Genomic DNA, 110,817 nt, shown 5'->3' with positions numbered 1-110,817 from the left:
CTCGATCTCCTCACCCTGGCGCAGGGCCGACAGGCGGATGGTGCCCCCCGGCGGAGAAAAGGTGATGGCATTGGTGATCAGGTTGCGGAAGACCTGGCCAAGCCGCGCCTCCATACCCAGAACGCGCAGGTTCTGATGGTCGACCATGTCGAGGACGAAGCGCGGACCGTCATCGGCGTCGACCGTTTCGTGCAGCGAGGCCAGGGCGCGCAGCAGCTCGCCGACGTCCACGGACTCGCTCTCCGCCCGCGAGAGTTCAGCGTCCAGCCGCGAAGCATCCGAGATGTCGCTGATCAGCCGGTCGAGGCGATGCACGTCGTCGAGGATGATCGACATCAGGCGCCGCTGCTGTTCCGGGTCTTCCACGCGGGCCACCGTCTCGACAGCGCTGCGCAGCGAGGTCAGGGGATTCTTGATCTCGTGGGAAACGTCGGCCGCGAAGGCTTCGATGGCGTCCATCCGGTTCCACAGCGCCTCGGTCATTGAACGCAGGGCATCGGAAAGATCGCCGATCTCGTCGCCGCGGCGGCGGAAGTCGGGAATCTCGAACTGCCTGCCCTTGCCGTAGCGGACCCGGTCGGCGGCCTGGGCCAGGCGGCGGATCGGCCGCGCGATGGTGCCGGCGAGATAGAGCGACAGCAGGACGGTCACCCCCAGGGCAAGGCCGAAGACGATGAGAATGTCCCGGCGCCGGTCGTCAACCGCCGCATCGATGTCCGCGCCGTCCTTGGACAGCATCAGCGCGCCCAGAATCTGCCGGTAGCGCTGCACCGGTACGGCGATGGAGAGCACGAGGCGCCCCTGGCGGTCGACGCGCACCATGCCGGGGCTGTCGCCCGCAAGGGCGCCGCCGACCTCGCCGTAATGCAGGGCCTGCTGCACCGGCTCTTCGCGGTAGAGCGGAAAGTCGTCCTTGCCCGGAACCCACTTCAGCACCGCCTCGTAGAGCCGGCCGAGGAAGCTGAGACCGCTCTTGTCGTCGGGCGGCAGGGCAACGACCTGCACCTTGCCGCCGGGTCCGCCGAGCACGAAGCTGTCCGCCAGCAGATCGCCCGAGCGCGCGAAGATCCGGGCGCGCACGCCGGTGTCCACCAGCAGCACCCGCATCAGGTTGCGCGTGACTTCCGGCAACAGCTGCTCGTCGCCGACCTGGGTGGCGACCACAGCGGTGCTGCCCAGGGACAGTGAAAAAGCGCGTCCCTGGATGCGCAGGGAATCCAGTTCCGCGGCGATCAGGCTCTCGCGGTACTGGTCAAGATGCAGCAGGCCCAGCACCGGGATCAGGAGGACCAGCACGTTGATGGTGAGAATGCGGCGGGTCAGCGGCGAGCGCAGGCGCCGGCGGCGGCGCGGCGGGCTGCGGGTGCCTGCCGCCTCCTCGTCGACCTGTTCGGCGCGCCGGCGCGCCGGCGCTTCCCCGCCCGGCACCAAGCCGCCGACCGGCGCGTCGGGCGGGCCGCCGGTCCTGTTTTCCGTGGTCACCATGGCGAAAGGCGCCTGAGCAGCAGGCACCTGAACGGCAGGCACCTGAACGGGGCGACTTTCACGCGCGCTCCCGGCCGGTAATGCCGCCGCACCGCAGGGATGCGGGGCCGGTCACGGTTCGCGATAACGATAGCCGACGCCATAGAGCGTCTCGATCTGCTGGAAGGAGTCGTCGGCATCCCGGAACTTCTTGCGCAGGCGCTTGATGTGGCTGTCGATGGTGCGGTCGTCAACGTAGATGGACTCGCCATAAGCAGCGTCCATCAGCTGGTCGCGGTTCTTCACGTGGCCCGGACGCAGCGCCAGCGCCTTCAGAATCAGAAACTCGGTCACCGTCAGATTGATGCGTTCGTCCTTCCAGGTGCAGAGATGGCGCGCCGGGTCCAGCGTCAGCTCGCCGCGCACGATGGGCGCCTCGCCGCCGGACGCCCCGGGCATGCCGTCTTCGCCGCCTTTCTCACGGCGCAGCAGGGCGCGGATCCGCTCGATCAACAGGCGTTGGGAGAACGGCTTGGTGATGTAGTCGTCGGCCCCCATGCGCAGACCCAGCACCTCGTCGATCTCGTCGTCCTTGGAGGTCAGGAAGATAATCGGCAGGTTCGAGGTCTTGCGCAGGTGGCCCAGCAGTTCCATGCCATCCATCCGCGGCATCTTGATGTCGAGCACCGCCAGATCCACCGGGCTGGCGGTGAGGCCGCGCAGAGCCTCCGCGCCATCATTGTAGGTGCGCACCTTGAAGCCCTCGGCCTCCAGCGCGATGGACACCGACGTCAGAATGTTGCGGTCGTCGTCGACCAGCGCGATGGTGTCTTGCATATCTTCCTACCTGTACCTCAAACCTTTGCCCATCCCACCGACTTCTGCCCCAACGTTTTCTGCCCCACCGTTTTCTGCCCCCGGCGCCCCACACCGGACGCCCCAAACCCGGCGCCCCACACCCTTCGTCGCAGCCTGCAGTCGCCGTCGTTCACGCAAGGAGGAAACTTAAGCAGATCCAGGGGTCCGGGTCCTGCGGTTCCCCAGCCTGCCGCGCCCAATCCGCGCGCGCCAGCCTGCATCACATCCTTTTCTAAGCCGCCTGAACGCTGCGGCCAAGCACGCGTGCGCTCCCCTGGTGCACAGAGCCCCATCCAGGGTCCAACAAGGGCCCGGGCTCCCTGACGCCGGCGGCGGTTTTCTGCGAAAGCGATGAATCCCTCCCTCAGCGGTCCCCAACGCCGGAAGTGCCCCGACACCACCCCGGACACCCGGAGGCCGCGCGGAGCCAAGCTGAACAGCGGTCACGCTGAACAGAGACTGTGGCGGATTTGCGGCAGTTTCAGGAATCCTGCGGACCGCTTTCCTAGTCCAGACCGTAAAGCTCAGTTCCGTTTTGAAATACGCGCAAAAATAGGTCACAAATAGTCCCGCATGGGCAAAGTCGTGCTTAGCATCTGGTGAAGCATTGTTCCCGAGACTAAACGTTGAAGTCCCGAACTCACGGAAGCAAGTCTGAATTTCTATTCATGGTAGTATTTCTTTTGTTGTCTAAGACCTTGAATGGAGTGACGCCTGTGCTTCCGGCGTCAGCGCCGCTGATTGGCCGGGGCGAAGCGGGCCGGATTGCTTTGCCCAGGGCGCCTCTGGATGGGGCGTTTGGATGGGGCGCCTTTCAGCAGCGCGGCTCTCAGCAGGAGCCCGGGCGGCGGCCAAGAGAGGATCACTTGGGGCATGAGAAGCGGGGAGCGGCATGGCGCTGAGTGAAGACTTCGGCAAGCCGGCCCGCAGCCGACCTCGGCGCTGCACCAACCGGGCGTTCCTGGAGGACTGCCCGGACAGGATTGCCGAGATCTTCCATTACTGGGACCGCATCCGCGGCGACCGCCGCATGCCCTGCCGGCGGGATTTCGATCCGGCACAGGTGGTGCGCCACCTGCCCAGCGTCCTCCTGATCGATGTGGAAGGGGTGGACGACCGCGGCGGCGCCATTCTGCGCTACCGGGTGGTGGGAACCGAGGAGGTCCGCCTGCGCGATCACGATCCCACCGGCAAACTGGTGAGCGAGGGCTTTCTGGGCCCCAGCCTGGAAGCCGTGATGGAGGCCTACGAACTGGTCCGGAGCGAGCGCTGCTTCCTCTACGAGGAGATCGAGTTCGCGACCTCCACCGGTATCTGGCGCCGGGAGTACGGCATCCTGATGCCTTTGTCGGAGGACGGCCAGAACGTCAGCCAGATCCTCGTCTACTCGCTGCCGCGCGACGCCCTGGACGAGGACTGAGACCCCAGCGGAAGAAGCCCGGTCGAACCTGCCAGGCCGAGCCGATCAAACGCTCAGCGCCGCGCCGCCGCGATCAGGCTTACAAGCTGCGCGAATTCGTGACGGAGGATCAGACGATCGTCGCGGCAGAAAGCGGTTTGACGGTCCCGCGGGCCGAGACAAAACAGTGCGAGCATTTCAAGCGCCGCCTCCGGCGCCTGTCCGTCCTCCTCGACGGCTTGGAAGAATCGCGTGAGGAAGGCCTGCATGTCGGCCTGATGGACAATGACGCTGCGCCAGGCAGGAACGACGAGGAGTGCCTGCTGGCCCAGGCCCCAGGCCCAAAAGGTGCCGGGCGGCAGACCGCTGTCCGGCGCCGGAACCCACCAGAGATAGCCGTGGCCATGGCGCAGCCCTGACATTCCGGTCCGCGAATAGTCCGCGGTAATGCGGTCGACCCAGCCGGCGGGCAGGATCCGCCGGCCATCGAGTTCGCCCCTTTGCAGATAGAGCATCCCGAAGCGGGCCAGATCGCGGGCGGACATCCGGAACATGGCCGCCCGGTGCCGGGACAGATCGGGCGCGGCGACATAGGAAACCGCCCCGGCGGCGTGGTCGCGCAGGCCGAGCGGCGCTGCAAGCCCGGCTTCGAAGGCCTCGGCGACCGGCAGGCCGGTGCGCATCTCGAAGACGGTCGTGAGGGCGTTGGTGTCCCAATTGTTGTAGGCCCAGATGGTCCCCGGCAGGTTCTCGCCCTCTCCCAGGCGCCGTTTCTTCTCGGCTACCAGGCCTTCCTCGGCGGCGGCGGCATGATTGATCCCGGAGGTGCTCTGCAGCAGATGCAGGACCGTTGCCTGCCGCTGGAGGGGAGTCAGCGGAGCCGGCGCATCGTCGATGCCGAGGTCCGCCAGGTTCGCCGCCAGATCGATTGACCGCTCTCCCGCACCGAGGTGCCGGCCGACCAGCGCCGAAAGCAGGGCCTTGCGGATGGAGTGGAGCGGGCGCGGCGTCTCAAGGTCACCCAAGGCCGCAACCGCCGTCCCATCCGTGACAATCAGCAGCACATCGCTGCCCAGCCCGTCGGCGTAACCGAAGACCCTGTCGAGATCGAACGGGTCCCAGCCCAGGCGCCGCGTCTCGGCGTCATCGAGGCGAAAGACCTGGCCGTGTCCAGGATTGGGCCCGGGGTTGGGACCGAGACCGGAACCGCGATCGGGCGGCGGCGCGGCCGCGGTGAAGGGGTCCCCTTCCCAGGTGCTGACGGCATGGACCATCACAACGATCAGGGTGAGGGGGATCACCGCGAGGGCGGCGATCCACCCGCGTCTGGGACGTCTCATGGCTGTTGTTTCCTGTAGCCGGTGCTACCGGTTGTGGGCTGCGCCCCGGCAGGTCCGCGCCTTAGAGGTCGCGGAACTCCCGGTGCAGACGCGCCTCGGAGGAGGTGACGAAGGCCTCCATCGCCCGCACCCGGTGTTCCTGGTCGCGGAACTTGTGGCGCAGGCGGGAGAGCGACTCGCTGGGCTTCAGCCGCACCTGGCGCCAGAACTCCTTCTCCTCCTCCGAGCGGTAGGTGAACTCCGGCGCCGGATCGATGAGGATGGTGGCGAGGATGTAGCAGACCAGAGTCGGGAAGGTGAACATGAAGAGCGAGATCACCGCCACCAGTCGCACGATGAAAGTGCTGATGCCGAAATAGTCGGCAAGGCCCGCGCAGACGCCGGCGATGCGGCCCTTTTCCCGGTTGCGATAGAGGCGGCTGGGCCGGGCCGGGCCTTTAGGCGCCTGCCCAGGGCCATGACGGTGCGGTCCGGCTGTCACAGCTTCTTCCTCCAGTCCGTCACCTCGGTATCGAGGATGCGTTCCAGCGCGTTGATGCGCTGCTCCATGCGCTCGGCGCTCTGCCAAAGCTCTTCCAGCAACTGCTCTTCATCGGTGGACAGCGATTTGGTGGCCCGCCAGCGCGTCGCGTAGTGGGCGATGATCCAGATCGGCGCGACCACCGCGAGGAAGAGGATGACCGGTACTTCGAAATCCATGGTCTTCTAGCCTCTCGCGCCCGTAGCCTAGCCCTTGTCCGCCGCGCCGGTCTCCTTGGACTTCTTCACCTTGGCCTTCAGGGCCGCCAGCTCGTCCTCGATCGCCGACTCCGCGGCCAGTTCGGAAATCTCCTCGGCCAGGGTCTTGCCGCCGCCGCTGAGGTCGTAGGCCTCCACCGCGCCCTCGGCCTCGTCGAGTTTCTTTTCCACCTGCTCGAAGCGCTGGAAGGCATCCTCGACGCGGCCGTCGTAAAGGGTGCGGCGGACCTTGAGGCGCGACCCCGCCGTTTCGTGGCGCGCCGTCAGCGCCTGCTGCTTGGCCTTGGCCTCGCGCAGCTTGCCTTCCAGCTTGGCGATGTCGGTCTCGCCCTGGCGCAGCAGGGCGTCCAACTCCTCCAGTTCGGCCTGCAGCGCAGCCGCGGCCTCGGCCAGTTTGGCCTTCTCCACCAGAGCGCCCTTGGCGAGATCCTCGCGGCCCTTGGTCAGCGCCAGTTCCGCCTTTTCCTCCCAGCTCTGCTGGGCCTCATCCAGACGCGCCAGGCGGCGGCCGATCTCTTTTTTCTCGGCAATGGTCTTGGCGGCGGTGCTGCGCACCTCGACCAGCGTGTCTTCCATCTCCTGGATCACCAGGCGGATGATCTTTTCCGGCTCTTCGGCGCGGTCGAGAATGGCGTTCAGGTTCGAATTGATGATGTCGGCGAGGCGGGAGAAAATACCCATCGTTCCAGTTCCTTTGTTGTCGGCTTCTGTCTTAGGGGCCTGTGCTTAGGGACCTGTGTCTTCGGCCCGTGATTCTCGTCTTGAGCGGTATTCCTTCGGCCGCCGGCGTGGACGCCGGCGCCTTTGGGGTCAGGTCTTTCTTACTAGCTCACGATCGCGCCGATGATCAGGCCAACCGCAAACATCAGCCAGTGGTCGGCGGTGCGGCTGCGTAGGTACGCAAAGGCACGGTCCAGCCAGTTGGCGCCTTCGTTTCGGGGTTCATCGTTCCAACGGTTCATCGTTTTCAACCTCATGCCCTCTCTGGTGTCAGTCCGGGCTCTGCCCGGCGGGTTCAGGGAAACGCCCTGATGGCGCATCTTAACCATCGATTAGCAGAGATCGTGCCAAGTCCGAGAAATCCATTTAACCTATTGATTTAAAATAGAAACTTTTCAGAAGCACGGCTTCCGGGCAGAGACTGCGCCATAGAGAAAATCCTAATCATTGGTGTTTTCTGCGAATCATTGACTATATTTGCTTTATGCAGACTCCCGAGCTTCCGCCGCTGTTGGGTGAATCGCCCGCGTTCCTCGGGCTGGCCGAACAGATTTCCCGGATCGCCCCCCTGGACCGCCCGGTTCTGGTGATCGGCGAGCGCGGCACCGGCAAGGAGCTGGTGGCGGCCCGCCTGCACTTCCTGTCGCGCGCCTGGGACGGCCCCTTCGTCAAGCTGAACTGCGCCGCGCTGGCGGAGAGCCTTTTGGAATCGGAGCTCTTCGGCCACGAGGCCGGCGCCTTCACCGGGGCGGCCCGCCGCCGTGCGGGGCGCTTCGAACTGGCCGACGGCGGCAGCCTGTTCCTCGACGAGATCGCCTCGGCCACCGCCGCCGTGCAGGAAAAGCTGCTGCGCGCGGTCGAGTACGGCGCCTTCGAGCGCCTGGGCGGCAACGCCACCCTGAAGGTGGAGGTGCGGGTGATCGGCGCCACCAACGTGGACCTGCCCTCGGCCGCCGCGGCCGGACGCTTCCGCGCCGACCTGCTGGACCGCCTGGCCTTTGAGGTGATCACCCTGCCGCCGCTGCGCGCCCGGCAGGAGGACATCCCCCTGCTGGCCGGTCACTTCGGCCGCGAGATGGCCGCGGAACTGGGCTGGCCGCAGTTCCCCGGTTTCAGCGAGGACGCGCTGGAGGTGCTGCTGGGCTACGCCTGGCCCGGAAACGTGCGCGAACTGCGCAATGTCGTTGAGCGCTCGGTGGCGCGGGGCACGGCGGACGACCTGATCGACGGCATCGTGCTCGATCCCTTCGCCAGCCCCTATCCGCTGGCCGACGCGCCCCAGGCCGACTCACACCGGGCCGCCAAGGTCAGTAAGACCGCGGATTCCCCAGCCGAAGGCGCAGCGAAAGCGCCGGCGCCGGTGCCCGGCGGCGGGGTGTTGTCGGACCCCTTGCGCGCCTTCGATCTGCGCGAAGCGCTGAAGCGGGTCGAGCACGACCTGCTGCAACAGGCGCTGGCCGCCCAGCGCTTCAACCAGCGGGCCACCGCCAGGCAGCTCGGCCTGACCTACGACCAGCTGCGCAACCGGCTGCGCAAGCACGGCCTGCTGGAGCGGCCGGCCTGAACCGGCCCGGTGGGAAGAGAAGAGGGCTGGTGCCGCAAATCCGGGAAAACGTCTAGGCCCCGGGCAGATCCAGGGAGGAGCGCACCCCCAGGGCATCGCGGTGACGGTCGAGCCAGGCCGTCGCAGCCTCCCGGCCGATCGCCTTCAGCTCCTGGAAGAACCCCCAGTCGGCGCGCTGCTTGCTGGTGACGTCGAAGGCACGCATGGCGGCACCGCCTTCCAGCAGGTGCAGGTTCAGCCCACGCACCTTGGCCGCCATGCCGCCGCCGCGCAGCCGCCCCGGCCCGGCGATGTGGCCCATGTAGGTCAGTGCCTCCAGCTCGCGCATCAGCGGCGCGTTGAACATGATCTGGCTGCGCCGGTTGTTGATCTGGCGCACGCTGCGCGGCACCTCGTCGGTGGTCAGCGAATCGATCTGGATGATCATGACGTCCCGGCTGTCGCAGTGGAACACCAGGGGAAAGATGGTCGGATTAGCCATGAAGCCGCCATCCCAGTAGTGCCCGTCGTCGATGGCGACAGCGCGGTAAAGATGGGGCAGGCAGGCCGAGGCGAGCAGCACCTCCACCGTCATCTCCGGATTTTCGAAGAGCGCGGCCCGGCCCTGTTTCAGCTCGGTGGCGGAAACGAAGAGGCGCGGCGCCGTGGCCGTCTGCAGCGCCTCGAAGTCGATGACCTCTTCCAGGATGCGGCGCAGCGGGTTCACATCCAGCGGATTCAGCTGATAGGGCGAAAACAGGCGCGTCATCATGTCCAGCGCCGGGCTCGCCGCCGGGCTGGGGCTGAACTCGCCAAGACCGCTGACGCGGCGCCACAGCCGTTCCAGGTTGTCCCGCGCGCCTTCGGCGCCGCCCTCCAGCCAGCCGGCCGCCAGAGCCGCGGCATTGAGGGCTCCGGCGCTGGCGCCGCTCAGGCCGTCGAGTTCGACGCCGCGCTCTTCCAGAATCCGGTCCAGCACGCCCCAGGTGAAGGCGCCATGGGCACCGCCGCCCTGCAGCGCCAGCGACAGCCTGCGCCGCCGCGGTTCGGCCCGACGCCGCGTGCGCCTGCCGAGGGGTCCGGGAATCTTCGAATCAAGGCGCGAAACGCCGCTTCTGAGAGCCATGATGCCTCCAGACAAAGTCCGGAGCATTTCCCACCGTTTGCGGTTTCTTGCCGACCCTTCTGCGCTCATGGCCCTAACAAGGGACCCGCGCAGAATTTGTGCCAGTGTTCTAAATGTGATTTGTGAACAATAACTTAAGGCGATTCTGTGGCGCTTCCCGCCACATTTCCCCACGGCACCCCCGTCGCGGCCCGAGAGGCGCGGGCCCGTCGCCGGCAGGGATCGGCCTCAGAAGTGGTCCGCGCGGATGACCTCGACGTCGGAGAGCGTGATGATGGCGCTGTAGTCGCTGAGCAGGCTGTGGGCCGCGGCCATCACCTGGCGGGCCTGCTCCTCCTGCGCGATCACGATGATGAGGCGCTTGGCAAAGGCGTCGCTGATCTCCCCCTCGTGCCAGCTGCTCTCCGGCCCCTTGCCGGAGAGGCAGGGCATCACCGTATAGCCGCGCACCGCCTCCGCCTCCAGCAGCGCCACCACATGGCGCAGCAGGGGCGCCTCGACGATGATATCCAGCCTCTTGCGGTTATAGGTTTCCATGGATCGCGTTCCTCCGCGGTGGGCCTTGGGTCAGAAACCGGGTGTCGGGAGCCGGGCCGTCAGGGAGACGATAGCGCCGCGGCCACGGAAAAGTAGAGCGGAATCCCCAGGGTGAGGTTGAAGGGGAAGGTGATCGCCAGCGACAGCGTGAGGTAGATCCCGGGGCTCGCCTCCGGCACCGCAAGGCGCATGGAGGCGGGCACGGCGATGTAGGAGGCACTGCCGCAGAGCAGGCCGAGCAGGGCCATCTCCCCCGTTCCGAGCCCCAGCGCCCAGCCTACCGTGAGGCCGAAGGAGGCGCCGATCACCGGCATCGCGAGGCCGAAGAGCACGAGGTTCACGGTCAGTTCGGTGGCCCCGCGCAGCCGCGTCGCCGCCACCAGTCCCATGTCCAGCAGGAAGAGGCAGAGCACGCCCTTGAAGGGCGCATCGATGAAGGGGGCGATGGCATCGAACCCCCGCGGCCCGGTGATCCAGCCGATGACGAAGGCGCCGATCAGCACCACCACGCTGCCGTTCAGGAAGATCTCCCGCATCAGGTCGCGGTCGACCAGGGAGCGGCGGCGGGCGCGGGCCGCGCGGTCGCCGCCGCCGTTCAGTTCGCGGCGCGCGAGCCAGATGCCGGAGACGATGGCCGGAGTCTCCATGATCGCCATGACCGCGACCATGTAGCCCTCGAAACCGATGCCCAAGAGGGTGAGGAATTCGGTGCCGGCGACGAAGGTGACCACGGAGATGGAGCCGTAGTGGGCCGAGACCGCAGCCGCGTCGGCCTGACCGAGGCGGCTGAAAGTCCGCAGCAGCGTGTAGGCGACCAGAGGGATGACGAAAGACAGCCCCGCCCCGGCGACAAGGATGACCGCAATGGACCAGTCGAGACCCTGCTTGCTGAGTTCCACGCCGCCCTTGAAGCCGATGGCGAGCATGAGATAGAGGGCCATGGCCTTGGCAAAAGCCTCCGGCACCGAGAGGTCGGAGCGCAGAAGCGCCGCGCCGAAGCCAAGCACGAAGAACAGGATGATGGGCGACAGCAGGTTGTCGATGGCCAGAGGCAGAAGTTCGGACAAGGACTTTTCCCGGAGGGCGGGTTGAAGGGCGAGAAACGCTGGCGGGAACGAAGCAGCCTTCGGTTTTAGCGCAACACCTCCCCATTACCAAGGCCGCCGCACAGTCCACCGGGCCGCGAGCGGCGGGCGACTGACCGCCGCAGCGATGCGTCAGGACCGTCACCCCGGAGGGGCGCTGAGAAGATCGGCGAAAAGATCAGAAAAGACACATATTCGCCATTTCAAAGCCTCCGCCGATCCATTATCTGTCAGAGGCATCAGAACCCTGGGAACTGGGCGCAAAAACAGAGTTCCGCTGCGCGAAGGGCCGGCCACAAGGCCCGCGGCAAAGGAACCGACAGCACACGAACCGTGAGCACACTGCAGCAGTGGGAGACAGTTACGGTGGAAACCATCGGCGCGGCGGTCAGCCGCCACGGCTTGGCCCTGCACGGCCTCAACGATCTTCGCAGGGCCTATTGGAACCTCAGCGTTCCGGCACTCTACCAGGAAAGCATCACCCGCAACGAAGGCCGGCTCGCCGAAGGCGGCGCCCTGGTCGTCCTGACCGGCAAGCACACCGGCCGCTCGCCCAAGGACAAGTTCATCGTCCGCGAGCCCGCCACCGAGAAGGACATATGGTGGGGCGACGTCAACGCGGCGATGGAGGAAGACGTCTTCGAGCGGCTCTACGCCAAGGTCGTCGATCACCTGCGGGGCCGCGACGTCTTTGTGCAGGACGTCTTTGCCGGCGCCGACGCCAGCTATCGCCTGCCGGTTCGGGTGGTCAGCGAGTCGGCCTGGCATTCGCTCTTCACCCGCAACATGTTCATCCGGCCCGCGGCCGAGGAACTGGCCGACTTCGAGCCCGGCTTTACCGTGCTCCATGCGCCCTTCTGCGAGGCCGAGCCGGAGCGGGACGGCACCAACAGCGAGTCCTTCATTATTGTCCACTTCGCCCGGCGCCTGGTCCTCATCGGCGGCACCATCTACGCCGGTGAGATCAAGAAATCGATCTTCTCGGTGCTCAACTACCTGCTGCCGGAGCGCGGCGTGCTGCCGATGCACTGCTCGGCCAACATCGGCGCCGACGGCGACACCGCGATCTTCTTCGGCCTTTCCGGGACCGGAAAGACCACCCTCTCCGCCGACGCCAGCCGCAGCCTGATCGGCGACGACGAACACGGCTGGTCGCCCGACGGCGTCTTCAATTTCGAGGGCGGCTGCTATGCCAAGGTGATCCGCCTGGACCCCGCCTCCGAGCCGGAGATCTACGCCACCACCCGCCGTTTCGGCACGGTGCTGGAGAACGTGGTGATGGACCCGCTGACGGGGCGCCTGGACCTGGACGACCCCCGCCATACGGAGAACACGCGGGCCAGCTATCCGCTGGACTTCATCCCCAACGTCAGCGCCGGCGGCCGGGGCGGACAGCCGAAGAACATCGTCATGCTGACCGCCGATGCCTTCGGCGTGCTGCCGCCGATCTCCAGCCTGACCCCGGAACAGGCGATGTATCACTTCCTCTCCGGCTATACCGCGCGGGTGGCCGGCACGGAGAAGGGCATGGGCTCAGAGCCTTCGGCCACCTTCTCCACCTGCTTCGGCGCACCCTTCATGCCCCGGCACCCTTCGGTCTACGCGAAGATGCTGGGCGAGAAGATGGCGGCCACGGGCGCACGCTGCTGGCTGGTAAACACCGGCTGGACCGGCGGCGCCTACGGTGTCGGCTCCCGCATGAAGATCGCCTACACCCGGGCCATGCTGCGGGCGGCGCTGTCCGGCTGTCTCGACGGAATCGCCGCGGCCAAGCATCCGCTGTTCGGCCTGAAGATGCCGGAAAGCTGCCCCGACGTGCCGGCAGAGGTGCTCAACCCGCGCAATACCTGGCACGACAAGGGCGCCTATGACGTCGCCGCGCACGATCTGACGCGGCGGTTCGCGGCCAACTTCAAGCAGTTCGAGACCTACGTCGACGACGGTGTGGTGGCCGCCGGCATCCGCCCGGCAGCCTGAAGCAACCGCCTGAAGGGGCCGCTTCTTCAGCCCGCCATCTCACCTCTGCCCAAAGCCGGGCGGGGACGCTATGATGCGGCTCGAAGAGGAGGGAAGGCGGCTCATGACGGCCTCGACCACCGCCGAGCGGGTGCTCGACATCGCGCAGGACATGGTCCAGTCGCGCGGCTACAACGGCTTCAGTTTCCGTGACATCGCCACGGCGCTGGGCATCAAGTCGGCCTCGATCCACTACCACTTCCCCAGCAAGACCGACCTGGGCGCGGCGCTTGTCATCCGCTACAGCGAGGGCTTCGCCGATGAGCTGCGGCGCATCAAGGCCCGCGAGACAGGCGCCGTCAAACGCCTGCGCGCCTTCATCGAGCTGTTCCGCGGCACCCTCAAGAAAGACCGGCATTGCCTCTGCGGCATGCTCGGCGCCGAGAAAGACAGCCTGCCTCCGCCGGTCAGCAAACGGGTGCGCGACTTCTTCGCGCTCTGCGAGGACTGGTTGGTCACGGTCCTGAGAGACGGCCGCAAGGCGGGCGAGATCGAGTTCCGCGGCACGCCGCAGGCCATGGCCGACCACCTGCTGGCTCTGCTGGAGGGCGCCATGGTCATGGCCCGCAGCCTGGAAGACCTCGGCCGCTTCGACAAGGCCACCGCCGCCTTTCTGCGCATCCTGCAGCCGGCCAGAAACGCCTGAGGCCAAGAGACGGCTCAGGCCAAGAAACGCCTGAGGCCCGGGCACGCGTAAGCCCCCGAGGCGCCTGAAAGTCCCAGACGCGTGGGGGTCCCTGCGCCCAGGCTCTTCGCCCCCCGAAAACTCCTGATACGGCACCCTCCCTGCCATGGCTTCTGCGCGCGCGAGAAACGGCTTGAACCTCCTGATCCGTTATCTACCTATCGATAGGTAGATAACCTGCGAGAGATCATGACGAGGGAGATGGATCATGAGATTTCAGGACAAGGTCGCCGCGATCACCGGCGGCGCATCGGGTATCGGGCTGGCCGCCGCGGAACGGCTGGTGGCCGAAGGCGCCAAGGTGGTGCTCAACGGCCGCGACGAGGCCAAGCTGCAGCGCGCGGTGGAAAGCCTGGGCCATGAACGGGCGGACCATCTGGCCGGCGACATCGGCGATCCCGCGGTCGGCCAGGCGCTGGTGGAAAAGGCGGAGGCGCGCTTCGGCGGGCTCGACATCCTGCTGAACAACGCCGGCATCTTCGCCCCCAAGCCCTTTCTGGAGCTGAACGAGGCAGACTACGACGGCTTCCTGACCACCATCCTGAAGGGCAAGTTCTTCGCCGCCCAGGCAGCGGCCAAGGCCATGCAGAAGCGCGGCGGCGGGGCCATCGTCCACACCGGGTCGATGTGGGCGGAGGCCGCGGTGGCGGCCACACCGTCCAGCGCCTACTCGGCCGCCAATGCCGGCGTGCACGCGCTGGTGCGCAACCTCGCGATCGAACTGGCCGGCGACAACATCCGCGTCAACGGTGTCGCCCCCGCGGTGGTGGAAACGCCGGTCTACGGCACCTTCATGAGCGAGGAGGAAGTCGCCAAGACCCTGCCCACTTTCAACGCCTTTCATCCGCTGGGCCGCAACGGCCAGCCGGCAGACGTGGCGGCCGCGCTCCTGTTCCTGGCCTCCGACGACGCCGCCTGGATCACCGGCACGGTGATGGCCGTCGACGGCGGCGTCACGGCCGGACGCTAAACCGGCGTCAGCAGGGCGGGCAGGCGGTCCAGGACGGTCTCGACATCCTCATCCGTGGTGAAGAGGTGGGCGGAGGCGCGGATACGGCCGTTGTCGCCCCAGACCAGGATGTTCTCCGCCGACGCCCGCCGGGTCAGGCCTTCCGGATCGGCATGGAGGAAGGCCGCGTTGGCCGCGTGCTGCGCCGGGTCGGACGGAGTCATGACGTCCAGGCCAAGGGCGGTCATGCCGGCCACCAGCCGCGCCGCCTGCGCCCTGGCGTGGGCGGCGATGGCGTCGATGCCGAAGCTTTCCAGATAGGCCAGGGAGTCGCCCAGCAGGTAGGCGCCCAGGTGGCCGGCGTTGCCGAGTTCGACCCGCCGGGCATCCGGCTTCAGGCGGTAGTCGGCGGGGGTCGCCCCCGGCGTGGCGGAGGCCCAGCCGGCGCCGAAGGGCGTGAAGTCGGGCCGGCGCCGCCGGTTCCAGATCAGGATGCCGTCGTGGATGCCGAGCACGAACTTGTAGCAGCAGGACACCACGAAATCACTGGCCCGCGCGTCCACCGGCACCACGCCCAGCGCGTGGCTGGCGTCCACCAGCAGCACGGCGTCCGACCCCTCCAGACCCCGCGCGAGCGCCGCAATGTCGTGGTGCTGGCCGGTGAGCGCGTTCACCTGGCTCAGGTAGATCAGCCGCGTGCGGCCGTCGCAGGCGGCCAGGATGTCGTCCCGCTCAATCCACCAGCCGCGGCCGGGCACCAGCCGCACGTCGACGCCGCGCGATTTGAGCCCCGCCAGCGCGTAACGTCCGCTGGTATAATCCAGCGCGGCCACGACGACATTATCACCGGGCTGCCAGTCGAGGCTGCCAACGACACGCATGATGGCCTCGGACGCGTTGCCGACGAGGCCGATGTCGCCAGGCTCTGCCTGGGTCATTCGGGCCAGGGCCGCGCGCACCCGCTCGGCTTCGTCCCAGTGTCGCCAGTAGCCGTCGAAGCCGCCTGCTTTGTCGGCGGCAAAGCGCTCGAAGGATTGGTGATGCACCTTCAGCAGTGGCGGCTCGCCGCCGGTGGCGAAATGCGCCTTGCCCTCCAGGCCGACGAAGTCGCTCTTCGGGGCGGGCAGGGTCCGGCTTGCGTCTTTCGGGCTCATGGCTCCCCGGCAAAGTGGATTGCGGCGCGCAGCCTATCACGCCCGCCCCCTCAGGAGCAGCAGTCGTCGCCCTGTTGAATCGGCGGACAGGGCACCGTCCCGTAGGAGCAGAAGACGCAACAGTCGCCCGGCTTGGGTCTCAGCACGGTGCCGCAGCCCTTGCAGTCGTAGAACCACTGGCAGGCGTCGGTGGGCATGGTCTCGCTCTCGACGTGGCCGCAGAGCGGACAGGTGAGGGTCGAGGTCAGTTCGAGGGCACGCGCTTGCGTTTCCATAAGGCGTAGACCGTGAGAGCGATGAACAAAGCCAGCACCGGCAGCAGGACATAGTCAAGGACGCCGACCAACGCCGACAGCCCCAGTGCGCCCAGGACGACGACCAGCAACGGTGTAAAGCAGCAGACCGCGGCAATGACGGTGCCGACGACCCCGACCTTCAGGAGCCTGTTGTCCGACATGCCGTCAGCATAGCACAGCACACGACCGGGAACGGAGACGCCCTAATGCGCCTCGGCCCAGTTGGCGCCGGTGCCGGCGTCGGCGACCAGGGGCACGGAAAGCTCGACGGCGGGGGCGCAGGCGTTTTCCATGACCTCGCGCACCAGGGCGGAGGTTTCCTCGACCTCTTTGTCAGGCACCTCGAACAGCAGTTCGTCGTGCACCTGCAAGAGCATCTTCGCGCCGAGCCCGGCCCCTTCGAGGGCCGGCGGCACGCGGATCATCGCCCGCTTGATGATGTCGGCCGCCGTGCCCTGAATCGGCGCGTTGATGGCCGCGCGTTCGGAGAAGCTGCGCCGCGCCGGGTTCTTGTCCTTGATGCCGGGGATGTGGATCTTGCGCCCGAAGAGGGTGGTGACGACGCCCTGCTCGCGGGCCAGCGTCTTGGTGCGGTCCATGTAGCCGCGGATGCCGGGATAGCGTTCGAAATAGGCGTCGATGTAGGCCTTCGCCTCGCCCTGGGGGATGCCCAGGTTCTGCGCCAGCCCGAAAGCCGAGATGCCGTAGATGATGCCGAAGTTGATGGCCTTGGCCTTGCGCCGGGTCATGGGGTCCATGCCCTCGACCGGAATGTCGAAGACCTGCGATGCGGTAATGGCATGAATGTCCTGGCCTTCATGGAAGGCCTCTTTCAGCGCGTCGACCTCGGCGATGTGGGCGGTGAGGCGCAGTTCGATCTGGCTGTAGTCCACCGAGAGCAGCACATGCCCTTTCTCGGCAACGAAAGCGGTGCGGATCTTGCGCCCCTCTTCGGTGCGGATCGGGATGTTCTGCAGGTTGGGGTCGTTGGACGACAGCCGCCCGGTGGAGGCCACGGCCTGGGAGTACGACGTATGGACGCGCCCGGTCTCTTCGTTGATCTGGTTCTGCAGGGCGTCGGTGTAGGTGCTCTTCAGCTTGGCGAGTTGGCGCCAGTCCAGCACCCGGGCCGGCAGGTCGTGGCCCTGGGCCGCCAGCCCCTCCAGGATGTCGGCGCCGGTGGCATAGGAACCGGACTTGCCCTTCTTGCCGCCGGGCAGGCTCATCTCGTCGAAGAGGATCTCGCCGAGCTGCTTGGGCGAGCCGATGGTGAAAGACCGTCCGGCCAGCTTGTGGATCTCCTCCTCCAGCTCGCCGATGCGCGTGGCGAAGTCGTTGGACATGCGCCGGAGGGTGTCGCGGTCGGCCTTGATGCCGGTCAGTTCCATCTGCGCCAGCACTGGCACCAGGGGCCGTTCGATGGTCTCGTAGACCGTGGTCATGCACTCGGCCACCAGGCGCGGCTTCAGCGCCTCCTGCAGGCGCAGGGTAATGTCGGCGTCCTCGGCGGCGTAGTCCAGGGCCTTGTCCAGCGGCACGTAGTCGAAGGTCACCTGGTTCTTGCCGCTGCCGGCCACGTCCTTGAACTTGATGGTCTGGTGGTCCAGGTGGATCTGCGCGAGGTCGTCCATGCCGTGGCCGTGCAGCCCGCCGTCCAGCACGTAGGACAGCAGCATGGTGTCGTCGATGGGCGTCACGTCGATGCCCTGGCGGGCGAAGACCAGAAGGTCGTACTTGATGTTCTGGCCGATCTTGAGGACCCCGGGGTCCTCCAGCAGCGGTTTCAGGCAGGCAATGGCATCCTTCAGCGGGATCTGCTTGGGCGCCTCTGCACCGCCGCCTTCCAGATCCAGGCCACCGTCCGCCGGGGCGCCGCCCTTGTGGCCGAGCGGCACATAGCAGGCCCGGCCCGCCTCCGTCGCCAGGGAGATGCCGACCAGCTCGGCGGCCACAGCGTCCAGCGAGGTGGTTTCCGTATCCACCGCCAGGACGCCGCGCTTGCGCGCCGCCGTCACCCAGCGCTCCAGCGCCTTCAGATCCTGCACCAGCTCGTATTTGGCCTCACCGGGCGCGGCAGGCGCCGGCGCCGCCTCGGCGGCCTCGTCGCCGCCCAGTTGATCGGACAGCCGCCGCAGGACGGAGCGGAACTCGTAGCGCTCCAGGAAGGCGCGCAGGGCTTCCGGCTCCGGCTGGCGCAGGGCGAAGCCGTCGATGCCCTCTTCCACCGGGGCATAGCGCTCCAGGGTCACCAGCTGCTTGGAGATGCGCGCCATCTCGGCGTTCTCGATCAGCTTCTCGCGGCGCTTGGTCTGCTTGATCTCCTCGGCGCGCTCCAGCAGCGTTTCCAGGTCGCCGTACTCGGTGATGAGCTGGGCGGCGGTCTTGATGCCGATGCCCGGCACGCCGGGCACGTTGTCCACCGAGTCGCCGGCCAGCGCCTGAACGTCCACCACCTTCTCCGGCGGCACGCCGAACTTCTCCACCACCTCGTCCGGGCCGATGGCCTTGTCCTTCATCGGGTCCAGCATGGCGATGCCACCGTCGACGAGCTGCATCAGGTCCTTGTCGGAAGAGACGATGGTGACCTCGGCGCCGGCGTCCTTGGCCTGGCGGGCATAGGTGGCGATCAGGTCGTCGGCCTCGTAGCCCTCCATCTCGATGCAGGGCAGGTTGAAGGCCTTGGTTGCCTCGCGGATCGCCGCGAACTGCGGCACCAGGTCCTCCGGCGGCTCCGGGCGGTGCGCCTTGTACTCGCCGTAGATCTCGTTGCGGAACGACTTGGAGGACTTGTCGAAGATGACGGCGATGGCATCGGCGTCGCTGTCGCGCAGCAGCTTGATCAGCATGTTGGTGAAGCCGAAGGTCGCGTTGGTGGGCGTCCCGTCGGAGGTGCTGCGCGGCGGAATGGCGAAATAGGCCCGGAAGATATAGCCGGAACCGTCAACCAGATAGAGGTGTTTGTAGGGGGCTGAGCTCATGCCCCGGAGAATGCCGGAGGCCCGCTGTGAAGTCGAGCGCCCAACCGCAGGGCGACCGTCACCCCCTGACAGCCCCTGACGCGGAACCGCGCTTTACAGGACCCAGGCTCGAGGGCCGGGCTCGAGAATCCAGGCTACTGGGCGGCGGCGTCCTGCTTCAGGACGAAGCGGCGGCCGCAATAGGGGCAGTCAACCTGCCCCTTTCCCTCCATATTGAGGAAAATCCGCGGGTGGCCCAGCGCGCCCTTGCCGCCGTCGCAGGCCACCTGTTCGCGGTCTACAGTGATGATTTCCGGCGGCTCCATGGGTCTTCTCCAGTATGGCGGAACTGGCGCGATGATACCGCCCCGCAGCCGCTAATCAATCCTTTCAAGTCCCCCCAACGGGCGGCGCGTCCCCGGCCTGTTCAGGCAGTCACCTCGGATCGGAAGTCCTCGAACTTTCCGCTCGGCCCGCGCAGGATTTCGTCGTGGTAGGTGATCGTGACGTTGAAGGGGTGTCCGCAGCGCTCGTGCAGCCAAGTACGAACTCTGGTTCCCTCCTCTTCGGTCAGCGGCCGCTCGGTCACCATGCGGATCTCAAAGTCCGTCACCGTTTTCTGGACCACCTGATATTGGCGGATTGCCGGGATTTCCGTGTAGTTGAAATCGCCCAGCAGCGGCCAGGCCCGGCGTCCGTCCGGATAGACGATCATGTTGCGCGCCCGCCCGAGGATGCGTTGCAGGACCGGCAGGCCACGCCCACAGGGACAGTCCGTCCCAACCTCGGCCAGGTCGCCAACGGCATAGCGGATCATCGGCATCGCAAAGTTGTGCAAGGGCGTGACCACCACCCTGCCCACCGCACCCGCCGCACAGTCGTTGCCGGCGTCGTCCAACACCTCCAGCAGCGCCACTTCGGACTGAACGTGATAAGCACCGTGTTCCGCGCACTGAAAGGCCAGATAGCCGGCCTCCTGGGTGCTGTAGAGATCGGCGATTTCCAGGCCCCAGACCTCCTGACAGAGATCTCTGACCGCAGGGCTCAGGACCTCGGAGAGCGTGCGCACCTGACGCAGGGTGGGATAGCGCTGGCCCGTGCGCCGGGAGTGCCGCAACAGCTCCCTGAGATTGGAAGGATAGGTCAGCAGGTAATCCGCGTCCTGCCGAGCGAGCCAGTCTGCTTGATCTTCGACCGCACTTCCGATTGACAGCATCGTGCTGGGACCGGTGGCGCAGAAGTCCTTGGTGGAACGGCCCCAGTCACCCGCTACGGAGCCCTGCGGATACTGCGCGACCCCAGTCGGAAAGGACCGGATCGCGGCCAGCTTCCCGGCGAAGTCGCGGCCCTGCCAGAGATGCTCGCGCAGGGTCATCGCGTCCCAGAACAGCTGCACGAGGCGCGTGCCTCTGGCCCTGATCGGCCGGCCCGTTGAACCGCTGGTGGAGAGCTCGTAGATCTCGCCGTGCGCCTCTGGAATCTGGGCGCTGTGCAGCCCTGCACCGGCCTCCTGTACCTCCGCGCGGGTCAGGACCGGGATGCGAGCCCAGATCTCTTCCGTCAGCGGCTGGCCGGGAACAAAGCCCGCCTGGGCCAGGCGGTCGCGGTAGAAGGGGACTTGACGGTAGGCATGATCCAGAAGCGCGCCGGCCTGGCGGAACTGCTCGCCGCGCAGCCGTGCGGCGCTCCACCACTGGCTCTGCTCCAGCTGCTGCAGCAACGCCGCCTTCAGCGCGGCCTGGGGTCCGGGCAGGGCCGGCCAGGCGATGGTTCTGTGCGCCGAAGGCAGGGGCCGATAGGGCGGCGGCGGCCTGGTCGGGGAGTCCATGCTTTCGCATAACAAAGCTTCGCGGATCAGGCAAACCGCCGGGAACGGCAGCGGGATTCCGGTTCGCGGTACCTGCCCCGCCACGGCGGCCCTTTGTTGACGCTTTCGGGGGCCGGTGCTACCCATGGCCGCCGCCGTGCGCGCCCCGGAACCGGCAGCGCCCGGGGCCGGCACCCGCGCTTCTTGCAGAAAGGCAGGCATGAACAGCGAAACCCCGCATACAGCCGCCCGGGCGCGCGCGCCGATGGGGTCCGGAGCCAAAGGCAGCCCCGGGAACGGCGCCGCGAGCGGGCCCGGGGCCAGCCCCGGAAACACCCCCGAGAGCGATGAACACCCGGTGGCGGCGGCCGGCGCCCTGCCGGCCCAGGCGGTTTCGGTGAAAGGCCTGACCAAGACCTACAAGGCCGCCGGCAAGGCGCCGGCGAAGAAAGCGCTGATCGACGTCGATCTGGATATTCCCCGTGGCTCCCTCTTCGGGCTCCTGGGGCCGAACGGGGCCGGCAAGTCGACCCTGATCAACATCCTGGCCGGGCTGGTGAACAAGACATCCGGCAGCGCCGAGATCTGGGGCTTCGATATCGACAGTTCCATGCGCCAGGCGCGCGCGGCCATCGGCGTGGTGCCGCAGGAATTGAACATCGACCCCTTCTTCACCCCCTATGAACTGCTCGAGCTGCAGGCCGGGCTCTACGGGGTGCCGCCGGCCGAGCGCCGCAGCGACGAGATTCTGGCGGCCATGGGTCTGGCGGACAAGGCCACGGCCTACGCCCGCACCCTCTCCGGCGGCATGCGCCGGCGCCTGATGGTCGCCAAGGCCATGGTCCACCAGCCGCCGGTGCTGGTGCTCGACGAACCGACCGCCGGCGTCGACATCGAACTGCGCCAGCAGCTCTGGGCCAACGTGCGCGAACTGAACCGGGCCGGCACGACGGTGCTGCTGACCACGCACTATCTGGAAGAAGCCGAGGAGCTCTGCGACCGCATCGCCATCATCAACCACGGCAAGGTGATCGCCTGCGACCGGACCGAGCGGCTGCTGGCGCGCCTCGACAGCAAGGCCCTGACCCTGATCTTCGACCGCGACCTGAGCGGCATCCCCGAAGCCCTGGCCCCCTTCAACCCGGAGCAGACCGCCGCGCGCCGCCTGCTGTTCCACTATCACGCCAGCGACAGCCCGGTGCCGCAGATCCTGGATGCGGTCTGCGGCGCGGGGCTTTCGGTCATCGACATGTCGACCGAGGAAGCCGATCTGGAAGACATCTTCCTGCAGCTGACCCGCGGCGCCCACGACGAAACACCCGAAGGCGGCGGCGATGGGGCGACAGGCTAGGGCGGACCGGGCCCAGCACGCCCTTCGGGCCCGGCAATCGCCGGGCGCCACGCGGCTTCTTGCCCTCTGCCTTATGCTGGCGCTCGCCGCCTGCGCGCCGCGCCTGGGGCCGCCGGGGCCCGGGCTGGCAACGATTCAGGTGGACGGCCGGACCCCGGACGGTCCGGTTTTGACGGAACGACACTTCATCACCGCCGACGGCTCCGAACTGCCGCTGCGCGCCTGGGCGCCGCCCGAGGGAACCGCGCCCCATGGAGTCCTTCTGGCGTTGCACGGCTTCAACGACTACGCCAACGCCTTCGCCGGCGCCGGCCCGGCCCTGGCCGAAGCGGGGCTGCAGGTCTACGCCTACGACCAGCGCGGCTTCGGCGCGGGCCCGCATCCGGGGCTCTGGGCCGGGGTCGAGCGCCTGACCGGCGACCTGAGCGATGCCGCCGCCCTGCTGCGTGTGCGCCATTCGGGGCTGCCGCTCTACCTGCTGGGGGAATCCATGGGCGGCGCCGTGGTGCTGGCGGCCCTCGACGGGCCACGGTCGCCGCAGGCGGAGGGCGTGATCCTGGTGGCGCCGGCGGTCTGGGCCCGCGACACCATGCCGCTCGGCCAGCGTGTCGCGCTCTGGCTCAGCGCGCGGCTCATTCCCTGGGCGCGCTTCAGCGGCCGCGGCCTGGGCCTTCAGGCCTCGGACAACATCGAGATGCTGCGCGGCCTCGGCCGCGACCCGCTGTTCATCAAGGAAACCCGGGTGGACGCGGTCTTCGGCCTCGTCAACCTGATGGACGCCGCCTATCAGGCCGCGCCGCGCCTGCGGACAGATGCGTTGCTGCTCTATGGCGAGAAGGACGAAATCGTGCCGGCGGAGCCGACCTTTGCCTTCTGGCGCCGCCTGCCGGCGGAGGCCGCCGCCCGCCAGCGCCGCGCCCTCTATGCCGAGGGCTGGCACATGCTGCTGCGCGATCTCCAGGCGCAGGTGGTGATCGACGACATCGCCGCCTGGACCCGCGACCGCCAGGCGCCCCTGCCCTCCGCCGCCGAGACCTATGCCGCGGCAGCCCTGGCCGGCGAGGCTCTGACCGAAGGGGGACAGGAGGCGGAAAAGACGGACGACACCGGAGACTGCGCGGCGGCGGCCTGCTGAGGCGTGCGCCTGCAAAGCGCTTTGCGCCGCCCAGACGAATGCAGTATGGTCGCCGCGTCCTGGAAGGGACCCTTTCCCATTGAGGACCCGTAGCTCAGCTGGATAGAGCGCTGCCCTCCGAAGGCAGAGGTCACAGGTTCGAATCCTGTCGGGTCCGCCAATTTCGTATTCATCCTCGATCCATTTGACGGCCCGCTGCGCTCTCCGCTTGTCGCACTCTCGCCGCTGACGGTCAGCGCAACAACGGCGCGACACCCGCAGCCAGCGCCGAGACCAGCGCGGCTGCCAGGAAAACCGCGCCAAGACGGCCGCCTACCGCCGCCGCCTCTCCGCGATCCGATAACAGCTTCGGGCGATTGACCCCTGTTCTTATCCGGCCCTGCCTTTAGCCAGCCCCGTCTTCACCGGAGCTGTCTTCATCGGAGCCGTCGGGAGACGAGTCCGCCCCCCGCGATCTCGGCGCGACGAGCAGGAGAGCGAGCAGAACGAGGGCCATGCTCGCGGCAATCCATGCCGTAACGCGCTCGTCGAAGAACAGGGCGCCCCAGACGACACCGGCGATGACCGCGACATATCCGGACTGCGATACGTAGACCGGTCCTCCCAGACGCATGATCCGAAAGTAAAGCCACACCTCAAGGGCCGAAAAGACCAGCAGTGCGCCGACGATCCAGTAGAGCGAGATCGAGAACGATGGCGGCGGCCCGGGCTCGGCCCACAGCAGATAGACCGGTACCATCAGGACAACGGCGGCGAAGGTCTCGCCGAAGGCGACTTCGAACGACTCAAGCCCAGGCGGCCAGAAGCGTGCGATCAGGGTATGGTAAAGCGCATAAACCAGCGGGACGGCCAACCCGACGGCAAGCCCAATACCGAAGACGTCCTCAAGCGCAGAGACGTCCTGTAACATCAGCGGCACGACCGACAGGAATCCCGCGCCGATCCCCAGCGCTTTTGTCCAGGTTATCTGCTCGATGCGCGTTGCCCCTGCGGCGAGCAGCGTCATGATCGGCGCAAGCGCGACGACCAGAGCCAGAGTGCCGGCACCGATGCGCGGGGCGGCGAAGAGTTCCATGAAAAACGGCAGCAGGTAGCCAAGCAGACCGCATCCGGCGAAGAACCACCAGGACGTGGCAGCGACACGGATGCGGCCGACGACAAGCAGGCAGCAGGCCGCAAAGATCAGCAGGTTGCCGAGGATGACCAGAGCGGCGAGCAGTGCGAACGGCAGGCCCGACTGCGCGGCGAACTTCATCAGCGAGAAGTTCAGGCCCCAGACGAGGCCGAGCAAGATGACCATCAAAGCGAGCCGCACCCGTTTCAAAGTCTCGGCCTCAGCGCTTGCCCGGCGCCGGCGAAGAGGGCGGCGTTGTCGTGGATGAGGGCGACCACACGGTCGGCGATGGTGCGGATGCGCGGGACGTCGCGCAGGTCCTGGTGCACCACCATCCAGGTCTCGCCACGCAGTTCGTCGATGGGTTCGGTCAGGCGCTGGAGGTCTGCTTCGGTGTCGGCGGAGTAGCAGGACAGCAGGCCGAGGCCGCCGCCGCCGCGGATGGCGTCCAGCTTCTCCGCCGGCGTGCTGCAGGCGACCCGCGCCTTGGCGGCGCCAAGCCGCGGCGCCAGCCAGCGCGCCGTCGAGAGATGCTGGCGCGCCTCGTCGTAGTCCACCCAGTCCCAGCGTGACCAGGCCGTCCCCGGCGGATCGTCGAGACTGAGCGTCACCTTGTTGCGGGCGACGTAGTCGCGGCTGGCGTAGACCGCAACCGCCGGCTCGGTCACCTTGCGCGCCATCAGATCGCCGCGCTCCGGCATGCGGTTGCGGATCGCGATGTCGGACTCCCGCCGCGACAGATTGGAGAACTGGGAGGAGGCGGCGATCTCCAGGTCCAGTCCGGGCAGGCCGTCCAGCAGCCGGGCGACCCGGTTGCAGAGGAAGCGGCACATGGCAGCCCCCGCGCTGATGCGCACGGAGCCCTCCAGCCTGTCGGAGACGGCCCGCCGGCGGTCCACCGCCTCGGCGGCGTCCGCCATCGCCCGAGCCATGGGCAGCAGCGTCCGGGCGGCCGCCGTCGGCACGTAGCCCCGGGGCAGGCGGTCGAACAGGCGCTCGTCCAGCGCATGCTCCAGGGCCTGGATGCGGCGGCCCACCGTCGGCTGGCTAAGACCCAGGCGTCGGGCCGCGGCCGAGAGGCTGCCGCTCTCCACCAGCGCCAGGAAGACCCGCAGATCGTCCCAGTTCATCGGAAATCCATTCATTTTTGAATGATACACTACGAAATTCGTCGATTTCCATTTGAAAGTGAATAGGAGACTGTGACGCTCCCTCGTCGCCGCACTGAACCGGGGCGGAACCGCGCGCGACCGCCTGAGGATCAGACAGCGCAAAGGAAAACGAGATGATGAGATCCCTTGAAGACCGGCTTCGCTGGATGCCGCCGTTCTGGGCCCGGCTGCGCGGTCTGGGCGCGCGCAGCGGCCCCTGCCGCAAGCCCAAGGTCCACGTGAAGGATCTGAGCGACCACATGCTGCGCGATCTGGGGCTGGGTGACAGAGCACAGGACAGTCAGCACCGTGACTCCTGGCGCTAGAACGGGCCTGGATTGGCGGGCCCGGATCTGGCGGGACTGGATCTGGCAGGCCTGGATCTGGCAGGTCGGGGTCGACGGCGACCGCGCGGGCCGGCCGTCAGCCCGCCGGCGCCCGCCTAGGCCTTGTCGTGATACTGGATGGCCTTCAGCCGTTCGAGGCCGGGGCGCATGGTGCTCATCAGAAAGTCGGCGCGGCGCAGCGGGCCGCCGCTGTCCGGGCGGGGAAACTCGTCCGTCCAGGCGCCCAGCTTGACCGTCGTGACGCAGAGCGCCCCGCCGATCTTGTTCTGATAGTCGACGATCAGCCGTTCCATACGCTGAAAGGACTCCTGGGACATGTCCTCCCACATATCGGCGGTGCGGTCGCGGAACATGGTCAGGATGTCGCCGACCTCCGCGACCGTCGTCGTGATCTTCGTCTCCACCTGCGAACAGGCCGCCATCAGCCCGCGCTCCTTGGACAGGTTGCGGTCCGCCTTGAGCGCCGCCAGGGCCTTCAGGAAGCGCTCCAGCTTCGGCCGCGAGGCGTCGAGGCAGGCCTGGTAGTAGGCGAGCGAGAGATAGACATCGCCGTAGTCCTGGAGAAACTTGGGAATGGCGGTGATGTCCAGGCGCAGCTGCCCGGCCAGCTTTGCGAGGTTCTTGCGCGCTTCCCCGGCATCGGGCGCGGCGAACAGGCCGACGAGGTCCTTCACGGACCGCTGCTCGTCGTCCTCACGCCCGAAGACCGCCCGAACCAGGGGGCGCGTGAAGGCGGCCATGTGCGGATCGAGGGCGCGCACCTTCTCTTCGGAGAGGCGCAGATCCTCCACGTTCTCCACATCGATTCCAAGCCGCCGGAGTTCCACCCGCATGCTGTAGACATCGTAGCTGGGCAGGCTGGCCAGGTTCTTGATCAGCGGCAGGTCGCCGCGGTTTCCATCGTCGAATTGAAAGACACGCGGCAGATCGGCCGGAGCGACCTGGCCGCTGCCGGCCTGCGCGTCGGTGAACAGTTCGACGACCCCCTCGAACTGGGCGTTCTTGATCAGCCGCGCTTCCCGCAGGCCGCCGGTCACGAGCGGCACGGTCGAAAGCGGCAGAATATGCAGCGAGTCCTTCGCTGAATCCTCGTTCAGATCCAGGAGCAAGGGAATCTCGTCGTGCGCGGCCTTTGCGGCGTCCTCACCAGTGGGCACGGAACGGCGTCCTCACTGCGGATCTTCGTAGCTGATGTCCTGCACCAGTTCCAGGCCGGGACGCATGTTGGTCATGAGGAAGTCCGCCCGGCTCCAGGGGCCGCCGCTTTCCTTCTGCGGGAACTGCTGGTTCCAGGCGTTCATCTTCACGGTGATGATGCAGAGCGCGGCGCCGATGCTGGTCTGATAGCCGATGATCATCGCCTCCATGCGGCGGAAGGTCTCCTCCGACATCTTCTCCCACATGTCGATGGTGCGGATGCGGAACATCTCCAGCACGTTGGCGATGTCGTGCACGACGCCGGTGATCTTGGTCTCCAGCATCTTGCAGGTGGCCATCAGGTTGGCGGCCTGCTTCAGGCTGGCGGTGTGCTGCATCTCCTCCATCGCGGCGAGGAAGCTGTGGATCTGCGGCTTGTTCTGATCGAGGCAGTACTGGTAGTAGGCGAGGGAGAGGTAGACGTCGCCGTAGTCCTCGATGAACTTGGGGATCGCAGTGACGTCGATGCGCATGCGGTGCGACAGGCGCGCCAGGTTTTCCCGCGCGACATCCATGTCCGGGGCGATGAAGAGCCCGATCAGATCCTTCAGGTCCTCCGGCTCCTTCTGCTCTGCACCATAGACGGCGTGCAGCAGCGGCCGGGTGAAACTGCGCATATGCGGGACAAGCCGGTTGCGCAGTTCCGGCGAGAGTTGCAGCGTGTCGACATCCTCCACCTCGATGCCCAGGCGCCGCATGGCGACCCGGACGGTGTAGACGTCGTAGCTGTTGAGCTGACTCAGGTGCTTGATGAGATCGAGGTCGGTCTTGTTGCGCCCGTCGAACTGGAAGACCTCGTTCAGGCGGTCCGGCGAGATCTGTCCGCTGCCCGACTTCTCGTCGGAAAACAGCTCGATCACACCCTCAAAACGGGAATTCTTGATCAGACGCGCCTTGCGGAGACCCGATGTGACGAGCGGCATTCCGGTCAGGGGCAGCTTGTGCAGCGTGTCCTTGTCCGGCGGTTCGGCGTCCAACGGAATATCGGATCGGACCGGCGGCCGCGAGTAGGACCGCAGGTGCGACTGCGCGACGGTGCTGTTACGTCCCTGCATGCAACCAGTACCCTTCTGTTCGACCCCGCAATGCAAGCACCCAGTCAGTGTTCAACGTCGTCAAAAGCAACCCAGACCATCCGGAATTCTTGTTTCTGCCGAACCCTCTGAATCATCTTCTATTATTCCGGGCAAAAGATAATAAACGATAAATCATGTTTCTATGAGATAATGATTAGTCCAATTTATCTAGGAACACCTTCAACTGAGGCGCAAGAGTCGGACTGCGCGAAGGAACAGCGGTTCTTCCACCCTCGCGCCGAAGGCGCGTCCTGGACAACGGTGGGCGCACCGCTCCGCCGCCCAGAACCCGGGGCGCAAGCAACGCCAAGCAGCGCAGGCGCACAACCGGACCGAGCCTTCGGGGCGTCCCCTATTGACCACTGGTCAACGCCGAAACAACGGCCTAGGGTTGTTTCGGTCGTTTTTTCGTATCAATTACGCGCGGGAGGTGTATAACCCGCGGCCATCGGGCGCGAGAGCGCCGATGAGCATCGAAGCGACAGAGATCGCGATGCGAAAGGCGGAGGCCGCACACGTCGGGCGGTGCCTTTCGATGGTGCGGCGCCCGGCACGAAGACCGGGAGCAAGGCCGACCGGTACCAAGACGAGACCGGTACGAAGACGAGACCGGCACCAAGACGAGACCGGCATCAAGAACGTCGGCAGCAATCCAGGCAGGGAGGACAAAATGAAAAAGGATCACAGGCGTATTGCGTTCCGCACGACCGTTGCGGCGGGAACCCTTCTGGCTGCGACCGCGTTCTCCGGCCCGGCTGCGCAGGCGGCCGAGGTTTCCATTGCCTGCGGCGCGCTGGGCGTCGAGTTCGAACTCTGCAAGCAGGGCGCCGAAGCCTGGGCGGCGGAGACCGGAAACACCGTGCGGCTGGTCAATACGCCGAACTCCACCACCGAGCGCCTGGCCCTCTATCAGCAGCTGCTGGCCGCCGGCGCCGAGGACATCGACGTCTTCCAGATCGACGTCATCTGGCCGGGCATGCTGGCCAACCACTTCATCGACCTGAAGCCCCACAGCAACGGCGCCGAGGCCGAGCACTTCCAGGCCATCGTCGAGAACAACACCGTCGACGACCGGCTCGTGGCCATGCCCTGGTTCACCGATGCCGGCATTCTTTATTACCGCAAGGACCTGCTGGAGAAGCACGGCAAGGCGGTGCCGGAGACCTGGCAGGACCTGACCGAGACCGCGGCGGCGGTCCAGGAGGCCGAGCGCTCCGACGGCAACGACAAGCTCTGGGGCTTCGTCTGGCAGGGCAGGGCCTATGAGGGCTTGACCTGCGACGCGCTGGAGTGGATCGACTCCTTCGGCGGCGGCGCCATCGTCGACGAGAACGGCAAGATCACCATCAACAACCCCCAGGCCGCGAAGGCCCTGGACATGGCCGCCTCCTGGATCGGCACCATCTCGCCGCCGGGCGTGCTGAACTATGCCGAGGAAGAAGCACGCGGCGTGTTCCAGTCGGGCAACGCCGTCTTCATGCGCAACTGGCCCTACGCCTGGGGGCTGGCCAACAGCGAAGACAGCCCGGTGCGCGACAAGGTCGGCGTCACGGCCCTGCCCAAGGGCGGGCCCGACGGCAAGAACAGCGGCACGCTGGGCGGCTGGCAACTTGCCGTTTCCAAGTACTCGGCCAACCCGGAGGCCGCGGTGAGCCTGGTGCTGTATCTCACCAGCGCCGAGGAACAGAAGCGCCGTGCCATCACCGGCGCCTACAACCCGACCATCGCCAGCCTCTACCAGGACGACGAGGTGCTGCTGGCCAATCCCTTCTTCGGCAATCTCTACGACACCTTCACCAACGCCGTGGCCCGGCCCTCCAAGGTCGCAGGGGCGAAGTACAACCGCGTCTCCAACGAGTTCTGGAATGCGACCCATGCCGTGCTTTCCGGCAAGACCGACGGCGCCACCAGCCTCGCCCAGCTGGAGAGGAAGCTGAAACGGATCAGCCGCAACGGACGCTGGTAGGACGGCACGGCTGAGGGGGGAGCCGGTGTCATGACCCAACAGACCCTCGATCACGCGGCAGCGGCCCCTGTGGCGGCGCCCGGGAAGCTGTCGCTCGGGCGCAGCCGCGTGCGGGCGGCCTGGATCTTCCTGGCGCCGATGCTCCTGGTGCTGCTGCTCGTGGCCGGCTGGCCCCTGGCCCGCACCATCTACTTCGGATTCACCGATGCCGACCTGTCGGACATCGCCAACTACGAATTCATCGGCTTCGCCAACTATCTGGAGTACGACGACGGAGAGTGGTACGGCCTGCTGGTCGATCCCGACTGGTGGAACGCAGTCCGCAACACCCTGGTCTTCGCCTTCATCTCGGTCAGCCTGGAAACGGCCCTCGGCCTCATCATCGCCCTGGCCCTCAACGCCAGCTTTCCCGGCCGCAGCCTCCTGCGCGCGGCGGTGCTGATCCCCTGGGCCATCCCCACGGTGGTCTCCGCCAAGATGTGGGGCTGGATGCTGCATGACCAGTTCGGCGTACTGAACGACATGCTGATGGGCCTCGGCATTCTCTCCCAGCCGGTCGCCTGGACCGCGGACCCCGAACTGGCGATGGCCGCCGTCATCATGGTGGACGTCTGGAAGACCACGCCCTTCATGGCGCTCCTGATCCTGGCCGGTCTGCAGATGCTGCCGTCGGACTGCTACGAGGCGGCGCGGGTGGACGGGGTGCATCCGGTGAAGGTCTTCTTTCGCATCACCCTGCCGCTGATCCGCCCGGCGATCATGGTGGCCGTGATCTTCCGCCTGCTCGATGCGCTGAGGATCTTCGACCTGATCTACGTCCTGACCTCCAACAGCACCGACACCATGTCGATGTCGGTCTACGCGCGCCAGCAGCTCGTCGACTTCCAGGCGGTCGGCTATGGCTCGGCTGCCTCGACGCTGCTGTTCATGGTGATCGCCGTGCTGACGGTGATCTACATCGTCGGCGGCAAGGTGAACCTGGGCGAGGGGAACCGCTGATGCGCGCGCTGGCTCTCAAAGGCGCCTTCGCGCTGCTGCTGGTGGCGATCGTCCTCTTCGCCGTCTTCCCCTTCTATTACGCCATCGTCTCGTCCTTCAAAACCGGCTCGGAGCTGTTCCGCGTCGATTACTTCCCCTTCTCCTGGAACTGGAGCAACTACGCCGCGGTTTTCGACCAGCAGCCCTTCGCCCGCAACATCGCGAACTCGGTGGCCGTGGCCGCCGCCGTGGTGGCGCTGTCGCTGTTCCTCGGAGTTACCGGTGCCTACGCCCTGGGGCGGGTGAAGTTCCGCGGCCGCGGCATGCTGCTGCTGACGATTCTGGGGGTTTCCATGTTTCCCCAGGTCGCCGTGCTGTCGGGCATGTTCGAGATGATCCGCTTCTTCGGACTCTACAACAACCTGCTGGGGCTGATCCTCGCCAACATGATTCTCACCCTGCCCTTCACGGTCTGGGTGCTGACCACCTTCATGCGCGAACTGCCGGTGGAACTGGAGGAGGCGGCGCTGGTGGACGGGGCCAGCCCCTGGGTGATCGTCACTCAGGTCTTCATGCCGCTGATGTGGCCGGCCATGGTGACCACCGGGTTGCTGGCCTTCATCGCCGCCTGGAACGAGTTCCTCTTCGCACTCACCTTTACCCTCACCAACGACCAGCGCACGGTGCCGGTGGCCATCGCGCTGATCACCGGCGCCAGCGAGAAAGAGCTGCCCTGGGGCAACATCATGGCCGCCTCGATCATCGTCACCGTGCCGATCATCGTTCTGGTGCTGATCTTCCAGCGCAAGATCGTCTCGGGCCTCACCGCCGGAGCGGTGAAGGGATGACGGCCGCGGGTGCCGGCCCGAACGGCGCTCCGCGCGGCGATGCCGAATGGTGGCGCGGCGCGGTGATCTATCAGATCTATCCGCGCAGCTTCCACGACGCCAGCGGCGACGGCCTTGGCGACCTGGCGGGCATCACCGAAAAGCTCGATCACGTCGCCAGCCTGGGCGTCGATGCGGTCTGGGTCTCGCCGTTCTTCAAGTCGCCGATGCGCGACTTCGGCTACGACGTCGCCGACTACCGCGCCGTCGACCCGCTCTTCGGAACCCTGGACGACTTCCGCAAGCTTCTGGAGAAAGCCCACGGCCTCGGCCTGAAGGTGCTCATCGACCTCGTGCTCAGCCACACCTCCGACGAGCACCCCTGGTTCCTGGAGAGCCGGCAGAGCCGCGACAACCCGAGGGCCGAGTGGTACGTCTGGGCCGACCCGAAGCCCGACGGCACGCCGCCCAACAACTGGCTGTCGATCTTCGGCGGCAGCGCCTGGGCCTGGGAACCGCGGCGGCGCCAGTATTATCTGCACAACTTCCTGACCTGCCAGCCCGACCTCAATCTGCACTGCCCGGCGGTGCAGGATCAGCTGCTGTCGGAGGCGGCCTTCTGGCTCGACCTGGGCGTGGACGGTTTCCGGCTCGACGCCGTCAACTTCTGCAGCCACGACCAGCAGCTGCGCGACAACCCGCCGCTGAAACCGGGCGAGCGGCCCACCGACGGGGTGCAGCTCGACAATCCCTATGCCTACCAGCGCCACCTCTACGACAAGACGCAGCCGGAGACCATCGACTTCCTGAAGCGTCTGCGCGTGCTGACCGACCGCTACGAGGGCCGTACGACCATGGGCGAAGTCAGCGGCGACGACTCGCTGCGCATCGCCGCCGACTACACCAGCGGCGGCGACCGCCTGAACATGGCCTACACCTTCAACCTGCTGACCTCCGACTTCTCGGCTGCGCATCTGCGCGGCGTCGTGGCGGAGATGGAGTCGGTGGCCGGCGACGGCTGGCCCTGCTGGGCCTTCAGCAATCACGATGTCATCCGCGCACCCTCGCGCTGGGCCGCAAGCGCGGAACAGGCCGAGGACGATGACTTCGCACGCCTGCTCATGGCGCTGTTGCTCAGCCTGCGCGGCTCGGTCTGCCTCTATCAGGGCGAAGAGCTGGGCCTCGTCGAGGCCGAGGTGCCCTTCGAGCGGCTTCAGGACCCCTACGGCAAGGCCTTCTGGCCCGAGTTCAAGGGCCGCGACGGCTGCCGGACGCCCATGCCCTGGAACGGCGGCGCCGACCACGCGGGCTTCTCGGCCGCCGAACCCTGGCTGCCGGTGGACCCGCGCCATCTGGAGCGCGCCGTCGACCGCCAGGACCACGTTCCCGGATCCCTGCTGAACGCCTACCGGGCGTTTCTGCGCTGGCGCCATCACCAACCGGCGCTGAGATGGGGAACGCTGCGCTTTCTGGAGAGCGAGGAACCGCTGCTGGCCTTCTACCGCCGCTGCCCCGAGCAACAGGTTATTGCCGCCTTCAATCTCGGCGCGGAGCCAAAAAGCCTGGCGCTTGCCGAGCCCGGCGGCATCGCACCGCTCGACGGCCACGGCTTTACGGCATCCTGGGAAAACGGCAGACTGACGTTGCCGCGCTACGGCGCGTTCTTTGCCTGCGCTGAGTTCGGAAAGCAGGCCCAGAACGCAAAACAAGAAGAAACCGGCAAGGGTATCGAGGGAGGATGAACCCATGGCAGAGGTGGTGCTCAAAGGCATCCGCAAGTCGTTCGGCGACATCGAGACCATTCATGGCGTCGACCTGACGATCGCCGACCGGGAGTTCGTCGTCTTTGTCGGCCCTTCGGGCTGCGGCAAGTCGACCCTGCTGCGGCTGATCGCGGGCCTGGAGGAAATCACCGCCGGCGAGATGACCATCGACGGGCAGATGGTCAACGAGCTGCCGCCGGCCCAGCGCGGCATCGCCATGGTGTTCCAGTCCTATGCGCTCTATCCGCATATGACGGTCTACGACAACATGGCCTTCGGCCTGAAGCTGGCCAAGGCCAGCAAGGAAACCATCGAGGAGCGGGTGCGCCGTGCCGCCGGCATCCTGCAGATCGACCATCTTCTGGAACGCAAGCCCAAGGAGATGTCGGGTGGCCAGCGCCAGCGCGTCGCCATCGGCCGGGCGATCGTACGCGAGCCCAAGGTCTTTCTCTTCGACGAACCACTGTCCAACCTGGACGCCGCTTTGCGGGTGCAGACCCGCATCGAGCTGGCGAAGCTGCACGAAGACATGGCGGCGACCATGGTCTATGTCACCCACGACCAGGTCGAAGCGATGACCCTGGCGGACAAGATCGTGGTGCTGAACGCCGGCAACGTTGAGCAGATCGGCTCCCCCCTGGAGCTTTACCATCACCCGGAGAACCTCTTCGTCGCCGGCTTTATCGGCTCGCCCAAGATGAACTTCGTCAAGGGCTCCATAGCCGCAGTGGATCAGAACGCCATCGAGGTGGCGCTGCCGGGCGAGGTACGCACCCGCATCGCCGTGCGCCCCGACGGCGCGCGCAACGGCGACGAGGTGACACTGGGCGTGCGGCCCGAGCACCTGATCGCCGGCGGCGCGGACTCCCAGCTGGTCGGACGGGTCGACGTCGTCGAGCAGCTCGGCGATTCCAACCTCGCCTATGTGAGCCTGCCCAACGGCGCGACGGTGGTGGTCCGCAGCGAGGGCGATGCCAGAGTACGCGAGGGCGATCAGATGCCCGCCGGTCTCGACCCCAGCCAGTGCCATCTCTTCAACGCCGACGGCGCCGCCTTCCCGCGGGTCACGCAGTAGGTTTCGGCCTCCGTTCGTTCAATGGCACTCAATCGCGCCCGGCGGCGCCTTCAAGGCGGCGGCGCAGGGAGGCAAAGCGGACGTCCTGGCTGCGCAGTTCCTCGGGAACGGCGGAGAGGTGTTCCAGCGCCTGTGACGTCTGGCCCAGTTGCAGATGCGCCTCGATCCGGGCGATCAGCAGGTCGGTGAGATGGCTGCGGTGGCCGACCGATTCCAGCCAGGGCAACGCCGCATCCAGGAAGCCGAGAATGTCTTCGTAGCGCGGCACACTGCGCAGGGCGGTTACCACGAAGTGGGCGCTGCGCCCTGCGGTGTTGACATAGACCTGGGCCGGGCCGGCGCCGTGCGAGTCGTAGAGGCGGCGGCAGACCTGAAAGCAGGCCGTCGCCAGACAGAGGCAGAGATCGGGATCACGGTCGCCGACGTGATCGGCGGTGATCTGATCCAGGCCGACGATGGCGATGCTGGGCTCGTCGGAGGCGGCGAGCTGAATGGCCACATCCCGCGTCATCGTCGGCGGCATGGCCGAGAGGATGGCCTGCCGCTGTCCCGGCGGCCCCTCGGTGAAGGCGTGCACAATCTCTTCGGTTCTTGACCCCATGCCCAGCACCCCTGCTGTACAACCAGCCGGTTCGGCAACACCGCGGGAAGCGGCACCCCGGTTGCGCAAACCGCGAAGGATCTTCGCGCAAGAGTATGAGAAGGGGCCGCTTCGGTAGCAATCGCGCCGTGGGGGTAGCCCCTTGGTGGTGATGCGCAGCGGCCTGAACGGATTGCCGGGGCAATCCTAATCGGGCGGGTTAGTTTCGGGCGGGTTGGTTCCGGGCGGGCTAATTCCGGGAGGGCTGGTTCGGAAAGGCCCCGACATGGCCCGGCCGGTGGTCGATGCCGAAATGCTCGCTGAGGTAGGAGAGGATGAGTTCGCGCTCTTCCGGCTCGGGCTCATCCATCTCCTGTTCCTCGACCATCCAGTCCAGCGTCTCGTCCCAGGCGCTGCGGGAAAGCCCCTGCTGGGTCACCAAGCGCAGCGAATGGCAGGCCCCGCAGAGATAGCCGGCTTCTTCGCGGCCCGGCCCTTCCGGCCAGTCGGGCCCGAAAGGATCGTCCTCCGCTGCCGCACCCAGGGCCGGCAGGGCGAGGGCGCCGGCCAACAGGGCACCAAGGCGCAGGCGGCGGTACGACCCCCAGAAGGCCCACTGGACAGGCGGGCCGCCGCCTTGCAAAACACGGGTCCTCATGCGGCCACGGTCACCGCGATCCGGTGCATGGCGTTGTTGAGATAACCCTTGGGGTTCCAGTTGATCGCAAAGGGCTGCATCACACCCTGGTCGTCGGTCGCCCTCGCCCAGACCTCGTAGTAGCCCTTCTCGGGGAAGCTGACCTCGGCCCGCCAGTCCTGCCAGGAGTAGGGATTGGGCGGCGCGTCAAGATCCGCCTCGATCCAGCTGGCGCCGAAATCGATGGAGAGGTGCAGCTTTGACACACTGCGGTCGCCGGCCCAGGCATGGCCGCGCAGCGCCAGGCTGCGGCCGGAGATGCTGGTGTTGGTCTGCGGCGTGGTGATCAGGGACTTCACCGGCATCGACTCGATGATCCTGAAGTCCTCTTTGTCGACCTTGGCGCCCGGCGCGACGTTGTAATAGGGCACGCGGTAGGAGGTGCCGGTCATCTTCGGCCCGTCGTGCACAACATCGCGCAGCTGGATGCGCCGCAGCCATTTCTGCGAGGTGGAACCGGGCCAGCCCGGGCAGAGGGTGCGCACGGGAAAGCCGTTCAGCGCCGGAATCGGCTCGCCGTTCATCTCGAAGGCGATCAGCGAGTGCGGGTCCATCGCCTTTGCCAGCGGAACGCCGCGCGAGATCGGCAGCTTGTCGGGATTGCCTGAGAGGTGCCCGTCCATACCGTAGTGCGCGGTGTAGATCGCCTCGCTCTTCACGCCGGCGGCCTTGAGCACATCGGCATAGCGCACGCCGGTCCACTCCGCATTGCCGATGGCGCCGAGGGTCCACTGGTTGCCCTTGGCCGGCGGGTTGAAGGCAGCGCGCCCGTTGCCGCCGCATTCGAGCTGCAGCTTCAGCGTGACGACTTCGAAGCGGCTGCGCAGATCGTCCAGCGTCAGCTCCAGCGGCGTGTTCACCGCCCCGTCCACCGTAAGCCGCCAGCCTTCCGCATTCATGGCCAGGGCCATGTCGGGCACGGTGCCGTTGTTGCGCACGAAGTGCCGCGCGTTGGGCGTGACCGAGTCATCCAGCAGGTGCGGCGGCGTTTCGGCATTGACAGGCCGGTCGTTCAACAGGGTCAGGCCGTCCTTGGCTTCGAAGAGCGAGAGCTCCGTCTCCTCGGCCAGCGCCGCAGGGATGAGGCCGGAAGGCATGCTGCGGTGAAAGGGAATGGCGGCGCCCAGCATGGCGCCCATGGTCGCCAGGCCGGCACCGCGCAGGAAGCCGCGCCGGTCGGCATGGGCACGGCGGCCAAACACGGTGAAATCGGCGCGCTCGGGATCGTCCTGATAAAGCTCGAAGAGACCACGCTCTCGCATACGAAGGGGCATCGATTTCCTCCTCATGATCTGCGCGGGACTTTTTTTGTGGAACAGCGGCGCTCAGCGATTGCGGCGCGGAATGAAGCTGTTCCTCCGCGTCATAACAGAGGAAACGAAACGGTACAGCGAACTATTCCATGAATTCGCCTACTCTATAAAGTCACCGGGAAAACCACGGGGCGCGAAGAGTTGCCCATGGGCGTGTCGGCGGTTCGACCGTGGGGGCAGCCAATCACACCAGACAGCGGGCACTGTCCCGGTGGCTGTTGCGCAACGCCTGGCGCACCTCGGAATCGAAGGCCTTGCGCTGAAAGCTGGCCTCGAAGATGCGCTGCGAGACTTCGGCGAAGCGCGCAGGGTCCATGCCTTCTGCCAGCAGAAGGATGCTGAACCCGTTTGCCTGCCAGGCCGTCGCCTGGCGATCTGTGCCACTGTCCAGGGGGCCACTGTCCAGGGGGCCGCCGTCCAGGACGCCGGGATCCTGGAGCGTCGCCCCCAGGCCCAGACCGCCGGGCAGCAGAAACAGGCTGAGACGGCAGCCGCGGGCGCCGCTGTAGCCGAGATGCAGGGAGTCACGGCTGTCGGCCCGGGGCCCGACGCCCAGATGGCTGAGAACAAGGCCGGCAGCCCGCAGGTCCGGAACGAAAGCCGCCGGACCGAGCCGCTGCTGGGCCGCGCGCTGCAGGCTGGCGGCAGTGCCGTCCGACGCCTGCGGGCCCGCGGGCCAGGCCTGATGGCTGTTCCAGGCGCGATCGGCCCAGACCGTGTAGGCGGGCGGCGGCGCCGCCAGAAACAACCACAAGGATCCGATGAGCGTGACCAGCGCCAGCGAGGCCGCCAGGGCAAGACCCCCGCGCAGCCAGGCTGGCCGATGCGCCTCGATCCGCGGCAGGTCGACCGGCGCCTCGGAAACAAGCTTGCCGACCGAGCCCTTCATGCGATGCAGGGCCGCCACCTGTTCGGCCAGTTGCGGGTCCCGGCCCAGAGCCGCGGCAACCTCCGCCGCACGCTCCTCGGGCAGTTCGCCGTCGACGTAGGCGTTCAGGTCCTCCCAGGTCGGCTGTATCGTCTTCACAAAGCAGATTCCTTGCGCGCAGGTCTTGGACCGGCGGATTTCGGCAGGGCGCGCAGGTTGCTCTCGTTGAGCGCCATGAACAACGCCTTGCGGGCGCGGCTGATCCGGCTCATGACGGTGCCCGGCGGAACGCCGAGAACCTGGGCGGCCTCACCGTAGGTCAAGCCGGCCACGTCGATCAGTGCGACGATTTCGCGGTGCCTGGCCGGCAGGGTTTCCAGCGCCAGTTTGACCATCAATACATTATCAATCTGATGATCCCCGCGCAGGTCTGCAAGCTGCCGCATGTCCTGCGCCTCGACATTCTCCGCCGACTGGCTGTCGATCACGCCGGAGCGCGACCTGTCGCGCCGCAGGCGGTCGATGAAGCCGTTTCGCAGAATGCGAAAGAGCCACGCCCGGTAGGCCGGCTCGTCGACGGGAACCCGACGCGCCGAAAGCGCCTTGACCACACTGTCATGCAGCAACTCGCTGGCGGCCTCGCGATCACCGGCAAGGCTGAGGGCATATCCGAAAAGGCGGTCCAGGTAGTGTTCCAAACGATGGCGGGCCAGGCAGTGGCCGGCAGCCTTCCTCATGCCTGCTTCTCCCCCGGCGGCTGAGCCATCCTGACCGAGGCGATCCCGTCATGGCAAGGGGAGTCTTGCAGCTATGCAACCTATGCGGGCCGTTCGGTCTCGCATGGCACCGCCGAGACGGCTCCGGCAAGGACCCCGGCGGCCGTCGCCGGCGGCGGCTGCACGGCCGTTTAGCGTCTCCTTTACGAAAGAGGCCCAATAATCCGGCATCGCGTCGCGGTTGGCTGCAGGCCTGCCGCGGCCGCCCGCGCAATCAAAGGGAGCCCGCCTGCGGCATGCCGCCTTTCGCCCGAGACCAATCCTCCCCTTTTCCATCCAAGCTCGCAGACGATCCCGGCGATGGCCTGGCCGACGCCCTGCGTTCCGCCGTGCGGCTTGGCGGCGACAGTCTGGCCGACGACGTCCGGGCGCATGCCCTGGACGCCGCCCGCACCGTGCTGCGCGAAGGCGACGAGTCCGGCCGGCGCAGGCTCTGCGACGCCGTGAGAACCGCCACGGACCTGCCGCAGGATATCGTTCTGGCGCTGGCCAACGACCAGCCGTCGGTCGCCCTGCCGTTCATTGCTCATTCGCCGCTGCTTGGGGAGGCGGATCTCGTCAAAATCGTCTGGAGCGGCGACCCTGCGCGACAGGTCACTCTTGCCGCCCGCCCGGGCCTGACCGCAGCGGTCACCAGCGCCCTGGTGGAACTGGCGCCGCAGCGGGTTCTGCTCTCCCTGCTCGCCAACGACAGCGCCGCGATTTCAGAGGAGTCGCTGCACAGCTGCCTGGCGCGCTTTCCCGAGGACAACGGGATTCAACAGGGGATGATCGACCGCAGCCATCTGCCGCCTTCGGTGGCCGAGGCCCTTTTGCTGCACTGCATGCAGCCCCTGCAGGAGGCGCTGCTCGCCCGTCACCGGGTCTCGCCCGCAAGTGCTCAGGAGGCGCGGCGCCGGCAGGGCAGCGGCGCGTCCTGGTGGCGCCGGCAGCTGTTTTCCCGGTAAGCCGCTTTTCAAATCGGCCACTGCGCCGGGCAAGGGCGTTTCAGCCGCGTCCGGAGGGGCCTGCTGTAGTAGTAATTGGAAGGGGCACAGCGTTCTTCAGTGAAAATCCCGGGCCGCTCTCCGGGAAACTTCTAAACATACATATGAAAGTTCTAATCATCACCACTGGGAATAAGGTTAATTAGGCAATATTTCCTTTCTACTACACGCTATGAAAGAAGAAGCAAAGCTAATATCATCCAATGCAACAATTCTGTCACAATTAATCTTGGTTTTTGAGGTCATGACGGTAGTTTAAGCCGAAGGTTGAGTCGGAAGTCCTTTGACAACGGGGCGGGCATGACCGGAGATAGAAACAGGACGGGGGGCAATTCGAGCGGCGATCCGCGATTCGAGGGCGTCCCTTTGGAGACCACCCTTTTCGAGCGCGTGGAGAGAGCCGCTTTATATGGAAGAACTGCCTCAGGATTTGCTGACGACCTTGGAGATCACTTCAAGCGTCACCCTCATGGACTTGGTGCTGGCGCTGGTGACCAGCGCCGTCCTGAACTTTGCCCTGGCATGGGTCTACATCCGTACCCACGGCGGCTACTCTTACTCTAAGTCCTACGTTCAATCGATCGTCCTGGTCGGGCTGATCGTCTCTCTGATCATGATCGTCATCGGGTCGGAGATTGCGCGCGCCTTCGCGCTGGTGGGCGCCATGTCCATCGTGCGGTTCCGTACGCCGGTCAAGGACAGCCGCGACCTGATCTTCATCTTTGCCGCCATCGCCATCGGCATGGCAGCCGGAACCGGGTTCCATCTCTACGCCGCCGTCTTTACCGTCTTCCTCGGCGCGCTGATGCTGGCTTTCCATGCCTTGAAGTTCGGCGATCTCGACCACCGCTCCTACGTGTTGAAACTGCGCATTGCCCCACCGGACAAGGACGCTGTCGCCGCGCTCTGCCGGGAACTCTGCCGGCACTATGCGGTGGTGTCGATCAGCCGCGTCAGCGACGATGCGGGGTTGGAGGAAGTGGTCTACGAAGTCGAGCTGAAACCGCGTGTTGAGTACGGCGACTTCATCGAGCGCCTCCGCGAGAAGGTCAACCCGCAGGCCATCAATCTGCTCGTCGGAGAAGGCTCGGTGAATGTCTGAGCGCAGCCGCGAGCGGCGCGACACGGAACTCGATCCGCTGACGCTCGGCGGGCCCGGGCGCGCCGCGGACCCGGCCGGCGACGAGACGCAGCCCGGGCCGCTGTGGCCGCAGGCCTACACCAATCGCTACGAGATCAAGTATCTGGTTCCCGCCCGCGACCTGCGGCAGGTGCGCGCCGTGCTCTCGGGACTGCTGGCCCCCGATGCCAACAACGGGCAGCGGGGCGGCTATGTCAATCAGTCGATCTACTTCGATTCTCCGCACTACCGCTACTACACCGAAAAGCACGAAGGCGAGCTGGCGCGCATCAAACCCCGCATCCGCTTCTATCGCTCGGCCCTGGGCGCCGAGGCCTCCTCCGTCTTTCTGGAGTTCAAGGGCCGCTACGACCGGATCGTCGCCAAGCGCCGCCTGCAGCTGACGAAAGCCGAGGCCGACGACCTGCTGAACGGGGGCGCGGCCGCGCGCGTGATGCAGGGACACAACGACGCCGTCGCCCGCGAGTTCATCTACCTCTGCGACCGCTATAACCTGCAGCCCTGTGTGATGACCGTGTACAACCGGGAAGCCTTTCACAGCGACTTTTACGGCAGCCTCAGGGTCACCTTCGACACGCGCTTTCAGTGCAGCCTTGCGACCCGCGCCGACAGCGCGCCGGCAGGCTACATCGAGGCTCTACCCGGCGGCGAGACCGTGCTGGAGGTGAAGTACAACGAGCAGGTGCCGAAGATCCTGATCTCGCGGCTCAACAGCCTCGGCCTGCAGCAGCGCACCTTTTCCAAGTTCGCCGTTGCCCTGGAGCGCTGCTTCGATCAGTTCCGCAGCCGGCGTTTCCGCGCCAGCCGTTTCCAGTGAGCGCCGGGATAAGACGAGAAAAAACGGAAAGAAACAAACAGACGGCTTTCGGATTGGACGCCGAAAGGCCATTGACCAGGAAGGAAAGGATCACAGCGATGACCGTTCGGAAGTGTTCGCTTCGCACTACAAGAAGGACCCTGCTCTGCGCTGCCGCCGCTGCGGCGTTCCTGTTTTCGGCAACGCCTTTCGCGCCTTCGGCGGCCCAGGACGCGACATCGCTGGAAAGCGATCGGGAAACGCTGCGCGCCGTCTCACTGCTGTATCGTCACGGCGTCATCTCGCCGAAGTATTCGCCGCCTAAAAACGCGACCGAATGGCCGATGGGTTTCAGCCAGCTCACCGCCGTCGGCATGCGCGGCATGTACGAGCAGGGCCAACGTCTGAGGAAGCGCTATGTCGAGGATCTGGGTCTCATCAGCGAGCGCTATCACACCGATGAGGTCCATGTCCGCGCCAGCAACACCGACCGCGCGCTGCAGTCCGCCCAGATGATGATCCTCGGACTCTATCCCCTTGGCATGGGCCCGGACCCCTCCGTCTATCTGTCCGACATGGAGGCCGCGCCCGGCCCGGAACTCGCCTTCACGCCTGTGCCGATCCACGCCGTGGCGCTGGAGAACGACGCGGTCATGCGCCCCTGGACCGGCCGTGCCGACTGCACCCGCTACCGCAACTTCGTGAAGCGTCTCGGAAACACCGAACTCTACGAAACCCAGGGCCGCAAGTACGAAGACTTTCTACGCCGCGTCTCTGCCGTCATGGGCGTGAACGAAGGCGAGCGGATCGGCAGAATGCTCTACCTCGTCAACGAGGTCTACGAGCCGCTGTCGGCCAACCTTCAACACAACCTGCCCCTGCCCGAAGGCATCTCGGTCGCGGACATGGAGCAGATGAGCGCGCTGGCCGACTGGAACTACCATCATCAGTTTCTGGGCCGCAGCGTCGGGCGCCTCACCGGCGGCTCCTTCGTCGGCGAAGTGCTGAAGAACTTCGCCAAGGTGGCCGAGAACAAGCCGGACGCCAAGCGCCTCTACCTCTATTCCGGCCACCAGCGCACCATGCTGGGCGTCGACGCGGCCTTGAGCATCGAAACGGCGCGGACCGAAGGCCCGCTGTTCACGGGCCGCGTGCCGCCTCTGGGCTCCCACTACGCCTTCGAACTGCACGAGACCGCGCCGGGCGATTTCGCCGTGCGCATGAAGTTCGTCACTGACGAGAGCGAGCAGGTGATTCCCATCCCCGGGTGCGACTCGCCGATGTGCCAGCTCAAGACCTTTGCCTCGGCGGTGGCCGACGTGATTCCGCGAAACTGGCGGCAGGAGTGCAACGGTTAGAGCGGGTCCGGCTTGGATGGGATCGCCTTCGGCGATTCCATCTATCCGGTGAACACAGTCTCGCGTTCCATCTGGGCGGCGGCGAAGGCGAGACCATCGACGACGGCGGTAAAGGCACCCGCGCGGCGCATCTCGGCCGACGGGCATACAGCGAGCACGGCGCGTGAGACAAGTGCCATAAGGCTGGAGCCGCCAACCAGAACGACGCGCCTTACGGCGCGGCGGTCGACGCCGGCCAGCACAAGGGTTTCAGAGACGGCCTCGGCGATCTCGGCCTCCCGGTCCGCAAGGGCCGCAACCAGCGCATTGCGCGCAAGGGGGGCTGTGAGGCCGGCTTCGACAAAGCCCATTTCGATGACGGCGGAATCCTGGCCCTCGTTTGCTGCGATCTTGCCGCGCTCGACGGCGAAGCCGAGTTCATGGCCGAGTTCCAACTCCAGAACGCTTGCAAGACGGGCGATCCCTGTCGGGTCGACGGCAAGCCGGCGCATCTGCGCCACCCTGCGCCGGGTTTCGGCGTTGTAGAGAAACGGGATCTTGGCCCAAGTCGCGAGGTCGACATAGGGCGCGCTGGGCACGGGCAGGAGCCCCGGGCCCGTCTCAGAACGGAGCTCCCCGCCCAGACCGAGCAAAGGCATGCAGTGGGACAGGGCGATGGCCTGGTCGAAATCGGTCCCGCCAAGGCGAATGCCATGGCTGGCCAGGATGACCGGCCCGCTTTGCGTGGTCCGAAAAACCGAGAAATCCGATGTGCCGCCGCCGATATCCACGACCACCCCGATGTCGCCGGTTCGGCGCAGCGTCCGGCTTGCCAGCGCCGCCGCCTCCGGTTCGGCAAGGAAGGTGACGGCGTCGAACCCGGCGGCAAGATAACAGGCGTGCAGATCCTGTTCCGCTTGCCGGTCCTTTCGCGGATCGGAGGAATGGAAGTGTACCGGCCGCCCGGAGAGCGCATACCGGAACCGCTGCCCCGTCGCGGTCTCGGCGCGCTGCCGCAGCTCCCGAAGAAAGGCCGCGATGATCTCTACAACGCTGCGCCGGCGCCCGCCGATCAATCGCTCTTCATGGGCAAGGGGCAGCCCCAGCACGCTCTTCAACGCACGCAGGTAGCGCCCCTCTTCCCCTGAGGTCAGGGCTTCGGTCGCGGCCATGCCGATCCGCATCGGCGCCTGACCGGCGGGGAAGAACACGGCCGTCGGAAGCGTCTCGTCCCTCCCTTCGATCGGAATGCGGTGGACAGCGCCTTCGCGCATCACCGCAGCCGCAGAGTTGGATGTTCCAAAGTCGATTGCCAGAGTGTTTGCCTGCATGACATGCCCGCCAGGATCTAGGAGAACACCAGTTCGACACTCGAAAGCGGCCAAAAGCCGCGATTGAACTCAATCGGCCGGTTTTGCGCGTCGCCGTTCACCGAGACCATGGCAATGAGCGGCGTGCGCAAGGTGAGTTCGAGCGCCTCGGCAACGTCGCGCTCCGCGAACTCGCCGTAAACCCGTGTCTGCGCGCGGCGCCACTGCGCAACGCCATGGGCTTCGTAGACGTCCTGCACGGATTGGCGCGCTGCATAGGCGCTGGCGAATTCCGGAAAGCGGCTGGCCGGGAAGCACTTGGTGCTCAGATAGACCGGCGTGCCGCCGGCCAGCCGAATCCGGGTGAGGCGGACGACCTTGGAGCCCTTCGGCAAGCTGAGTTCCCGTGTCGCTTCAGGCTCGGCGCGGACAGTCTCCAGCAGGAGCGTTCGGGTCTCCAGAAGGCGCTCGTCCGGTGTCCGCCGCCCCGCCGCATCGGAATCGCTTTCGACCCGCCAGCGTGTCGGGCGCTGCCGCACATAGACACCTGCACCCTTGCGAGACCGCAGTTGCCCTTCCTGCTGCAGCTTGCGCAGTGCGCGCCTCATCGTGACCCGGCTGACCTGAAACACCTCCGCCAGTCTGGTCTCGCTGGGTAGGCGGACTCCGGGCGGCAGGATATCTGTCTCGCAAGCCCGGAGAATCCGATCATGGATCTGCAGCCAGATTGCGCGGTCACCGCGTGGTCCGTAGGAGGACCGGGCAAGCCCGTGCAGGGCGTCCAGATCAGCGGTCGGCTCACTTTCGCGCACGTTCGGACACTCTTTCTTCTGAAACGAAACCGCCGCGCAAACGACGGGGTGGCGCACCCGCAATCAGAGATTTCCGCAGGGCGCTGCGGCGCAGGCCCATACCATCCGCGGCGCTGCGTTGCGGATGCATCTCCTTCGCCCATCGGCCGTCGGCTGGCCGGCGACTCCGAAACGGCGGCAAGGCGGCCGGTGCCTAGGAGGATGGTGCGCCGGAAAATCTGTGTATACAGATTTTTGATGAAGGGTGCAAGCGCGCCGGACATCGCAGCGCGCTCTGCTTTAGCGCCTGCGTAAACCGGCGACAGCGGCGAGAGGCAAGGAGGGGCCCGGCTGCGCGGCAGGGGCCTCGTCGGTCTTGGCGATGCGCGCCGGCAGGACGAAGGCTACGGTCGTCCCGACCCGATACTCACTTTCGATCGAAAACTCGCCGCCGTGGAGCTTCACCAGCGCCGCCGCCATCGGCAGGCCGAGGCCGGTGCCCTCATGTTCGCGCGTGTAGGCGTTTTCGACCTGGCCGAAGGGTTGCATGACGGTCTCGAGCTTGTCGGGCGGAATGCCGATCCCGCTGTCCCGTACCATGACCCTCAGGCCCGTTGCCGGAATCCATTGCGCCGCGATCACCACCTCACCTTCGGGCTCGGTGAATTTGATCGCGTTGCTCAGGAGGTTGAGCAGCACCTGGCGCAGGCGGCGACCGTCGGCGCGCAGCACCGGCATCTCGGTGGCAAGATCGACGACCAGCCGCAGCCGGCCCTGGCTCGCCTTCTCCTGGACCAGTTCCACACAAGCCTCGACCTCGGCGCGGAAGTCGACATCGTCGATGCTGAGATCGACGCGGCCCGCCTCGATCTTGGAGATGTCGAGAATGTCGTTGATCAGGGCCAGCAGGTGCAGACCGGAACTGCGCACCTGTTTCACGTAGTCCGCGTAGCGCGGATCGCCGACCGGACCGTAGAGCTCCATTTCCATCATCTCGGAAAAGCCGTTGATCGCGTTCAGCGGGGTGCGCAGTTCGTGGCTCATGTTGGCGAGGAACGATGTCATGGCGCGGTTGGCGGACTCGGCCTCGTCCCGCGCTTCTTCCAGCTCCGCCTCGCGCTGCGCTTTCTGGGTCAGCAGAACGCCGACGGCGTTCACCGCCTCGTCCAGCTGCTGCAGTTCCATCGATGTGAACGACGCCAGCTCTTCCTGGGACCGGAAGACGCCGCGGCTGAAGCTGCGCAGCCGGGCCGAGAGCATGTTGACCGGGCGGATCGCGAAAGCATTGACGAGAAGGAAGATCAGCAGCGAGAGAATGAAGCAGACGAAGCCCAGCGACATGGCGATCGACCAGGCATGCTTGGCGGTCTCCTCTTCGATGCGGGAGTTGTCCCAGGTGAACGTCATGCGGCCGAAGTTTTCACCCGCGAAGGTGACCGACTTGGTGATCTCGACAACCGATTTCGACGTCTTGAGCTGGCGCTGCCAGGCATAGAGCACGGCGCCGTCCTCGTTGACGATCTTGGCCGAGGCAAGGTCGGGGTCGCGGACGACCATCTGGCTCATGGTCGTCTCGAGGCGCGGCAGATCCTCGCTGATGATGTCTTCCAGGGAGGACAGGCGGATCAGGTCGAACTTACGCTCCGCCTCTTCGGCGGAGCGTTCCAGGAGATAGGCTTCTTCGGCGTGACGGATCTGGTAGCCGGCCAGGGTGGCGAGCAGCAAGGCCAACGCCACCAGGCCGAGCAGCAGCTGCGTCCCTAGCCGCAGCCTGCCCCGGCGCTCCGGGCCGACTTCGGGCCCAATGATCCGGGGCATGGAGTCATGCTGATCCATCTACTGCCTATGGGCGTCATCGACGCCTGCGTTCACTGAAGCTGGGCGAAAAACTGCGGGTTCTGACGAATCGCCTCGCGGGTCGGCTCGTAGTCGCTGTCGTCGCCTTCGAAGAAGCCGTCAAAGCGCAAAGCCCTCAGTGCGGCACGATCCGTCACGTTCAAGAGCGCCTTGCGAAGGGCCCCTTCGATCCGCGGATCCAGCCCGGCGCGGGCGACCCAGGGCCGGGTCGAGTTCCGGAACTTGTAGAGGGCGCGGATCGGCACGCCCTTGTCGACGAGTTTCTTGAAGGTCGTCTCCTCCAGCGCACCCGCGTCGAAAAGGCCCGAGCCGACCGCGCGGCCGACCTTGTCGTGGCGGCCGAGATAGTCGTAGCGGGCGAGGTCGCGCGCATAGAGGCCGGCGCGCATGAGGGTGAGCTGGGAGAAGTAGCGCCCCAGGGTCGAACGCTTCGAACCGAAGGCGAAGCTGTGGCCGCGCAGTTCCGAAACATCGCCCAGCGCGCTGTCGCGATGCACGGCGATGATCCCGTTGAACGACTTGGCCCCGTTCTTGTTCTCCATGGCCAGAACCGAAAGGCCGGGTTGCGACTCCTTGGCAAAGACATAGGAGGCCGGGCCCAACCGGGTGAAGTCGACATCGCCATTGACGATCAGGTCGACACCGGCCTCGTAGCCCTTCACCAGCTGCAGCTTGATCTCGACCTCCTCGCCGAGAACCTTGGAGGTTTCCTCGGCGATGACGTCAAGGGTCGGCCGCAACTGGGCGACCATCGCCGAAGGCTTGTCCGGCGCGTAGGTTCCGAACGTCAAAACGACCTTGGCCTCGGCAGGCGCGGTATTGAACCCGGCCGCCACAGCGATACCCAAGGCCGCCGCAAGCGAGCACAGCGTGTGTCTGCGCGTGAACAGAATGCTCATCTTGGTTACCCCGCAAAGGCATTTGGTTTCATGCATTTGCGGGTCAGTAAAGGAGAGTGAAGTTAATAAAGATTGAAAACTCTAACGATAAAGATATCGCCTAGAATATTACAAATTGAGAACAACTGTTAATTGTCCCCGCAAGCCCGGGCCGGGCTGACGGGCGGATGTCGGCAAACCGCCGGGAAGCCTGAAAAACGCCGGCCCGAAGCCGGGCTGACGGGGCGGCAGCCGCCGCGAGAACTGGATTTGATCCCTAGACCTTAACAGTCGGCAGGTCCTAGGACTTCAGCCCTCCTGACCGTTCGTCGCCGGTCTCGTCTTCGTCGATCGACAGCATGTGGCTGCGCATGAAGTAAATCTGCGATGCCACGAAGACAAAAGTCAGGGCAAGGATGCCGAAGACCTTGAAGGTGACCCAGAAGTCCGTCGACTGCGTCCGCCAGATCGCCTCGTTGAGGGCCGCCATCGCAACGAAGAACCAGGCAAAGCGGCTGGACAGCTTGACCCAGCCCGCCTCGTCCAAAGGCCAGGCCGACCCCAGAAGCGGCTTCAGGAGGGGCCGCTTGAACGCCAGACCGGCAAAGAGGGCGGCGGCGAACAGCAGTTGCACGATGGTCGGCTTCATCTTGAAGAAGGTCTCATCCTCCAGCCAGAGGGTGAGCCCGCCGAAAACGACGACCACCACGGCCGTGACCAGGGGCATGGGTGGCACGCGCCGCTCGATCATGAACGACAAGAGAAGAGCCACCGCGGTGGCGATCATGATGGCCAGCGTCGCCATCATCAGGTCGCTCAACCAGTAGGTCGCAAAGAAAATCGCCAGGGGGCCGTAGTCGACCGCCGGTCTGAGCCATGCCGGCGCCTTGGTCTCTGTTGCTTCGCTCACGCGGATCCTCTTCTCGTCCCAGCCGGCGGCAAGGGCGCGCCGCCTGCATTCTGCATTGTCTCCTGCCCAGCGGTCTGCCGGGCCCCGGGTCTTGGTTCCAGGGACAGGCTATCCCGGAACCACGATGTTCCCAGACCACAATATAGGCGAGGGCGGGTCTCAGTTCACCTCTTGAGCAGACGGGGAGCGCGCAAACGAAGATCGCGCGAACGAGAGGGCCGTGAAGGCGCGGAGGACGGAGGCGCCGCCGGGATTTGCCGGCTTTGGCTCGAATTCAAGCCAAAGCCGTTCAGTCCTTAACAGCTTCTTAAAGCTGCTGTGACATTTTCGAAGGTACGAAGGTCCGTTGCCAATCAGGAGCTTTTGAGCGTGTTTGAACAATCCGCTTCATCACAGGCATTTGAACCTGCCGCAGCCGAGGCAAGCAACTTGCCGCGCAACCAGCCGACTGCCCAACGCGACCCCTTCATCGAACACTACTTCAAGCGCATCGACCCGAAGCTGGCGGCAAGCTTCACGCCGGAGCAATGCGCTGCAATCAAGAACATGTTCGGTGCCCGAGGCGTTGCCAAGCATGCGGTGGAACTGCGCCGCTCCCTGCCGATCGGGCGGCGCCGGTACTATCTGGTGCTGCTGCTGGGCCGCGAGCGGCGCGGCTTCGACAGGCTGTTCAGCGAAGGCGCGGTCTCCGGGCCTTTCACTTTCGTCGGCTATGCCATCACCGCTGCTCTCTGGCTGATCCCCGCAGGCATTCTGGCCGTCATCCTGCAGGCTCTGCTCTAGGCCCAGCGGGAATACGGCGGGAGCACGGCGGGAGGACGACAGGAGACCCCCGGCAGCCCCCCCGGCAGCCATGGAACCGGCCTGCGCGGCGCGCTAGTCTGGGGTCATGGCAACGGCCCCGCCCTTCGAGCCCCAGATGCTTGCGGAGACCGCCCGCCGCGACACCGCATCCCTGCTGTCGCGCGGCCTTGTGCGGTATCACGCGGAGCTGGGCCTCGTCTGCCTCTCGGAATTCACCCTGCGCAGCGGCCGCCGCGCCGACCTGATGTGCCTGGACCCCAAGGGCGGGCTGACCATCATCGAAATCAAGTCGAGCGTCGAAGACTTCCGCAACGACCGCAAGTGGCCGGACTACCTGGACTACTGCGACCGCTTCTACTTCGCGGTCCCGGAGGACTTCCCCCAGGATCTGATTCCGGCCGATCAGGGGCTGATGGTAGCAGACGCCTACGGCGCGACCGTTCTGCGGGCGGCCTCCGCCACACCGCTGAACGCGGCGCGGCGGCGCGCCATCACCCTGCGTTTCGCCCAACTCGCCGCGCGGCGCCTGACCCTCGCAATCGATCCTGAAGCCTTCGCCGCCGGCGGCTAACGCTGTTCGCGCACTGCGGTTCCGCCGCTCTGGCCGTCGGACAGCCGCTTTATGGTGGCCGTGGTCGACTGGCCGGGCGTCAGATCCGCCAGCATCACGCGCCCGCCGTAGCTTTGGACGATGTCGGCGCCGACCACTTGGTCGAGACGATAGTCGGCGCCTTTGACCAGCACCTCCGGCTTCAGCGCTTCGATCAGCGAAAGCGGCGTGTCTTCGGAGAACACCACGACACGGCTGACACTGGCCAGAGAGGCGAGCACTGCCCCTCTTGCCGCCTCGCTTTGCACGGGCCGGCCATCGCCTTTCAACCGCCGCACCGAGGCATCGCTGTTGAGACCGACGACGAGGCGGTCGCAGGCCGCCTCGGCCTGCTGCAGCAGGGAGACATGGCCAGGATGCAGCAGGTCGAAGCAGCCGTTTGTGAAGCCGATCCTGAGGCCGCGCCGGCGCCACCGGCCGACCTGCTCCAGCAGGCTGTCCAGATCGACCACCTTGGTTTCCGCCTCCAGCAGCTCGCTGGCATGCAAGGCCTGCGCGATCTCGCCGGGCTGCGCGACCGCGGTGCCGAGCTTGCCGACGACGATCGCCGCGGCCGCATTGGCCAGGCTCGCCGCCTCGGCCGGCGCAAGCCCGGCCCCCAGGGCCAGAGCGAAGGCTGCGACCACGGTATCGCCGGCGCCGGAAACGTCGTAGACCTCCCGGGCCTGGGCCTTCAGGTGATGAACCTCGCCTCCCTCCGCAGCCTGCACCAGGGTCATCCCCTGTTCGCTGCGGGTGGCCAGGACGGCGGCGATGCCGGTCTCGTCGATCACCCTGCGGCAGGCCGCCACGACGGCCCCGTTGTCGCCGACCGGCAGGCCGGAGGCCTCCTGCAGTTCGCGCCGGTTCGGCGTCACCCAGTCGGCGCCGCGGTAGCGGCTGAAGTCGCGGCCCTTGGGGTCGACGACCACGGGGCAGCCCCGTTTCGCCGCCGCCGCCAACACCGCCTCGACGACAGGAGGGCTGAGCACCCCTTTCCCGTAATCAGAGAGGATCACCACCGCCGCGTCTTTGACCGCCGCGACGGCGGCCTCGGCAACCGCGGCCGTCACCTCGTTCCCGAGGGTGCCCGCATCCTCGCGGTCGGCGCGCAGCAGCTGCTGGCCGCCGGCGATGAAGCGCTCCTTGATGGTCGTCGGACGCCCGGCGTCGGTCACAAGCTGCGCCCTGCCGCCGACCGGTTCCAGGCAGGTCGCCGCCAGGTCGCGCACCTGCCAGCCGGCGGCATCCTCCCCGACCACGGCAACGCCCAGCGGGCAGGCGCCGAGCGCCGCCAGATTGCGCAGAACGTTGCCGGCGCCCCCCAACATCGCGGTTTCCCGCTCGATCCGCATGATCGGAATGGGCGCCTCAGGCGAAATGCGATCGACACTGCCGTAGACGAAGCGGTCGAGCATGACGTCGCCAAGCACCAGAACAGGGACGGATTTCAGGCGCCCCAAGCGGGCTGTCAAATCGGAGTCTTCAGACATCGAAACAGTCTACGGGAACACTGAAACCGGAAAAGGTCCACTCGCGGCCCTCGCGCGTCGCGCTAGTCGGCTGATTCTGCACGAAAGACGGCGCGTTCGCCAGATCCCCGGGAAGCCCTGAGAATCCAGTCCCAGGGGCCATGGGCGGGTTAAACCAGGACGCGATGCGTCCCGGACTGTCTGTTCAATCATTAACCAAAACTCAAGATGAAAGCGATAAACAAGGCTGTCCGCATAGTTCAGTGTGAGCACAGATGGAGCCGCCGACCACCATGTCTCAACAGCCTACCATGCAGGAACAGGCCCTGTTGAACCACATCAAAAGGCTGGAACGCAGCGGCGATGAACACCTGGCTGTTCAGGTGCACCTCTCAAAGCTGATTGCATTCAAGACCCTGCCGGAATGCGTGAACGTCGCGATCACGATGATGAAGCGCGTCGCCAAGGTCCACGACGCCAGCCTTTTCCAGCTCGCCAACGAAGACATCTTTCTGGTCTATCACCGCGGCTGCGTCGCCCAGATCGACGAGACGCTGGGCAGGCTCAGCCGCGTCCTGAAGGAAGACCCCTTCTTCAGCGACGGTCCGGCAGCCGAACAGGAATTCTGCAGCCACTTCGATTTTGCAGGGGGTTACGAGGATCTGGTCGGGCGCGCCGAGGCCCTGTTGGAGGAAAAGGTCAAGGCGGATTCGGCGCTGCGGCACAACGGCGGCCGGCGCGCCGAAAAGCGGCCCCTCAGCCTCGCCGGGCTGGCGGCCGTCGAAAAGGCCATCACCCAGGCCGATCTCTCCACCATGACCAGCCGCCAGCCGGTCTGCGAAGTGGATGAAGACGGGCGCCCGCTCGTGCTGTTCCACGAGCTCTTCACCTCGATCTCCGCGCTTACCGACACCCTGCTGCCGGACGAAAACGTCTTTGCCGACCGCTGGCTGTTTCAATACCTCACCGCACAGCTCGACCAGCGCATGCTGGCCTGGCTCGGCAAGAATGACGATGCCACCCTCAGGCACACCTTCAGCCTCAACATCAACATCGCTTCGCTGCTGTCGCCGCGGTTCCTCGAGTTCGACGGTCAGCTCGACCAGAAGCGGCGCAACACGATCATTCTCGAATTGCAGATCCACGACGTCTTTGCCGACGTGACGCGCTATCTCTTCGCCCGCGAGTTCCTGCTCGACCGCGGCTACCGCATCTGCCTGGACGGGGTGAACGAGCTCTCCCTGCCCTTCGTGCACCGCAGCGACCTGGGGGCGGAGCTCGTCAAGCTGCAATGGTCCCCCAATCTGCGCCGTCAGATCGAGGGCAAGCAGGGCGCCCCGATCCGGGCCGCGATCGAGCGGATCACCGCGCCGCGCATCATCTTCACGCGCTGCGAAAGCGACGATGCCATAGAGCTCGGCCACGAACTGGGCGTCTGCCTGTTCCAGGGCTTCTTCCTGGATCACCTGCTCAAGGAAAAGATCACCCGCGAGGAAGCGGCGGAGCGCCTGGGCGCCGCCCTTTCCCGCCACCGCCAGATGACGGCGCCGGCCGCGGCGGCAGCCAGCTCCTAGCGCGGACCCGGGTTGGATGGCATCGCCAGAGGCGATCCATCAACCCGGAGGGTCTGCCACAGGTACTGCGTAGAGAGCGGGTCCCGGAGGCCCGGCCCGACCAGAAAACCCGCTTGACCGGAACGGTCAGTTGCGCGGCGCGTACTTCGCCAGGATGCGCTGCAGGGTGCGGCGGTGCATGCGCAGACGCCGGGCCGTCTCCGACACATTGCGGTCGCATTGCTCGTAGACGCGCTGGATATGCTCCCAGCGCACGCGGTCCGCGCTCATGGGATGACAGGGCGGCGGCGGCAGCACTTCTTCCTGCTCCAGCAGCGCTGCTTCGACCTGGTCCGCGTCGGCCGGCTTGGGCAGATAGTCGGTGGCGCCGACTTTCACCGCCGCAACCGCCGTTGCGATGTTGCCATAGCCGGTCAGCACGATAATGCGGGCATCTTCGCGCGCCTCGCGCAGGGCCTGCACGACCTCCAGACCGGAGCCGTCTTCCAGGCGCAGGTCGACCACGGCATAGCCCGGTGCGGCGCGCTGCGCCAAGGCCAGCCCGTCAGCGACCGAATAGGCGGTCTGAACGGCAAAGTCCCGACGCTCCATGGCCCGCGCCAGTCGGTCGCAGAAGCGCTGATCGTCGTCGACGATCAACAGGTCGCGCTGCTCTGGGCGCGCTTCGGCTTCGTTGAGCATGGTTAACTCCTAGCTTGCACGGCGGCGACGTTCCGGCCCCAGAACGGCCTCTTCCTTTACTTCTAATTTATGACGCGGCCAGCGAATCTCCACCACCGCCCCACCCGAAATCTCGTTGGAGAACTCGATATTGGCGCCGAGATGCGCCAGAAGCGTGCGGGCAATGAAGATGCCGAGACCCATGTGCTGGCTCTCGCCGCGGCGACGGTCCCGCGGACCGGTGGAATAGTACGGTTCACCGAGGCGGCTCAGGACGGTCATGTCAAAGCCCGGGCCGTCGTCGGCAATCCGCAGCATGACCGACTCCTCGTCCCAGGTCACGTCGACGTCGACCTGGTGCCTTGCGAACTGGACCGCGTTCTGGATCAACGTGCCGAGGCCATGCAGAATCTCCGCATTGCGGGTGACGGTCGGCTGGGCGGCATCGCTGTCGATCGCCGGGCCGGCATGGATCTCCAGGGCCACGCCCTCGCGCCGGTGGACCGCCGCCGCAGCCTCCACCAGGGCCGTCACCGGAAGCCTGTGATAGGGCGAGCCGTCGTCCCAGGCGGGCCGTTCGGCGAGGCCGGCCAGGATCGAGCGGCAGCGCAGCGATTCGGCGTGGAGCAGTTCGACATCCTCGCGCAGCGGCGAGTCCGCCGAGAGTTCGCGCTGCAGCTCGCGCGCCACCACCGCGATCGTCGCCAGCGGCGTGCCCAGTTCATGGGCGGTCGCCGCCGCCAGGCCGCCCAGGGCGGAAAGCTGCTGCTCGCGCGCCAGCGCCAGACGGGTCGCCTCCAGGGCCTGCGACATGCGCCGGCTTTCCTCGGCGACCGAGGAAACGTAAGCGGCGATGAAGACCACCGCGATCACCAGCGCCGCCCAGACGCCGGCGATGTAGACCGGCGAGAGCTGGACGCCGCTCTCCGGCCAGGGCAGCGGCAGGTGCCAGATCGCCAGCACCGAAACCAGAACGAGGGCGAAAGCCGAAATCGTGAAAGTGCTGCGCCGCGACAGCGTCCATCCGGAAATCACCACCGGCGCGAGGATCAGCATGGCAAAGGGGTTCTGCAGGCCGCCGGTCATCCCCAGCAGGATGGCAAGCTGGGCCACGTCGAAACAGAGATTGAGCACGGCTTCGCGGTCGCTGAGCCAGGTGGCGCTGCTGGGCCGTGCGACGGAAAGCACCACGTTGACGACGCCGGAGACCGCGATCACCGCCATGGCCGGGATGAAGACAATCGGATAGCCGAGGCCGAAATAGACCACGGAGAGGGTCGTTGCCTGACCGAAGAGGGCGACCCAGCGGATCACCACCAGCGTCCGCAGACGCAAGCGCCCGCCGGAGGCCGGGGCGGCGTCCGGGGTCAGGGGCGTGGTCGTCGCCATGGCCGTGCCTTTTGCATGGAGTCCAGTCTGGACCCCAATTCCGGAAAGGCAAGCCCCCGCCGGCTGCGGCTTCAGGCGCCCCCGTCCGGCCCCGAAACCCCGTCCGGACCCGAAACTCCCGCCGGCCCCGAAACCCCCGCCTCGTCGAAGGTCGCCATGCCGTTGTGGCAGGCCACGGCCGCTTTCAGCAGCAATACCGCCACCATCGCGCCGGAGGCCTCGCCCAGGCGCATGCCAAGGTCGACCAGAGCCTCCTTGCCGATGCGTTGCAGCAGGTGCTTGTGCCCCGGCTCGGCGGAGACGTGGGAAACCATGCAGTGATCGATCGCTGCCGGGTCCAGGGCATGGATAACCGCCGCCGCGGCAGTGCAGGCATAGCCATCCAGCAGCACCGGGGTGCGCGCCATCCGCGCCGCCAGAACGGCCCCGGCGATGGCCGCCAGTTCGCGCCCGCCCAGCCGGCGCAGAACCTCCAGCGGGTCGCCCAGGGCATCGCCGTGGAGGGCAACGGCCTGATCGACCAGCCGCGCCTTTTCCGCCATGCGCACCGCATCGATCCCGGTGCCCGGTCCGACCCAGTCGGCGCCCTTGCCGCCGTAGAGGCCGCAGCAGAGCGCCGCCGCGGCGGTCGTGTTGGCAATGCCCATCTCCCCCAGGGCCAGGACGTCGATGCCGCTTTCGACCGCCATCATGCCGTAGGCCATGGCCTTGGCGCAGTCTTCCTCGTCCATCGCCGCGGTCTCGGAGAAATCCCCGGTGGGCTCTTCCAGCGCCATCTCGTAGACGCGCAGGTCCGCATTGGCGAGGCTGCAGAGCTGATTGACCGCCGCACCGCCGTCGATGAAGTTGCTCACCATCTGGGTGGTGACCGCCGCCGGATAGGCGGAAACGCCCTTCTCCGCAATTCCATGGTTGCCGGCAAAGACCGCCGCGTAAGGCCGCTCCACCGAGGGCGGATTGCGCCCCTGCCAGCCCGCCAGCCAGACGGCGACCTCTTCCAGACGGCCGAGCGCGCCGGCCGGCTTGGTCAGCTTGGACTGGCGCTCCCGCGCAATCTCGACAGCCAGGTCGTCGACCGCCGGCAGCGCTGGCAGAAGCGCGCGGATCTCGGCGAAGCTGGCAATGGTCTTCGCAGCCTTCATGGCAAATTCTCCTAACCGCCGGGTCGCAGCGGGCGGGCGCGGGCCTCCGATCCGAAAGGTCCGGCCCGCATGTTCGTGACCCGGTACCTGGAACTGTCATATAAACGGCCAAACCGAGCCGACCAAACCGAAAAGCATCAGCCGAGCCCAAAGCCCGCCATGTCTCCTCCGCCACCGCCGGATCTTCACTCGCCGGGCCCGCGTCGGTCCCCGGCCGCGCCCGCGGCCTGGTGGCATGATCTGAAGGTCGCCATGACCCTGCTGACCCGGCTGCCGATGACAGCGCGGCCGGCGCCACCGCTGCCGGTGGCCGAGAGCCCGGCGGAGCAGGCCCCCTTGGCCCGGGCGAGCCGCTGCTATCCCGCCGTCGGCGCCGTTGTCGGCGCCATTGGCGGGCTGAGCCTGCTGGCGGCGGCAGCCCTCCAGCTCCCGGCCCCGGCCGCCGCGCTGCTGGCGGTGGCAGTGACGATCCTGGTCACCGGGGCGCTGCACGAGGATGGCCTCGCCGATGTGGCGGACGGCTTCGGGGGGGGCCGGGACCCCGCGCACAAGCTGGCCATCATGCGCGACAGCCGTATCGGCAGCTACGGGGTGCTCGCCCTCGTGCTCTCGGTGGCGCTGCGCGCCGCCGCGCTGGCGGCAATCGCCGCCCCTGACGCCGGTCAGGCGGCTCTTGCCCTGATCGCCTCCCAGTGCATCTCGCGGGCCGGCCTCGGCGCCCTGATGGCCGGCCTGCCGGGCGCGCGCGCCGACGGGCTCGCCGCAGCGGTGGGGCGGCCGCGCGGCGCCGACGCCCTGGCGGCCGCGGCGACGGCCATCCTGGCCGCGGTCCTGCTGCTGCCCTGGCACGCGGCGGCGCTGGCCCTGGCCGGCGCTTTCCTGGCTTCGACGGGCATCGCGGTCCTGGCGCGGCGGCAGATCGGCGGTTACACCGGCGACGTTCTCGGCGCCGCCCAGCAGCTTTCCGAGATCGTCGTGCTGCTGGTCCTGGCGGCGCTGATGGCGTAGAGACGGGATTCGTGGGGAGACGGGATTCGCGGGGAGACGGGATTGGTGGAGGCAGGAGACGTTATGACCATGACGCGCTGGTGGTGGGTCCGCCACGCCCCGGTGGTCGGCCAGGACGGCCGCATCTACGGCAACCGCGACGTGGCCTGCGACTGCAGCGACGAGGCGGTGTTCCGCGGCCTGTCGCGGCTGCTGCCGCAGGAGGCCGCCTGGGTGGTCACCCCGCTCAGCCGCACCGTGAAGACCGCCGAAGCCATCCATCGTCAGCGCGCGCTGCCCCAGCCGCCTTTCGCAGTGGAGGCAGAGCTGGCGGAACAGGATTTCGGTCACTGGCAGTCCATGACCTACGCCGAACTGGACGCCCAGCGCAGCGCCGACTGGCGGCGCTTCTGGCTGGGTCCGGCCGAGGAGGTTCCGCCCGGCGGTGAAAGCTTCGCGTCGGTCTGCCGCCGGGTTGGGGAAGCCGTCGGCCGCCTGAACCGGCGCTTCGCCGGTCGCGACGTGGTCTGCGTCAGCCATGGCGGGCCGATCCGCGCGGCGCTGGGCCATGCGCTCGGCCTGCCGCCGGACCGCGCTCTCAGCTTTGCCATCGACAACTGTGCCGTGACCCGCATCGACCACTTCGCGGAGAACGGGCAGGCCGAGGGAGCGGCGGCCGGGGAAGGGGGCACAAGCGGCCCGGAAGGCAGCTGGCGCGTTGCACTGGTCAACGCAAAGGCCCATATCCCGGAATGAAATGCCGTTGCATCAGACTGTTAGGGTATTGAACTGCAGCGCGGGCCATCCGGGCCAGGAACCGGCGGCCACCCCTGTTGCGGCGGAGCGTCGCGGCAGGCGGCCGTGCTAGTATGGTGTCGCATCATATTTCAGGAAGGTGATTTCATGACGGGTTCAGCAATCCTGCGCAGCTTGCGGGCGACTGCGGCTGCCCTGCTTATGGCGGTCGTCCTTGTGGCGGTCGGCGGCGGTCCTGCCGCATATGCCGACAACGAGGCTGAGGCTCTGGTGACCGAGTCGCGCCTGACCGTCGATCGCCTGATGTCGGACGAGGACTTTTTCGAGCTTTCGAAATTCATCCAGTCGGCCAAGGGCATTTACATCGTCCCGCAGCTGGTCAAAGGCGGATTCATCCTGGGCGCAGAGGGCGGGTCCGGCGTCTTCATGGCGCGCGGCACCGACGGCAGCTGGTCAGCACCGGCCTTCTACACCCTGGCGGCCGGCTCCATCGGGCTGCAGATCGGCGGCGAGGTGAAAGAGGTGGTCTTCGTGCTGATGAGCGACAAGGCCGTCGATGCCATGCTGTCCAGCGAGTTCAAGCTGGGCGCCGACGCCAGCATCTCCGTCGGCCCGGTTGGCCGGGGGGTCGAGGCGTCGCGCACCACCGACTTCACCTCCGATATCTACGCCTTCTCAAAGTCCGTCGGCCTGTTCGGCGGCGGTGCGCTGGAAGGCGCGAAGATTTTCGAGCGCAAGAACCTTGCCGCGGGTTACTACGGCGGTCCGGCGGGCGCGCGGGACATCGTCATCAATCGCACGTTCAGCAACGCCCAGGCCGACAGGCTGCGCGAGACTCTGCCCTGAGCGCCGGCCTGAGCCCTGGCCCCCGAGCGCTGGCCTGAGCGGCCTAGCCCCCGCGACCGCTCCGGGGTGCAGTCCAGGCACAGACCCGGGATCTGGCGGGGTCAGGTCCCGGCTGGCGCGACACAGCGCCGCATTGCGCAAGCCCGGGCGATTGTCTATAGATTTTAAGCGCATAGCGAGAGGGGTCATTTGACCGCAGGAGGCCTTTGCCCATGACGCCCAAGACAAAAGTGCTGTTGATCGCCGGCCTTGGAGTCACCCTCGTGGTCGGCGGTGTGGCCGGCTGGCTCTCGGTTCAACCGCAGGCCCCGCGCCAGATCGTCTCCGGCGAAACCCAGGTCAGCGGGCAGGCGCTGATCGGCGGCCCCTTTACCCTGACGGATCACAACGGCCAGCGGCGCAGCGACGCCGACTTCCAGGGCCGCTACATGATGATCTTCTTCGGCTACACCTTCTGCCCCGACATCTGCCCCACCACCCTGACAACCGTCACCCAGGGCCTCGATATCCTGGCGGAGACCGAGAGCGCCAAGGCCGCCGCCGTTACGCCGGTCTTTGTCTCCGTCGACCCGGAGCGCGACACCACCGAGGCGCTGGCCGACTACGTCAGCCACTTCCATCCCAGCATGGTCGCCATGACCGGCAGCCCCGAAGAGGTGGCCGTTGCCGCCAAGGCCTACCGCGCGTTCTACAAGAAGGTGGAGGTCGACGACGCCAGCGACTACCTCGTCGATCACTCGCCGATCGTCTATCTGATGGGCCCGGACGGCGCCTATCTGACCCACTTCAACCACCTGACCACCGCCGAGGAGATCGCCGCAGGGCTCTCCAAGCAGGTCGACCCGACGCTCGCCACAGGGGGCTCCGCCGGCACCTGAGACACGGATCCCGGCCTTGACCGGGGCCCGGATCCGGGGCCGGGGCAGGGCTTCAGCAGAAAGCGTCAGATATCGGCGATCCGCCGCCCGCTCTCCGGATCGAAGAGGTGCAGGGCGCCGGGGTCGGCGATCAGCGGCAGGCTGTCCCCCTCGGCCATCTTCATGGTGCCCGGCACCCGCAGGGTGAGGGTCTCGTCCCGGCCGGAGAGCACGCCGTGGGCCAGGGTGTCGGCGCCCAGTGTTTCCACCATCTGAACCTGTAGCGTGAAAGCCGGATTGGCGCCCTCGGCGGCGTGCAGATGCTCCGGCCTCACGCCCAGGGTGATGCGCCGCCCCGCCTGGCCCTGCAACCCGCCGTTCGAGAAGCTGATGGCACTGCCCTGACTGACCGAGAGGCTGGCGCCGTCGGCGGCCACCTCCGCCGGGAGGAAGTTCATGGCCGGGGACCCGATGAAGCCCGCGACGAAGAGGCTCTCGGGCCGCTCATAGACCGCCAGCGGTGTGTCGATCTGCTCGGCATGACCGCCGTTCATGACAATCAGGCGGTCGGCCATGGTCATGGCCTCCACCTGGTCGTGGGTGACGTAGACCGAGGTGGTGCCGAGGCGGCGCTGCAGGCGCTTGATCTCCAGGCGCATCTGCACGCGCAGCTTGGCGTCCAGGTTCGACAGCGGCTCGTCGAAGAGGAAGGCCGCCGGCTGGCGCACGATGGCCCGGCCCATGGCGACCCGTTGGCGCTGGCCGCCGGAAAGCTGGCGCGGCTTGCGGGCCAGAAGGTCTTTCAGCTCCAGGATTCCGGCGGCTTCCGCGACCCTCTGGTCGATCTCCGCCTTGGGCATGCGGGCGATCTTCAGGCCGTAGGCCATGTTGTCGTAGACCGTCATATGCGGATAGAGGGCGTAGTTCTGGAACACCATCGCGATGTCCCGGTCCTTGGGCTCCAGATTGTTGACCACCCGGCCGCCGATGGCGATATCGCCCTCGGTGATGACCTCCAGCCCGGCGATCATGCGCAGCAGGGTCGACTTGCCGCAGCCGGACGGGCCGACGATGACGATGAACTCGCCGTCGCGGATGTCCACGGAGACGCCGTGGATCACCTTGGTGTCGCCGTAGCTTTTCTTGACGGCGCGGATGGAGATGTCAGCCATAGGGCAGTCCGTTCTTTACTTCTCGGTTTCCACCAGGCCCTTCACAAAGAGCCGCTGCATGGCCACGACGACGAAGACCGGCGGGATCATCGCCAGGATCGCGGTGGCCATGATGAGATGCCACAGCGGCTCGGAATCCGGCACCGCCACCATACGCTGAATCCCCATGACGATGGTGTAGTAGGACTCGTCGGTGGTCACCAGCAGGGGCCAGAGATACTGGTTCCAGCCGAAGATGAAGAGGATAACGAAGAGCGCCGCGATGTTGGTCCGCGACAGCGGCAGCAGGATGTCCCAGAAGAACCGCAATGCCCCGGCGCCGTCGATGCGGGCCGCCTCCAGCAGTTCGTCGGGCACGGTGAGGAAGAACTGGCGGAACAGGAAGGTCGCCGTCGCCGAGGCGATGAGCGGCACCGCCAGGCCGGCGTAGCTGTCCAGCATGCCGAGGTTCGCCACCACCTCGTAGGTCGGCAGGATGCGCACCTCCACCGGCAGCATGAGGGTGACGAAGATGATCCAGAAGGCCGTCACCCGGAAGGGGAAGTTGAAGTAGACGATGGCGAAGGCGGAGATGATGGAGATGGCGATCTTGCCGGTGGCGATGGCCAGCGCCATGACCATGCTGTTCGCCATCATCAGCAGCACCGGCGGGCTGCCCGCCGCCTCGACGCCGCCGGTCAGCGCGCTGCCGTAGTTCTCCCAGAACTGGTCGCCGGGCCAGAGCGGCAGCACGCCGGAGACCAGCCCATCGACGGGATAGGTCGAGGCGACGAAGGCCAGCCAGATCGGGAAGGCCACCACCAGCACGCCCAGGAACAGCACGATGTGGGTAATGGCCGTGAAGATGGGGCGGTTTTCGATCATGCTTCGTCGCCCCCCATACCAAGGTGTGGAGATAATGCCCCACAGAGATCCCTTCTGCACTCTTTCGGGTAGGAGAAATGCCGCAGGCGATGTGGGACATCGGCAAGGCCTTTCGACGCCCTCCGAAGGGGTGCAGAAGGGACCGGCACGGCAGCACCCTGTGGGTTTTGGACTGCGTCGTAACCGCCTCGCGATACCCCGGCATCGCCACGCCGGCTGCTCCTAGCCAAAACCCACAGGGTGCAGTCTCTGAAGGGCATTATCTCCACACCTTGGTATTAGTACTCGACCTTGCGCTCGATGTAGCGGAACTGCACCACCGTCAGCGCGATGACAATCAGCATCAGGATCACCGACTGGGCGGCGGAACCGCCGAGATCGAGGCCGACGAAGCCGTCGTTGTAGACCTTGAAAACCAGGATCGTGGTCGCCTGGGCCGGCCCGCCGGAGGTCGTCGCGTGGATGATGCCGAAGGTATCGAAGAAGGCATAGACCACGTTGACCACCAGCAGGAAGAAGGTGGTCGGCGACAGCAGCGGAAAGATGATGGTCCAGAAGCGCTTCACCGGCCCGGCGCCGTCGATGGCCGCGGCCTCGATCAGCGACTTGGGAATCGCCTGCATGCCGGCCAGGAAGAACAGGAAGTTGTAGCTCACCTGCTTCCAGGCGGCGGCGATGATCACCAGGATCATGGCATCGCCGCCGTTCAGATAGTGGTTCCAGTCGTAACCCAGCTGCTGCAGGCCATAGGCGAGCACGCCGATGGAGGGGTTGAACATGAACCACCAGAGGATGCCGGCGACGGCCGGAGCCACCGCATAGGGCCAGATCAAGAGGGTCTTGTAGCCGGTGGCGCCGCGGACCACACGGTCCGCCATAGCGGCCAGCACCAGAGCCGCGACCATCGACAACGCGGTCACGCCCAGGCTGAAGACGATGGTTGTCTGGAAGGAGGCCAGGTAGGCGGGATCGGCAAAGAGGTCTTCGAAATTCTCGAACCAGACGAAGTTCGAGCCCAGGCCGAAGGGGTCCTCCAGCAGCACCGACTGATAGAGCGCCTGCGACGCCGGCCAGATGAAGAAGACAAGGGTGATGGCAAGCTGGGGCAGGACCAGCATGTAGGGCAGAAGTCGCCCCTGGAAGATAACCCGTTTGTGCTGCACGGAGAGTCAGAGCCCCGCCGTTACGCGGCAGCGGCCCGCAGGGCGGGGCCGCTGCCTGCGCAAAGGCAGATGAGGGAGCCTAGTTGACGGTCTTTTCGAAGCGACGCAGCAGCGCGTTGCCCCGGTTGACCGCGTCGTCCAGGCCCTGCTGCGCAGTCTTGTCGCCGGCCCAGATGGCCTCCAGCTCTTCGTTGATCACGTCGCGGATCTGCACGAAGTTGCCGAGCCGCAGGCCCTTGGAGTTCTGCGTCGGTTCGTTGCCGGTCATCTGCATGATGGCGACGTCGGTGCCCGGGTTGGCCTCGTAGAAGCCCTGCTCCTTGGTCAGCTTCGCCGCCGCATGGGTGATCGGCAGATAGCCGGTCGCCTGATGCCACTCGGCCTGCACTTCAGCCGAGGAAAGATAGGAGAAGAACCTGGCGACGCCCTTGTACTCGGCATCGTCATGGCCGCCCAGCACCCACAGCGTGGCGCCGCCGATGATGGAGTTCTGCGGCGCACCCGCGTCGGGCCAGTAGGGCAGGGAACCGACGCCGAACTCGAAGTCCTTGGCGTTGGCCTTCACGCCCGCATAGGCCGCCGAGGAGTTCATGTACATGCCACATTCCTGGTTATAGAACTTCGGCGCGGAATCGGAGCGGCGGCCGCCGTAGTCGAAGATCTTTTCCTGCTGCCAGCCGGCAAGCGTGCTGACGTGCTTCACATGCAGCGGGCTGTTGAAGGCCAGTTCGGTGTCGATGCCGCCGAAGCCGTTGGCCTGGGTGGCGAAGGGCACGTTGTGCCAGGCGCTGAAATTCTCCAGCTGCACCCAGGACTGCCAGCCCGTGGTGAAGCCGCAGGCATAGCCCGCGGCCTGCAGCTTGCGCGCGGTCTCTTCGACCTCGGGCCAGGTGGCCGGCGGCGCGTTGGGATCGAGGCCCGCTTTCGCGAAGGCGTCCTTGTTGTAGTACAGCACCGGCGTGGAGCTGTTGAACGGCATCGAGAGCATGTTGCCGTCGGTGTCGGTGTAGTAGCCGGTCACCGAGGAGAGGTAGGCGGCAGGATCGAAAGGCTCACCCGCCTCGGCCATCAGCTGGTAGACCGGCTTGATCGCGCCCTTGGCGCCCATCATGGAAGCGGTGCCGACCTCGAAAACCTGAACGATGTGCGGCTGCTGATTGGCGCGGAAGGCGGCGATGGCCGCGGTCATGGTTTCCGTGTAGTTGCCCTTGTAGACCGGCGTCAGCTTGTAGTCGCTCTGGGAGGCGTTGAAGCCCTCGGCGATCTCGTTGACCTTCTCGCCCAGCTTGCCGCCCATGGCGTGCCACCACTCGACCTCGGTGGCGGCCAGGGCCGCGCTCGGCAGGCTGCCTGCAAACGCGGCGGCAGCGGCCAGAATCGTGACTTTGCGGTTCAGACGCATGAGGAATCCTTCCCTGTTTGTGCGGCTCGTTTCCCTGAGATTCGGCGGAAAACCTAGCCCGGAGCCGCGATTTTCTTTTGACGTTTCTATTACAGTTTTGTGACGTAGAGATTGTGTGCCTATGACGTCTTCCGGGCAAGCCGATTAGTCGGGATGCCCCTATTTCCCGCGCAAGCTTCGGATAGAGGGCGGTGCCGAAGCTGGCTAAAACCATCCACAACACGGTACTTTGAACAGGAGATCGGGTGATGGATATGGAAATGGCAAAGCAGGCGGTCACGGCAAAGGCAGGCGTCGCCGGACGCCAGATCGCGCTGGTCCGCAGGGCCTGTGCCATGATCGACGAGAGCGAGGGCGAACGCCTGACTCTGGCGGAGATCGCCGGCGCCCTGGACGTCAGCCCCTGGCACCTGCAGCGCCTGTTCAAACGGGTCATGGGGGTGAGCCCCCGCGACTACAGCGACGCGCGCCGCAGCGCCGCCTTCCGCCAGCAGTTGAAGCAGGGGGAATCCATCGCCCAGGCCACCTACGGGGCCGGCTACGGCTCCTCCAGCCGGGTCTACGAGCGGGCCGAACGGCTGCTCGGCATGACCCCGGCCTCCTACGCAAAGGGCGGCAAGGGCGCGGAGATCGCCTTCGACGTGGTCGATTCGCCGCTCGGCCGCCTGCTGGTTGCCGCCACCGCCAAGGGGCTGTGTTTCCTCAGCCTCGGCAGCGACGACGCGGCGCTGGTCGACGAGTTGCGGCGTGAGTTCCCCCAGGCCGAGAGCATCACCCGCGACCGCCACTCCATCGCCCAGTCGGTGGCCGTGGTCATCGACTACCTGGAGGGCAAGACGCCCCATGCGGAGCTGCCGCTGGACGTCCAGGCCACCGCCTTTCAGCGCCGGGTCTGGCAGGAGCTGATCGCCATTCCCTGCGGCGAGACGCGGACCTACTCGGAGATCGCCGAGAACCTTGGCGTGCCGCGGGGCCAGCGCGCGGTCGGGCGGGCCTGCGCCACCAACCCGGTCTCCCTGGTCATCCCCTGCCACCGGGCGCTGCGCGAGGACGGCGGGCTCGGCGGCTATCGCTGGGGCATGGAGCGCAAGGCCGCCTTGCTGGAGAGCGAGGCGGACCGGCCGGAGTAAACCGGAACAGGCCGGCCATACGCCTCCCCACTCACGCTTCGAGACGGCCGCTGCGCGGCCTCCTCAGCATGAGGAACAGTATCGGGCCTCACCCTGAGGAGCGGGCCGCAGGGCCGCGTCTCGAAGGGCGGGGCCCGCAGCCGCTCGAAGGCCGCGGTCACAGGTAGCGGCCGCGCTCCAGGATCTCCAGCGTGTACTGCTTGTAGGTCATGCCCAGTTCGCGGGCGCGCTTCGCGCGCTGGCGCACCACCTCGATCGGCGGCGACTTCCAGGCCGCTTTGCGGGCCCGTTTCCAGGCATAGAGGTGCCAGCCGGACTGCACCATCGGCGGCCCGGCGTTGTGGCCGATGCCGATCTCGGGGAGCTTCAGGCCCGCGCGGCGCGTCAGACTGTCCATGATCATGAACCTACTGAGAATTCTCCCCAATTCGCAACCTGCCGACAGCGCCCGAAGGGCCGGCCTTGCCCGACGCGGCGGGGTCGGGCTATAGGGAGTCATGGCGTCGCAAAGCTCTGCACCGCGCATGATCGAGCTGGAGGCCCTGGCCCCCGGCAGCCTGGAACTGCGCCGCCGGACGGTGCCGGTGGAACTGCGCCGCCATCCGCGGGCCCGGCGCATCAGCCTGCGCATCAGCAAGGACGGCGACGGCATCGTCCTGGTCCTGCCGCAACGCACGCCGATCCGCGAGGCACTGGACTTCGCCGAAAACAATGGCAGCTGGGTGCTGTCGCGGCTGGAGGCCGCACCGCCGCGGGTGCCCTTTGCCGCCGGCGCGGTCGTCCCCCTGCTGGGGGTCGACCACCGCATCGAACACGACCCCGCGGCGCGCCGCGGGGTCTGGCGCGGAGTCCGGCAAGGAGAGGCCATCATCCGGGTTTCCGGCGCGCCGGAGTTCCTGCCGCGCCGCATCGGCGATTTCCTGAAACGCGAAGCGCGCCGGGAGATCGCCGGACGCGCCCGCGAGAAGGCCGCCAGGGTCGAGCGCAGGATCGGCCGCATCAGCCTGCGCGACACCCGCAGCCGCTGGGGCAGTTGCTCCAGCAACGGCGACATGAACTTCTCCTGGCGCCTGATCCTGACGCCGGAGGTGGTGCTGGATTACGTGGTCGCCCACGAGGTGGCGCATCTGGTGGAGCTGAACCACAGCCGCCGCTTCTGGCGTCTCGCCGACAGCCTCAGCAGCGACATGGCGGCAGCGAAAACCTGGTTGAACCGCGAAGGCGGCCAGGTGCATCGTTACGGCTAAGGGGTCCCGAGGCCCTCAGCCCGCGGCCTTCTCCACCGAGGGCACCCAGACGTAACCGTCCGGGTCGACCAGGAAGGCCTCCCGCAGGCCGTGGGGCTTGTCGGCCGGGGCCTGGAGCACGGTGTGGCCGGCGGCTTCCGCCCGGGCCGCCGCGGCGTCGGGATCGATGCCGTAGAGTCGCAGTTCCAGGCCGGCCCCGCGGATCGCGCCGTCGCCGGTCAGCGCCAGCAGGGGGTTGCTGTGATAGCTGGCGTCGGAGTGCAGCATCCAGTCATGGCCCCGGTGGCGGCAGACGGCGAAGTCGCGCTCCGCGTAGACTGCCTCGACCTCCAGGATCTCGGTGAGGAAGGCGACCGAGCGCGCGACGTCGCGGACCAGGATGTTGATCCCGAAGCCTTTCAGCGAGCGCCCGTAGGCATCGGCCGAGGGAAACTCCGCTTTTTCATCGTCGGCCATCGCTCCATCTCCCCCGATCCCCGCATTCTTGCCGCCGCCCGGCCCGGGCGACTATAAGCGATGACACTATGCAACCGGGACTGTGGCGGTAAACATCCACTTCCCGACCCCTCCAAGAGTCCAGATGGCAGGAGTCCAGATGGCCCGCGCCGACAGCCTGATCGTCGCCGTTCTGCTGACCGCGCTGGTCGCCCTGGGGCCGATCTCCACCGACCTCTATCTGCCATCGCTGCCGTCGATCGGCCGGGATTTCGGCGTCGGCGCGGCCGAAGTGCAGCTCACGCTTTCGGTTTTCCTGGCCGGCTTCGCCTGCAGCCAGTTGATCTACGGGCCGCTGTCCGACCGCTTCGGGCGCCGCCCGGTGATTCTGATCGGCCTCGCTGTCTACCTGCTGGCCACGCTCCTGTGCATGGTGGCGCCGAGCATCGAGGTGCTGATCCTGGCGCGCTTCCTCCAAGCGCTCGGGGCCTGCGTCGGCCCGGTGCTGGGCCGCGCCGTGGTCCGCGACGTCTATGGGCGCGAGCGCGCGGCCCAGGTGCTGTCCTACATGGGCATGGCCATGGCGCTGGCGCCCGCCGTCGGGCCCATCATCGGCGGCTACCTGGAGGTCTGGTTCGGCTGGCAGGCGAACTTCGCGGTGCTGGCGGTCTTCGCCCTCGTCATGCTCGTTGCCATCCAGGTCACCCTGCCGGAAACCAACCGCTGGATGGACCCGGCGGCCACCCGGCCCGGGCGGCTGGTGGCCACCTACCTGGAACTGCTGCGCCACCGCTCCTACCGCGGTTACGTCATGATCGTGTCCTTTTCCTATGCCGGCATCTTCTCCTTCATTTCCGGCTCCGCCTTCGTCCTTATCGGCATCCTCGGCCTCAGCCCGGACCGCTACGGCTTCTGCTTCGCCGCCATCGTCGTCGGTTTCATGATCGGCACCTTTCTTTCCGGACGCCTGACCCGGCGCCTCGGCCTGGAACGGATGATCCAGTTGGGGAGCGCCGTGCAGTGCCTGGGCGGCCTCCTGGGCCTCGCCTTCTACGGGGCCGGGCTGGTCACGGTGGTCACCATCGTCGGCCCCATGGTGGTCTTCATGATCGGCACCGGTCTGGTGATGCCCAACGCCCAGGCCGGCGCCATCGGGCCCTTTCCGAAGACCGCGGGTTCCGCCTCGGCGCTGCTCGGCTTCGTGCAGATGGGCCTGGCCGCCCTGGTCGGCATCGCCGTCGGCCACGGCAGCGAAACCTCGGCCCTGCCGATGATGGCCGCAATTGCGCTGGTCGCCCTGGGGGCAGCGCTGTCCTACTGGCTGATCGTCCGCCCTTCGGCGGCTGTTTCCGCAGAGGCCGATTAGGCCCACGCCAGTTGCGCAGGCTTCAGTCGCGCTGGCTTTCGCGTTTCCAGAAGGGCTCGGCATCCTGCCGCGCGGGGGCAGGGTTGCGCCCGGCCGGCTGCCCCTGTGCCGCCGGCTGATCGGAGGACAGCCCCTTGAGGATGCGGCCGATGAAGCCGCCGATGCTGTCGTCCTGACCGGACTGGGCGAGCAGGGCGCCGCCGCCGGGCAAGGGACGCTGCGGCAGCCCCTCCAGCCCCCGTTTCATGGTGCGGCCCCAGAGCTGGGCGGGCAGGTTGCCGCCCGTCACCTTGTCCATCGGCAGGCCGTCGTCGTTGCCGAACCAGACCCCGGTCACCAGCTCGGCGGTGTAGCCGATGAACCAGGCATCGCGGAAGTCCTGGCTGGTGCCGGTCTTGCCCGCCGCGGCGCGGCCCGGCTGGGCCGCCTTGCCGGTGCCCCAGACCACGGTCGCCGCCATCATGTTGGACATCTGCGAAAGGGTGCCGGCTGAGATCACCGTCTCGCCCGGCGGCGGCGTGCGGCGGAACAGCAGCTTGCCCTGCGCGTCGCGGATCTCGGTGATGCCGTAGGGGCCGACCAGGCGCCCCTGATTGGCGAAGACGCCGTAGGCGCCCGTCAGCTCCAGAAGCGTGACCTCGGAGGCGCCCAGGGCGATGCCGCCGTTGGGCCTGAGGTCGCTGGTGATGCCCATGCGCCGGGCCGCCTCCACCACCTTTTTCGGCCCGACCTGCTGGGTGACCCGCACGGCGACCGAGTTCATGGAGCGGGCGAAGGATTCGCGCAGCGTCACCTTGCCGTAATAGCGCCCGGCGTAGTTCTTCGGCCGCCAGTCGCCCATGCGCACCGGCGCGTCGTTGACCTGGCTGTCGGGATTGAGCCCGGCCTCCAGCCCCGCCAGATAGACGAAGGTCTTGAAGGCGGAGCCGGGCTGGCGCAGCGCCTGGGTCGCACGGTTGAACTGGCTCGTCGCATAGTCCCGGCCGCCGACCATCGCGCGCACGGCGCCGTCCGGGGCGAGGCTGACCAGCGCCGCCTGCCCGGCCTTGCGGTCGGTGCCCTGTTCGGCCAGCAGCGCCCTCACCTCTTCGCGGGCGACCTTCTGCAAGGCCGGATCGATGGTGGTCACCACCCGGATATCGCTTTCCACCCCGCCCAGGTAGGCCCGCACCTGGGCCATGATCCAGTCGGCGAAGTAGGGCGCCTGGTTGCCGCTGGCCACCCTTGTGGGCTTCCTGGTGGCCAGGGCGCCGTCGGCCTCCACCCTGGTGATGAACTCGGCATCCACCATGGTCTGCAGGACCAGGGCCGCGCGCTGGTCCGCCCCCTCCGGATCGCGGGTCGGATTGAGCCGCGACGGCGCCTTCAAAAGCCCGGCCAGAAGCGCGGCCTCGTAGAGCGAGACCTGCGTGGCCGGCTTGCCGAAGTAATGCCGTGCCGCCGCGTCCATGCCGTAGGTCCCGGCACCCAGATAAACCCGGTTCAGGTAGATTGTGAGGATCTGGTCCTTGGTGAAGCGCCGCTCCAGCCAGACCGCCAGCATGACCTCCTGGATCTTGCGCTTCAGGGTGCGGTCCGAGGTGAGGAAGAGATTCTTGGCGAGCTGCTGGGTGATGGTGGAGCCGCCCTGAGAGATCCGCCCGTCGCGGATGTTCACGAAGACCGCCCGCAGGAGGCCGCGGAAATCGACGCCGCCGTGGTCGTAAAAGCGCCGGTCCTCCACCGCGATCACCGCGCGCGGCAGATGCGGCGGCAGTTCGTGCAGGGCCCGGGTGGCGCCGAAACGGTCGCCGAAGGAGGCGAGCTGGGTGCCGTCGGCGGCGAGCAGAGTGATGTTGGGGCGCCGGGTGAGCTGCTCGATCTCGCCGACCTCCGGCAGGTCGTAGGCGTACCAGGCCAGCACGCCGGCGCCGATCACCCCCACCCAGATGGCGGCCACCAGCGACCAAACGACCACGCGGCGTAGAATGCCGGCGGCCTGCATCGCCTGCCGGGCACGCGAGCCCCCGCCACCACCCCGGCCGCCACTCAGGCCTCCGCGGCTGGAGGCGGTGGCTTTGCGGCTCTGCCCCTTGGCGGTGCCGGGCTTCCGCCCCGGGCGCTTGGCGCCCGCGCGGCTTCCCTTAGCGCGACTCCCTTCGGCCATGGCGTAATCAATAAAGAAAGTTCGGGGATTTCACCACCGCGACGGTGCAAATCTTTGAGGGCAATGTTGCGACCCCTCTGCCTTGGTTTCGCCGCAAATCGGGCTGCAAAACCAAAGGCTTGAGCAGAAACTCCGCAGATCCGGGGCCTACACGTCCAGGTTCGCCACCTCAAGTGCATGCTGCTGTATGAACTCGCGGCGCGGCTCCACCACATCGCCCATCAGGGTGGAGAACACGTCCTCCGCCTGATCGGTATGGGCCACCTTCACCTGAAGCAGTGCCCGCACGTTGGGATCGAGCGTGGTCTCCCAGAGTTGCTCCGGGTTCATCTCGCCCAGGCCCTTGTAGCGGGCCAGGGTGACGCCCTTGCGGCCCAGCTCGAAGATGGCGCCGACCAGGCTGACCGGCCCGGTGATGCGGAAGCTCTTGTCCTTGGCGGTGAGGGTCGCGTGATGGGCGAAGGCCGCCTGCAGTTCGCTGGCCATCTCGTCCAGGCGCCGCGCCTCGGAGGAGCGGATCAGCGGGCCGTCGATCACCCGCTGTTCGGTCACCCCGCGCAGCGTGCGGGTGAAGGTGAGGCTTTCGTCCATCGCCTGACCGCCCCAGCCCCGCTCGTGTTCGGGGGCGAGCGCATCGAGACGGGTGGCGATGTAGGCCGCCGCGGCCTCGGCCTGTTCCTCGTCGGCGATCAGGTCCGCGTTCAGCACGCCGGCGATGGCCGCCTGCTCCACCAGGCTGGCATTGCCCACCTTGCGCACCAGGGGGTCCATCAGATGCTTGGCGCGCAACGCCATCTCCATCAGCGCGGCAAGATCCGCTCCCGCCATCTGGCCCTCGTCCGCGCGATCCAGCACCGAGTCCTTGACGCCGTTTTCGATGAGATAGGCCTCCATCTCCGGGTCGTTCTTCAGGTAGCGCAGGGAATCGCCGCGCTTGGCGCGGTAGAGCGGCGGCTGGGCGATGTAGAGATGCCCGCGCTCGACGATTTCCGGCATCTGGCGGAAAAAGAAGGTCAACAGCAGGGTGCGGATGTGACTGCCGTCCACATCGGCGTCGGTCATGATGATGATCTTGTGGTAGCGCAGCTTGTCGATGTTGAACTCGTCGCGCCCGATGCCGGTGCCCAGGGCCGTGATCAGGGTGCCGATCTCCTGGGAGGACAGCATCTTGTCGAAGCGCGCCCGCTCCACGTTCAGAATCTTGCCGCGCAGCGGCAGGATGGCCTGAAAGCGCCGCTCACGGCCCTGCTTGGCCGAACCGCCGGCGGAATCGCCCTCGACGATGAAGAGTTCGGAGAGCGTAGGATCGCGTTCCTGGCAGTCGGCCAGCTTGCCGGGCAGGGAGGTGATGTCCAGCGCCCCTTTGCGGCGGGTCAGTTCCCGCGCCTTGCGCGCCGCCTCGCGCGCCGCGGCGGCCTCCACCACCTTGCCGACGATGCGCCGCGCTTCCTGCGGATGCTCCTCGAAGAACTGGTCGAGGCGCTCGTTGACCACCGACTCGACGATGGGCCGGACCTCGGAGGACACCAGCTTGTCCTTGGTCTGGCTGGAGAACTTGGGATCGGGCACCTTGACCGAAAGCACGCAAGTGAGGCCCTCGCGCGCGTCGTCGCCGGTCAGCGACACCTTCTCCCTCTTCAGCAGGCCGGAGGAGGTCGCATAGGCGTTGATCTGGCGGGTCAGCGCGGCACGGAAGCCGGCCAGGTGCGTGCCGCCGTCGCGCTGCGGGATGTTGTTGGTGAAGCAGAGCACCGTCTCGTGGTAGCTGTCCGTCCACTGCATCGCCACTTCAACGGTGACGCCCTCACGCTCCGCCGCCATGGTGACCGGCGGCTCGAAGAGCGCGGTCTTGGTGCGGTCGAGATAGGCGACGAAGGCGACCAGGCCGCCCTCGTAATGCATGTCGATCTCCTTGGGTTCCGCCGAACGGCTGTCCGTCAGGGTGAGACGTACACCCGAGTTCAGGAACGCCAGTTCCCGCAGCCGATGTTCCAGTGTCGCCGCGTCGAACTCTGTCATGGAGAAGATCTCGGGCGACGGCATGAACGTGATCTCCGTACCCGTACGCCCCTCGGCATCGCCACGTTCGGCCAGCGGCGCCTCGGCCTCGCCGTGCACGAAGCGCATGGCGTGTTCCCGCCCGCCGCGGAAGATGGTGAGATCCAGCCATTCGCTGAGGGCGTTCACCACCGACACACCGACGCCGTGCAGGCCGCCGGAAACCTTATAGGAATTCTGGTCGAACTTTCCGCCGGCGTGGAGCTGGGTCATGATGACCTCCGCCGCCGAGACGCCCTCTTCGGCGTGGATATCCACCGGAATGCCGCGCCCGTTATCGGAGACGGTCACCGAGCCGTCGCCGTTCAGAGTCACCGCAACCGTGTCGCAGTGGCCGGCCAGCGCCTCGTCGATGGCGTTGTCCACCACCTCGTAGACCATATGGTGCAGGCCGGAGCCGTCGTCAGTGTCGCCGATGTACATGCCCGGACGCTTGCGCACGGCCTCCAGGCCGCGCAGGACCTTGATGGACTCGGCGCCGTAGTCCACATCCCCGGAGTCGACTTGACTGGGTGTCGGCGCGGAAAAGCTGGAAGGGTCGTCGCTTGTACTCATGGATTCCTACATCTCGTTGGCCGGCATCTCGTTGGCCGGTTGGCCGCCGGCGGGAAGGATCGTTCCTTCCGAAATGGTGAAAAACTGCGCCCGGCCCCGCAGGGGCTCGAAGTCGGCGACATCCGTCCCGGTGAGCCAGGCCTGGGCCCCCAGGTTCAGGATCTCGTCGTAGAGCGCGGCGCGGCGCGCACCATCGAGATGGGCGGCCACTTCGTCGAGCAGCAGCAGCGGCGGCGCGCCCCGCTCCAGCGTCAGCAGGCGGGCATGGGCCAGCAGGATGGCGATCAACAGGGCCTTTTGCTCGCCGGTCGAACAGAGCGCCGCGGCCACGCCCTTGTCGGCGTGCTCGGCGGCGAGGTCGCTGCGGTGCGGCCCGATGGCGGCGCCCCCGGCCTCCGCATCCTGGTTGCGGCTCTCCGCCAGCCCGGCGCGCAGGCGGTCCTCCACGGCCAGGGCCGGCTGACCTTCCGCGAGCCAGCGCTCCACCGTGCCGTCAAGGGCAAGGCGGGCCTTGGGAAAAGGTCCTTCGCCGGCATCGCAGGCGTGCTGCAGGCGTTCCACCATGGCCAGGCGCGCATCGGCGATGGCGATGCCGTGGCGCGCCATGGAGTCTTCCAGGGCCTCGAGCCAGGCGCGCTCGCCGCGGCCGCTCTTCAACAGGCGCGCGCGCTCCCGCAGGCTGTGCTCATAGGCGTTGCTGCGCGCCGCGTGCTCGGGGTCGTAGCCGTAGACAAGGCGGTCCAGGAACCGGCGCCGGCCGCCCGCGCCCTCCCGGAACAGGCCGTCCATCTGCGGGGTCAGCCAGACCATCGACACCACTTCGGCCAGCGCCTGCTGGCCGCGTGCGGCAACCCCGTCCACCTTGATCAGCCGGCGTTCCCGCCCGCCGCCGCCGTTGCTGGCGGGATCGCGCCCGCTGCCGAGATCGCGCGGGCCCTCGGGCGTCATCACGCTGGCCGCCACCGCCCAAGGGGCACCTTGCCCCGAGTCCTCGTCGCTGGCGTCCTGCGACGACCGCATCACCCGGTCCACCTCGCCCAGCCGGGCGCCGCGCAGACCGCGCCCGGGCGCGAGAAAGGAAATCGCTTCCAGAAGATTGGTTTTGCCGGCGCCGTTGGGGCCGGTCAGCACCACCGGCAGAACCGCAGGACCGTTTGCCAGCCCCTCTGCCGAAGCCGGCGCAAGGTCCAGTTCGGCGCGCGCATAGCTGCGGAACTGGTGCACCAGGAGTCGCTGAATCCAGAGGCCGGTCGTCGATCGATCCGGTGACACGGCGGCCGATCCCACAGCACCAAAGGTGGCAGGTGTCAGCAAGGGCGGGCCGGACCGACGTGGCCCCGCAGCGTCCGAAGAGATGGCGGCAGGCAGAGCATCCTCACACCCTCATCGGCATCAGCACGTAGAGCGCGCTGGGATCGGCCACTTCGCGCACGATGGTGGGCGAGGCCGGGTCCGCCATGGTGAACTGCGCCGCGTCGCCCTCGATCTGCTGGGCGATGTCCAGCAGGTAGCGGGAATTGAAGCCGATCTCGATGCCGAGACCGTCGTAGTCGATCTCCAGTTCCTCGACCGCCGTGCCGTTCTCCGGCGAGTTGGCGGACAGCGTCAGCGCACCCTTGTCGACCGCCAGCTTCACCGCGCGGCTCTTTTCGCTGGAAATGGTGGAAACCCGGTCCACGGCCTCGGCGAAGGTCTTGCAGTCGACCTCCAGAACCTTGTCGTTGCCGGAGGGAATCACTCTTTCGTAGTCCGGGAAGGTGCCGTCGATCAGTTTCGAGGTCAGCACCGTGGGGCCGAAAGCGAAGCGGATCTTGGTCTCCGAGAGGGCGATCTCGACCGGATCGTCGACGCCCTCGACGAGGCGGCGCAGTTCGCCAACGGTCTTGCGCGGCACGATCACGCCGGGCATGTCCTTGGCGGCATCCGGCAGTGGCATCTCCACCCGCGCCAGGCGGTGGCCGTCGGTGGCGACCGCGCGCAGCACCGAGAGTTCGTTGCTGGCGGCGGCGTGGAGGTAGATGCCGTTCAGGTAGTAGCGCGTTTCCTCTGTCGAGATCGCAAAGCGCGTCCTGTCGATCAGCGTCTTCAGTTCACTGGCCTGCAGGGTGAAACTCTGCGGCAGATCGTCAGCCGAGGTGGCAGGAAAATCTTCCCGCGGCAGGGTCGCCAGCGTGAAGACCGAACGCCCGGCCTGCAGGGTGAGGCGGGCATCGTCGCCGCCGGCTTCGATCGAAACCTGAGAGCCCTCCGGCAGCTTGCGCACGATGTCATAGAGCGTGTGGGCCGGCGCCGTCGTCGCCCCGGGCTGAGACACCTCCGCCGCCAGTTTGTCGACCACCGTCAGATCCATGTCGGTAGCGGTCAGCGACAGCGCCGCGCCCTCGGCTTCAATCAGGACGTTCGAGAGGATGGGGATGGTATTGCGGCGCTCGACGACGCTCTGGACATGCGTCAGCGACTTCAGGAGCGCGGCGCGTTCAATGGTCAGCTTCATGGTGCGATTGCTAGGCCTTTAGGCGTTGTTGTGGCAGGCGTCGTTGTGACAGGCGTTGTATGGTGGTCGTGGTATCGGTGCTTCTTGCAGCTGCTGTACTGGCCTGTGATGTGGAGCCGGTGGAGCCGGGCTCGCGCGGCCTGTTTTCCCTGCCGCAGGCCGGCACGGGGCGCGGCACGAAAGCGAGGAATTCAGACCCATCAGCACCGCCTGCGGGGGCCGGAAATCCACCCCCGCAATGCGGTCGGCGAGTATACCACGGACCGCAGAAAACGTAAGCTTTAAGCGCAGTTGGGGGGCCCTGGCCGCCCGGTCAAGGAGAACCGGCCGCGGCGGCCGCTAAGCGACTCTTTTGGCTGGCTTTTCCACCCCGCCCGAGTTCCCCCGGTGTCGGGGCCCGGCGGGGAGAGGGTCCCTGGGCGGGCCCTCAGGCCTCCAGCATGCGGCGCAGCAACTCGACATCCTCGGCAAAGCCGGAATCGGTTGCTTTCAGCTCCTCCACCTTGCGCACGGCGTGCATCACCGTGGTGTGGTCGCGGCCGCCGAACTTGCGGCCGATTTCCGGCAGCGAGCGGGAGGTGAGCTGCTTGGAGAGGTACATGGCGACCTGACGCGGCCGCGCCACGGCGCGGGCCCGGCGCGCTGAATGCATATCGGCGACGCGCACGTTGAAGTGGGCTGAGACCCGCTTCTGGATTTCCTCGATGGTCACCCGGCGGTCGTTGGCGCGCAGCAGATCGTGCAGCACCTCCTGGGTGGTCTCCAGCGTGATGGGGCGCCCCACCAATGTGCCGTGGGCAACGATGCGGTTCAGCGCCCCTTCGAGCTCACGGACGTTGGAGGTGATCTTGTGGGCCAGGAACTCCAGCACCTTGACCGGGATCTCCGTCGCGCTCTGCTCGGCCTTGGCCTGCAGGATGCCGAGGCGCAGTTCGTAGGTGGTGGGATGGATGTCGGCAACCAGTCCCCAGCCCAGGCGCGAGCGCATGCGCTCCTCGACGCCTTCGAGGTCACTCGGACTCTTGTCGGCGGAGATGATGACCTGGCGGTTCTGATCGACCAGCGCATTGAAGGTGTGAAAGAACTCTTCCTGCGTTGCCTCGCGGCCGCCGATGAACTGCACGTCGTCGATCATCAGCACGTCGACGGAGCGGAACTGTTCCTTGAAGGCCATGGTGTCCTTCGTGCGCAGCGCCCGCACGAACTGGTACATGAACTTCTCCGCCGAGAGATAGATGATGCGCCGCTCGGGCTGTTGCTTCTTGATGTGCAGTCCGATGGCGTGCATCAGATGCGTCTTGCCGAGACCGACACCACCATAGAGGAACAAGGGATTGAAAGGCGCCGTCGGCGCCTCTGCAACGCGGCGTGCCGCGGCATAGGCAAGCTCGTTCGGCTTGCCGACGACAAAGTTCTCGAACGTCAGACGCGGGTCGAGAGACGCGGAGATGCTTTCGCGGCTACCGCCGCCACCTTCCGATGAAGACGATTGCGCCGATGAAGACGATTGCGGTGCGGGCTTCGCGCCGTTCGTGACGCTGCCAACGCCGACCTTTGCCATAACGGCCTCGTTGACCTGCTGCTCGCAGCTGCCAAGCAGTGCTTCGCCGGCGCCAGGTTTGGGCGAGGGGCGCGATGGCGGCTGCACCACGATTTCGATTCCGGCGATCGAGGGATCTTCTTCCGACCACAAAGCGTCCAGCCGCGCTGCATAGTTGCTGGCAACCCAGTCGCGCATGAAACGCGTCGGCACTGCAAGACGCAGCTTGCCGTTCCGTGCACCAGCCAACGTCAGCGGCGTAAGCCAGGATCGATAGGCGGCCTCTCCCACCTCCGCACGCAGCTTGCCGCGCACACGCGCCCATTGTTCAATGACAGTCGCCTCGCCGTCACCAGCAACCATTTAGCGCACCCCCCACAAAAAGCGTCCTGTCCCTACGTCCGAACCTTCACCCCCATGCTGCACCGAGAGGTATTGCGGCGACAAAGCACAAGCATCGTCCATGACGTGGTCAGCAACCTCGTTCGCTTTTAGTTGTTCAAGGTATCGGCTTGAAAGCGGCCCCAAGAGCCAGGCGGGTCGGAAAAAAACAATGCAAACCTAGAGAGACATCTACCCCTCGCCGCACCCGCAGCTTCCTTAATAATTAGTTGTGGGAATTACTTACTAGGTGCGGATTTTTATTTTGCTTTTTCCAATTTTTTCTTACTCAGAACCCCCAAGCGCGATGCAGTTAATGTACGCGCAAAGACTTCGTGTGACAAGCGGACCGAATGGAGAACGACACTTTTTTTACGGCCAGGGCGCATCTGCAACACTGTGAAACCGTGGCTGTGAAAACGCTCCTTGCACCTGCAACGAGCCGGTGAATTGCATCCGACCCACACGCTTCACGCACAGACGAACACCGCGCCCTTCCGGCAGAAGGACGCGGTGCTCTTTGCATTCGGCGCGTTGCCGCGCCGGGCGATCAGGCGATCGCTTTGACCCTTGCGGAGAGGCGCGACAGCTTGCGCGCAACGGTGTTCTTGTGCAGAACGCCGCCACGAATGCCACGCTGCATTTCCGGCTGCGCCTCGCGCAGTGCGGTCTGGGCGGCCTCTTTGTCGCCGCTGGCGATGGCCGTTTCGACAGCCTTCACATAGGTCCGAATGCGGCTGACGCGCCGACGGTTGATCTCCGTGCGGCGGGCGTTGCGGCGGATCCGCTTCTTGGCCGACTTATGGTGTGCCATAGCTTAGAATTTCGTGTTCAGTCTGCGAGAAAGGCGGGGTTATAGCCGCCGCCCCCCGGCACGTCAAGCAGCGTGATTCGGCCCGCTACGGAGGGCTTTCCCGCTGCGCCCCCGGGCGATCCCCGGGCGATCCCCGGGCGATCCTCGGCCCCTCCGGACCCGGGAAACCCGGGGCCCTGCAGGGCGACCGCATCACCGGTTTTTCCAGTCCGGCTGGCGCTTCTCGGCGAAGGCGGCCATGCCTTCCTTCTGGTCCTCCAGGGCGAAGGTCGCATGGAACAGGCGGCGCTCGAACTTGACGCCTTCGGCAAGCGTGGTCTCGTAGGCGCGGTTCACCGCTTCCTTAGCCATCAGCACCACGGGCCGCGAGAGCCCGGCGATCTTGCGCGCGGTCTTCATCGCTTCCTCCTGCAGGTCGCCAGCCGGCACCACCCGCGCCACCAGGCCGGCGCGCTCCGCTTCCTCCGCATCCATCATGCGCCCGGTCAGACAGAGCTCCATCGCCTTCGACTTGCCGACGAAGCGCGTCAGACGCTGGGTGCCGCCGGACCCGGGGATGGTTCCGATGGTGATTTCCGGCTGACCGAACTTCGCGCTGTCGGCGGCGATGATGAAGTCGCACATCATGGCGATCTCGCAACCGCCGCCCAGGGCATAGCCGGCGACGGCGGCGATCACCGGCTTGCGGGTCTGGGCCAGACGCTCCCACCCCTCGGTGATGAAGTCTTCCGCATAGACCTGCTGGAAGGTCTTGTCCTTCATCTCTTTGATGTCGGCGCCGGCGGCAAACGCCTTGTCAGACCCGGTGACCAGGATGCAACCGATCGCATCGTCGCTTTCCAGATCGTCCAGCGCCGCGCCCAGATCGTCGATCAGCGCGGCACAGAGCGCGTTCAGGGCCTTTGGCCGATTGAGGGTTATCACCCCGACGCCATCGTGCTTTTCCAGGATGATGTTCTCATAGGTCATCGACCGGGTTCCTTTCTGGAAGGGTTGCGACGCAGATTTCTTAAGGACAGGGAAGCTTCGGCAAACGGACTACTGCGGAGACGGACTACTGCGGAAACGGACTACTGGGGGAAGAGGCGAAACTTCACCGTTACAGCGCCCGGTGCCTCGGTTGCCGAGAGCTGCAGGCGCTCGCCCTCGCGCAGATATCCGCCGCCCCGATCCGGTTTCCAGCCCAGCTGGGGCAGGGTGGACTCATAGAAGTCACGCACTTCCTGCCAGGTGAGCGGACCCGTCGCGAAAGCCTCGACAATCCGCCCGCCCGGCTTGTCGAACACAAGTCCGTCTTCCGGCCGCTCGGTCAGGCCGGGCATCAGCGGCAGGTCGGCAACGCCGGCGACATAGCGCGCCGGCGCTTGCGCGGCCGACGGCGGCGACTGCATCACCGACACGGCAATCAGAAAGACGGAGACGAGGATCGGAACCAGCGCAGGCATGCGTTTGTCTACCTTAGCCCCGGCAGCGCGAGCAATAGCCTTAGCGCTGACAGCGCGGACAATAAAAGGTCGAGCGGCTGCTCTGGACCATGCGCCGGATGTCGCTTTGGCATTTGGTGCAGGCTTCCCCCTCGCGGCCGTAAACCGCCCACTCATGCTGGAAATAACCGAGTTCGCCATCGGCCTGCACGTAATCGCGCAGCGAAGAGCCGCCGGCTTCGATGGCGCGCTGCAGAACCTGGCGCACGGCTGTCGCCAGACGCTCGGCGCGTCCGCCCTGCACCGTGAAGGCCTGGCGGCGCGGTGAAAGACCGGCAAAGAACAGCGCCTCACAGACATAGATGTTGCCGAGCCCCGCCACCACCCGCTGGTCGAGCAGCGCCGCCTTGATCGGGCTGCGTTTGCCTTTCAGGGCGGCGGCCAGGGCCGGGCCGTTGAAGTCGTTGCCCAGCGGTTCGGGCCCCAGCGCCTTCAGCAGGGGATGGCTTTCCGCGGCCGCGGCATCGAAGAGATCCATGATGCCGAAGCGCCGGGCGTCGTTGAAGCGCACCTCGGTCCCCTCGTCGGTCACGAAGACGACGTGGTCATGCCGATCGAGCGCCGGCGCCGGCCCGTCATCGCCGAGGTGAATCGTCATGCGTCCGGACATGCCGAGATGGCAGAGCAGCACCTGGCCATCGTCGAGATGCAGCAGCATGTACTTCGCCCGCCGCAGGATGCGCTCGACCCGGCGCCCGGTCAGCCGCTTCGCGAAGTCCGCCGGAAAGGGAAAGCGCAGGTCGGCGCGCCGCTGGTCCACCCGCGTCAGCAGGCGCCCCTCCAGCCGCGGGCGCAGACCGCGGACCACGGTTTCCACTTCCGGCAGTTCAGGCATGCAGGGGAGGGTCCAGAAGGGGGATCGCTTGCACGGGGAATCGCTTGCAACGACTGTGACGAAGTGACCCTTGCCCGGGTCGGCGGCCAGAGTAGCGTGATCGGAGCGCGCGCGCTATGGTCCGCGCGATGAGCGCAAGCACAGCACCAGACAGAACGGGCCGGGACGAAGACGCCGCCTCCGAAGAGGAAGCGGAGCGCACCCACTTCGGCTACCGCGAAATCGCGGCGGCGCAAAAGGCCCCTCTGGTCCAGGACCTATTCCAGTCCGTCGCCGGACGCTACGACCTGATGAACGACCTGATGTCCGGCGGCATTCACCGGCTTTGGAAGTCGACCATGATCGACTGGCTGGACCCGAGGCCGGGCCTGCACCTGCTCGACACGGCCGGCGGCACCGGCGACATCGCCCTGCGCGTCCGCCAGCGCCTGGCAGCACGTGCCGGGGACGATGGGGCGGCGGCGCGGGCAGGCAGCCGCATCACGGTCTGCGATCTGACACCGGAGATGCTGGCGGTGGGGCGCGACCGTGCCCTGGACCGCGGCATCCTGGGCGGTATCGAGTGGATCTGCGGCGACGCCGAGTGCCTGCCGCTGCCCGAATCCTCCGTGAGTGCCTACACCATCGCCTTCGGCCTCAGGAACGTCACCCATATCGACAAGGCGCTGCGCGAGGCGCGGCGGGTTCTGAAACCGGGCGGGCGTTTTCTCTGCCTGGAGTTCAGCCGGGTGGTCGTACCGCTGTTCAGCGACCTCTACGACCGCTACTCCTTCAAGGTCCTGCCGGCCATGGGCGCGGCGGTCGCCGGCGACCGCGATGCCTATGTCTACCTCGCCGAATCGATCCGCCGCTTCCCGCCGCAGGACGATCTCGCCGCCATGATGACGGAGGCCGGGCTGAGCCAAGTCCGCTACCGAAACCTTTCGGGCGGCATCGCCGCACTTCACTCCGGCTGGCGAATCTAGCGCAATGCTCCGTACCATCCGGTCCCTTCTGCGCTTTCAGCGCATCGTCCGCACGCTGGCGCGCCACGACGCCCTGGCGCCGCTGGAGGAGACCGGCATCGCCCCGGGCGCCGTCTGGGTCGCCCGCCGGCTGTCGCGCCGCGCGGCGGAGGGGCGGCCCGGCCAGAAGCTGGCCCGGGCGCTGGTGGAACTGGGCCCCAGCTTCATCAAGCTGGGACAGATGCTGTCGACCCGCGCCGATCTGGTCGGCGATCAGGTGGCGCAGGACCTGGCCGACCTGCAGGACCGCCTGGCGCCCTTCGATGCAACCTTGGCCCGCCAGGCCATCGAGGAGGAGTTCGACAAACCGCCCGAGGCGCTCTTCGCCAATTTCGACGACGTTCCGGTCTCCGCCGCCTCCATCGCCCAGGTCCACCTCGCCACGGTGCGCGAACCGGCCGCCGACGCAGCCGCTGACGGCAACAGCGGGGCGCAGGGCGGCGAAGCAGAGCGCGTGGTGGAGCGGCCGGTCGCCGTGAAGATCCTGCGCCCTGGCATCGAAAAGGCCTTCGAGCGCGACCTGGAGTTTCTCTACTGGGTGGCGGAATGGGCCCTGCGCGCGCAACCGAAACTGCAACGCTTCAAACCCATCGACGTGGTTCAGGTCTTCGAGACCACGGTGCGGCTGGAGATGGATCTGCGCATGGAGGGAGCCGCCGCCTCGGAACTGGCGGAGAACTTCGAAGACGATCCGACCTATATGGTGCCGGCTATCGACTGGCAGCGCTCCTCCCGCCGGGTGCTCACCATGTCGCGGGTCAGCGGCATTCCCATGGACGACCGCGACGCCCTGCTCAGCGCCGGCCACGACCTGCAGGAGGTGCTGACCAAGGCGGCGGCGGTGTTCTTCAACCAGGTCTTCCGCGACGGCTTTTTTCACGGCGATCAGCACCCCGGCAACATGTTCGTCGACGCCGACGGCAACATCCTGGCGGTGGACTTCGGCATCATGGGCCGCCTGGACTGGCGCACCCGCCGCCATCTGGCCGACATGCTGATCGCCACGCTGGAGGGCGACTACCACCGCCTGGCCGAAGTCTATATGGAGGCCGGCTACCTGCCCCAGCGCCACGCCCTCGACGTCTTTGCCCAGGCGCTGCGGTCGGTCTGCGAACCGATCGCCGGGCGGCCGCTGAACGAAATCTCCTTCGCCCGCCTGCTGGCCCAGCTGCTGCGGCTGACCGAATCCTTCGATCTGCCGGTGCAGCCGCAGTTGCTGCTGCTGCAGAAAAACATGCTGATGGCCGAAGGGGTGAGCCGCAGCCTCGACCCTTCGCTCAACATCTGGGCCCTGGCGCAGCCGCTGATCGACGCCTGGATGCGGGAGAACCGTGGGCCCGAGGCGCGGCTGCGGGAGACCGTCGAAGACGTCCTCCACACGCTGCAGCGCCTGCCGGCCCTGGCCGATAACCTGGACCGGGCGACCGAAGAGCTGGCCGCCGGGCGAATCGGCCTGCACCCCGACACGCTGCAGCGGATCTCCCAGCGCCAGGCCAGCGGCCTGGCCCGCTGGGCCCTGGCGGCGGCCCTGGCGGCGCTGGTTTTGGCTGCGGTGGCGGCGTTTTAGCGGTCCGCTCGACCGCGCAGCTGCGCATTTCTCGAATCCGGGCGCCTTTGGCCTTCTCGTTGGCGCACCTCATTGCACCCGGAAAAGGTCTCCATCATCGAAGCCCACCGTCACAGCTTCGGCTTTTGCCAAGAAACTGTGCCGGCCTACGTCGGAAACGAGGAAAGCCTTCAGCGCCTCGATAACCTGTTGGCGGACATAACCCCAATCCTCTGAACCGGTTGGCGTCCGATCCAAGGGAAAGTAGCGCTCCGAAGGCGTGAATGCCTCGTCGCAGGCCCAGTCATCGTCGTCCGGATCGAAACGCCTTGCCCCCGTCAGATAGGCACAACAACCCTCTTCCGTTTCGAAGAGCCCCAGGTTGAACGCGATTACGGTTGTCGGCGGGCATTCGGCCTCCACCACGCGGCCCAACCACGCCTTCAGCCCTTTCAAATCCGCAATCCCTTGTATTGAAATCTGAATCTCCGCCGGAGACGCTGCCAACACTGTAGTGAATCAGTGCATCGCTTGCCATCACCGTCGCGAACGCATACCTTATCTACGACTCGAAACCGTGAAATCTGGGAAAACCGACGTGTTGACCGGAAAACGGATCCTTCTCATCGTTTCCGGCGGGATTGCCGCCTACAAATCCCTTGAGCTGATCCGCCGCCTGCGGGAGCGCGGGGCCGCGGTGCGCTGTATTCTCACCAAGGCCGGTGCGGAATTCGTGACACCGCTCTCCCTCTCCGCGCTGACCGAGGACAAGGTCTACGGCGAGCTCTTCTCGCTGACCGACGAAGCCGAGATGGGCCACATCCAGCTCTCGCGCGATGCCGACCTGCTGGTGGTGGCGCCGGCCTCCGCCGACATCCTGGCCAAGATGGCCCAGGGCCGCGCCGACGACCTCGCCTCCACCGCGCTGCTGGCCACCGACAAGGCGGTGCTGGTCGCCCCGGCGATGAACGTGCGCATGTGGGAACATGCCGCGACCCAGGCCAACCTCGCCCTCATCGAGGAGCGCGGTGTGCTGAGTGTCGGCCCCAACGAAGGCGACATGGCCTGCGGCGAGTATGGCTACGGGCGCATGGCCGAGCCGCTGGAGATCCTGGCCGCCATCGAAGGGGCGCTGCAGGCGCAGTCCGGCAAAGGGCCGCTGGAGGGCCTGCGCGCCCTGGTCACCAGCGGGCCGACCCACGAGCCCATCGACCCGGTGCGCTACATCGCCAACCGGTCCTCCGGCCGCCAGGGCCACGCCATCGCCGCCGCGCTGGCTCAACAGGGGGCCGAGACCACCCTGGTCTCCGGCCCCAGCCAGCTGCCGGACCCGCCGGGGCTGAAGACCCTGCACGTGGAAACCGCCGCGGAGATGCTGGCCGCCTGCCGCAGCGCCCTGCCTGCGGAGATCGCGGTCTGCGCCGCCGCCGTCGCCGACTGGCGCGCCGCCGTCCCGGCCCAGCAGAAGATCAAGAAGAACGGCGCACCGCAGAGCCTGGATCTGGCCGCCAACCCGGACATCCTGGCCGCGCTTTCCGAGGCCGGCAGCGCCCGCCCCAGCCTGGTCATCGGCTTCGCCGCGGAGACCGAGAACATCGTCGCCCAGGCGCAGGAGAAGCTGGCCCGCAAGGGCTGCGACTGGATCCTCGCAAACGACGTGGCGCCGGAGACCGGCACCTTCGGCGGCGACCACAACCAGATCCATCTGATCCGCGCCGAGGGCGTGGAGACCTGGCCGCAGATGACCAAGGCGGAGGTGGCGACCCGTCTCTGCCGCGAAATCGCTTCGACCCTCGGACGCGCCTAATCCTCTGACTGTAAGGACCTTTCGAAGACCCGCATGACTGCCACCGCCCCGACACAGACTCCCGAGACCATCACCGAAAACGCCGCACTCGCGGTTGCCGTCAAGCAGCTGGACCATGCCGCCGACCTGCCGCTGCCGGCCTATGCTACCGTCGATTCCGCCGGCATGGACCTGCTGGCCGCCGTCGCCGAGGACGTGGTGCTGGCGCCCGGCGAGCGGCGCCTGATCCCGACCGGCATCGCCATTGCCCTGCCGCCGGGGAGTGAGGCCCAGGTGCGCCCGCGCTCCGGCCTGGCGCTCAAGCACGGGCTCACCGTGCTGAACGCGCCGGGCACCGTCGATGCCGACTACCGCGGCGAGGTGGGGGTGGTGCTGATCAACCTGGGCCAGGAGCCCTTCACCATCACCCGCGGCAGCCGCATCGCCCAGATGGTGGTGGCGCGCTATGCCCGGGTCGCCTGGCGCCCGGTGGCCGACCTGGAGGACAGCGCCCGCGGCAGCGGCGGCTTCGGCTCCACAGGCCTCGCCGGCGGCCAAGCGGCCGCCAAGGCCCCTTAAGAAGCGGGGGCGCCCATGCTGAGGCTGTCGAAGAAACTGCTTTTCGCCATCGAGGCGGTGGTCGACATCGCCTATCACGCCGGCTCCGGCCCGGTGCGCTCCACCGACATCTCACGCCGCCAGGGCATTCCGCGCCGCTACCTGGAACAGGTGCTGCAGCAGCTCGTCCATCACGGCATCCTCGCCGGCCAGCGCGGCCCCAAGGGCGGCTACCGCCTGGCCCGCGAACGAAGACGAATCTCGATCGGCGAGATCATCCGCATCGTGCGCAAGCTGGAGGGCACAATCGACCCGGCCAGCGAGCCCGACGGCTCGGAGATCGGGGTCAAGATCGTGCGGCCGATCTGGATCGAGATGCAGCTGCAGATGATGGAGCGGCTGGACAACATCACCATCGAGCAGCTCTGCGAACGGGCGCGCGAACGCGGCATCATCAGCGAGGCCAAGAACGTGCCCGACTTCACCATCTGACCCTCCCCCCGCAACCGGCGCCGCCGAAGGACAGCCATGGAAGCAAGCAAGCGCATGACGCCGCGGCAAAGCGCCGACCCCTCGGCCGACACTCTGGCTGATACCCCGGCCGGCGAAAGCTGCGAGTTCCGCGGGCGCATCTACGATTCGATCCTGGAGACCATCGGCGCCACGCCGCTGATCCGCGTCGCCAAGCTGGCCGAGGCCCACGGCGCCGTCGCCGAGGTCGCCGGCAAGTGCGAGTTCTTCAATCCGCTGAACTCGGTGAAGGACCGCATCGGATTGTCCATGGTGGAAGCGCTGGAGGCCGACGGGCGCCTCAGCCCCAAGGGGGGCGACGCGGGCGGCCCGCAAGGCGTCATCGTGGAGCCGACCAGCGGCAACACCGGCATCGCGCTGGCCTTCGTCTGCGCCGCCAAGGGCTACCGCCTGATCCTCACCATGCCGGAGACCATGTCGGTGGAGCGGCGCAAGATGCTGCGCCTGCTGGGGGCGGAACTGGTGCTGACCGACGGCAGCCTGGGCATGAACGGCGCCGTCGCCAAGGCCGAGGAGATCCTGGCCAAGAACCCCGGCGCGGTGATGCCGCAGCAGTTCAACAATCCCGCCAACCCCGACGCCCACTATCGCACGACGGCGGAGGAGATCTGGCGCGACACCGGCGGGCGGGTCGACGTGGTGGTCTCCGCCGTCGGCACCGGCGGCACCCTGACCGGCGTCGGCGCCGCCCTGAAGGCACGCAAGGAGAGCCTGCAGATCGTCGCCGTGGAGCCGGAAGACAGCCCCGTGCTCTCCGGCGGCGCCCCCGGCCCCCACAAGATCCAGGGCATCGGCGCCGGCTTCATTCCCGGCAACCTGAAGACCGACCTGATCGACGAGGTGATCCGCATCGGCAACGACACCGCCTTCCGCCTGGCGCGGGAGGCCGCGGCCCTGGAGGGCCTGCCGGTGGGCATTTCGTCCGGCGCGGCGCTGGCCGCCGCCCTGGAAGTCGGCGCCCGGGCGGAGATGAAAGGCAAGCTCATCGTCGCCATCCTCCCCTCCTTCGCCGAACGCTACCTCTCGACCGACCTCTTCGAAGGGATGTGAAGGGAAAGCCCCCTCACCCTCCCGCTAACGCGGGCCCCTCCCTCTCCCTCGGAGGGGAGAGGGAAAAACGGGCGCGGCTCGAAAGAAAGAAACCCTCTCCCCTGGTGGGAGAGGGTTGCGAAGCCTTTGCGGGATCGAAGATCACGCTTAGGCGGAGCTGGGTGAGGGGGACAGTCGCAGGGATGGTCCAATCGCCCTGCTTGGGCTTGACCCGAGCATCCATCCTTCGAGACGCCGCCCGCACATGTCATAAGGGCGCGGCTCCTCAGGATGAGGCGGTTCTCTTCCTCATGCTGAGGAGCGCCCGCAAAGGGCGCGTCTCGAAGCATGCCGGGCCCGGCGCGCAGATGGACCCTCGGGTCAAGCCCGAGGGTGACGGAGTGGCAGGCGACAGGCGCTCCCCATCGCCCCTTTGTCCAACGGCCTCAAGGCGCTAGACTGGGCCCATGGATTTCTCGGACGACCAGATCGACCGCTACGCGCGTCACCTCGTGCTGCCGGAAATCGGCGAGGAGGGTCAGGCCAAGCTGCTGAATGCCCGGGTGCTGGTGATCGGCGCCGGCGGGCTCGGCTCGCCGCTGCTGCTCTATCTTGCGGCCGCTGGCATCGGCACGCTGGGCATCGTCGACGACGACGAAGTCGACCTCTCCAACCTGCAGCGCCAGGTGCTGCACGACACCGCCAACATCGGCATGGCGAAGGTCGAGTCCGCGCGTCGGCGCATCGCCGAGATCAATCCCGAGGTGAAGGTCGAGGCGCACTCCATGCGCCTGACTCCCGACAACGCCCTCGACCTCATCGCGCGCTACGACCTGGTGGCCGACGGGTCCGACAACTTCCCGACCCGCTATCTCGCCAACGACGCCTGCTATCTGGCGAAAAAGACTCTGGTCTCCGCCGCCATCATGCGCTTCGACGGCCAGCTTTCGACCTACAAGGCGCATGAGGGGAAGACGCCCTGCTACCGCTGCCTCTTCGGCCCGCAGCCGGGCGACCCCAAGGAAAGCTGCGCCGACGTCGGCGTGCTGGGCGCGCTGGCCGGCACGCTGGGCGCCCTGCAGGCCAACGAGGTGGTGAAGGAGGTGCTGGGCATCGGCCGGAGTCTCGCCGGCGAACTGCTGCTCTTCGACTCGCTGGAGACCACCTTCCGCAAGGTGAGCGTGCCGCGAGACCCGGGCTGTGCCCTCTGCGGGTCCCAGGCCACCATCCGCGACCTCCAAACCCTGGACTACCGCACCGGCGCAGCCCTCTGCGCGGTCTAGAGGTCGAGCGCCTCAGCGTCTGCGATCGCAAGGCGCCTGAAATCAACCGATATCATTTGCCGGTCCTAGTAGAGCAGTTGGGCCCAATACCAAGCCCAAGGGATCAGCATGCCGTAGAGCGCGACTAGGATGGTCACCCGCACCATGACCCGCGCCGTGCCGTAGCCGAGCGGGATTATGTAGGACGCGGTGAGTGTATGCCGGTCGGGCCCGAGTTCACGGTCTTTGCCGTGACGCATTACGAGATGATGCGCCGCCAAGACGAACAGCATCAGAACTGCGGCATAGAACGCCGAGAGCCCCGGCGAAATCCGTTCCACGGACATTTCCCAGAAGTAAAGGAACACCGGTAACGTCACCAAGACCGCCAGCCACGCTCGCTTATGGGACGGTTTTGCGGACCGCCAGGCGAGAAAACCCGGCAGCAAACCGACCAGCAGGAAGACCCAAAGCCACAATGAGGGGTCGCCGAGATCGCCAAGGACATTGGCCCGTGTGTTGTAGGCAGATTCGAAAAGCGCGACCAACATAAACGCAAGCAGTTGCGCGACCCCGAAGAGCATGCCGCCAACAGCAAACGAGAAGGCCGCCGCGTGCCAGCGCGAATTGCCGATGGGCTTCGTGATCCAGGCAAAGCCAAGGAAGCCACCGTAGATCAAGAGGCTGTAAAGGATCGGCCAAGAGTAGAGTTCAATGAACTCCAGAAGACTGAGCGGCTCCGTTCCAATGACATTGATGACAGAGAACGCCATCACGACGAACGTCAGGGCCCAGAACCGGCGCGCAAAGGGATGGCGGTCCGCCAAGAGCCTTCTGTCGATCACCGTGGGAAGCGGCCGAAAGGCAAGGCGCACCACACGCCGACCGCAGCCCATCACGTCGAGTGCAACGCCCAGCACAACGAGCAGGAATGCGAAACTCGTCGAGACCCCTAGCAGAATGCCGAAAGCGCCCTCCGTCGTAAGCCACTGCAGGTGGAGGAGACTGTCGAAGCCGCGAAGGTTGGACGGGACCCGTTGATTCAAAATGGCGGGGGCGAGATGAACGACCACAAGCGGAACTAAGAAAAGCGCGCCCAGCCAACCGAAGACCCGCAGGGTTGCCAGCGCGAGCATCGCGATGCCTACACCTGCAACAGCCAATGAGAATCCCCCTGGCTCCACTGGATTGGCGGAGATGTGACCATAGTGCCAGAAGACAACGCTTCCGGAGATGCCTGCGACTGCGGCCAAAGCCAAATCCGTCGCGCATGGCAGCTTCAGCCGGCGCGACGGGAACAACAGGAAGGCGAGGCAAAGGGCGAAGCCCATTTCCAGGCCACGCACTTCTGTGTTGTTTGCGATCAGGCTGAGCCCCCCGATGTCCCCCACCATGTAAGGGATTGGTGAGCCGACCCAAAGATGGATAAAGACCCAGGCCACCGCGAGGCCCACGCCGATGCGCCAGCGTGGATCGCGCTCCTGCGTGGCGACAGGCGTTGCTTCGGCGTTCAAGGCAACCATGGCGTCATGGTTGCATAGGAGTGGTTATCCCTCAACCACCCTGATTTGCCTCCCGGACACGGTCATCTCTCAGTCCTTCGCCAGGAAATCGGTGAAGCTGAGCTGCTGGGCGTCCTTGTCGTCGTAGGCCTGGATGCCGCCGGGGCCGAAGAGGATGCGCTTGCCGAGGCGCGGGAAATGGCCGATGTCGAGGCCGCTGCGCTCCCCGCCCATCAGGTAGACCAGATCCTCGTCGGCGGGGTTGGTCAGGTGGTGCGGCGGGCCGCCGGGGGCGGGAAAGCCCATGAAGTCGCCGGGCCCGACCTCGAAGACCTCCTCGCCGATTTCCGCCCGGCCGCGGCCGGAGAGGATGTAGAGGAACTCCTCGTCGCGCTCGTGGCTGTGGTAGATGAAGCTCTCCCGGCCCGGCGGCACGCGGCCCAGGGTGAGGGAGACGCGGGTCAGGCCCGCCGCAGGGGCCAAGCTCTTCAGGTAGATGTCCGACTTGGGATTGAAGGGATGACGGATGTGAACCTCCGGCATCTCGGCGATATCGGCAGCGGTGAGCAGGGGCTTGGCCGCGGGGGTCTCGGTCATCGGGGACTCCTTCCTAGACAGGTGATCGGGAAAGGCGATCGGGCGGCGTCGACCGTGGCGTACGGATTGCGGAATCGCAGGAACGGACGAAAGCGTCCGTTTCGAAGAAGGGCGAAATAGCATAGCTTTTAGCCATTCGCACCGCCTATCGGGCCAACCAAGAGAGGCTTCTTTGTTCCGCCGCATCCCCCTTATCGCCGTTCTGCTCTGCTTCATTACCGCCCCCGCTGCAGTCACAGTCGCGGACGCCAAGGATGCCGGACCCGCCGTGGTCTATTCGGTGGGCGGCAAGTTCGACGGCTCCTTCAACGAGGCAGCCTTCCGCGGGGCTGAGCGCTTCAAGGCCGACACCGGCGCGCCCTACGCCGAGTTCGAGATCAACTCCCCGGCCCAGAGCCTGCAGGCGCTGAGGACCTTCGCCCAGCGCGGCTATTCGCCCATCGTCGCCATCGGCTTCAATCATGCCGGCGCTCTGGCCCAGGTGGCGCCGGACTATCCGGAGACCGACTTTGCGATCATCGACATGGTGGTCGAGGCGCCCAACGTGCGCTCGGTGGTGTTCCGCGAGCAGGAGGGTTCCTACGTCGTCGGCCTGCTGGCGGCGATGGCCTCCAAAACCGGCACCCTGGGCTTCGTCGGCGGCATGGACATCCCGATCATCCGCAAGTTCGCCTGCGGCTACATCCAGGGTGCGCGCAGCGCCAACCCGCAGGCCAGGGTCCTGGTCAGCATGACCGGCAACACGCCGGCGGCCTGGACCGACCCGGCGCGCGGCGCGGAACTCACCCGCTCCCAGATCGAACAGGGCGCCGACGTCATCATCCAGGCCGCCGGCGGCACCGGCATCGGCGTGCTGCAGGCCGCCGCCGACGGCGGGGCGCTGGGCATCGGCACGGATTCCAACCAGAACGGCCTGCACCCCGGCAAGGTGCTGACCTCCATGAGGAAGCGCGTCGACGTGGCGGTCTACGAGAACTTTCAGGCCGCGCGCGACGGCCGCTGGACGCCCGGCGTGCAGGTGCTGGGCCTCGCCGAGGGCGGTCTCGACTGGGTAATCGACGACAACAACCGCAGCCTCATCACGCCGGAAATGGAAGCCGCCGCCGCTGCGGCGCAGGCAGCCATCGTCGGCGGCGCCGTCAAGGTCCACGACGCCTCCACCGAGGGCCCCTGTCCGGTGCAATAGGGCTACGGCAGCCCCTTCACCCAGCTACGCCTAGACTCGGCTGAACGCCTCGCCAAAAGCTGCGCAACCCTCTCCCCGTGGTAGAGAGGGCGGGACCCGCGCCAGCGGGAGGATGAGGGGAATCGACGGTTTCGGCGGTCGCCTGAGCGACCCTAAAACATCGTCTCCAGCACGCGGTCGGGCGGGGTGTGGCCGTCGACGAAGGTCTTGATGGAGATGATCACCTTCTCGCCCATGGCCAGGCGCCCCTCGATGGTGGCCGAGCCCATGTGGGGCAGCAGCACCACGTTGTCGAGGCGCAGCAGCTTGGGATTGACGGCCGGCTCGTGCTCGAAGACGTCGAGGCCGGCGCCGGCCAGCTCCCCGGCCTCCAGCGCGCGGGTCAGGGCGTTCTCGTCCACCACCTCGCCGCGCGAGGTGTTGACGATGTAGGCCTCTTCGCGCAGCAGCTTGATGCGCCGGGCGGAGAGCAGGTGAAAGGTCGCCGGGGTGTGCGGACAGTTCACCGAGATGATGTCCATGCGCGAGAGCATCTGGTCGAGGCTCTCCCAATAGGTCGCCTCCAGTTCCTCCTCCAGGGAGGGATGCACCCGCCGCCGGTTGTGATAGTGGATCGACATGCCGAAGCCGCGGGCGCGCCGCGCCACGGCGCTGCCGATGCGGCCCATGCCGATGATGCCCAGGCGCTTGCCGTTGATGCGGTGGCCCAGCATGCCGGTCGGCGCCCAGCCCTGCCAGTCGCCGGAGCGCACCAGGCGCTCGCCCTCTGCCAGGCGGCGCGGCACCGAGAGGATCAGCGCCATGGTCATGTCGGCGGTGTCCTCGGTAAGGACGCCCGGCGTGTTGGTAACGGTGATGCCGCGCTGACGGGCGGTCTTCAGGTCGATGTGGTCGACGCCGGTGCCGAAGGAGGCGATGAGCCGCAACTGCGGACCGGCCTGGGAGAGCACGGCGGCATCGATGCGGTCCGTCACCGTCGGCACCAGGATCTCGGCCTCTTTCGCCGCCTCGATGAGCTGGGCCTGGGAGAGCGGCTTGTCCTCCAGATTGAGCTGGCAGTCGAAGAGCTCCATCATCCGCGTTTCGATGGCATCCGGCAGGCGGCGGGTGACGATGACGCGGACCTTCTTGTGGGGCATGGCTTCTCACTCGACCTGACTAAATCGACTGGGCTGGACCGACCGGGCTGGAACGGCGCAGAGGAAGGGCAGCCGCCGCCCTTGACGGGCAGCGGGCAGAGCCCGGGTCCTGGCTTTGCCATAGCAGGCGGAGCGCGGGCTTGTCCAGGGCGCGCGGAAAACCCCGGCACAGGCCGGCGCGTTCCGCCCTGCGGCCGATCAGCGCGCCACTCAAGAGACCCGGCCGGAGGATCAGGTTCCCGGATCGACAGGCCGCCGCCCGGGCTTACTCCACCTCTCCCTACTCCCTCCGGCTGTCTTGACCGGACGCGAAGCCGGGCGATAGGAAGAAGGCCATGCGGATTCCGGCCCTACGACCCTGCAACGCCCCCCGATCCGGCGTGCCCATAACCAGCGCGCCCAAAACGCGCCGTCTGGCGGCGGCGCTTGTGCTGGCGGGCCTTGTGGCCCTGCCGGCCGCGCTCACCGTCCCTGCCGCTGCTCCTGCGGCCGCCGAGGACACCGCCGCGGCGCCGGCGTCACAGGCGGAGGCCGCGCGCCCCAGCCCGCCCGGGCGCACCGGCCTGCCGCTGCCGCGCTTCGTCAGCCTGCGCGCATCGGAGGTGAACCTGCGCAGCGGACCGGGCACCCGCTACCCCATCGACTGGGTCTATCGCCGCAGCGGGATGCCGGTGGAGATCATCGACGAGTTCGACACCTGGCGGCGCATCCGCGACTGGCAGGGGACCGAGGGCTGGGTCCACCAGTCCATGGTCCAGGGACGGCGCAGCGCGCTGATCACCGGCCAGCGCCGCACCCTGAAGCGGCGCCCGGAGGCCGATGCCCCCGGCGTGGCCATGCTGGATGCCGGCGTGATCGCAAAACTGGAGCGCTGCCGCACCGCCTGGTGCGAGGTCTCGGCCGGCGGCTATAGCGGCTGGCTGCCGCGCGACAGCTTCTACGGCCTCTACCCGGACGAGGAGGTCAGGTAGGCGGCTTCATGCTTCGAGACGCGTGCTCACGCACGCTCCTCAGCATGAGGAAGTGTTTACCTTTCACCTCACCCAGAGGAGGCGCGGAGGCGCCGTCTCGAAGGGTGGGTAGCGCAGCCTCAGGCGAAATCCTGCGCCAGGGCGCTGCGCACGTCCTCCGGCAGGATGGTCATGTGGCCGTATTCCTGATGGGTGAAGCCCAACACCACCCGCGTGCCCGGCGTTCTGAACTTCGTGATCTGCGCCTCGGTGAAGTGGAAGTGGATGAACTGCACGGAGGAAGCCTTGCCGTCCGCCGTGGTACGGTCGACGTCCTCTTCCGGCTTGCCGAAGATGCGCTCGCCGTCGACCTCGAAGAAGGCGGTCTCCTCGACACCGCCCAGCTTGGAAAGGAAGGTCTTGCGCCTCAGCGGATCGTCGATCTCGAACATCACCGTCGCCACCAGTTCGCGGCCCTGGGGAATCAGCGGGTTGTAGGCGCTGAGCTCGTCGGCGATCTGCTCCTCGCCGCCCTTTTCGATGTAGAGCATCTCGTGGACCTGGGCCCACATGGTCTCGTAGTTCTCGAAGTAGAAGGTGCAGACCGGGCCAATCTCCTGGCGCCGGAACTTCTTCTTCTCCACCAGATCGCGGCGCAGCTCGCGGCGTTCCTCGGCGTAGGCCTTCATCGGCAGGATATCGTCGCGGGTGATCTCTCGTTTCATCGCTAGTCCGGCGTTCATGATCGGGGGGTCCTTCTGGTCTGTGCCATCGGCTGGTCCAGGCTCTTGGCTAGCTCAGGCCCTGGGCGGGCGGCGCTCAGGCGCCGAAGCCGTAGGCCTTGGCCAAGAGTTCGATGGGGTGGTAGCTGCGGTCGAATTCGGGCTTGTCGTCCATTTTCAGACGCTCAATGCCCTGCAGGATGTGCTGTCCGGCCAGCGGGCATTCGGAGGCGACGTAGGTCTTGCCCGCCTGGGCGGTCTGGCGCGCGGCGGTGCGGCCGACCTTGATGGCGGTGTCGAAGTTCTCCTTCATCACGCCCCAGGAGCCGCCGTGGCCCGAGCAGCGCTCCACCACCTTGACGTCGGAGTCCGGCACCAGGCGCAGCATCTCCGCCGCCTTGGCGCCGACGTTCTGGGCGCGGGCATGGCAGGCCATGTGCAGGGCGACGCCCCCTTCCAGCGGCGCCAGACCCTCGGCCAGGCCTTCCTTCTTGGCGATGTCGACGACGTATTCCGTGATGTCGAAGGTCGCTTCCGAGAGGCGCTTGACCCCCTCGTCGTCGGGCAGGATCAGCGGCCATTCGAACTTCAGCATCAGCGCGCAGGAGGGTGTCAGCGCGACGATGTCATAGCCCTCGTCGATCCAGCGGCCAAACTCCGCTGAGACGCGCTTTGCGGCTTCGGCGACCTTCTCGATATTGCCCTGTTCCAACTGCGGCATGCCGCAGCACGACGGGTAGACCACCTCGGTCTCGACGCCGTTCCTGGCCAGCACGGCGCGTGCCGCCTCGCCGATGCGCGGGTTGTTGTAGTTGACGAAGCAGGTGGCGTAGAACGCCACCTTGCGGCCCTTGGCGGGCGCTTCGGCGTTGACCTCCGGCGGCGCCTCCATGGCACGCAGGGCAAAGGTTTTGCCGTGGAATTCCGGAAGCGCGGCCTCGCGGTGGATGCCGGCGGTCTTTTCCAGCACCGGGCGGGTCATCTTGTTGGTAGTGGAACTGGCCCAGTTGCAGAGCGGCGCCGCTAGGCCGGCCAGCTTGCCGTTGCGGTCGGTCCGCGTCAGCTGGTCGAGATTGTCGTCGATCTTGCCGCTTTTGCGCTCGGCGGCACGGTAGCGCAGCATGAGGTGCGGAAAGTCGATGTTGAATTCGTGGGGCGGCACATAGGGGCAGCTCACCATGAAGCACATGTCGCAGAGCGTGCAGGCATCGACCACTGGCTTGTAATCCGCCTTGTCGACACTGTCGAGTTCGCCGGTTTCCGAGTCGTCGATGAGATCGAAGAGCCGGGGAAAGGAATCGCAGAGATTGAAGCAGCGCCGACAGCCGTGACAGACGTCGAAGACCCGCTCCATCTCCGCGTTCAACTTGTCCCAGTCATAGAAGTCCGGGTCGTTCCAATCGATAGGATGGCGCACCGGCGCGTTCAGGCCACCTTCACTCATTCTTCGTCCCCGCCTTCGTCCCTGCCTTTAGATCCCCTCTCCGCACGCCGCCCACCAAGGGCCCTGCGCACGAAGCCACGACAACGACAGCGACCGCGGACGCCGCTCTTTCTGAGCGGCGCTGCGGTCCTGCCCGGTTTCAGGTGCTATCCGGTCCTGATGATACCGAAGATAGAGCCGGAGGATCAGGCTCCAAGGGCTGCGGCCCTCGGACCGAAACTCCGGCGCTCAGGCGCGAGGGCCTAAGCCATGGTCTCCAGAGCTTTCTGGAACCGCCCGGCGTGGCTCTTCTCGGCCTTGGCCAGAGTCTCGAACCAGTCGGCGATCTCGTCGAAGCCCTCTTCGCGCGCCGTGCGCGCCATACCCGGATACATGTCGGTGTACTCGTGGGTTTCGCCGGCGATGGCGGACTTCAGATTGGCCGTGGTATCGCCGATCGGCTCGCCGGTCGCGGGGTCGCCGACCTCCTCCAGGTACTGCAGGTGGCCATGGGCGTGGCCGGTCTCGCCTTCGGCGGTGGACCGGAAGACCGCCGCAACGTCGTTGTAGCCCTCGATGTCGGCCTTCTGCGCGAAATAAAGGTAGCGGCGATTGGCCTGGCTTTCGCCGGCAAACGCGTCTTTGAGGTTCTCTTCCGTCTTCGAGCCCTTAAGCGACATTGATCTCACTCTCCTTATAAGCCTGCGGGCTTGTCCGCTCGCCGCCCCGCATGGCCGGCAAACCGCCCGTCGTGCGCTTTACATAGCTCGCGCACCGCAGGCTGTCAACGGATTGGAATGTTTCTAATTTGGTATTTAAGGCTCAGACAAAAAAGCGGCTTTACTGTACCGGTTCTTCGTCCTCCGAAAGACGGATGATGACATCGACGCGCGCCACGCGGGTGCCCGCCGGCGGCGTGGGCAGGCTGTCCATCTGCACCTGCTCGCCGGGGATGTCCTGCAGTTGTCCACGGCCTTGGTGGTAGAAGTGATGATGGTCGGAGACGTTGGTGTCGAAATAGGAGCGGCCGGGCTCGACCACCACCTCGCGCAGCAAGCCCGCTTCGGTGAACTGGTGCAGGCTGTTGTAGACCGTGGCCAGGGAGACCCTGACCGAGTCCGCCACCGCTTCGGCATGGAGTTGCTCGGCGGTGATATGGCGGTCGCACCCTTCAGATGGTTCGAAGAGCAGCTTGGCCAGCGCAAGGCGCTGGCGCGTCGGGCGCAGCCCGGCGGTCTTGAGGCGCTGAACCAGAGCGCTGTATGGACGGTCTTTGCTCATCACACTTCCAGATATAGGTCACCACCGCCAAAATTAAAGCGTTCAAAACAGGCGATTGTCAATTTCTTTGGAACCCCTATAAACTTAGGGCCATCCTCCCGCCATTAAACCGCCCTTAACCATGAAGTGACAGGCTTTATCTGCTGTCCGGGAGACCTCCGGGGAGATGTCCCGATGGCGTCCGGAGATCTCCCGCAGGATGCCTGCGGGCACGGGGCCCAGGCATGAGGGCGGGGCGATGTGAAGCTGTTTGACAGCGCCGGCCCTGTGCTATAGTCGGCCCCAGCGTTGTCTGCGCCGGCAAGGGGTCACGTGGCAACGCTTTTTGTCGTGGCATGCAAATGCCAATCGGCCTATGTAGAAACGGTCTTCGGACGCCGGGGCCGCGGCGTCAGGCTCCTGAGGAGCGCAAACCCCGGCTCGGGTTGCCGGCGGAGGCGCGGGGCGCAGGACCGCAGAGGCGTGGCGCATCGCCTCGAGTGTTGGCGGTGCGTCAAGAACTGAAGGTGCTGGACTGGGTGGATCGCTTGAACAAGAGACAGAACAGTTTTCGTTACGAAGAGCTGCTGCGATGCGCGCACGGCAAGCTCTTCGGTCCTGGCAATGCGCAGCTGCCCCTTCCGCCGATGCTGATGTTTCACCGGATCACCGAGATCTCGGAAGAGGGCGGTGAGCACGGCAAAGGACATATCGTCGCCGAGTTCGACATCGATCCGAAGCTCTGGTTCTTCGAGTGCCATTTCGAAGGCGACCCCGTCATGCCCGGGTGCCTCGGACTTGATTCCCTCTGGCAGCTGGTCGGCTTTTTCCTCGGCTGGCTCGGCGCCCCCGGGCGCGGCCGGGCCTTGGGCGTGGGCGAGGTGAAGTTCACCGACATGGTGGTACCGACGGCAAAGCTGGTCAGCTACCATCTGGACCTGAAGCGGGTGCGCATGGGCAAGCTGGTCCTGGGGATTGCCGACGGCATCATGAAAGTCGACGGCAAGCCGATTTACGAGGCCAAGGACCTCAAGGTCGGCCTGTTCCAGCGCGAACCGCAAACCGCCTAGGGCAAGTCCGCTAGACGTCGCGGGCTGATAGGCTTCGGATTTTGAGAAAACCGGCAGTCACCCCCAAGGCAGAGTGCCGAAGCGGCCTGCGAGGGGCCTTTCGGCCAGACAACGGATGAGAGAAATGCGCCGAGTCGCTGTCACAGGATTAGGCATCGTCTCCAGTATCGGCAACAACAAGGCCGAAGTCGTCGACTCGCTCCGCCAGGGACGTTCGGGCGTCGAGTTCTGCGACACCTATGCCGAGATGGGATTCAGGAGCCATGTGCACGGTTCCCTGAACATCGACATCGCCGACCATGTCGACCGCAAGCTGCGCCGTTTCATGGGCGACGGCGCGGCCTACAACTACATCGCCATGCAGGAAGCCATCGCCGATGCCGGTTTGGGCGAGGCCGAGGTGTCCAACGAGCGCACCGGCCTGGTCATGGGCTCGGGCGGTCCTTCGACCTCGAACCAGGTCGAGGCGGCGGACCTGGCGCGGGAGAAGGGCCCCAAGCGGGTCGGGCCCTACATGGTGCCGCGCTGCATGTCTTCGACCAACTCGGCGAACCTCTCGACGGCCTTCAAGATCAAGGGCCTCAGCTATTCCATTTCCTCGGCCTGCTCGACCTCGGCACACTGCATCGGCAACGCCTCTGAGCTGATCCAGCTCGGCAAGCAGGACATCGTCTTCGCCGGCGGCGGCGAGGAACTGCATTGGACGCTGACCGTCCTCTTCGATGCCATGGGCGCGCTTTCCAGCGGCTTCAATGACGAGCCGGCCCGCGCCTCGCGCGCCTACGACCGCGACCGCGACGGCTTCGTGATTTCCGGCGGCGGCGGCGTGGTGGTGCTGGAGGACCTGGAGCGCGCGAAGGCCCGCGGCGCCAAGATCTACGGCGAGGTCGCCGCCTACGCCGCCACCTCGGACGGCGCCGACATGGTTGCCCCTTCGGGCGAGGGGGCGCTGCGCTGCATGCGCCTGGCCATGCAGAGCCTCGGCAACACGCCGGTGGACTACATCAATGCGCACGGCACCTCCACCCAGGCCGGCGACATACCGGAACTTACCGCGATCCGGGATGCTTTCGGTGCCGACATGCCGCGGATCTCTTCGACAAAGTCACTGACCGGTCATTCGCAGGGGGCCACCGGTGTCCACGAGGCGATCTATTCGCTGCTGATGATGGACAACAACTTCCTGGCTGCTTCGGCCAACATCGACAACCTCGACCCGGAAGCTGAGGGCATGCCCATCGTCCGCGCGATGGAAGACGGCGTGTCGCTGAACTGCGTGATGTCCAACAGCTTCGGTTTTGGCGGAACCAACGCGAGCCTCGCGTTCAAGCGTTTAGAAGGATAGGGTCGGGGGAAATCGATGGCGGGGCTGATGGCCGGCAAGCGCGGCCTGATCATGGGGGTGGCCAACGACCACTCGATCGCTTGGGGTATCGCCAAGGCGCTGCATGCGCAGGGCGCCGAACTGGCTTTCACCTTTCAGGGCAACGCCTTTGAGCGCCGCGTGCGGCCGCTGGCGGAATCGCTCGGCTCCGACATCGTACTGCCCTGCGATGTCGAGGAAGAAAGCGACATCGCCGCGACCTTCGACAGCCTGAAGGAACGCTGGAGCCAGGTGGACGTGGTGATCCACGCCATCGCCTATTCCGACAAGGAAGAGTTGAAAGGCCGCTACCTCAACACCAGCCGGGCCAACTTCCGCCGCACGCTGGCGATCTCCTGCTACTCCTTTACCGCCGTGGCGCGCCAAGCTGCCGCCATTATGGGACCCGGCGGCAGCCTGATCACCCTGACCTATCTGGGCGCCGAGCGGGTGACGCCGAACTACAACGTCATGGGGGTCGCCAAGGCGGCGCTGGAGGCCAGCGTGCGCTATCTGGCGGTCGATCTGGGCGAGCAGGGAATCCGCGTCAACGCCATCTCCGCCGGGCCGATGCGCACCCTTGCCGGCTCGGCCATCGGCGATGCGCGCTTCGTTTTCGGCTGGAACCGCGACCATGCGCCGCTGAAGCGCAACGTGCTTCTGGAAGAGGTCGGTTCGGCCGGTCTCTACTTCGCCTCCGACCTGTCGCAGGGCGTGACCGGCGAGGTGCACTACGTCGACGGCGGCTACAACATCGTCGGCATTCCCTCGCCCGGCCGCATGGGCAGCTGAGGCACGGGTACAGACACGCGGGCGCAGACACACGGGCGCAGACAACACGGCTCCAGCCAGCCGACGCGTCAACCCGACTCCGGATAACGGCGCAGCAAAGAAGACTCGCGCCACTGCAGCGCCAGAAAGGCGGCCAGACCGATCGGCCGGTGGCCGCGGTCACGGTTGCAGGCGCCGATCTCATAGAGCAGGCGGAACTGATCGAAGAGCACCCGGTAGGTCTCCGTCAGGCTCTGGTCCGGATCCCAGATGTGCAGCGCCTCGGCGCTGGCGCCGTTCACTTCGAGAATCTGAAAACCCTCGCCGCGCCTCAGCGCCTCCACCGATTCGAAGCGGACGTCGAAGCGGCCGAAGTGGAACGCCGGCATCCGCCGGCTGATCGCGTCAATGCGCGCCGTCAGGGCCGGCGTCACATAGTCCTGGCCGTCATAGTAGAAAGCCCCGGCCCTGACACTGCCGAGGAGGGAGAGCCGCACCATCTCCCCCGCGCCCGGCACCTTTGCGAGCTGCGGTCGCACGGCCTTGCGGTGCCGGCGCGCCATGCGCCGCGTGCGCGGGTCGGTATCGATCAGTTCGCCCAGGGTGGACCTGCCATCGCCGATCACATGGGGAAAGCAGCGAAATCCCAGAGAGAAAATCCGGCCGCGCGGTTCGTCCGGCCGCCTTACGTAGAGGATACCGGCCTCGCCCTGCCAGTCGATGTAGCGCTGCAGGATGACCGCCGCGCCGGAGGGAAAGCGCTCCAGGTAGACGGCGAGGTCGCCGGGTGTGGCGACCAGCCGCACGCCATAACCCTGGGATCCGATATCCGGCTTCGCCACCAGGGGAAAGCAAAGCCCGGCGCGCCTCAAACGTCCATGAAGCCTGCACAGAGCCTGGCGCCGGCTCTCGCCGGGGCGCGGCACAAACCGAAGAGACGGTGCCACCCAGCCCCTCGACTCCGGAGCGATCTGCTCGAGATAGGACATCTTCGATTCACCGCGAAAGCCGCCGCATTCGATGTTGGGGTTGGCGACAGACGGCAGGGTGAAGCCGCGGTGACGCCAGGCCAGACGCAGGCAGTGCAGCAGGACGGGCAGGTAAAACAGCAGCGCGGGACAGCGCCCGGCCAGCGAGATCGTGGTGTGGATGCGCCGCGGCGGCATGCCGGCGAGCGCCACCTCGACGCCGCGCCGGCGTCGCAGCGCGGATCGGTTTTGCGGCAGCGCCGGCAACCGTATGCGCGCAATTGACACACGGTTGCGCGCAATGGTTCTAGTGCCGAACGAAAGCGCCAAGGCGGCACCGCCGAGCAGCCTGCGGCGAGCCCCGGCAACCGCCGCCAATGTCTGGTTCATCTTGCCCCCCTGGCCCCGGAAAAATCACCAAAAAGCAAATGTAAAACAATAACTTGAATACGATCCGCAGACCGACGGCGGCATCGCTAGAGCAAGATGACTACCACATAAGAGTCCCTGTAACGGCGAGCAAAAGGGTGACTAGACTTAAGCGCGGCAGGGACAAGAAGAAGGGCGCCAAGCCCTCAATGGCGGCCAGCCACCGTCAGGGAGACGACAGGGAGACATGACCACTCTTTACGACTGGCTGCAGAGTCTCGGTCTGGATCGCTATGCCGCCACCTTCGCAGAGCAGGATATCGACTTCGACATCCTCGCCGACCTCACCGAAGACAATTTGATCGAACTGGGTCTGTCGTTCGGCGAGCGCAAGAAGCTGCTGCGCGCCATCGCGCGGCTCTCGGGGGAAGATGGAGAAACGGCTTCGGCCTCCGGCGATGCTGTTTCACGCTCCGGCGCGGAACAGCGCCACCTGACGGTGATGTTCTGTGATCTCGTCGGATCGACGGAGCTGTCGATCCGCTACGACCCGGACGACCTGCGCACCATCGTGCGCGCCTATCAGGACGCCTGCGCCGGTGTCGTTGCGCGGATGGAAGGTTTCATCGCGCGCTACATGGGTGACGGCATTCTCGTCTATTTCGGCTTTCCGCGCGCCCATGAAGACGATGCGGAGCGGGCGATCCGGGCCGGCCTGGAAATCGTCAGGACGGTCGCAAGGCTGCGCCCGCAACCCGGTCTGCGCCTGCAGACCCGTGTCGGCATCGGCACCGGTTCGGTGGTGGTCGGCGATCTTGTCGGTGTCGGCCCGGCACAGGAGATCGCCGCGGTCGGCGAGACGCCCAACATAGCGGCCCGCCTGCAGGCCCTGGCGGAACCGGACAGCGTGGTGGTCGACAGCATGACCTGCGATCTCACGCGGGCCGCCTTCGAGCTTGAGAGCCTGGGACCGAAGACCCTGAAAGGAATCACCCTGCCCGTCTCGGCCTGGCAGGTGAGCGGCCCCCGCAACCTGGACCGGCAACGCGAGGCGCGGCGGACCGACGAACTGGTGCCCTTCGTCAACCGCACCGGCGAGCTGAACCTCCTGGCCGACCGCTGGCAGGCGGCCGGCAGCGGCCAGGGTCAGGTCGTCCTGCTGTCCGGAGAACCGGGCATCGGCAAGTCGCGCCTGGTCCGGGCCTTCATCGACAGCCTCGCCGACGAGACGCTGATCTCGCTCACCTATCACTGCACCGCTTTTCACCAGAACAAGGCGCTGCATCCCCTGATCGAGCGGATGCAGCGGCGCGCCGGTCTCTCGGAAGACGACGCGCCGATGGTGGCCCTGGCCAAGATGCACGAGCAGTTCAAGAACTCCGCGACCGATGCGGAGGAAGCGGTACGGCTCTTCGCACCTCTGTTGTCGGTAAAGCTGGCCGAGGAGAACGGGGCGAGCGCGGAGCAGCAGCTGGACATGGAACGCCTGCTCGAATTCATGCTCTCCGAAACCGAAGCGATGGCCGCGCACAGACCGCTGCTGATGGTCGTCGAAGACCTGCATTGGATCGATCCGACATCCCTGGAGTTTCTGCAGCGGCTGGCACAGCGGATGAGCGGTCTGCGGGTCCTGCTGATCCTGACCCTGCGGCCCGAAGCCGAGGCCCGGATGCGCCCGCTCTTTCCAGGCACGGGTCTGTCCCTCGACCGGCTGCAGAGACCGGCCTGCGAAACCATCATCCGGCATCTGGTGCACGACAAGGACTTTCCCCAGGATCTCGTCGATACCATCGCGGAGCGAACCGACGGAGTCGCCTTGTTCATCGAACAGCTCACCAAGGCGGTCCTGGAGTCCAACGCCGTCGTCGACCTCGGCGACCGTTACGAAGTTGCCCCGGAAACGCCTGCAACGAGCATTCCCACGACACTCCGCGGCTCCCTTCTGGCGCGGCTCGACAGATACCCGGCCGCGCGCGAGGTCGCCCAGATGGGAGCGGTCATCGGGCGCGATTTCTCCTTCAAGATGCTGGCCGCGATCTCCGCCCTGCCGGAGAGCGATCTGCAGCGCGCGCTGGACCGGCTGGTCGAGGCACAGCTGCTGTACCAGGCCGGTGTGCCGCCGCGGGCCATCTACCGTTTCAAGCACGCACTGGTGCAGGAAATGGCGTACAGCAGCCTGCTGAAAAAAAAGCGCAGGCGCGTTCACGCCGAAATCGCCGCCTTTCTGGAAGACCGCAGCCCGCACGTGGCAATCACCGAGCCGGAGCTTCTGGCCCATCACTATGCAGCGGCGAACCTGCCGCACCGGGCGGTCGCCTTTCGCCTGCGGGCGGCGGAGCGGGCGATCCTGCGTTCGGCCATGTCGGAGGCGGTGGCCGAGATCGATCTCGGCCTGGCCCTGTTGCCGGCGATCGCCGAGACCGCGGATCACCGGGCGCTGGAGTTGCGCCTGCGGGTTGCCCAGGCCACCGCCCTGCGCGCAACCATGGGAACCGGCGCAGGGGAAACCGGCGCCGCCTGGGCCCGGGCGCTGAGGCTGTGCGAAGACGAAGACGACAAGACCCTGCTGTTCCGCGTGCTCTACGGCAGCTTCCTCTTTCATCAGGGCAATGCAAACCTGCAGGAGGCCCGCAACTTCGGCGCATCGCTGCTGGAACTGGGGGCGGATCTGAACGACGACAACGCCCTTCTGCGCGGACACAGCGCCATCGGCCGAACCGCCTTCGGGCAGGGCGACTTCAGCGAAGCAAAGGACAACCTGGAAAAGGCCATCGCCCTGAACGATCCGGCCAGGTCGGGCAGCGGCAGCGAAATCGGGCGGCCCGAGTCCCCGGTGCTCGATCTCTGCTACCTCTCCTGGACGTCCTTTGCGCTGGGCTATCCCGAGACGGCGCTCGCCCAGGCCCGCAGCGCCCTGGAAATCGCCGAGGCCGACGACGAGGCCTACGCCCTGGTCGTGGCCAATGGCAATGCCTGCTACCTGCACCAGTTCTGCCGCGACGACGACAGCGTCAGGCGCTGCGCCGACCAGGTGGTCAGCCTGGCGAGCGAAATGGGCTATCCGCATTGGCGCTCCCTGGGGCGGATGTTCCAGGGCTGGCTGATGGCCCGCAGCGGCGAGACCGCCCGCGGCATCGAGGTCTTTCGCGAGGCCCTGGCGGCCCACCGGGCCACCGGCGAGGTTCTGGAGGTCTGCTACTTCCTGGGGCTGTTGGCGGAGCTCCTGGATAGCGACGGGGCGCCGCAGGCGGGGATCGCCCAGATCGACGAGGCGCTGGCTCTTGTCGGACAGACCGGGGAGCGCTGGTACGAGGCGGAACTGCACCGCGCCCGGGGCGTCCTGCTGCTCTCTGCAGCGCCGTCGGAGCCGGCGGCGGCGGCGGCAGAGTTCCGGCGCGCAGTGGATCTGGCCCGCTCCCAAAAAGCCCACCTCTGGGCACTGCGCGCCGCCGTCAGCCTGGCAGAGCTTCACCTGGATCAAGGCGACGCGGCAGCGGCGCGGGACGTCCTGGAGCCCAGCTATCGATGGTTCGAGACCGGCGCGGGACTCGAAGCCGGCGACGCCGCAGCGCCCGACGGAGCACAGCGGGCAGGCTATCGCCGGGACGAGATCAGCATCGAGCGCCGCAAGGCAGCGGAGATCCTGAAGGAACTCTCCGCAACCGCGCGATCGTGACCCGATCTAGTCCCGCAGGCCGGCGAGGAGACGGTCCGGGCGATCGGTGATCAAGCAGTCCACCCCCAGCTTCAACAGGCGGCGGGCCACGGCGAGCTGGTTCACCGTATAGCTGGCGACGGCATAGCCGGCCGCCTTCACCGCCTGCACCTTGGCCTTGCCGAGATGCCGCCAGTTCACATGCAGCGAGGCACAGTCATAGAGGGTCATCGCGGCCTCCCAGTCCTTTGGGAACTTGTGCGACAGCAGCCCGCGGGGCCAGTGCGGCGCCATCTCCCTGGCGACCGTCAGCGCCTCCCACTCGAAGGCGCTGATCAGCGGCGGCGGACGGTCGGCGGGCCAGAGCCGCAACAGCCGCTCCAGCGCCACTTCGGCGGTCTTCTCTGCCAGACCCGGTGTCGGCTTGATCTCCACGTTGGGCGTCAGGTCGAGCGCCAGCAGATGTTCGACCGTCTGCTCCAGGGTGGGGACACGGCAGTCGTCGCGGCCGTGAAAGCGCGCGGCGGCGGCGGTGCCACGCTTGCGGGCAAAGCCAGCGGTGGCGTCCAGGCCCTGGACCACGCTGAGCGGTGTTTCCGCCATGGCGCCGGGGGTACCGGTGGTGCGCTTCAGGGTCTTGTCGTGCATCAGCACGGGCTGGCCGTCGCCGGTCAGCATGACGTCGAATTCCACCCAGGTGAGGCCCGTGCCGGCCGCCGCCTCAATGGAAGCCAGGGTGTTTTCCGGTGCCAGGGCCAGGGCGCCGCGGTGGCCCATAACCCGTGGCAGGCGCAGCGGCGGCACAGAAAAGGCCGGCGAGGAGGCCATGAAAAGACGCCCTCCTTGCCGGCCCGTTTTCTGTCGTCGGGGGCGGGGCCTAGCTGGCCTCGGCCTCCAGGTCCTCGCCGGTTTCCTGGTTCACCCGCTTCATCGAGAGCTTCACCTTGCCGCGGTCCATGCCGATGCACTTCACCTTGACGGTGTCGCCCTCGTTGACCACGTCGCCGACGGTGGCGACGCGCTGCGGTGCCAACTCGCTGATGTGGACAAGACCGTCGCGGGGACCGAGGAAGTTCACGAAGGCGCCGAAGTCGACGACCTTCACGACCTTGCCGTCGTAAATCACGCCGACTTCCGGTTCGGCGACGATGGATTTGATCCAGTCGAGCGCCGCCTGGGCCTGATCCTGATCGACCGCGGCCACCTTCACCGTACCGTCGTCTTCGATATCGATCTTGGCGCCGGTTTCCTCGGTGATCTCGCGGATCACCTTGCCGCCTGTGCCGATGATGTCGCGGATCTTGTCCTTCGGCACGGTGATGACGGTGATGCGCGGGGCGTTCTCAGAGACCCCTTCGCGCGCCGTGGTCAGGGCCTTGTTCATCTCGCCCAGGATGTGCATGCGGCCGTCCTTCGCCTGGTTCAGGGCGACGGCCATGATCTCCTTGGTGATCGAGGTGATCTTGATGTCCATCTGCAGGGAGGTGATGCCCTGTTCGGTGCCGGCCACCTTGAAGTCCATGTCGCCGAGATGGTCCTCGTCGCCCAGGATGTCGGAGAGCACGGCGAAGTCGTCACCTTCCTTGATCAGGCCCATGGCGATGCCGGCCACCGGGCGTGCCAGGGGCACGCCGGCGTCCATCATCGACAGCGAGGAACCGCAGACCGTGGCCATGGAGGAAGAGCCGTTGGACTCGGTGATCTCGGAGACCACGCGAATGGTGTAGGGGAAATCCTCCTTGCTCGGCAGCAGCGGTCGCAATGCACGCCAGGCCAGCTTGCCGTGGCCGATTTCGCGGCGGCCCGGGGCCAGGCGGAAGCTGCACTCACCCACCGAGTAGGGCGGGAAGTTGTAGTGCAGCATGAAGTGTTCGCGGTAGCTGCCTTCCAGGGAATCGATGAGCTGCTCGTCCTGGCCGGTGCCCAGGGTGGTGGTGGCCAGGGCCTGGGTCTCGCCGCGGGTGAAGAGCGCCGAGCCGTGGGTCAGCGGCAGCACACCGACCTCGGCCAGGATCGGCCGGATGTCCGTGGTGGTGCGGCCGTCGATACGCTTGGTGCCTTTCAGGATGTTGCCGCGCACAACCTCGCTTTCCAGCGACTTGAAGAGGCCGGAGGCGAACTCCTTTTCCTCGTCGCTGAGAGACTCGAGGGCGGCTTCACGGACCGCCGCCAGTTTGGACTGGCGCTCCATCTTGTCGACCTCGGTATAGGCCTCGGCGAGCTTCTCCATGATGCCGCCGGCCAGCAGCTTGCCTTTGACTTCTTCGATCTCCGGGGCCGGCGGAGGCACTTCGCGCGGTTCCTTGGCGCAGCGCTCGGCCAGGGCAATGATCCCGTCGATCACCGGCTGCATCTGCTCATGGCCGAAAGTGACGGCGCCCAGCATGATCTCCTCGGAGAGTTCGTGCGCCTCGGACTCGACCATCAGCACGCCTTCGCGGGTGCCGGCCAGAACGAGGTCCAGCGCGGCGTCCTCCATCTCGTCCATCGACGGATTGAGCACGTATTCGCCGTCCTTGTAGCCGACCCTGGCACCGCCGATGGGGCCGAGGAACGGCAGACCCGAAATCGTCAGCGCCGCTGAGGCGCCGACCATGGCGACGATGTCGGGATCGTTCTCCAGGTCGTGGCTCAGGACCGTGCAGATCACCTGGGTCTCGTTCTTGTAGCCCTTGGCGAAGAGCGGCCGGATCGGCCGGTCGATGAGCCGGGAGACCAGGGTCTCCTTTTCAGAAGGGCGTCCTTCGCGCTTGAAAAAACCGCCGGGAATCTTGCCGGCGGCGAAGGTCTTTTCCTGGTAGTTCACGGTCAGCGGAAAGAAATCCATGCCCGGTCGCGGTGCGGCCTCGCCGACCGCGGTGCAGAGCACCACCGTCTCGCCATAGGTCGCCAGAACGGCGCCGTTGGCCTGGCGCGCGATCCTGCCGGTCTCCAGGGTCAGCTTGCGGCCGCCCCACTCGATTTCCTGCTTATGGATATCAAACATTCAAATCAGGTCCTTCCAACCTTACGCCGGTTGGTCATTTGCCAAAAAGCAAAGCGCCGGACCCGCGCAAGGGGCGCCCCGGGGACCTGTACTGCAGATCCCGGACGCCCCTTACGTCGGCCCGGCCCTCCTAAGAGCCATCGTGCCGGCGTTGTCACGATGTCACTTGCACTCATCTGTACTCTTCGCCCGCGCCGGCGCCGCTGAATGCCGCGATCCTCGAAGGACAGCGGCAATCCGGCGGCGCGGAACGCGGTCATGATGGGCCCGCCTTAGCGGCGCAGGCCCAGGCGTTGGATCAGGCCCTCGTAACGCGCCTTGTCCTTGGCCTTAACGTAGTCCAGCAGGCGCCGGCGCTGGCCGACCATGACCAGCAGGCCGCGACGCGAGTGGAAGTCCTTTTTGTGGGTCTTCAGATGGTCGGTCAGGTTCACGATACGCTCGGTGAGGATCGCAACCTGAACTTCCGGCGACCCGGTGTCGCCCGTGTGGGTCCCATACTCTTCGATCAGCGCGGTCTTGCGCTCGGCAGTGATCGACATCGTCTGTCTCCGTAACTCTAAAGATTCAAAACCCGAACCGGATGAATGCCGCCGGCTTCGTAACGGGCCAGGGCCACCGGCTTGCCGCCAGAGGTGGCGAAGACGATGGCTCCGTTCCTGAGGTCACGAATGCGGTCGCGGTGGGCGCGTGCCACCATGGACACGGCCTGCCCGCAGCGCAGGCGGTTCGCCTCGGTTTCGGACAAGGCCAGCGCCGGGATGTCGTCCAGCGCGGTCTCAACCGGGAGCACCTGCTCCAAGGCGGCGGGACTATGCCCCATGGATTCCAAAGATTCCAGCGAAATCGCGTCGTCTTCGGTAAACGGACCTACGGTTAATCGCCGGAGGTCGGTGATATGGGCGACGGTGCCGGTGGCGCGCCCCAGGTCGCGGGCAAGCGAGCGCATGTAGGTGCCCTTGCCGCAGACCACCTCGAACACGGCGTGGTCGCGATCGGGCAGCTCCTTCAGGGTCAGCTTGTACACCGTCACCGTGCGGGCCTTCAGCTCAAAGTCCGCCTGGGCGCGGGCCAGGTCGTAGGCGCGCCGACCCCCCACCTTGATGGCCGAATAGAGCGGCGGGATCTGCTCGATCTCGCCGGTGAAATCGGGCAGAACGGCCTCGATCGCCGCAATCTCCGGACGCCGGTCGGACTCTTCGATCACCGCCCCCTCGGCGTCGTCGGTCTCCGTCGCCTGGCCCCAGCGCAGGGTGAAGCGATAGGACTTTCGTCCATCCATGACATAAGAGACCGTCTTGGTCGCCTCGCCCATTGCAATGGGCAGCAGACCCGTGGCCAGCGGGTCCAGGGTGCCGCCGTGGCCGACCTTGCGCGGCCTGAGGATGCGCCGCACACGGCCCACAACCTGGGTCGAGGTGATGCCCAGCGGCTTGTCGACCACCAACCAGCCGTTGACCGCCTGGGCCTGCCCCTTAGCGGCCATCGTCCTCATCGCCGTTGTCCGGAGCGCTGCTATCCGGGCCGCTGCTATCCGGGTTAGTGCTCTCCGGGCCATTGGTATCCTGGCCGACGTCGCGGGAAACCCGCGGATTGTGCAGCAGGGCGTTGATCTTCTGCGCTTCGTCGAAGCTGCTGTCGGCCTGGAAGGACAGCCGCGGCATGTGCCGCAGATGAACCTCGCGCCCCAACTGGCCGCGCAAAAAGGCGCTGGCGCGGTTGAGCGCTGCGAGGGCCTCGGCGCTGTCGCCGCCGCCGAGCGGGACGACGAAGGCCGTGGCGTTCTTCAGATCGGGGCTGATCCGCACCTCGGTCACGGTCAGGCTGAGATCGCTCAGCACCGGGTCGTGCAGGTCGCCCCGCGCCAGAATGCGCGACAGCGCGTGGCGCAGCTCCTCGCCGACCCGCAGCTGGCGCTGGCTGGGGGCGCGCTGGCCCGATGATTGAGCGCGGCCGCGCCTGGATTGGTGTCGCTGTGCAGCCATGGCCTTTACCGGCTCTTCGCCCGCAGCGGGCCGCCGCCCCCGGTCCTAGCACCGGGGGGCGGCGCAAACGCTAAAGGGCGCGGGCCACCTCTTGGATCT

Annotated in this window: 104 protein-coding genes and 1 tRNA gene (2 of these 105 only partly in view); 41 read left to right on the top strand and 64 right to left on the bottom strand. The window is 66.6% G+C overall.

Annotated elements, in window-relative coordinates; genetic code table 11:
• Both ACO06P_RS15210 and ACO06P_RS15205 read right to left on the bottom strand, forming a co-directional pair.
• On the bottom strand, positions 1-1,512 hold the 5' portion of the coding sequence (locus ACO06P_RS15210) for a stimulus-sensing domain-containing protein (protein ID WP_421938127.1). Its footprint begins 237 nt before the window's first position; the window shows 1,512 of its 1,749 coding nt (coding positions 1-1,512); the start codon lies at positions 1,510-1,512; the stop codon falls past the left edge of the window.
• A gap of 84 nt (positions 1,513-1,596) precedes the next feature.
• Positions 1,597-2,301, bottom strand: coding sequence for a response regulator transcription factor (locus ACO06P_RS15205; protein WP_420346080.1), 705 nt, complete (start codon positions 2,299-2,301; stop codon positions 1,597-1,599).
• 913 nt (positions 2,302-3,214) lie between these two features.
• Between ACO06P_RS15205 and ACO06P_RS15200 the strand changes: the two genes are divergently transcribed.
• Positions 3,215-3,742 carry a PAS domain-containing protein gene (locus ACO06P_RS15200; RefSeq protein WP_420346079.1) on the top strand — a complete coding sequence of 176 codons (528 nt, stop codon included), beginning with the start codon at positions 3,215-3,217 and terminating at the stop codon, positions 3,740-3,742.
• 53 nt (positions 3,743-3,795) lie between these two features.
• On the opposite strand, the gene ACO06P_RS15195 is transcribed toward ACO06P_RS15200, so the two are convergent.
• The 5 genes from ACO06P_RS15195 to ACO06P_RS15175 all read right to left on the bottom strand — a co-directional run bounded on the left by ACO06P_RS15195 (position 3,796) and on the right by ACO06P_RS15175 (position 6,776).
• Positions 3,796-5,061: a serine hydrolase domain-containing protein gene (locus ACO06P_RS15195; RefSeq protein ID WP_420346078.1), complete on the bottom strand. Its 1,266-nt coding sequence runs from the start codon at positions 5,059-5,061 to the stop codon at positions 3,796-3,798.
• Positions 5,062-5,122: 61 nt separating this feature from the next.
• Positions 5,123-5,542: an envelope stress response membrane protein PspC gene (gene pspC, locus ACO06P_RS15190; protein ID WP_420346077.1), complete on the bottom strand. Its 420-nt coding sequence runs from the start codon at positions 5,540-5,542 to the stop codon at positions 5,123-5,125.
• Positions 5,539-5,760, bottom strand: coding sequence for an envelope stress response membrane protein PspB (gene pspB / locus ACO06P_RS15185; protein ID WP_420346076.1), 222 nt, complete (start codon positions 5,758-5,760; stop codon positions 5,539-5,541). The genes pspC and pspB overlap by 4 nt, the downstream gene beginning before the upstream one ends.
• A gap of 27 nt (positions 5,761-5,787) precedes the next feature.
• Entirely contained in the window at positions 5,788-6,480 is a 693-nt protein-coding gene (pspA, locus tag ACO06P_RS15180) for a phage shock protein PspA (RefSeq protein ID WP_420346075.1), read from the bottom strand.
• A gap of 143 nt (positions 6,481-6,623) precedes the next feature.
• Positions 6,624-6,776, bottom strand: coding sequence for a hypothetical protein (locus tag ACO06P_RS15175; protein WP_420346074.1), 153 nt, complete (start codon positions 6,774-6,776; stop codon positions 6,624-6,626).
• 227 nt (positions 6,777-7,003) lie between these two features.
• Here ACO06P_RS15175 and pspF point away from each other — a divergent pair, with 227 nt between their 5' ends.
• On the top strand, positions 7,004-8,083 hold the full coding sequence (pspF, locus tag ACO06P_RS15170; protein WP_420346073.1) for a phage shock protein operon transcriptional activator: 1,080 nt from the start codon (positions 7,004-7,006) through the stop codon (positions 8,081-8,083).
• Positions 8,084-8,135: 52 nt separating this feature from the next.
• Here pspF and ACO06P_RS15165 read toward each other — a convergent pair whose 3' ends face one another.
• From ACO06P_RS15165 to ACO06P_RS15155, 3 genes are all read right to left on the bottom strand, one after another.
• Positions 8,136-9,188, bottom strand: coding sequence for a patatin-like phospholipase family protein (locus ACO06P_RS15165; RefSeq protein ID WP_420346072.1), 1,053 nt, complete (start codon positions 9,186-9,188; stop codon positions 8,136-8,138).
• 228 nt (positions 9,189-9,416) lie between these two features.
• On the bottom strand, positions 9,417-9,725 hold the full coding sequence (locus ACO06P_RS15160) for a DUF190 domain-containing protein (protein ID WP_420346071.1): 309 nt from the start codon (positions 9,723-9,725) through the stop codon (positions 9,417-9,419).
• A 59-nt stretch (positions 9,726-9,784) separates the two neighbouring features.
• On the bottom strand, positions 9,785-10,792 hold the full coding sequence (locus ACO06P_RS15155; RefSeq protein ID WP_420346070.1) for a sodium-dependent bicarbonate transport family permease: 1,008 nt from the start codon (positions 10,790-10,792) through the stop codon (positions 9,785-9,787).
• A 351-nt stretch (positions 10,793-11,143) separates the two neighbouring features.
• Here ACO06P_RS15155 and ACO06P_RS15150 point away from each other — a divergent pair, with 351 nt between their 5' ends.
• The 3 genes from ACO06P_RS15150 (at position 11,144) to ACO06P_RS15140 (ending at position 14,481) form a co-directional block, all read left to right on the top strand.
• Positions 11,144-12,787, top strand: a complete 1,644-nt coding sequence (locus ACO06P_RS15150; RefSeq protein ID WP_420346069.1) for a phosphoenolpyruvate carboxykinase — start codon at positions 11,144-11,146, stop codon at positions 12,785-12,787.
• A gap of 103 nt (positions 12,788-12,890) precedes the next feature.
• On the top strand, positions 12,891-13,472 hold the full coding sequence (locus ACO06P_RS15145) for a TetR/AcrR family transcriptional regulator (protein WP_420346068.1): 582 nt from the start codon (positions 12,891-12,893) through the stop codon (positions 13,470-13,472).
• Between the two features lie 247 nt (positions 13,473-13,719).
• Complete coding sequence (locus ACO06P_RS15140; protein ID WP_420346067.1) at positions 13,720-14,481, top strand: SDR family NAD(P)-dependent oxidoreductase; 762 nt, start codon at positions 13,720-13,722, stop codon at positions 14,479-14,481.
• On the opposite strand, the gene ACO06P_RS15135 is transcribed toward ACO06P_RS15140, so the two are convergent.
• The 6 genes from ACO06P_RS15135 to ACO06P_RS15110 all read right to left on the bottom strand — a co-directional run bounded on the left by ACO06P_RS15135 (position 14,478) and on the right by ACO06P_RS15110 (position 20,695).
• A complete protein-coding gene (locus tag ACO06P_RS15135; protein WP_420346066.1) occupies positions 14,478-15,614 on the bottom strand; it encodes an aminotransferase class V-fold PLP-dependent enzyme in 1,137 nt (378 codons plus the stop codon). The two genes, ACO06P_RS15140 and ACO06P_RS15135, sit on opposite strands and share 4 nt — an antisense overlap.
• 50 nt (positions 15,615-15,664) lie before the next feature.
• The gene (locus ACO06P_RS15130) at positions 15,665-15,889 is read right to left on the bottom strand and encodes a GDCCVxC domain-containing (seleno)protein (RefSeq protein WP_420346065.1); all 225 of its coding nucleotides are present in this window, start codon (positions 15,887-15,889) and stop codon (positions 15,665-15,667) included.
• The gene (gene merF, locus ACO06P_RS15125; RefSeq protein WP_420346064.1) at positions 15,859-16,071 is read right to left on the bottom strand and encodes a mercury resistance system transport protein MerF; all 213 of its coding nucleotides are present in this window, start codon (positions 16,069-16,071) and stop codon (positions 15,859-15,861) included. The genes ACO06P_RS15130 and merF overlap by 31 nt, the downstream gene beginning before the upstream one ends.
• Positions 16,072-16,113: 42 nt before the next feature.
• Positions 16,114-18,888, bottom strand: coding sequence for a DNA polymerase I (gene polA, locus ACO06P_RS15120; protein WP_420346063.1), 2,775 nt, complete (start codon positions 18,886-18,888; stop codon positions 16,114-16,116).
• A 134-nt stretch (positions 18,889-19,022) separates the two neighbouring features.
• Entirely contained in the window at positions 19,023-19,193 is a 171-nt protein-coding gene (locus ACO06P_RS15115) for a zinc-finger domain-containing protein (protein ID WP_420346062.1), read from the bottom strand.
• A 101-nt stretch (positions 19,194-19,294) separates the two neighbouring features.
• Positions 19,295-20,695 (bottom strand): phenylacetate--CoA ligase family protein, encoded by a 1,401-nt coding sequence (locus ACO06P_RS15110; protein ID WP_420346061.1) that lies wholly within the window; start codon positions 20,693-20,695, stop codon positions 19,295-19,297.
• Between the two features lie 199 nt (positions 20,696-20,894).
• Here ACO06P_RS15110 and ACO06P_RS15105 point away from each other — a divergent pair, with 199 nt between their 5' ends.
• The 3 genes from ACO06P_RS15105 (at position 20,895) to ACO06P_RS15095 (ending at position 23,320) form a co-directional block, all read left to right on the top strand.
• A complete protein-coding gene (locus tag ACO06P_RS15105) occupies positions 20,895-22,025 on the top strand; it encodes an ABC transporter ATP-binding protein (RefSeq protein WP_420346060.1) in 1,131 nt (376 codons plus the stop codon).
• Positions 22,009-23,160: an alpha/beta fold hydrolase gene (locus tag ACO06P_RS15100; protein ID WP_420346059.1), complete on the top strand. Its 1,152-nt coding sequence runs from the start codon at positions 22,009-22,011 to the stop codon at positions 23,158-23,160. Before ACO06P_RS15105 ends, ACO06P_RS15100 begins: the two co-directional genes overlap by 17 nt.
• Before the next feature lie 83 nt (positions 23,161-23,243).
• Positions 23,244-23,320: transfer RNA gene (locus tag ACO06P_RS15095), tRNA-Arg, on the top strand.
• Between the two features lie 225 nt (positions 23,321-23,545).
• Here the strand turns inward: ACO06P_RS15095 and ACO06P_RS15090 are convergent.
• Together ACO06P_RS15090 and ACO06P_RS15085 are read right to left on the bottom strand one after the other, a co-directional pair.
• A complete protein-coding gene (locus ACO06P_RS15090; protein WP_421938126.1) occupies positions 23,546-24,451 on the bottom strand; it encodes a DMT family transporter in 906 nt (301 codons plus the stop codon).
• Between the two features lie 29 nt (positions 24,452-24,480).
• Positions 24,481-25,404, bottom strand: coding sequence for a LysR family transcriptional regulator (locus tag ACO06P_RS15085; RefSeq protein WP_420346057.1), 924 nt, complete (start codon positions 25,402-25,404; stop codon positions 24,481-24,483).
• 155 nt (positions 25,405-25,559) lie between these two features.
• Here ACO06P_RS15085 and ACO06P_RS15080 point away from each other — a divergent pair, with 155 nt between their 5' ends.
• Complete coding sequence (locus ACO06P_RS15080; RefSeq protein WP_420346056.1) at positions 25,560-25,751, top strand: hypothetical protein; 192 nt, start codon at positions 25,560-25,562, stop codon at positions 25,749-25,751.
• A 116-nt stretch (positions 25,752-25,867) separates the two neighbouring features.
• Here ACO06P_RS15080 and ACO06P_RS15075 read toward each other — a convergent pair whose 3' ends face one another.
• The gene (locus tag ACO06P_RS15075) at positions 25,868-26,929 is read right to left on the bottom strand and encodes a hypothetical protein (protein WP_420346055.1); all 1,062 of its coding nucleotides are present in this window, start codon (positions 26,927-26,929) and stop codon (positions 25,868-25,870) included.
• Positions 26,930-26,941: 12 nt separating this feature from the next.
• Positions 26,942-28,024, bottom strand: coding sequence for a hypothetical protein (locus ACO06P_RS15070; RefSeq protein ID WP_420346054.1), 1,083 nt, complete (start codon positions 28,022-28,024; stop codon positions 26,942-26,944).
• Between the two features lie 691 nt (positions 28,025-28,715).
• On the opposite strand from ACO06P_RS15070, the gene ACO06P_RS15065 reads away from it, so the two are divergent.
• From ACO06P_RS15065 to ACO06P_RS15045, 5 genes are read left to right on the top strand one after another with little or no spacing between them, the layout of a single operon-like run.
• Positions 28,716-30,011, top strand: a complete 1,296-nt coding sequence (locus ACO06P_RS15065; RefSeq protein ID WP_420346053.1) for an ABC transporter substrate-binding protein — start codon at positions 28,716-28,718, stop codon at positions 30,009-30,011.
• Between the two features lie 30 nt (positions 30,012-30,041).
• Positions 30,042-31,010, top strand: a complete 969-nt coding sequence (locus ACO06P_RS15060; RefSeq protein ID WP_420346052.1) for a carbohydrate ABC transporter permease — start codon at positions 30,042-30,044, stop codon at positions 31,008-31,010.
• Complete coding sequence (locus ACO06P_RS15055; protein WP_420346051.1) at positions 31,010-31,837, top strand: carbohydrate ABC transporter permease; 828 nt, start codon at positions 31,010-31,012, stop codon at positions 31,835-31,837. Before ACO06P_RS15060 ends, ACO06P_RS15055 begins: the two co-directional genes overlap by 1 nt.
• A complete protein-coding gene (locus tag ACO06P_RS15050) occupies positions 31,834-33,558 on the top strand; it encodes an alpha-glucosidase family protein (protein ID WP_420346050.1) in 1,725 nt (574 codons plus the stop codon). The genes ACO06P_RS15055 and ACO06P_RS15050 overlap by 4 nt, the downstream gene beginning before the upstream one ends.
• A gap of 4 nt (positions 33,559-33,562) precedes the next feature.
• On the top strand, positions 33,563-34,654 hold the full coding sequence (locus tag ACO06P_RS15045) for an ABC transporter ATP-binding protein (RefSeq protein ID WP_420346049.1): 1,092 nt from the start codon (positions 33,563-33,565) through the stop codon (positions 34,652-34,654).
• A 28-nt stretch (positions 34,655-34,682) separates the two neighbouring features.
• Here ACO06P_RS15045 and ACO06P_RS15040 read toward each other — a convergent pair whose 3' ends face one another.
• From ACO06P_RS15040 to ACO06P_RS15020, 5 genes are all read right to left on the bottom strand, one after another.
• The gene (locus ACO06P_RS15040) at positions 34,683-35,255 is read right to left on the bottom strand and encodes a hypothetical protein (protein WP_420346048.1); all 573 of its coding nucleotides are present in this window, start codon (positions 35,253-35,255) and stop codon (positions 34,683-34,685) included.
• A gap of 229 nt (positions 35,256-35,484) precedes the next feature.
• A complete protein-coding gene (locus tag ACO06P_RS15035; RefSeq protein WP_420346047.1) occupies positions 35,485-35,892 on the bottom strand; it encodes a hypothetical protein in 408 nt (135 codons plus the stop codon).
• The gene (locus ACO06P_RS15030) at positions 35,889-37,205 is read right to left on the bottom strand and encodes a sulfite oxidase (protein WP_420346046.1); all 1,317 of its coding nucleotides are present in this window, start codon (positions 37,203-37,205) and stop codon (positions 35,889-35,891) included. Before ACO06P_RS15030 ends, ACO06P_RS15035 begins: the two co-directional genes overlap by 4 nt.
• A gap of 223 nt (positions 37,206-37,428) precedes the next feature.
• Positions 37,429-38,271: a hypothetical protein gene (locus tag ACO06P_RS15025; RefSeq protein ID WP_420346045.1), complete on the bottom strand. Its 843-nt coding sequence runs from the start codon at positions 38,269-38,271 to the stop codon at positions 37,429-37,431.
• Positions 38,268-38,849 (bottom strand): RNA polymerase sigma factor, encoded by a 582-nt coding sequence (locus tag ACO06P_RS15020; protein WP_420346044.1) that lies wholly within the window; start codon positions 38,847-38,849, stop codon positions 38,268-38,270. The genes ACO06P_RS15025 and ACO06P_RS15020 overlap by 4 nt, the downstream gene beginning before the upstream one ends.
• 275 nt (positions 38,850-39,124) lie before the next feature.
• On the opposite strand from ACO06P_RS15020, the gene ACO06P_RS15015 reads away from it, so the two are divergent.
• From ACO06P_RS15015 to ACO06P_RS15000, 4 genes are all read left to right on the top strand, one after another.
• A complete protein-coding gene (locus ACO06P_RS15015; RefSeq protein ID WP_420346043.1) occupies positions 39,125-39,835 on the top strand; it encodes a DUF2336 domain-containing protein in 711 nt (236 codons plus the stop codon).
• A 448-nt stretch (positions 39,836-40,283) separates the two neighbouring features.
• The gene (locus ACO06P_RS15010; protein WP_420346042.1) at positions 40,284-40,976 is read left to right on the top strand and encodes a DUF4956 domain-containing protein; all 693 of its coding nucleotides are present in this window, start codon (positions 40,284-40,286) and stop codon (positions 40,974-40,976) included.
• Positions 40,969-41,832: a polyphosphate polymerase domain-containing protein gene (locus ACO06P_RS15005; RefSeq protein ID WP_420346041.1), complete on the top strand. Its 864-nt coding sequence runs from the start codon at positions 40,969-40,971 to the stop codon at positions 41,830-41,832. The genes ACO06P_RS15010 and ACO06P_RS15005 overlap by 8 nt, the downstream gene beginning before the upstream one ends.
• Before the next feature lie 98 nt (positions 41,833-41,930).
• A complete protein-coding gene (locus ACO06P_RS15000; RefSeq protein ID WP_420346040.1) occupies positions 41,931-43,169 on the top strand; it encodes a histidine phosphatase family protein in 1,239 nt (412 codons plus the stop codon).
• 41 nt (positions 43,170-43,210) lie between these two features.
• Here ACO06P_RS15000 and ACO06P_RS14995 read toward each other — a convergent pair whose 3' ends face one another.
• The 5 genes from ACO06P_RS14995 to ACO06P_RS14975 all read right to left on the bottom strand — a co-directional run bounded on the left by ACO06P_RS14995 (position 43,211) and on the right by ACO06P_RS14975 (position 48,894).
• Positions 43,211-44,479, bottom strand: coding sequence for an Hsp70 family protein (locus ACO06P_RS14995; RefSeq protein ID WP_420346039.1), 1,269 nt, complete (start codon positions 44,477-44,479; stop codon positions 43,211-43,213).
• Positions 44,480-44,496: 17 nt separating this feature from the next.
• Positions 44,497-45,270 (bottom strand): GntR family transcriptional regulator, encoded by a 774-nt coding sequence (locus ACO06P_RS14990; protein WP_420346038.1) that lies wholly within the window; start codon positions 45,268-45,270, stop codon positions 44,497-44,499.
• Positions 45,271-45,549: 279 nt separating this feature from the next.
• Positions 45,550-47,067 carry a sensor histidine kinase gene (locus tag ACO06P_RS14985; protein WP_420346037.1) on the bottom strand — a complete coding sequence of 506 codons (1,518 nt, stop codon included), beginning with the start codon at positions 47,065-47,067 and terminating at the stop codon, positions 45,550-45,552.
• Positions 47,068-47,117: 50 nt separating this feature from the next.
• Positions 47,118-48,005: a PhnD/SsuA/transferrin family substrate-binding protein gene (locus tag ACO06P_RS14980; protein ID WP_420346036.1), complete on the bottom strand. Its 888-nt coding sequence runs from the start codon at positions 48,003-48,005 to the stop codon at positions 47,118-47,120.
• Positions 48,006-48,285: 280 nt separating this feature from the next.
• The gene (locus tag ACO06P_RS14975; RefSeq protein ID WP_420346035.1) at positions 48,286-48,894 is read right to left on the bottom strand and encodes a septation protein A; all 609 of its coding nucleotides are present in this window, start codon (positions 48,892-48,894) and stop codon (positions 48,286-48,288) included.
• Between the two features lie 429 nt (positions 48,895-49,323).
• Here ACO06P_RS14975 and ACO06P_RS14970 point away from each other — a divergent pair, with 429 nt between their 5' ends.
• Positions 49,324-49,677, top strand: coding sequence for a hypothetical protein (locus tag ACO06P_RS14970; RefSeq protein WP_420346034.1), 354 nt, complete (start codon positions 49,324-49,326; stop codon positions 49,675-49,677).
• A 106-nt stretch (positions 49,678-49,783) separates the two neighbouring features.
• On the top strand, positions 49,784-50,269 hold the full coding sequence (locus ACO06P_RS14965) for an MmcB family DNA repair protein (RefSeq protein ID WP_420346033.1): 486 nt from the start codon (positions 49,784-49,786) through the stop codon (positions 50,267-50,269).
• Here ACO06P_RS14965 and rfaE1 read toward each other — a convergent pair.
• Positions 50,266-51,780, bottom strand: coding sequence for a D-glycero-beta-D-manno-heptose-7-phosphate kinase (gene rfaE1, locus ACO06P_RS14960; RefSeq protein WP_420346032.1), 1,515 nt, complete (start codon positions 51,778-51,780; stop codon positions 50,266-50,268). The two genes, ACO06P_RS14965 and rfaE1, sit on opposite strands and share 4 nt — an antisense overlap.
• A 272-nt stretch (positions 51,781-52,052) precedes the next feature.
• On the opposite strand from rfaE1, the gene ACO06P_RS14955 reads away from it, so the two are divergent.
• The gene (locus ACO06P_RS14955; RefSeq protein ID WP_420346031.1) at positions 52,053-53,333 is read left to right on the top strand and encodes a hypothetical protein; all 1,281 of its coding nucleotides are present in this window, start codon (positions 52,053-52,055) and stop codon (positions 53,331-53,333) included.
• Between the two features lie 126 nt (positions 53,334-53,459).
• Here ACO06P_RS14955 and ACO06P_RS14950 read toward each other — a convergent pair whose 3' ends face one another.
• From ACO06P_RS14950 to cobT, 3 genes are all read right to left on the bottom strand, one after another.
• Entirely contained in the window at positions 53,460-54,014 is a 555-nt protein-coding gene (locus ACO06P_RS14950; protein WP_420346030.1) for an ActR/PrrA/RegA family redox response regulator transcription factor, read from the bottom strand.
• A 9-nt stretch (positions 54,015-54,023) separates the two neighbouring features.
• Positions 54,024-55,382, bottom strand: a complete 1,359-nt coding sequence (locus ACO06P_RS14945) for an ActS/PrrB/RegB family redox-sensitive histidine kinase (protein ID WP_420349648.1) — start codon at positions 55,380-55,382, stop codon at positions 54,024-54,026.
• A gap of 71 nt (positions 55,383-55,453) precedes the next feature.
• Positions 55,454-56,524 carry a nicotinate-nucleotide--dimethylbenzimidazole phosphoribosyltransferase gene (gene cobT / locus ACO06P_RS14940; RefSeq protein ID WP_421935202.1) on the bottom strand — a complete coding sequence of 357 codons (1,071 nt, stop codon included), beginning with the start codon at positions 56,522-56,524 and terminating at the stop codon, positions 55,454-55,456.
• Between the two features lie 252 nt (positions 56,525-56,776).
• On the opposite strand from cobT, the gene cobS reads away from it, so the two are divergent.
• From cobS to ACO06P_RS14920, 4 genes are all read left to right on the top strand, one after another.
• A complete protein-coding gene (gene cobS, locus ACO06P_RS14935) occupies positions 56,777-57,532 on the top strand; it encodes an adenosylcobinamide-GDP ribazoletransferase (RefSeq protein WP_421935201.1) in 756 nt (251 codons plus the stop codon).
• 63 nt (positions 57,533-57,595) lie between these two features.
• Complete coding sequence (locus tag ACO06P_RS14930) at positions 57,596-58,267, top strand: histidine phosphatase family protein (RefSeq protein WP_420346029.1); 672 nt, start codon at positions 57,596-57,598, stop codon at positions 58,265-58,267.
• 147 nt (positions 58,268-58,414) lie between these two features.
• Complete coding sequence (locus tag ACO06P_RS14925; protein ID WP_420346028.1) at positions 58,415-59,113, top strand: lipid-binding SYLF domain-containing protein; 699 nt, start codon at positions 58,415-58,417, stop codon at positions 59,111-59,113.
• Between the two features lie 212 nt (positions 59,114-59,325).
• Positions 59,326-59,991 carry an SCO family protein gene (locus ACO06P_RS14920; protein ID WP_420346027.1) on the top strand — a complete coding sequence of 222 codons (666 nt, stop codon included), beginning with the start codon at positions 59,326-59,328 and terminating at the stop codon, positions 59,989-59,991.
• Between the two features lie 65 nt (positions 59,992-60,056).
• Here ACO06P_RS14920 and ACO06P_RS14915 read toward each other — a convergent pair whose 3' ends face one another.
• From ACO06P_RS14915 to ugpB, 4 genes are all read right to left on the bottom strand, one after another.
• The gene (locus ACO06P_RS14915) at positions 60,057-61,142 is read right to left on the bottom strand and encodes a sn-glycerol-3-phosphate import ATP-binding protein UgpC (protein WP_420346026.1); all 1,086 of its coding nucleotides are present in this window, start codon (positions 61,140-61,142) and stop codon (positions 60,057-60,059) included.
• Between the two features lie 15 nt (positions 61,143-61,157).
• Complete coding sequence (gene ugpE, locus ACO06P_RS14910) at positions 61,158-62,006, bottom strand: sn-glycerol-3-phosphate ABC transporter permease UgpE (protein ID WP_420346025.1); 849 nt, start codon at positions 62,004-62,006, stop codon at positions 61,158-61,160.
• Between the two features lie 278 nt (positions 62,007-62,284).
• On the bottom strand, positions 62,285-63,124 hold the full coding sequence (ugpA, locus tag ACO06P_RS14905; RefSeq protein WP_421938204.1) for a sn-glycerol-3-phosphate ABC transporter permease UgpA: 840 nt from the start codon (positions 63,122-63,124) through the stop codon (positions 62,285-62,287).
• Positions 63,125-63,248: 124 nt separating this feature from the next.
• Entirely contained in the window at positions 63,249-64,571 is a 1,323-nt protein-coding gene (gene ugpB, locus ACO06P_RS14900) for a sn-glycerol-3-phosphate ABC transporter substrate-binding protein UgpB (protein ID WP_420346023.1), read from the bottom strand.
• Positions 64,572-64,819: 248 nt separating this feature from the next.
• On the opposite strand from ugpB, the gene ACO06P_RS14895 reads away from it, so the two are divergent.
• On the top strand, positions 64,820-65,701 hold the full coding sequence (locus ACO06P_RS14895) for a bifunctional transcriptional activator/DNA repair enzyme AdaA (RefSeq protein ID WP_420346022.1): 882 nt from the start codon (positions 64,820-64,822) through the stop codon (positions 65,699-65,701).
• Positions 65,702-65,858: 157 nt separating this feature from the next.
• Here the strand turns inward: ACO06P_RS14895 and ACO06P_RS14890 are convergent, their stop codons facing one another.
• Positions 65,859-66,098 carry a hypothetical protein gene (locus tag ACO06P_RS14890; RefSeq protein ID WP_420346021.1) on the bottom strand — a complete coding sequence of 80 codons (240 nt, stop codon included), beginning with the start codon at positions 66,096-66,098 and terminating at the stop codon, positions 65,859-65,861.
• A 100-nt stretch (positions 66,099-66,198) separates the two neighbouring features.
• On the opposite strand from ACO06P_RS14890, the gene ACO06P_RS14885 reads away from it, so the two are divergent.
• On the top strand, positions 66,199-66,948 hold the full coding sequence (locus ACO06P_RS14885) for a M48 family metallopeptidase (protein ID WP_420346020.1): 750 nt from the start codon (positions 66,199-66,201) through the stop codon (positions 66,946-66,948).
• 15 nt (positions 66,949-66,963) lie between these two features.
• Here the strand turns inward: ACO06P_RS14885 and ACO06P_RS14880 are convergent, their stop codons facing one another.
• A complete protein-coding gene (locus ACO06P_RS14880; protein WP_420346019.1) occupies positions 66,964-67,404 on the bottom strand; it encodes a VOC family protein in 441 nt (146 codons plus the stop codon).
• A gap of 124 nt (positions 67,405-67,528) precedes the next feature.
• On the opposite strand from ACO06P_RS14880, the gene ACO06P_RS14875 reads away from it, so the two are divergent.
• Positions 67,529-68,749 carry a Bcr/CflA family multidrug efflux MFS transporter gene (locus ACO06P_RS14875; RefSeq protein ID WP_420346018.1) on the top strand — a complete coding sequence of 407 codons (1,221 nt, stop codon included), beginning with the start codon at positions 67,529-67,531 and terminating at the stop codon, positions 68,747-68,749.
• A 22-nt stretch (positions 68,750-68,771) separates the two neighbouring features.
• Here the strand turns inward: ACO06P_RS14875 and ACO06P_RS14870 are convergent, their stop codons facing one another.
• The 9 genes from ACO06P_RS14870 to mutM form a co-directional block, all read right to left on the bottom strand.
• Positions 68,772-70,733: a transglycosylase domain-containing protein gene (locus ACO06P_RS14870; protein WP_420346017.1), complete on the bottom strand. Its 1,962-nt coding sequence runs from the start codon at positions 70,731-70,733 to the stop codon at positions 68,772-68,774.
• A gap of 309 nt (positions 70,734-71,042) precedes the next feature.
• Complete coding sequence (gene gyrB / locus ACO06P_RS14865; RefSeq protein ID WP_420346016.1) at positions 71,043-73,508, bottom strand: DNA topoisomerase (ATP-hydrolyzing) subunit B; 2,466 nt, start codon at positions 73,506-73,508, stop codon at positions 71,043-71,045.
• A gap of 6 nt (positions 73,509-73,514) precedes the next feature.
• On the bottom strand, positions 73,515-74,780 hold the full coding sequence (recF, locus tag ACO06P_RS14860; RefSeq protein WP_420346015.1) for a DNA replication/repair protein RecF: 1,266 nt from the start codon (positions 74,778-74,780) through the stop codon (positions 73,515-73,517).
• 103 nt (positions 74,781-74,883) lie between these two features.
• Complete coding sequence (dnaN, locus tag ACO06P_RS14855; RefSeq protein ID WP_420346014.1) at positions 74,884-76,002, bottom strand: DNA polymerase III subunit beta; 1,119 nt, start codon at positions 76,000-76,002, stop codon at positions 74,884-74,886.
• 427 nt (positions 76,003-76,429) lie between these two features.
• Positions 76,430-77,905, bottom strand: coding sequence for a chromosomal replication initiator protein DnaA (gene dnaA, locus ACO06P_RS14850; protein WP_420346013.1), 1,476 nt, complete (start codon positions 77,903-77,905; stop codon positions 76,430-76,432).
• Positions 77,906-78,473: 568 nt separating this feature from the next.
• Positions 78,474-78,737 carry a 30S ribosomal protein S20 gene (gene rpsT, locus ACO06P_RS14845; protein WP_420346012.1) on the bottom strand — a complete coding sequence of 88 codons (264 nt, stop codon included), beginning with the start codon at positions 78,735-78,737 and terminating at the stop codon, positions 78,474-78,476.
• 192 nt (positions 78,738-78,929) lie between these two features.
• Positions 78,930-79,706, bottom strand: a complete 777-nt coding sequence (locus tag ACO06P_RS14840) for an enoyl-CoA hydratase (RefSeq protein WP_420346011.1) — start codon at positions 79,704-79,706, stop codon at positions 78,930-78,932.
• A gap of 101 nt (positions 79,707-79,807) precedes the next feature.
• Positions 79,808-80,182: a hypothetical protein gene (locus ACO06P_RS14835; RefSeq protein ID WP_420346010.1), complete on the bottom strand. Its 375-nt coding sequence runs from the start codon at positions 80,180-80,182 to the stop codon at positions 79,808-79,810.
• Positions 80,183-80,222: 40 nt separating this feature from the next.
• A complete protein-coding gene (gene mutM, locus ACO06P_RS14830) occupies positions 80,223-81,056 on the bottom strand; it encodes a bifunctional DNA-formamidopyrimidine glycosylase/DNA-(apurinic or apyrimidinic site) lyase (protein WP_420346009.1) in 834 nt (277 codons plus the stop codon).
• A 128-nt stretch (positions 81,057-81,184) separates the two neighbouring features.
• Between mutM and ACO06P_RS14825 the strand changes: the two genes are divergently transcribed.
• Both ACO06P_RS14825 and ubiB read left to right on the top strand, forming a co-directional pair.
• Positions 81,185-82,021, top strand: a complete 837-nt coding sequence (locus tag ACO06P_RS14825) for a class I SAM-dependent methyltransferase (protein WP_420346008.1) — start codon at positions 81,185-81,187, stop codon at positions 82,019-82,021.
• Positions 82,022-82,025: 4 nt separating this feature from the next.
• The gene (gene ubiB / locus ACO06P_RS14820; RefSeq protein WP_420346007.1) at positions 82,026-83,627 is read left to right on the top strand and encodes a 2-polyprenylphenol 6-hydroxylase; all 1,602 of its coding nucleotides are present in this window, start codon (positions 82,026-82,028) and stop codon (positions 83,625-83,627) included.
• Between the two features lie 69 nt (positions 83,628-83,696).
• On the opposite strand, the gene ACO06P_RS14815 is transcribed toward ubiB, so the two are convergent.
• Positions 83,697-84,062: a hypothetical protein gene (locus ACO06P_RS14815; protein ID WP_420346006.1), complete on the bottom strand. Its 366-nt coding sequence runs from the start codon at positions 84,060-84,062 to the stop codon at positions 83,697-83,699.
• Positions 84,063-84,204: 142 nt separating this feature from the next.
• Between ACO06P_RS14815 and coaBC the strand changes: the two genes are divergently transcribed.
• The 5 genes from coaBC (at position 84,205) to ACO06P_RS14790 (ending at position 88,793) form a co-directional block, all read left to right on the top strand.
• Complete coding sequence (coaBC, locus tag ACO06P_RS14810; RefSeq protein WP_420346005.1) at positions 84,205-85,413, top strand: bifunctional phosphopantothenoylcysteine decarboxylase/phosphopantothenate--cysteine ligase CoaBC; 1,209 nt, start codon at positions 84,205-84,207, stop codon at positions 85,411-85,413.
• Positions 85,414-85,446: 33 nt separating this feature from the next.
• Entirely contained in the window at positions 85,447-85,971 is a 525-nt protein-coding gene (dut, locus tag ACO06P_RS14805) for a dUTP diphosphatase (RefSeq protein ID WP_420346004.1), read from the top strand.
• 15 nt (positions 85,972-85,986) lie between these two features.
• A complete protein-coding gene (locus tag ACO06P_RS14800) occupies positions 85,987-86,442 on the top strand; it encodes an RrF2 family transcriptional regulator (RefSeq protein ID WP_420346003.1) in 456 nt (151 codons plus the stop codon).
• Positions 86,443-86,478: 36 nt separating this feature from the next.
• The gene (gene cysK, locus ACO06P_RS14795) at positions 86,479-87,531 is read left to right on the top strand and encodes a cysteine synthase A (protein WP_420346002.1); all 1,053 of its coding nucleotides are present in this window, start codon (positions 86,479-86,481) and stop codon (positions 87,529-87,531) included.
• A gap of 446 nt (positions 87,532-87,977) precedes the next feature.
• A complete protein-coding gene (locus ACO06P_RS14790; RefSeq protein WP_420346001.1) occupies positions 87,978-88,793 on the top strand; it encodes a HesA/MoeB/ThiF family protein in 816 nt (271 codons plus the stop codon).
• 65 nt (positions 88,794-88,858) lie between these two features.
• Here ACO06P_RS14790 and ACO06P_RS14785 read toward each other — a convergent pair whose 3' ends face one another.
• Together ACO06P_RS14785 and ACO06P_RS14780 are read right to left on the bottom strand one after the other, a co-directional pair.
• The gene (locus tag ACO06P_RS14785) at positions 88,859-90,295 is read right to left on the bottom strand and encodes a hypothetical protein (RefSeq protein WP_420346000.1); all 1,437 of its coding nucleotides are present in this window, start codon (positions 90,293-90,295) and stop codon (positions 88,859-88,861) included.
• A 69-nt stretch (positions 90,296-90,364) separates the two neighbouring features.
• Positions 90,365-90,871 carry a cupin domain-containing protein gene (locus tag ACO06P_RS14780; RefSeq protein WP_420345999.1) on the bottom strand — a complete coding sequence of 169 codons (507 nt, stop codon included), beginning with the start codon at positions 90,869-90,871 and terminating at the stop codon, positions 90,365-90,367.
• Between the two features lie 172 nt (positions 90,872-91,043).
• On the opposite strand from ACO06P_RS14780, the gene ACO06P_RS14775 reads away from it, so the two are divergent.
• Complete coding sequence (locus tag ACO06P_RS14775; protein WP_420345998.1) at positions 91,044-92,057, top strand: BMP family lipoprotein; 1,014 nt, start codon at positions 91,044-91,046, stop codon at positions 92,055-92,057.
• 152 nt (positions 92,058-92,209) lie between these two features.
• On the opposite strand, the gene ACO06P_RS14770 is transcribed toward ACO06P_RS14775, so the two are convergent.
• Positions 92,210-93,196, bottom strand: a complete 987-nt coding sequence (locus ACO06P_RS14770) for a 2-hydroxyacid dehydrogenase (protein ID WP_420345997.1) — start codon at positions 93,194-93,196, stop codon at positions 92,210-92,212.
• A 335-nt stretch (positions 93,197-93,531) separates the two neighbouring features.
• Between ACO06P_RS14770 and ACO06P_RS14765 the strand changes: the two genes are divergently transcribed.
• Entirely contained in the window at positions 93,532-94,167 is a 636-nt protein-coding gene (locus tag ACO06P_RS14765; protein ID WP_420345996.1) for an SH3 domain-containing protein, read from the top strand.
• A gap of 119 nt (positions 94,168-94,286) precedes the next feature.
• On the opposite strand, the gene ACO06P_RS14760 is transcribed toward ACO06P_RS14765, so the two are convergent.
• The 4 genes from ACO06P_RS14760 to irrA form a co-directional block, all read right to left on the bottom strand.
• Positions 94,287-94,889, bottom strand: a complete 603-nt coding sequence (locus tag ACO06P_RS14760; RefSeq protein ID WP_420345995.1) for a DUF3501 family protein — start codon at positions 94,887-94,889, stop codon at positions 94,287-94,289.
• Between the two features lie 76 nt (positions 94,890-94,965).
• Positions 94,966-96,312: a heterodisulfide reductase-related iron-sulfur binding cluster gene (locus tag ACO06P_RS14755; protein WP_420345994.1), complete on the bottom strand. Its 1,347-nt coding sequence runs from the start codon at positions 96,310-96,312 to the stop codon at positions 94,966-94,968.
• A gap of 242 nt (positions 96,313-96,554) precedes the next feature.
• Complete coding sequence (locus ACO06P_RS14750; protein ID WP_420345993.1) at positions 96,555-96,971, bottom strand: rubrerythrin family protein; 417 nt, start codon at positions 96,969-96,971, stop codon at positions 96,555-96,557.
• 160 nt (positions 96,972-97,131) lie between these two features.
• Positions 97,132-97,572: an iron response transcriptional regulator IrrA gene (irrA, locus tag ACO06P_RS14745; protein WP_420345992.1), complete on the bottom strand. Its 441-nt coding sequence runs from the start codon at positions 97,570-97,572 to the stop codon at positions 97,132-97,134.
• Positions 97,573-98,099: 527 nt separating this feature from the next.
• On the opposite strand from irrA, the gene fabA reads away from it, so the two are divergent.
• The 3 genes from fabA to ACO06P_RS14730 all read left to right on the top strand — a co-directional run bounded on the left by fabA (position 98,100) and on the right by ACO06P_RS14730 (position 100,776).
• Complete coding sequence (gene fabA / locus ACO06P_RS14740; protein WP_420349645.1) at positions 98,100-98,621, top strand: 3-hydroxyacyl-[acyl-carrier-protein] dehydratase FabA; 522 nt, start codon at positions 98,100-98,102, stop codon at positions 98,619-98,621.
• 124 nt (positions 98,622-98,745) lie between these two features.
• The gene (gene fabB, locus ACO06P_RS14735; protein ID WP_420345991.1) at positions 98,746-99,966 is read left to right on the top strand and encodes a beta-ketoacyl-ACP synthase I; all 1,221 of its coding nucleotides are present in this window, start codon (positions 98,746-98,748) and stop codon (positions 99,964-99,966) included.
• 15 nt (positions 99,967-99,981) lie between these two features.
• Complete coding sequence (locus tag ACO06P_RS14730; protein WP_420345990.1) at positions 99,982-100,776, top strand: enoyl-ACP reductase FabI; 795 nt, start codon at positions 99,982-99,984, stop codon at positions 100,774-100,776.
• A gap of 68 nt (positions 100,777-100,844) precedes the next feature.
• Here the strand turns inward: ACO06P_RS14730 and ACO06P_RS14725 are convergent, their stop codons facing one another.
• Positions 100,845-102,113 (bottom strand): hypothetical protein, encoded by a 1,269-nt coding sequence (locus tag ACO06P_RS14725; RefSeq protein WP_420345989.1) that lies wholly within the window; start codon positions 102,111-102,113, stop codon positions 100,845-100,847.
• Between the two features lie 226 nt (positions 102,114-102,339).
• Here ACO06P_RS14725 and ACO06P_RS14720 point away from each other — a divergent pair, with 226 nt between their 5' ends.
• A complete protein-coding gene (locus tag ACO06P_RS14720) occupies positions 102,340-105,768 on the top strand; it encodes an AAA family ATPase (protein WP_420345988.1) in 3,429 nt (1,142 codons plus the stop codon).
• 6 nt (positions 105,769-105,774) lie between these two features.
• Here the strand turns inward: ACO06P_RS14720 and ACO06P_RS14715 are convergent, their stop codons facing one another.
• From ACO06P_RS14715 to infB, 6 genes are all read right to left on the bottom strand, one after another.
• Positions 105,775-106,575, bottom strand: coding sequence for a glycerophosphodiester phosphodiesterase family protein (locus ACO06P_RS14715; RefSeq protein ID WP_420345987.1), 801 nt, complete (start codon positions 106,573-106,575; stop codon positions 105,775-105,777).
• Positions 106,576-106,624: 49 nt separating this feature from the next.
• The gene (pnp, locus tag ACO06P_RS14710) at positions 106,625-108,733 is read right to left on the bottom strand and encodes a polyribonucleotide nucleotidyltransferase (RefSeq protein ID WP_420345986.1); all 2,109 of its coding nucleotides are present in this window, start codon (positions 108,731-108,733) and stop codon (positions 106,625-106,627) included.
• A gap of 272 nt (positions 108,734-109,005) precedes the next feature.
• The gene (gene rpsO / locus ACO06P_RS14705; protein WP_420345985.1) at positions 109,006-109,275 is read right to left on the bottom strand and encodes a 30S ribosomal protein S15; all 270 of its coding nucleotides are present in this window, start codon (positions 109,273-109,275) and stop codon (positions 109,006-109,008) included.
• Between the two features lie 17 nt (positions 109,276-109,292).
• Positions 109,293-110,219 (bottom strand): tRNA pseudouridine(55) synthase TruB, encoded by a 927-nt coding sequence (truB, locus tag ACO06P_RS14700; RefSeq protein ID WP_420345984.1) that lies wholly within the window; start codon positions 110,217-110,219, stop codon positions 109,293-109,295.
• A complete protein-coding gene (gene rbfA / locus ACO06P_RS14695; protein ID WP_420345983.1) occupies positions 110,209-110,718 on the bottom strand; it encodes a 30S ribosome-binding factor RbfA in 510 nt (169 codons plus the stop codon). The genes truB and rbfA overlap by 11 nt, the downstream gene beginning before the upstream one ends.
• Before the next feature lie 70 nt (positions 110,719-110,788).
• Positions 110,789-110,817, bottom strand: partial view of a translation initiation factor IF-2 gene (gene infB, locus ACO06P_RS14690; RefSeq protein ID WP_420345982.1) — the end only. It continues 2,560 nt past the right edge of the window; 29 of the gene's 2,589 nt are visible here — the last part of the coding sequence; the start codon falls outside the window, past its right edge; the stop codon is at positions 110,789-110,791.

The organism is Pelagibius sp. (assembly GCF_965227505.1).
Classification (GTDB): Bacteria; Pseudomonadota; Alphaproteobacteria; order Kiloniellales; family Kiloniellaceae; genus Pelagibius.
Note: the sequence above shows the minus strand (reverse complement) of the source record. Positions and strands in the feature narration are given on the sequence as shown.

Excerpts from the sequence above, each read along its gene's own strand:
- ACO06P_RS15205 (WP_420346080.1), bottom strand. The coding sequence starts at position 2,301 with ATGCAAGACACCATCGCGCTGGTCGACGACGACCGCAACATTCTGACG.
- ACO06P_RS15200 (WP_420346079.1), top strand. The coding sequence starts at position 3,215 with ATGGCGCTGAGTGAAGACTTCGGCAAGCCGGCCCGCAGCCGACCTCGG.
- ACO06P_RS15195 (WP_420346078.1), bottom strand. The coding sequence starts at position 5,061 with ATGAGACGTCCCAGACGCGGGTGGATCGCCGCCCTCGCGGTGATCCCC.
- pspB (WP_420346076.1), bottom strand. The coding sequence starts at position 5,760 with ATGGATTTCGAAGTACCGGTCATCCTCTTCCTCGCGGTGGTCGCGCCG.
- pspA (WP_420346075.1), bottom strand. The coding sequence starts at position 6,480 with ATGGGTATTTTCTCCCGCCTCGCCGACATCATCAATTCGAACCTGAAC.
- ACO06P_RS15175 (WP_420346074.1), bottom strand. The coding sequence starts at position 6,776 with ATGAGGTTGAAAACGATGAACCGTTGGAACGATGAACCCCGAAACGAA.
- pspF (WP_420346073.1), top strand. The coding sequence starts at position 7,004 with ATGCAGACTCCCGAGCTTCCGCCGCTGTTGGGTGAATCGCCCGCGTTC.
- ACO06P_RS15165 (WP_420346072.1), bottom strand. The coding sequence starts at position 9,188 with ATGGCTCTCAGAAGCGGCGTTTCGCGCCTTGATTCGAAGATTCCCGGA.
- ACO06P_RS15160 (WP_420346071.1), bottom strand. The coding sequence starts at position 9,725 with ATGGAAACCTATAACCGCAAGAGGCTGGATATCATCGTCGAGGCGCCC.
- ACO06P_RS15145 (WP_420346068.1), top strand. The coding sequence starts at position 12,891 with ATGACGGCCTCGACCACCGCCGAGCGGGTGCTCGACATCGCGCAGGAC.
- ACO06P_RS15140 (WP_420346067.1), top strand. The coding sequence starts at position 13,720 with ATGAGATTTCAGGACAAGGTCGCCGCGATCACCGGCGGCGCATCGGGT.
- ACO06P_RS15135 (WP_420346066.1), bottom strand. The coding sequence starts at position 15,614 with ATGAGCCCGAAAGACGCAAGCCGGACCCTGCCCGCCCCGAAGAGCGAC.
- ACO06P_RS15130 (WP_420346065.1), bottom strand. The coding sequence starts at position 15,889 with ATGGAAACGCAAGCGCGTGCCCTCGAACTGACCTCGACCCTCACCTGT.
- merF (WP_420346064.1), bottom strand. The coding sequence starts at position 16,071 with ATGTCGGACAACAGGCTCCTGAAGGTCGGGGTCGTCGGCACCGTCATT.
- polA (WP_420346063.1), bottom strand. The coding sequence starts at position 18,888 with ATGAGCTCAGCCCCCTACAAACACCTCTATCTGGTTGACGGTTCCGGC.
- ACO06P_RS15115 (WP_420346062.1), bottom strand. The coding sequence starts at position 19,193 with ATGGAGCCGCCGGAAATCATCACTGTAGACCGCGAACAGGTGGCCTGC.
- ACO06P_RS15110 (WP_420346061.1), bottom strand. The coding sequence starts at position 20,695 with ATGGACTCCCCGACCAGGCCGCCGCCGCCCTATCGGCCCCTGCCTTCG.
- ACO06P_RS15105 (WP_420346060.1), top strand. The coding sequence starts at position 20,895 with ATGAACAGCGAAACCCCGCATACAGCCGCCCGGGCGCGCGCGCCGATG.
- ACO06P_RS15100 (WP_420346059.1), top strand. The coding sequence starts at position 22,009 with ATGGGGCGACAGGCTAGGGCGGACCGGGCCCAGCACGCCCTTCGGGCC.
- ACO06P_RS15085 (WP_420346057.1), bottom strand. The coding sequence starts at position 25,404 with ATGAACTGGGACGATCTGCGGGTCTTCCTGGCGCTGGTGGAGAGCGGC.
- ACO06P_RS15080 (WP_420346056.1), top strand. The coding sequence starts at position 25,560 with ATGATGAGATCCCTTGAAGACCGGCTTCGCTGGATGCCGCCGTTCTGG.
- ACO06P_RS15070 (WP_420346054.1), bottom strand. The coding sequence starts at position 28,024 with ATGCAGGGACGTAACAGCACCGTCGCGCAGTCGCACCTGCGGTCCTAC.
- ACO06P_RS15065 (WP_420346053.1), top strand. The coding sequence starts at position 28,716 with ATGAAAAAGGATCACAGGCGTATTGCGTTCCGCACGACCGTTGCGGCG.
- ACO06P_RS15060 (WP_420346052.1), top strand. The coding sequence starts at position 30,042 with ATGACCCAACAGACCCTCGATCACGCGGCAGCGGCCCCTGTGGCGGCG.
- ACO06P_RS15055 (WP_420346051.1), top strand. The coding sequence starts at position 31,010 with ATGCGCGCGCTGGCTCTCAAAGGCGCCTTCGCGCTGCTGCTGGTGGCG.
- ACO06P_RS15050 (WP_420346050.1), top strand. The coding sequence starts at position 31,834 with ATGACGGCCGCGGGTGCCGGCCCGAACGGCGCTCCGCGCGGCGATGCC.
- ACO06P_RS15045 (WP_420346049.1), top strand. The coding sequence starts at position 33,563 with ATGGCAGAGGTGGTGCTCAAAGGCATCCGCAAGTCGTTCGGCGACATC.
- ACO06P_RS15040 (WP_420346048.1), bottom strand. The coding sequence starts at position 35,255 with ATGGGGTCAAGAACCGAAGAGATTGTGCACGCCTTCACCGAGGGGCCG.
- ACO06P_RS15035 (WP_420346047.1), bottom strand. The coding sequence starts at position 35,892 with ATGAGGACCCGTGTTTTGCAAGGCGGCGGCCCGCCTGTCCAGTGGGCC.
- ACO06P_RS15030 (WP_420346046.1), bottom strand. The coding sequence starts at position 37,205 with ATGCCCCTTCGTATGCGAGAGCGTGGTCTCTTCGAGCTTTATCAGGAC.
- ACO06P_RS15020 (WP_420346044.1), bottom strand. The coding sequence starts at position 38,849 with ATGAGGAAGGCTGCCGGCCACTGCCTGGCCCGCCATCGTTTGGAACAC.
- ACO06P_RS15015 (WP_420346043.1), top strand. The coding sequence starts at position 39,125 with ATGCCGCCTTTCGCCCGAGACCAATCCTCCCCTTTTCCATCCAAGCTC.
- ACO06P_RS15010 (WP_420346042.1), top strand. The coding sequence starts at position 40,284 with ATGGAAGAACTGCCTCAGGATTTGCTGACGACCTTGGAGATCACTTCA.
- ACO06P_RS15005 (WP_420346041.1), top strand. The coding sequence starts at position 40,969 with ATGTCTGAGCGCAGCCGCGAGCGGCGCGACACGGAACTCGATCCGCTG.
- ACO06P_RS15000 (WP_420346040.1), top strand. The coding sequence starts at position 41,931 with ATGACCGTTCGGAAGTGTTCGCTTCGCACTACAAGAAGGACCCTGCTC.
- ACO06P_RS14995 (WP_420346039.1), bottom strand. The coding sequence starts at position 44,479 with ATGCAGGCAAACACTCTGGCAATCGACTTTGGAACATCCAACTCTGCG.
- ACO06P_RS14985 (WP_420346037.1), bottom strand. The coding sequence starts at position 47,067 with ATGCCCCGGATCATTGGGCCCGAAGTCGGCCCGGAGCGCCGGGGCAGG.
- ACO06P_RS14980 (WP_420346036.1), bottom strand. The coding sequence starts at position 48,005 with ATGAGCATTCTGTTCACGCGCAGACACACGCTGTGCTCGCTTGCGGCG.
- ACO06P_RS14965 (WP_420346033.1), top strand. The coding sequence starts at position 49,784 with ATGGCAACGGCCCCGCCCTTCGAGCCCCAGATGCTTGCGGAGACCGCC.
- rfaE1 (WP_420346032.1), bottom strand. The coding sequence starts at position 51,780 with ATGTCTGAAGACTCCGATTTGACAGCCCGCTTGGGGCGCCTGAAATCC.
- ACO06P_RS14955 (WP_420346031.1), top strand. The coding sequence starts at position 52,053 with ATGTCTCAACAGCCTACCATGCAGGAACAGGCCCTGTTGAACCACATC.
- ACO06P_RS14950 (WP_420346030.1), bottom strand. The coding sequence starts at position 54,014 with ATGCTCAACGAAGCCGAAGCGCGCCCAGAGCAGCGCGACCTGTTGATC.
- ACO06P_RS14945 (WP_420349648.1), bottom strand. The coding sequence starts at position 55,382 with ATGGCGACGACCACGCCCCTGACCCCGGACGCCGCCCCGGCCTCCGGC.
- cobT (WP_421935202.1), bottom strand. The coding sequence starts at position 56,524 with ATGAAGGCTGCGAAGACCATTGCCAGCTTCGCCGAGATCCGCGCGCTT.
- cobS (WP_421935201.1), top strand. The coding sequence starts at position 56,777 with ATGACCCTGCTGACCCGGCTGCCGATGACAGCGCGGCCGGCGCCACCG.
- ACO06P_RS14930 (WP_420346029.1), top strand. The coding sequence starts at position 57,596 with ATGACCATGACGCGCTGGTGGTGGGTCCGCCACGCCCCGGTGGTCGGC.
- ACO06P_RS14925 (WP_420346028.1), top strand. The coding sequence starts at position 58,415 with ATGACGGGTTCAGCAATCCTGCGCAGCTTGCGGGCGACTGCGGCTGCC.
- ACO06P_RS14920 (WP_420346027.1), top strand. The coding sequence starts at position 59,326 with ATGACGCCCAAGACAAAAGTGCTGTTGATCGCCGGCCTTGGAGTCACC.
- ACO06P_RS14915 (WP_420346026.1), bottom strand. The coding sequence starts at position 61,142 with ATGGCTGACATCTCCATCCGCGCCGTCAAGAAAAGCTACGGCGACACC.
- ugpE (WP_420346025.1), bottom strand. The coding sequence starts at position 62,006 with ATGATCGAAAACCGCCCCATCTTCACGGCCATTACCCACATCGTGCTG.
- ugpA (WP_421938204.1), bottom strand. The coding sequence starts at position 63,124 with ATGCTGGTCCTGCCCCAGCTTGCCATCACCCTTGTCTTCTTCATCTGG.
- ugpB (WP_420346023.1), bottom strand. The coding sequence starts at position 64,571 with ATGCGTCTGAACCGCAAAGTCACGATTCTGGCCGCTGCCGCCGCGTTT.
- ACO06P_RS14895 (WP_420346022.1), top strand. The coding sequence starts at position 64,820 with ATGGATATGGAAATGGCAAAGCAGGCGGTCACGGCAAAGGCAGGCGTC.
- ACO06P_RS14890 (WP_420346021.1), bottom strand. The coding sequence starts at position 66,098 with ATGGACAGTCTGACGCGCCGCGCGGGCCTGAAGCTCCCCGAGATCGGC.
- ACO06P_RS14885 (WP_420346020.1), top strand. The coding sequence starts at position 66,199 with ATGGCGTCGCAAAGCTCTGCACCGCGCATGATCGAGCTGGAGGCCCTG.
- ACO06P_RS14880 (WP_420346019.1), bottom strand. The coding sequence starts at position 67,404 with ATGGCCGACGATGAAAAAGCGGAGTTTCCCTCGGCCGATGCCTACGGG.
- ACO06P_RS14875 (WP_420346018.1), top strand. The coding sequence starts at position 67,529 with ATGGCAGGAGTCCAGATGGCCCGCGCCGACAGCCTGATCGTCGCCGTT.
- ACO06P_RS14870 (WP_420346017.1), bottom strand. The coding sequence starts at position 70,733 with ATGCAGGCCGCCGGCATTCTACGCCGCGTGGTCGTTTGGTCGCTGGTG.
- gyrB (WP_420346016.1), bottom strand. The coding sequence starts at position 73,508 with ATGAGTACAAGCGACGACCCTTCCAGCTTTTCCGCGCCGACACCCAGT.
- dnaN (WP_420346014.1), bottom strand. The coding sequence starts at position 76,002 with ATGAAGCTGACCATTGAACGCGCCGCGCTCCTGAAGTCGCTGACGCAT.
- dnaA (WP_420346013.1), bottom strand. The coding sequence starts at position 77,905 with ATGGTTGCTGGTGACGGCGAGGCGACTGTCATTGAACAATGGGCGCGT.
- rpsT (WP_420346012.1), bottom strand. The coding sequence starts at position 78,737 with ATGGCACACCATAAGTCGGCCAAGAAGCGGATCCGCCGCAACGCCCGC.
- ACO06P_RS14840 (WP_420346011.1), bottom strand. The coding sequence starts at position 79,706 with ATGACCTATGAGAACATCATCCTGGAAAAGCACGATGGCGTCGGGGTG.
- ACO06P_RS14835 (WP_420346010.1), bottom strand. The coding sequence starts at position 80,182 with ATGCCTGCGCTGGTTCCGATCCTCGTCTCCGTCTTTCTGATTGCCGTG.
- mutM (WP_420346009.1), bottom strand. The coding sequence starts at position 81,056 with ATGCCTGAACTGCCGGAAGTGGAAACCGTGGTCCGCGGTCTGCGCCCG.
- ACO06P_RS14825 (WP_420346008.1), top strand. The coding sequence starts at position 81,185 with ATGAGCGCAAGCACAGCACCAGACAGAACGGGCCGGGACGAAGACGCC.
- ubiB (WP_420346007.1), top strand. The coding sequence starts at position 82,026 with ATGCTCCGTACCATCCGGTCCCTTCTGCGCTTTCAGCGCATCGTCCGC.
- dut (WP_420346004.1), top strand. The coding sequence starts at position 85,447 with ATGACTGCCACCGCCCCGACACAGACTCCCGAGACCATCACCGAAAAC.
- ACO06P_RS14800 (WP_420346003.1), top strand. The coding sequence starts at position 85,987 with ATGCTGAGGCTGTCGAAGAAACTGCTTTTCGCCATCGAGGCGGTGGTC.
- cysK (WP_420346002.1), top strand. The coding sequence starts at position 86,479 with ATGGAAGCAAGCAAGCGCATGACGCCGCGGCAAAGCGCCGACCCCTCG.
- ACO06P_RS14790 (WP_420346001.1), top strand. The coding sequence starts at position 87,978 with ATGGATTTCTCGGACGACCAGATCGACCGCTACGCGCGTCACCTCGTG.
- ACO06P_RS14785 (WP_420346000.1), bottom strand. The coding sequence starts at position 90,295 with ATGGTTGCCTTGAACGCCGAAGCAACGCCTGTCGCCACGCAGGAGCGC.
- ACO06P_RS14780 (WP_420345999.1), bottom strand. The coding sequence starts at position 90,871 with ATGACCGAGACCCCCGCGGCCAAGCCCCTGCTCACCGCTGCCGATATC.
- ACO06P_RS14770 (WP_420345997.1), bottom strand. The coding sequence starts at position 93,196 with ATGCCCCACAAGAAGGTCCGCGTCATCGTCACCCGCCGCCTGCCGGAT.
- ACO06P_RS14765 (WP_420345996.1), top strand. The coding sequence starts at position 93,532 with ATGCGGATTCCGGCCCTACGACCCTGCAACGCCCCCCGATCCGGCGTG.
- ACO06P_RS14760 (WP_420345995.1), bottom strand. The coding sequence starts at position 94,889 with ATGAACGCCGGACTAGCGATGAAACGAGAGATCACCCGCGACGATATC.
- ACO06P_RS14755 (WP_420345994.1), bottom strand. The coding sequence starts at position 96,312 with ATGAGTGAAGGTGGCCTGAACGCGCCGGTGCGCCATCCTATCGATTGG.
- ACO06P_RS14750 (WP_420345993.1), bottom strand. The coding sequence starts at position 96,971 with ATGTCGCTTAAGGGCTCGAAGACGGAAGAGAACCTCAAAGACGCGTTT.
- irrA (WP_420345992.1), bottom strand. The coding sequence starts at position 97,572 with ATGAGCAAAGACCGTCCATACAGCGCTCTGGTTCAGCGCCTCAAGACC.
- fabB (WP_420345991.1), top strand. The coding sequence starts at position 98,746 with ATGCGCCGAGTCGCTGTCACAGGATTAGGCATCGTCTCCAGTATCGGC.
- ACO06P_RS14730 (WP_420345990.1), top strand. The coding sequence starts at position 99,982 with ATGGCGGGGCTGATGGCCGGCAAGCGCGGCCTGATCATGGGGGTGGCC.
- ACO06P_RS14725 (WP_420345989.1), bottom strand. The coding sequence starts at position 102,113 with ATGAACCAGACATTGGCGGCGGTTGCCGGGGCTCGCCGCAGGCTGCTC.
- ACO06P_RS14720 (WP_420345988.1), top strand. The coding sequence starts at position 102,340 with ATGACCACTCTTTACGACTGGCTGCAGAGTCTCGGTCTGGATCGCTAT.
- ACO06P_RS14715 (WP_420345987.1), bottom strand. The coding sequence starts at position 106,575 with ATGGCCTCCTCGCCGGCCTTTTCTGTGCCGCCGCTGCGCCTGCCACGG.
- pnp (WP_420345986.1), bottom strand. The coding sequence starts at position 108,733 with ATGTTTGATATCCATAAGCAGGAAATCGAGTGGGGCGGCCGCAAGCTG.
- rpsO (WP_420345985.1), bottom strand. The coding sequence starts at position 109,275 with ATGTCGATCACTGCCGAGCGCAAGACCGCGCTGATCGAAGAGTATGGG.
- truB (WP_420345984.1), bottom strand. The coding sequence starts at position 110,219 with ATGGCCGCTAAGGGGCAGGCCCAGGCGGTCAACGGCTGGTTGGTGGTC.
- rbfA (WP_420345983.1), bottom strand. The coding sequence starts at position 110,718 with ATGGCTGCACAGCGACACCAATCCAGGCGCGGCCGCGCTCAATCATCG.